A 115,343-nucleotide genomic window follows, 5' to 3' on the forward strand; every position below is an offset into this window, starting at 1 on the left:
GGATCAGCTGGTGCAGGTCGTCGAGCTTCCACGGCACCACTTCCAGCTCTTCGGGCTCGTCGCCGGGCAGTCGCTCCGGGTACAGGTCGCGCGCCAGCACCAGGTGCGCCTGGTGGCTCATGTAGGTCGGCGCCAGCGTCAGCGAGCGCAGCACGTTGAGCGAGCGCGCGCCGTAGCCGGCCTCTTCCTTGAGCTCGCGGTCGGCGGCCTGCTCGGGTGTCTCGCCGGCGTCGATCCGGCCCTTGACCAGGCCCAGCTCGTAGCGGTGCATGCCGGCGGCGTATTCGCGCACCAGCAACACGGTGTCGTCATCGAGCAGGGGCACGACAACCACCGCGCCGTGGCCGCGCCCGTGCAGGCGCTCGTAATGGCGACGCTCGCCATTGGCGAACTCGAGATCAAGGCGTTCGAGCCGGTACGGACCGGCGTCATGCTCGGTGATGCTGTGGATGGTGGGTAGCCGGCGGCTCATGGCCAGGTTCCATGGCAGGCCCCGGCCGCTGCGCTGCACCGCGCGCCGCCAGGCAGGATAATGGTGGGATGCAGAAGAACACTCACGATAAGGCGATGCTAGCAGAGGCCGGTGTCCCGGCAGGTGGCGACGGCGATGCCGAGCACTGGCGCGACCGCGACCTGGCGGTGCTGTGGCACCCGTGCACGCAGATGCGCGAGCATCCCGGGACCCTGCCGCTGCTGCCGATCGCGCGTGGCGAAGGCGCCTGGCTGGTGGGTCGCGACGGCCGTCGCTATCTCGACGCGATCAGCAGCTGGTGGACCAACCTGTTCGGCCACGCCGAGCCGCGCATCGCCGCCGCCATCGCCCAGCAGGCGATGACGCTCGAGCACGTGATCCTGGCCGGCTGCTCGCATGCGCCCGCGGTCGAGCTGGCCGAGCGCCTGCTCGCCATCGCGCCGCGCGAAACCGGCCGTGAACCGCTGAGCAAGGTCTTCTACGCCGACAACGGTTCGGCCGGTGTCGAGGTCGCGCTGAAGATGGCCTTCCACTGGTTCCGCAATCGCGGAATCGAGGGCCGGACCAAGTTCATTGCGCTCGACAACGGATACCACGGCGAGACCCTGGGCGCGCTCGCGGTCGGCGACATCCCGCTGTACCGCCGCGTCTATGCGCCATTGCTGGCCGAAGCCCTGTTCGCTCCGTCACCCGATGCCTACCTGTGCGAAGCCGGCGAGACGCCGGAGGAACGCGCGCGTCACGCCGCCGATGGTCTGCGCGAATTGCTTGAACGCCATGGCAACGAAGTCTGCGCACTGATCCTCGAGCCACGCGTGCAGTGCGCCGGTGGCATGCGCATGCATGATCCGGTGTACCTGAAGCTCGCACGCGAGCTGTGCGATGCGCACGGCGTGTTCCTGATCTGCGACGAGATCGCCGTCGGCTTCGGTCGCACCGGCACGCTGTTCGCCAGCGAGCAAAGCGGCGTGCAGCCGGACCTGCTGTGCCTGTCCAAGGGCCTGACCGGCGGCGCGCTGCCGCTGGCGGCGGTGCTGGCGACGCAGACCATCTACGACGGCTTCCTCGACGACTCGCGCGAGAAGGCGTTCCTGCATTCGCACAGCTACACCGGCAACCCGCTCGCGTGCGCGGCGGCACTGGCCAGCCTCGACATCTTCGCCAGCGACGACATCCTCAACCGCAACCGCGCCACCGCCGCGCGCATGGCGACCCTTGCGGCGCCACTGGCCGAGCATCGCCATGTGGCCGATGTGCGCCAGGCCGGCATGATCGTCGCCTTCGAGCTGACCCCGGGCGGCGACCGTCGCGCCAGCTTCGATCCTGCACTGCGCGTGGGCCTGCGTGCCTACCGCGCCGCACTGGAGCGCGGCGTGCTGCTGCGTCCGCTGGGCGACGTGCTGTACTGGATACCGCCCTACTGCGTCGACGAAGCGGCCTTGCAGCTGCTCGCCGACACCACCCGCGCCGCCATCGACGAGGCCACCGCATGCGCCTGACCCGTGTCCACGTCGACCAGCCACTGGCGGCCGGCAGCGAAGTCGTCCTGCCCGAAAGCGCGGCCGCCCACCTGGGGCGCGTGCTGCGCCTGGGCGTCGGCGATGCCTGCGTGCTGTTCAACGGCGATGGCCACGACTACGCGGCGCGGATCGTGGCCCTGGGCAAGCGCGAGCTGCGGGTGGCGGTCGACGCCGCCAAGCCGGTGCTGCGTGAGTCGCCGCTCCAGCTCGTTCTGCTGCAGGGCGTCGCGCGCGGCGAGAAGATGGACCTGATCCTGCAGAAGGCGACCGAACTGGGCGCCGCCGCATTTCATCCGCTGTGGTCGCAGCGCAGCGAAGTGAAGCTGGACGAAGCGCGCGCGGAGAAGCGGCTGGCGCATTGGCGCAGCGTGGTGTCCTCGGCGTGCGAGCAGAGCGGTCGCGCAGTCGTGCCTGCCGTGTCCGCACCGGTGACGCTGCAGGCGACGCTGGCTGCCCTGCCCGCCGGCGGCCTGCGCCTGATCCTCGATCCGGAAGGCGAGCTGGCGTTCTCGAGCCTGTCGCTGGATACCGGTGCGCCGGTGTACCTGGCGATTGGCCCGGAAGGCGGCTGGTCGCCTTTGGATCGCGAGCAATTGCGCGCAGCGGGGTTCCTTGGGTTGCGCCTCGGGCCGCGCATCCTGCGCACCGAAAGCGCCGGGTTGGCGGCGATTGCGGCGCTGCAGGCGCGGTTCGGGGATTTGCAGTAGCGATCAGATCTTGAAGTAGATCCGTCGCGCATCGAGCACGCGCACCACCACCCACCACACCGCAACGAACGCAATCGCGAACGCCAGCGACGGCACGTACGGTCCCCATCGCGGCGTCATCCAGTGGGCGAAACCGACCCGATACAACGGCTCCAGCCAACCGCCCGCGACCAGCGCGTAAAGCATGAACGCCGATCCGGCATAGGCCGCGATCGCGTTGACGCCGAACGCGCGCCCCAGCGCAGGCAGCCCCTTGCGATCGACCAGCCAGTGCACGGCGGCCAGCACCCAGCAGGCGATGCCCCCGGTCCACAGCACGTACGACGGCGTCCACAGGTTCTTGTTGAACGGCTGCCACCACGACCAGGCCAGGCCCAGCGCCATGACGATCGCGCCGGCCAGCCACAGCGCACGCGATTCTCGGCGCCGCAGCCAGTCACCGGCACGCATGCCGAGCACGGTCGTCGCCAGCGCACCCAGCGTGCTGACCACGCCCTCGGGATCGTGGCCGCGGCCGCTGGCCGGATCGAGTTGGTAGACGTGAACGCCGAGCAGCGCATGATCGATGCGGCTGGCGAGATTGACGAAGGGTTCATAGCTGCCGCCGGCGGCGAGCAGTGCGCCATAGCCGATCAGCAACGCGGCGAGCACCAGCCACTGCGTGCGTGGCCGCGCATGCAGCGCCAGCAGGCCCGCGGCGGCGAAGCACAGGCCGATCCGCTGCAGGACTCCCATCACCCGGTAGTGCGCCAGGTCGAACGCCCACAGCGCGCACAGGTGCAGCAGCAGGCCGAGGCCGACGATGCGCGTGGCGCGGACCAGCACCGTGCGCGTCAGCGCGGCCTGAGCATCGCCACGCTCCAGGCGCGGTACCAGCGCCAGCGTGATCGACACGCCGACGATGAACAGGAACATCGGGAAGATCAGGTCGGTCGGCGTACAGCCATGCCAATGCGCGTGCAGCAGCGGCGCGTAGACGTGGCCCCAGTCACCCGGGTTGTTGACCAGCAGCATCGCGGCGACCGTGATGCCGCGAAGTGCATCGACCGACGCGAACCGCGCCGGCGTCGCCGCCGGTGATGCGCTCAAGCCGCCTGCACCAGCACCGCGCTGACCTGCGCCTCGATCGATTCCAGGTCGGGCAGGAACGCCGCGTCTTCGTTGAGCAGCACGCGCGCCTGTACGCCGTTGGGCAGCGACTGGGTGTCGTCGACCACCACCAGGGTGTCACGCGACACGGTCACCAGGCGCGGGAAGCCCTGCGTCAGCATGGCGAAGTACGGCGCGCGCGGATTGCCGCCCAAGGCGCGCAACACCACGACCTTGCTGCCCAGTCCGCCGCGTTCGTCGGCCAGGCCGGCCAGTCGCGCGAACGCCACCAGCGGCAGCTGCCAGCCGCGCCAGCGCATGCGGCCCAGCAGCCAGTCCGGCACGTCGGCCAGCGGCTCGGGTTCCGCGTACGACAGCACTTCGGCGATCGTCGCGTTGGGCAGCAGCAGGCGGCCACCGGCGACCTGGATCAGGACGCCGCGGATGTCGTTTTCGACGGCGGGCCCTCCGAAAGCCGGGCTTCCTGCAACTGGCACCGTCGCCGCATGCTTGCCGGCGGAATGATTGGAGTGGTTTCGATTCGGCATCTGTAGGTTCCTGGTCTGCCCGCTCAACGCCAACGTGCGATCAGACGTTCGGCCAGCTCGACCGGTTGCCCGGCGACGCCGCCGCGTGCGATCAGTGCGGTCGAGGCCGCAGCGTCATAGCAGCCGTCCGGCGCCTGGCCGGCCACCAGCGCGCCGGCCCAGGAGTGATTCATCACGGCATCCACGCGCGCCGGGTCGCTGCCGCTGAGCAGCAGCACCGCCGAATCCGCGGACGGCAACGCGGCGATGACATCGCCCTCGCCTTCGATGAAACGAATGCCGGACTCGTTGACAACAATGCCGATCTCGGCCGGCAGGATGTAGATCGTTCCGGCCATTGCCAGCAGGCCCGGCTCGGCCAGCCTTACCTGCAACGGCGTGGCGCGCTGCATCTGCGCGACCAGCCGGTCATAACGGCCGCCGTCGAGACGCTGCTGCACCATCACCGGGCGCGGGAAGGAATCAGGCAGCGCGCCGAGAAGCTGGCGCACGGCATCGGGTCCGCCGATGCCGGCCAGAACCAGCACTGCGCCGTTGTTGTGCACGGTCGGCCGGTCTTCGACCAGCTCCAGCGCGGAGATGCGTGTTTCCAGATCGCCCAGGTCGCGCTTGAACAGATTGTTCGCCGCAGGTGTGTCGGTGCTGGCGGTGGTGCCGGAAGTCTCGTCGGCAAACGACCAGTCCGGAGCCAGCGGCGCGGTCGCGGCGGAAGCCGGCGCAACCGGAGCGAGGTCGTCACTGGCGATGTCGAGCGAGCGGCTGGCTTCGAACAGCAGGACCGGCTCGGCCGCAACGGCGCGGTCAGTCGACGCCACCGGCATCTCGAACGCACCGTCGTCGAGCAGCTCGACCACGATGGGTTCGGCCGCCGGAGCGATCTCGTAATCAAAACTGGATTCGAACGGCTCGATCACCAGCGCGTCGGCGTCGGTCGAGACCATGCCTCGCTCGTCGAGCAGCGGCATCTCGATGGCATCGAGGGACTCGGCCGCCATCAACGATGGCGTGTTTGCCACGGCAATCGGCGGCGCGTAATCGAGTTCCGCGGCTACCGGGTCGAACGGGCTGAGGGCCATCGTCTCGACCGGGGCCGCAACGGGAGCAGGTGCCGGAATCGGTGCAGCCACCACGACAGGCGAAGCAACGGTTTCGGCCGTCGCGACAGCGACTGGCGCAGCGACACGCGCAGGCTCCGGCGCAACGAAGGCATCGCCGTCGCCCTCGCCTTCCGGCTCGTGGCCGGGCGGGAGCACGTCGCCATGCCCCTGCAGCTTTGCCGACAGGTGCCGGCTCCAGCGCGCCAGGTCCCAGCCCTCGCGTGAGGCGGCCAGTGCCGCCTCTTCGTAAATCACTTCAACCGCGGGATCGGCCAGCACGGGATCGAACCGCTCGATGGCATCCTCGGTGACCGCGTCGAGGGCAACCACGATCACCTGCGGTGCCGCCAGTCCGAGTGCGGACGGATCGAGCGTGGTCGGATCCGCTTCCAGTACCAGCTGCGTGCCGGCATCGGACAGCGCCGAGCGCAGGCGTTCGCATGCCGCGCCCGGTCGCGCCAGCAGTACCGCGCGACGCGAAGACTCACTCATGGCCGCGAGATGCTCCCTGCGCATTGATACCGAGCAGTTCGTAAACGTTGCGGATCAGTTCCGGCTCCTGGTACGGCTTGCCGAGGTAACGCTCGACACCGATCTCGAACGCGCGCTGGCGATGCTTGTCGCCGGTACGCGAGGTGATCATCACGATCGGCACGCCACGCAGGCGCGAATCGCCCTTCATGGCGGTGGCCAGCTCGTAGCCGTCCATGCGCGGCATTTCGATGTCGAGCAGCATCAGGTCCGGCACGCGGTCGGCCATGCGTTCCAGGGCGTCGATGCCGTCCTTCGCGGTCAGGACCTCGAAGTTGTGGCGTTCCAGCACGCGGCCGGTGACCTTGCGCATCGTCACCGAGTCGTCGACCACCATCACCAGCGGCACGCGGCGCTGTTCGACCGGCGCGACAACAACCGGCACGTGATCGCGCGGCAGCAGCATCTGGCGGCGCACCAGCGGAGCGACGTCGAGGATCACGACCACGCGGCCGTCACCCATGATGGTCGCGCCGAAGATGCCCGGCACCGAAGCGACCTGCGGACCGACGGCCTTCACCACGATTTCGCGGTTGCCGACGACCTGGTCGACGCAGACCGCGGCGCGCAGGTCACCGGAGCGGATCAGCAGCAGCGGCATCTGCAGGTGGCCTTCGGCCTTTGCAGTGCCGTGGCCGACCAGCGAGCCGAGGTCGTGGACGGTGTAGTCCTCGCCGCCGTAGCGGTAGGTCGCATCGGCCATGTCGAGGCGGTCGCGGGCGATGCGGCCGACGCCGCGGACCGAGGCGATCGGCACGGCGAAGGTGGTCTCGCCGATGCGGACGAACACGGCCTGGGTGACCGCGAGCGTCTGCGGCAGGCGCAGGGTGAAGTTGACGCCCTTGCCCGGGACCGAATGGATGTCGAGCGTGCCGCCGAGCTGGCGCACTTCGCTGGCGACCACGTCCATGCCCACGCCGCGGCCGGACAGGCGGCTGACGGCATCGGCGGTGGAGAAGCCCGGTTCCAGGATCAGTGCATCGAGGGCGGCATCGGACAGCACCGCGTCGGCGCGGACCAGGCCACGCTCTTCGCCACGGCGTCGGATCGCGGCGCGGTCGAGGCCGGCACCGTCGTCGCCGACTTCCAGCACCACTTCCGAACCTTCGCGGCGGACCGCGATGCGGATCGTGCCCTCTTCCGGCTTGTGGGCCTTGCGGCGCTTGTCCGGCGTTTCCAGGCCGTGCGCGACCGCGTTGCGCAGCAGGTGTTCCAGCGGCGCGGTCATGCGCTCGAGCACGTTGCGGTCGAGTTCGCCCTGGGTACCGTCGAGCTTGAGCTGGACGTTCTTGCCCAGTTCGCCCGAAGCCTGGCGGACCACGCGGCGCAGGCGCGGCAGCAGGCCGTCGAACGGCACCATGCGCGTGCGCATGAGGCCTTCCTGCAGTTCCGAGCTCACGCGCGACTGCTGCAGCAGCAGGGTTTCGTACTGGCGGGTCAGGTCGTCGAGCGTGGTCTGCAGGCTGGTCTGGTCAGCGGCCGATTCGGCCAGTGCACGCGACAGCTGCTGCAGGTTGGAGAAGCGGTCGAGCTCGAGCGGATCGAATGCCTGCTCGGCCAGGTCGCCTTCGCGCTGGTAGCGGGCGACGATCTGCGCTTCGGTTTCGATTTCCAGTCGACGCAGCTGGTCACGCATACGCGTGTTGGTCGCTGCCATTTCCGCGATGGCGCCGCGGAACGCACCGAGCTGCTGCTCGAGTCGGGCGCGGTAGATCGCGACCTCACCGGCGTAGTTGACGAGGCGATCGAGCAGGTCGGCGCGGATGCGCACCTGTTCCTGCGGAGCGCGAACGCCGATGTCGTCGTCGTCGGTGGCCGGAGCATCGCTGATCGGCGCCGACAGCGGCTTGAGTTCGACGTGCTGCGGTGCTTCCACCGCGACAGGGGCCGCCTTGACGACGTCGTCCTGCACCGCCGGCACGTAGGCCTGGCCGCGGGCACGCGCGTCGAATTGCGCGATCAGTTCATCCGGCATGGCAATCGCGCGGCGTTCGCCGACACGGGTGACCATGGCATGGAGGCGATCGAAACCGTGCTCGAGCAGCGGCACGCCATCGCGGCCGAGTTCGCAGCGTTGTTCGGCCACGGCTTCGAGCAGCGATTCCATGGCGTGGCCGAGTTCGCCCACGGCCATGATGCCGGCCATGCGCGCGCCACCCTTGATGGTGTGCAGGTCGCGCTGCAGGCCCACCACTGGCTCGCGGTCACCCGGTGCCTGGCGCAGCTGCGCCAGCAGGCCGTCGGAGTGGTCGAGCAGGTCGCTGGCTTCCTCGACGAAGATGTCGACCAGTTCCGGGTCCAGCCCGCTCAGGTCCAGCGCTTCGTCCGGATCGTCGCTGGCGGCCAGTGCGTGTGCGATCAACGCAGCGACGGCCGGTTCCTGTGCATCGTCGGCGACGGCTTCGTCGGCGGCTGCGGCCTCGGCAGCATCGTTGGAAACTGCTGCGCGCGGCTCGTGCGCGACCGGCGCGTGCTCGGGCAGATCGTTGTCCGATTCGTTTGCGCCCGGGGCGCCGGCATCGGCGAACGCTGCCAGACCGACCGAGGCAGTGGCCTCGATCGCGGCAGCCTGCTGCTCGCGGGCGACACGTTCGGCCTCGGCGTAATCGGCTTCGAGGCGCGCGTACTCGCGCTCTTCTTCGGCAAGACGCTCGGCTTCGAGGCGCTCTGCCTCGAGACGTTCCGCTTCGAGTCGCTCGGCTTCGAGGCGTTCTGCTTCGAGACGCTCTGCTTCGAGGCGCTCCGCTTCGGCACGCTCGGCTTCGGCGCGCTCTGCTGCAATGCGCTCTGCTTCGAGGCGCTCGGTTTCGGCACGCTCTGCTGCAACGCGTTCCGCTTCGATGCGCTCGGCTTCGGCAAGCTCGGCCTCGAGACGTTCTGCCTCGAGACGTTCCGCCTCGAGCCGCTCGTTCTCCAGGCGCGCGCTTTCGAGCAACGCCGATTCCAGACGCTCCGCTTCCAGGCGCGCAATCTCGGCACGCTCGGCTTCCAGGCGCGCGTCCTGCTCGCGCTGGATCAGGGCAAGGCGTTCGGCCTCGGTCTGCTCCAGTGCAAAGCGCTCGGCCTGCACGCTCTCGACTTCGACGCTCTCGGCGTTGGCCTGTTCGATGGCCAGGCGCTCGGCTTCGATGCGGCGCGCTTCGGCCAGTTCGGCCTCCACGCGTTCGGCCTGCGAAGGATCGCCAAGGAAATCCGGACCGGCATCGACGGCCAGATCGGTGAACTCGCTCAGGTCGAACGCCGTCAGCAGGGCCTCGTCGTCGCCGTCCATCGAGATGGCGACATCCATCGGCTCGATGTTGACCGGCATCGACTGGCGCGCATCCGGCAGACCGTCGCGCAGCGCACGCATGCGCGCGGCGAGTCCTTCGAACGCGGGCACGCGCGGATACGGCGTCTTCAGCGTGGCCAGGGTGCGACGGATCGCATTGGCCACGTCGGACATCGCCGCGACGCCCTCGCTGCTGGCCGGTTGGCCGGAAGCGAGCAGGCGCTTGACGTAGATTTCCGTCGGCCCGGTGATCTCGGTGATCACCGGCACTTCGGTCATCGCGAAGGCGCCGTTGAGCGTGTGGAACGAACGCTGCAAGCCGTCGTCGACCAGGCGCGGGCCGTGGTTGGCCGCGGCCAGCCACTGCTCGATCGTGACCAGGTGGCCGCTGACCTCGGCGTCGAGGATCTCCAGCAGCACCGCGTCGACCGAGGCGGGGGTACCCGGCTCGATCTCGACCACGACTGCCGGTTCTTCGATCGTCTCTTCGATGGCGTAGACGGGCTCGGATGCCGCTTCCGCCACCAGCACGTCGAGGTTGACCGCTTCCAGCGGGATCTCTTCGACCACCATCGGTTCGTCGACCGCGACCGCGGCGACCGCCATGGCTGCAGGCGGCGTGTAGTGCCCCTCATTGCCTTCGGCGAGACGGTCGGCGTGCGCTTCCATCCCGGCCAAGTCGGCGGAGATGACACCCTCGTTGCGCAGCGCGGCATGCAGCTGCGGCAGCGCGGTGTAGGCGTGGCCGACCAGTCCCATCACCGCCGGGCTGGCGGGACGGGTGCCGTCGAGCACGCGGTTGAGCAGGTTCTCGATCTTCCAGCTGAACTCGCCCAGGGTCTTGGCGCCGACGAGGCGGCCGCTGCCCTTGAGCGTGTGGAAGACGCGACGGATCGGGCGCAGGCGTTCGCTGTCGTCCGGAGACTCGTGCCAGACCGGCAGCAGGTCGCCGAGGTGACGGATCTCCTCATCGAGTTCCTCGAGGAACACTTCGCGGATCTCGTCGTCGATGTCGTCGCTGTGCTCGAAGCCACCGGCGGCGATGGCCTGCGCCGTCGTTGCAACCGGTGCCGGCGCGGGAGCGGGCGCGGCAACCACCGGCGCGGCAACTTCGATCGCCGTCGGCGCGGGCGCTGCAGGCTCGTCCGCCGACATCGTCACCGTGCCCAGCGTGATCGTGTCGGACAGCTCGAAGTCCGGGACGTTGGCCAGCTCTTCGCGCGTGATCGGCGAGGACGGCGCCATCGTCGCGGCGATGTCGAATTCCGGCAACGGCCAGTAGCGCAGGGATTCCAGGCTCTGGCGGGTGATGTCGAGGATGTTGTTGCGGTTCGGGCGCTGCTCGCGCAGTGCCTCCAGGTAGTACTCCAGACTCGCCAGGGCGTCGGCCAGGGTGTCGAGCTGCTGGCCGTTGGGCACGCGCTTGCGGCCGATCAGCTCGACCTCGGTGTAGCGCTTGACGCCGGTCAGGTAGTCGGCCGGCTGCACCAGTTCGAGCATGCGCAGCGCGCCGCCGACTTCGTCCAGCACGCGCGGGACTTCGGCCAGCTCGGCGTGGTCCCAGTTGGTTTCAACGAAGGCCACGAAGGCCTGGCGGGCATCGCCGAAGTTGGCGATGGCCTCGCGCACGACCACGTCCAGGACCTTGCGCGCCTCACCGGCGAGCAGATCGTCGTCGGCCTGTTCGTCCGGCAGGCCCAGGCGCGAGACCTGGTCGTCGAGCGAGGCATCGACATAAAGCAGTGCGCCGGCGACGTCGAGCAATGCGCCCTCGTCGGCCGGACGGCGTCCGCTGACGATCTCGTGCATCGCATCGCGCTGCTGCAGCACGACGGTGCGGGCAACGCCCAGGCCCATCATGCCGAGCGTGTCGCTGACGCGGGTCAGTGCTTCCACCTGCGGCGTCAGGCCGGCGACATCGGTCTGGCCGGTGCGCAGGTGCAGGTCGAGGGCGTCCTTGACGCGCAGCAGGTCTTCCTTGATCGCCGCGGCCACGGTATCGAGCAGCGCGCGGTTGCGGCCGCTGAGGCTGCCGCGGGCATGTTCGAGTTCGGACTCGCTGGGCAGGTGCGATGCGAGTTCGAAGGTGTGGCGCAGGTCGTCCAGCGCCGGATGGCGGCCGTCGCTGTGGGCGACGTGGTAGAGCAGCTGGCGGGTCGGCTCGGCGGCCGGTTCGGTGCGCGGCGCGGCGAAACCGTCGTCGGCCAGCATCAGGCGCGCTTCGCGCTCGACGCCACCGAAGGCCTGGCGCAGTGCGCGCGTGGCCGGCAGGGCGCCGTCACGCAGCGCGCCGGCGACCGAGGAGGCCACCCACAACATGCGCCGCACCGGTTCCAGCACGACGTCCGCCAACAGCCCGTCGACAGCGCTGGCGAGCTTGTCCGGATGCGCGGGGTTGCCGTCTTCCGGCCAAGTCGCCAGGGCATCGCGCAGTGCGGCCAGGTGACCGGCCGAGCTGTGCGACGGTGCGCTGCGCTGGGTCGGCGCGCCGGCCAGGTTCGCCGGCAACGGACGGTCCAGGTCGGGCGCGAACAGCACGCTCTCGTTGAGGCCGGCTTCGCCGCGCGTGGCGCGCAGTTCGTTGAGCAGCGGCAGCAGCACGATCGGAATATCGCGGTGGCCGCCCTGCAGGCGCTCCAGGTAGTCGGGCAACAGGACCACGCCGCGCATCAGCGCCGCGCAGGCCTCGTCGCGATCAGCGACCTTGCCCTGCTGCAACGCCAGTGCCAGCCGTTCCATTTCCTCGGCGACCATCGCCGGCGCGTACAGCTCGACCATGCGCAGGGTGCCGTGCACCTGGTGCAGCTGGTCGGCGCAATGGCGCATGCGGCTGGTGTCGGCAGGATTCTCGGCATAGGCCTCGATTTCCTGCTGCGCCAGGCGCAGGGTCTCGTCCAGCTCCGGCTTGATCCAGCCCAGCGTGGTCGTATCGATTGCTTCGCGCATCACCGTCATCGTTCACCCCACGCAGCGGTGAACCGGCGCGTTCCGTGGCCCATGCCCTCGTGCATGCTCTTGCCGAGCATGCGCCGGTGGCCACATTTGAACCTGTTCATCGACCTCGTCCTTGTCAGGCCGGCAGCTTGAAGTCGGCAACGGAGCGACGCAGGTCGGCTGCCAGTTGCGCGAGGTTTCCAATCGACGCCGCCGTCTGGTTCGCACCCTGCGAGGTCTGCGCGGTAATCGACTGGATGGTGTTCATCGTCGCGGTGATGTTCGATGCGGCGCTGGACTGCTGCTGCGCGGCGGTCGAGATGCCCTGAATGAGGTTGGACAAGTCGGACGACACCTTTTCGATCTCGCCCAGCGCGGTACCCGCGTCCTCGGCCAGTCGTGCACCGGCGACCACTTCCGAGGTCGTCTGTTCCATCGAGCTGACCGCTTCGTTGGTGTCGGACTGAATCGTCTGCACCAGCGTTTCGATTCGCTTGGTCGCGTTCGATGCGCGTTCTGCCAGTCGCTGCACTTCGTCGGCCACGACCGCGAAGCCGCGGCCCGCTTCACCGGCCGAAGCCGCCTGAATTGCCGCGTTAAGCGCCAGGATGTTGGTCTGCTCGGAGATGTCGTTGATCAGTTCCACGATCGAGCCGATTTCCTGCGAGCTTTCACCCAGTCGCTTGATTCGCTTCGAGGTTTCCTGGATCTGGTCACGGATCGAGTCCATGCCGGCAATCGTCTGGCGCACCACGCCCGCACCCTTGGTCGCGATCTGCACCGAGCGCTGCGCCACGTCCGCCGATTCGGCCGAGTTGCGCGACACCTGGTTGATCGAGGCCGCGATTTCACTGATACGGCTGGAGGCGGAGTTGATTTCCTGCGCCTGGTGTTCTGCTGCCTCGGCCAGGTGCATGGCGGTGGCCTGCGTTTCCTGGGCGCTTGCGGCGACCTGCACCGAGGTGTCGGTAATCGTCTGCACCAGGCTGCGCAGCTGCTCGACAGCGAAGTTGATCGAGTCGGCGATGGCGCCGGTCATGTCCTCGGTGACGGTGGCCTTTACGGTCAGGTCGCCTTCTGCGAGCGAACCCATCTCGTCCAGCAGGCGCATGATCGCCTCCTGGTTACGGTCGTTGAGTTCCTTGGTGGTCAGGTAGCGCTTCTTCTGCTGGCTGTTGAGCGAGAACACCAGGAAGACGATCGCGAGCAGCGCGCCGGCGCCGGACAGGATCGAGATCCACAGGTTGCCGGCGATGCTGGTGTCCTTCAGCGAACCGAAGGCGGTAAAGGCGCGGAACAGGTTCTGGCTGTCGGCCAGCAGCTTGTTGGAGCCGCCGGTGATCGCTTCGGCTGCCGCCTGTGCGCGGAACAGGTTCTGCGAGCTGGACAGGATCGCGTCCAGGTCCTTCTTCATTTCCAGCCACAGCGTCTCGGCCTGGGCCAGTGCGGCCAGGGCGCTGCTGTTGCCCAGCGGGGTCACGCCGAAGGCGGCGTCGCCCTTGCGCAGGCCGGTCAGGACGTTGCCGAACACGGCGGCGTCGCGGCCCAGGGCCTCACCCGCCAGCGCGGCGCCACTGCCACCGGCGCGGATCTGCGTGATGCGTTCGTTCATCTTGCCCGACAGCACCACCTGGCGCAGGGCGATGTAGACCTGCGAGGACGGCGAACCCGATGCCGACATCGCGCGCACCAGTTCGTCCAGGCGCGCCTGCAGCTGCGGCACGCGGCTGGTGAAGCTGTCGGCGTTGCCGGCCAGGGCCAGCACTGCGGTTTCGCTCGAGATCACCTGGTCGGCGCTCTTGCCGAGCGGGCCCCAGGTGTCGGCGACGGTCTTGATCGGACCGGAAACGCCGGCGGTGTCGCCGAAGTTGGTGTTGAGCTGCTCCACGTCCTGGACGATCTGGGCGCGGGTTTCCTTGAACGCGGTGAAGGCCGCGGCGTCACCGCTGACCGCCTCCGAGCCCTGCACGGCCAGCTTCTGCGAATTCACCTGCAGGTCCGAGGCCGAGGAGCTGGCGCCACCGAGTCGGGCCGCCTTCCACGTGGCGTAACCGGTGTTGAGGCCGAAGATGAGCACTGATATGCCCAGCACGACCAGCCAGGTGTTGACGCCAAGGCTACGGCCCTTGCCGGCAGCGCTATCAATCGCAGTGACACTCATGATTCGACCTCGGTATTGTTGCTGCTGGAGCGGTGCTCGGACCGCGACATGTCAGTGCGCGGCATTTCGGAGGCCGCTTGGCGGAACTCGGGCGTGCGGGCCAGCCTGTCCAGGCTGAAGATGCCCCACGTGTGATTGTCGAGGCGGTAGGCGCGCTCGATGAAATGGCTGTAGCGACCGGTCGCGAGTGCGGCATCGGAGCCCTCTTCGGCCTCCGGCTCGACTTCGACCTCGACCAGCTGCTGCTCCAGGAAGCTGCGCTGACCGTAGAGCTCGTCGATCAGCACGGCAACGTCTCCGCCGGGCTGGCGCACAAGCAGGATGCGCTGGCTTTCATGCAGCACCGTGCGCTGGCCTTCCAGGAACTGCTTGAGGTCAACGATCGGCAGCAGGCTGCCGCGGACGTTGGCCAGGCCGAGCAGCCACGGCTGCGCGCCGGGCACCGGGGTGACCTGCGGCAGCGGGAGGATTTCCAGCACTTCGCCGAAGCCGGAGGCCAGGCGACGGTCACCAATGCGGTAACCGACGCCGCGCCACAGGCCCGGTGCGTCGAGCTGCTCGGGCAGACCGACCACGTGCGCCAGGCTTCGGCGCTCGTAATCGACCAGCACATCGAACGGCGAATGCAACATCTAGTCAGGCACCCAGCAAGGCGTTGATACGGGCGATCAGCTCGTCTTCGCGCGGCGGCTTGACGATGTAGTCGCGGGCACCCTGGCGCATGCCCCAGGCCTTGTCGGTGTCCATGCCCTTGGTGCTGACGATGAGCACCGGGATGGTGCTGGTGTCGGCGTCGCGCGACAGCGCGCGGGTGGCCTGAAAGCCGTTCATGCCCGGGAGCACGACGTCCATCATCACCAGGTCGGGCTTCTCGCGCTTGCAGGTTTCAATGCCGTCTTCGGCATTGCCCGAGGCCAGCACCTGGTGGCCATTGCGCTCAAGAAGCTGGGTAAGGACCGCCGTATCGGTCGGCGAGTCCTCGATCAGAAGAATACGTGCCATTTGTTGCCTTACCCCCCGGTCAGGCGTTTACGTGCGTTCGGATCGCGTCGAGCAGTTCTTCGCGGGTGAATGGTTTGGTGAGGTACTGCTCGGAGCCGACGATGCGCCCGCGCGCCTTGTCGAACAGGCCGTCCTTCGATGACAGCATGATGACCGGAGTGCCCTTGAACAGATGATTGTTCTTGATCAGGGCGCAGGTCTGATAGCCGTCCAGCCGCGGCATCATGATGTCCACGAAGATGATTTGTGGCTGCTGGTCGGCGATCTTCGCCAACGCCTCGAAGCCGTCGGTGGCGGTAACCACCTCACAGCCTTCTCGTTTCAGCAGCGTTTCGGCGGTTCGGCGGATGGTCTTGGAATCATCGATCACCATGACCTTCAGACCGCCGAGGCTGCCGTTGCGGACCTCGTCTAGCATTTTCGATTTCCCCCGTGCGAATGCCGCGCGTCTGCGGGCACTTCGCCAGCTGTCTTTATTCCAAGCCGCGCCGAAGCTGTCAAGCAAACTTTTCAGCGGGCATGCTGAACGCGCCACGGGCCCGGTCTAGCCGGGAACCGCTTCCGGATCGAACAGCAGGGGGTCGGGGGACCGGCCGGCGGGGCGACTTTCGGGCACGCCCGATGCGTATACCCCAGTTCCCCGCCGCTGCCGACGACCGGTTTGCCGAGCCGCGACGTACGTACCAGTCCGGATGGGCAGCCGGACACCCGGGCGGCAAAAGACCGGATTGGCGGCCTGGAAAGCTGGCCGGAGTCCGGGACCTGCCTGCTACCATCTGGCGCATTCTTCCTCGCAGTGCCGCCATGCCGCTCGACATCGTCGTCGTGATGGACCCCATCGGGTCGATCAAGATCGCCAAGGACTCGACCTTCGCCATGCTGCTGGAAGCGCAGCGCCGCGGCCATCGCCTGCACTACGTGCAACCCGGCGGGCTGTCCGTGCGCGACGGTACGGCGCTGGCAAAGGTCGCCCCGCTGCGCGTGCGCGACGACAAGGCCGGCTGGTTCGAGCTGGGCGACTGGAGCACCCTCGCCTTCGGCCCGGGCCAAGTCGTGCTGATGCGCAAGGACCCGCCGGTCGACAACGAATACATCCACGACACGCAGGTGCTCGGCCTGGCACAGCAGGCCGGTGCGATGGTGGTCAACGACCCGCAGGGCCTGCGCGACTACAACGAGAAACTGGCCGCGCTGCTGTTCCCGCAGTGCTGTCCGCCGACGCTGGTGAGCCGCGACAACGCCGCGCTCAAGGCCTTCGTCGGCGAGCACGGCGAGGCCGTGCTCAAGCCGCTCGACGGCATGGGCGGGCGCTCGATCTTCCGCGCGCGCGCGGGCGAGGCCAACCTCAACGTGATCCTGGAAACGCTGACCCAGGGCGGCCACAGCCTGGCCATGGCTCAGCGTTACCTGCCGCAGATCAGCGAAGGCGACAAGCGCATCCTGCTGGTCGACGGCGTGCCGGTGGACTACTGCCTGGCGCGCATTCCGCAGGGCGACGAGTTCCGCGGCAACCTCGCCGCCGGCGGCCGCGGCGAAGGCCGCCCGCTGAGCGATCGCGATCGCTGGATCGCGGCCGAAGTCGGCCCGGAGATGAAGCGTCGCGGCATGCTGTTCGTCGGCCTGGACGTGATCGGCGACTACCTCACCGAGGTCAATGTCACCAGCCCGACCTGCATCCGCGAGCTCGATGCGCAGTACGGCCTCAACATCGCCGGACTGATGTTCGACGCGATCGAAGCCCGCCTGGCCGCATGAGCGCAGTAGTCGCTCCACACGGCTATGGCGATGCCGACAACGGGCGGGTCAGCGCCACCTTCGTGCTGTCGCTGCTGGTGCACGGCATCCTCCTGCTCGGCCTGGGATGGACGCTGGAGAACGCCGCGCCGGTGATGCCGACGCTGGACCTGATCCTGACCCAGACCACCTCGGCACTGACCCCGATGCAGGCCGACTTCCTCGCCCAGGCCAACAACCAGGGCGGCGGCGAACACGACAAGAGCACGCGCCCGCGGGAGGCCCAGTCCGGTCCGCTGCCGCAGGCCACCACCGGCCTGGCACCGCGCACGCTGCGCGCGCAGTCGCCGGCACCGCAGCCGGCACCGCAGGCGCGCGTGGTCACCAGCAGCCGTGGCGAAACCACCACGGCCACGGCGCGGACGACACCCGCGCCGAGCGAACGACCCCTGCCGCAGGGCCAGGAAAAGATCGAACACGACATGGAGATGGCGCGACTGGCCGCCGAGATCCATATGCGCTCGGAGCGTTACGCCAAGCGTCCGACCCGCAAGTTCGTCTCGGCCAGCACGCAGGAATACACCTGGGCCGGCTACCTGCGCGAATGGGTCGACCGCGTCGAACGCGTCGGCAACCTCAATTACCCCGACGAAGCCCGTCGCCGCCATCTGGCCGGCCAGGTCGTGATCAGCGTGGCGATCCGGCGCGACGGTTCGGTCGAGCGCGCCGACATCGTCAAATCCAGCGGCGTACCGCTGCTCGATGGTTCGGCACTGCGCATCGCCAGGCTCGCCGAGCCCTACCCGCCGCTGCCCAGGACCGAGGAAAACCCGGACATCCTGCACGTCACGCGCACCTGGAACTTCCTGCCGGGCGGCACGCTGGTCGACGAGTGATGCGCGCCTGAAGCCCGCGCGTCCAGGGGCTCAGCGCGAATCGCGCAACGCCTGCTGCTCGCGGATCGTCAACGCCACGTTGTTGCGCAGGTAGGCCGGCTCGACCCGCTCCGGCGCGACGGCTTCACCGCGCGCGAATGCATGTGCAGCCAGGCGCGCGACATCGGCCGCGTGCGGCAACTGCGTGGCATCGACGGCGACGATTCGATCGCCCAGGTGCTGCACCAGCGCGCCATCGGCTGCGCCGAAACCGGTGCCGACGCCGAGCCAGCCAGCGGGTGCACCGGGCAGCTCGACCAGATCAGGCGCACGCACGGATTCCGCCGACAGCGCATGAGCGTCACCGTCGCGAAGTTCGAACGCGGCCGAATACACCTCGCCCATGCGCGCATCGATCGCTGCAAGCACGTGGCGGCTGGCAGAAGACGGCTGAGCCGGCAGCAGCTCGGCGCGCATCGCCAGCACCGCCAGCGTCGACACCGGCACCACCGGTCGATCGAGCGCCATGGCAATGCCCTGCACCACCGCGATCGCCAGGCGCACGCCGGTGAAGGCGCCGGGACCACGCCCGACGGCGATGGCATCGAGCTGCGAGCGGGCGATGCCCGCCTGCGCCAGCAGTTCGTCGGCCCAGGGCAGGGCCAGCTCGGCATGGCGACGCGGCGCCAGTTCGAAACGTTCGCGCACCTGACCATCGACCAGCAAGGCGACGGAAAGGGCTTCGGTGGCGGTTTCGAAAGCGAGCAGGTTCATTGCGTCGGGAGCCGGAGCATGGATGAGGGACAGCAGGCCAACAGCATAGCGTCCATCGTGTGAGCGGCCGTGCCCTAGCCGTCCTGTCCGTCCAGCCCGGCCTCGACCAGATCGTGCTCGGGCGGGAAGAATGCCTCCACGTCTTCCACGTGCCGCGTCTTCGGCAGCGGCGGCAGCGAGTTGAGGAAGACGCTGCCGTAGGTCTTGGTGGTCAGGCGCGGGTCGCACAGCACCAGCACGCCGCGATCGTGTTCGTTGCGGATCAATCGGCCGGCGCCCTGCTTGAGTGCGATCACCGCCTGCGGCAGCTGCTCGTCGCGGAAGGGATTGCCGCCGTTGCGACGGATCGCGTCCAGGCGCGCCTCGAACACCGGATCGTCGGGCGCGGCGAACGGCAGCTTGTCGATCACCACGACACTGAGCGCATCGCCGGCGACATCGACGCCTTCGCGGAAACTCGCCGCACCGAGCAGGACGCCGTTGCCGGAGGCTCGGAAGCGTTCCAGCAGCACCGGTCGTGGCGCTTCGCCCTGCACGAACAGCGGCCACGGCCCGCCCTTGAGCAGCTCGGCCGCCTCGCGCAGGGCGCGATGCGAAGCGAACAGCACGAACGCGCGCCCACGCGAGGCTTCCAGCACCGGCCGGATCTTCTCGACCATGCTTTCGTTGTAGTTGCGCACGGTCGGATCCGGCAGCCCGCGCGGCAGGTAGCACAGCGCCTGCTTCTCCCAGTCGAACGGACTGGGCACCAGCAGCGTCTGCGGCGGATCGTCGCCCTTGAGGTACAGGCCGAGCTTGATCGCGTAATGCTCGAAGCGGCCACCGACGGCGAGCGTGGCGGAAGTGAACACCCAGGCCGCGTGCGACTGCGCGCGGTGTTGCGCGAGCGGACCGGCGACGTCGAGCGGGGTGCGACTGAGGCGGAATCCGCGCGCCGTCAGCTCGTACCAGAGCACGCTGCCATCGTCGCGCTTCTTCTTCGCGGCCTTGGCTTTCGCGGTCGCGTCGTCGTCCTCGCTATCGGCGGCGGCGTCGACCTGGGCAAAGTCCTCGGCGAACTCGTCGTCTTCCTTTGGCTCCGCATCGCCGGAGTCGTCACGCCAGCGTTGCAGCCGCCCTTCGAACTCGACCGCACGCGCCGCGCAGGCATCAAAGCCCGGCGATGCCGGTGCCAGCGGCTGCAGCACATCGTGCAGTTGCCGCAACGCGTCGGCGAGGGCATCGAAGGCCTCCTCGACCGCCGGCTCCTCGGCAGCGCGCCTGCGCGTACCGCGCACCGGCAGTTCGTCCATCGCCGCGCGCAGCGAGCGCACGCACTGTTCCAGCGCGCGCGCCGGTTCCTGCACCGCGGCCAGCGCCGACGGCACCTGTTTGCATTCGGTCAGCGCATCACGCGCCAGCTCGACCAGCGGCCGCGCGCTCAGCGCTTCGCCGAAGAACTGCGCGGCCAGCTCCGGCAACTGGTGGGCCTCGTCGACCACGAACGTCTGCGCGCCGGGCAGGATCTCGCCGAAGCCTTCCTGCTTGAGCGCCAGGTCGGCCAGCAGCAGGTGGTGGTTGACCACGACCAGGTCGGCCGCCTGTGCGCGCTGGCGCGCCTGCACGACGAAGCAGTCGGCGAAGAACGGGCACTCGCTGCCCAGGCAATTTTCCGCGGTACTGGTGACCATCGGCAGCAGCGGCGAATCTTCCGGCAGCGCGTCGAGTTCGGCCAGGTCGCCCATGCGCGTGCGCCCGGACCAGGCGACGATGCGCTGGAACTGCGCAGCCAGCTCGCGCGTGGCAAAGCGCGGCTCGCCCTGCGCCTGGCGCATCCGGTAGTGGCACAGGTAGTTGGCGCGTCCCTTGAGCAGCGCGGTCTTCAGGCCGATGCCAAGGGCATCGCGCACGCGCGGCAGGTCGCGGTGGTAGAGCTGGTCCTGCAGCGCGCGGGTGCCGGTCGAGACGATGGTCTTCTTGCCCGACAACAGCGCCGGCACCAGATAGGCAAAGGTCTTGCCGGTGCCGGTGCCCGCTTCGGCCAGCAGCGTGCCGCGGCTGTCGACCGCGTCGGCAATCGCCGCCGCCAGGTCCTGCTGGGCGAGTCGCGTGTTGAAGGCCGGGATGTTGCGCGCGAGCTCGCCGCCTTCGGCCAAGGGCCGCACGGCTCGCCTCGCTGAGGCGGTTATTCATCCCGCATTGTCGCTCGTATTTCAGTAGCGCGGCGGTGCCGCGACGGTGCAGGCGTCGCGCTCGCGGCGGGCATCGGCGGCGCTGGGGTTGCCCGGAACGTCCACCGGCAACGCCCGCGCCCTGGCTTCGCGGACCTGCGCGATCGTTTCCCAATGGCGCCGGCACAGCGGCCCGACCTTGGAACCGCCGTCGAGACCCTTGCGGGCAAAGCGCTCCGCGTCATCGAGCTTGTCGTTCAGCAGCGCCGCTTCCGCGCGCTCCTGCAGCAGCGCCGGATCGTCCGGCGTGATCTGCAGCGCCTGGTCCAGCGCCGCGGCGGCCTGCGGATTCTGGCCTGCCCGCTCGAGGCGCTCGGCCTCCTTGCGCATATCCTCGACCTGCGGGTCGCGCAGCGGCTGCACGTCGAGCTCGCTGCTGGCGGCACCGCCGGCGGCGCGAACAGCGCGCACTGCGGCTGGCGCGTCGAACATGGGCTCGGCCAGTGGCGGTGGCGTGGTGCTGCACGCGGCCAACAGCAAACCCGCCAGCGCCAGCGACGCCGGCAACTTCAACATCCTCACGGCAGATTCTCCTGCTGCTGCGGCGGCGGTGCCTCCGCAGCCTGTTCGGCCGGTTTCTCCTCATCCTTGCGGCCGAAACCGAACCAGTCGCGCCAACCACCCTGCCCGTCTTCGGCCACCGGTTCCGGCGCCGGGCACGGCGCATAGGCGGGTGCGAAGCCGGCGACATAGGCCATGCGGCGCGAACCCACGCAATCGGGATCGGTGGTGTTGCTGGCGATCGTCCACTGCCAGTCGATGCCCTTGTCGCCGACCTTCAGCGGTGCGCTGGGCAGGCGCGAGAAGATTGCCGACCACACCCGCATCGCACCGGTGGCGCCGTACAGGCCGGTGGTCTGGTTCTGGTCGTTGCCGACCCAGATCACCGCCAGGTGGTCGCCGGTCCAGCCGGCGAACCAGCTGTCGCGGCCGTCATTGCTGGTGCCGGTCTTGCCCGCGGGCGACAGGCGGCCGAGGCCATCGCGGACCAGCTGCGTGCCGGTGCCGTTCGACACCGCCTGCTGCAAGGCAATCGTGATCAGGCGCGCGGCGATCGCGTCGCCTTCCTGCGCCGGTGCCGGGTCCTTGTCGTAGCGGTTGAGCGCGCGCCCGTTGGCGTCGAGCACGCCGCGCACCGCGTGCAGCGGCTGGATCTCGCCGCCGGACGCGAGGAACTGGTACAGCTGCGCCATCGCGTACGGGCTCTGGTCGACCGCACCGAGGATCAGCGCCGGATTGGGCTCGGTCTCGATGCCGGCCAGGGTCTTGATCAGGCTGGCGATGCGCTCGGGTGCGACCTGCATGCCCACGCGCACCGTGGCCTGGTTGTAGGACATCGCCAGCGCATCGATCAGGCGCACCGTGCCGTGGCTGCGGCCGTCGGAGTTGCCCGGGTTCCAGTTCTTCTTCTTGCCCAGCGCGACGGTGACCGGCGAGTCGTCGACCCAGCTGGCCAGCGAGTACTTGCCCGGCTGTGCCAACGCCAGCAGGTACACGAACGGCTTGAGCAGCGAACCGACCGGGCGCTGCGCTTCGATTGCGCGGTTGAAGCCGTGCTCGGCAACGCTGCGGCTGCCGACGACGGCGACGACTTCGCCGTTGTGGACGTCGGTCACCACCAGGCCGGTCTGCAGCGGCGGCCGGCGCTTGCTGTCCAGGCTCTTGAGGGTGCGGGCGACCGCGCCTTCGGCCATCGCCTGCGCAGACGGCGACATGCCGCTCATCACGCTCAGTCCGGCGCCTGCCAATGCATCGGCCGGATAGTCGCGGGCCAGCTGGCGGCGGACCAGGTCGACATAGGCCGGGAAACGGTTGGCGGCGACGCTGCCCGGGTCCTTGGTCACGCCCAGCGGCGCCTTCAGCGCACGCTGGTATTCGGCGTCATCGATCAGCTGGGTCTCGTGCATTTCGCCGAGGACGAAATTGCGCCGTTCCAGCGCGCGCTCGGGATTGCGTCGCGGGTCGTAGAAGGACGGTCCACGCACGATGCCGATCAGCAGCGCGATCTGCTCGGTGCTCAGGTCGGCCAGGTCGCGGCCGAACCAGAACTCGGCGCCGGCGGCGACGCCGTGGATGGCCTGCGCGCCGCGCTGGCCAAGGTAGACCTGGTTGAAGTACGCCTCCAGGATCGTGCCCTTGTCGTATCGGGCCTCGATCAGCATCGCGTAGAGGATTTCCTTGCCCTTGCGGGTCAGGGTCTGCTCGCGTCCGATGCCGAGCAGGCCGCTGCGGGCGAGCTGCTGGGTCAGCGTGCTGGCGCCTTGTTTTGCGCGGCCGGCGGCGACGTTCTTGAACGCCGCGCGGATCATGCCGGTCACGTCGATGCCGTGGTGGCTGTTGAAGTCGCGGTCCTCGACGGCCTGCAGACCGGTGACGAGCAGCTCGGGCACTTCCTTCAGGCGCACCAGGCGCCGCTCTTCCTGCTTCTGGCCGTACAGCGTGGCGATGCGGGCCGGGTCGAGCCGCACCGTCTTCAGGTCACGCTTCTTCCCGGCATCGCGCACCGACGCCACCCGGCTGCCGGACAGCACGACTTCGATGCGCCGTGCCGGCACCGCGCCGTCGACATCGCTGAAACCGCGGCTGGAGATCAGCCAGCGACCGCCGGTGCGCGAGTAGCTGCCCGGACGCACGCCGTCGCCGGAATGGTAGGCGGCGGCGTCGAGCTCGGTCTTGAGGGTGGTCGCGTCCAGGGTCAGGCCCGGGGCCAGTTCCAGCGGCCGCGCATAGACCCGGGTCGGAATCTGCCAGCGCAACTGGCCGAAGCGTTCGCTGACTTCGTGGTTCAGGTACAGCGTGTAGGGAATCAGGAAGCCAAGCCCCAGGCCCACTGCGGCCAGCAGCCAGGTGACCAGGCGTCGCCGCCACTGCGGGGACTGGCTGTCTTCTGCGGTTTCGTCTTCGTCGTAATCGATTTGGGCCACGGCATGGGACAATGTTGGGGCTGCGCCCTCGTGGCCGCGAGTCTATCGCAGCCGGCCCACCGCCCCGCGCGGACGGGGCCGCGGCAAAGTCTGCGTTAAGGAATCTTCAGAATGACGAGCGATCGATGGGCCTGAGCTGGACCGAGGTACGGTTTCTATACGACCGGGGAACCGGACTGTTCCGGCGGGGTTTGACCAGCCTGCGCACGCGCGGCGTGCGTGCCTCCTGGGAACGGGTCCTGAAGCAGTTCTACCGCGTGCCCGACACCCAGCTGCTGGCCCTGTACCTGCCGCAGCAGGAGCCGTTCGCCCCGTTTTCGGTGCCGTTCTCGTCGATGCCGCGGGCCAGCATCGTCATTCCGGTCTACAACCAGTTCGAGCACACCCTCGCCTGCCTGCGCGCCATTGCGGCCCACCCGCCGCAGGCAAGCATCGAGATCATCGTCGTCGATGACGGCTCCTCCGATGCCACCGAGTCGTCGCTGGTCCAGGTGGAAGGCTTGCGCTATCACCGTCGCCGCCAGAACGGTGGGTTCATCGCCGCGTGCAACGACGGCGCATCGCAGGCCACCGGCGAGTACCTGGTATTCCTGAACAACGACACGATTCCCCAGCCCGGCTGGCTGGACGTGCTGCTGTCGACATTCGACCAGCATCCGGGCACCGGACTGGCCGGCTCGCAGCTGCTCTACCCGGATGGACGCCTGCAGGAAGCCGGCGGCATCGTCCGCAACGACGGACGCGCCGACAACCTCGGCCGCCTGCGCTCGGCTATGGAGCCGGAGTTCAGCTATGTACGGCGGGTCGATTACTGCTCGGGTGCCGCGATCGCGATTCATCGCGACCTGTTCGCGCAGTTTGGCGGTTTCGACACCCACTTCTCCCCCGCCTACTACGAGGACACCGACCTGGGCATGAAGGTGACCGCCGCAGGATTGCGCGCGATCTGCCAGACCGGGTCGAAGGTCGTCCATCTCGAGGGCATCACCTCGGGTACCGATGTCCGCCGCGGCATCAAGCGCCACCAGGTGCGCAACCAGGAACTGTTCCAGCAGCGCTGGGCCTCGCGCCTGCAGTCCCATCCCGACCACGAGCAGGCAAGTGCACGGACCACCGATCGCCACTACACGCGCGTCGTGCTGGTCATCGATGCACTGACCCCGCAACCGGATCGCGATTCGGGCTCCCTGCGACTGTTCAACCTGATGCGATTGCTGAAGGAGGAAGGCGCCCACGTCGTTTTCATCCCCGCCAACCGCGCCCATGACGGTCGTTACACCGAGGCGCTGCAGCAGTTGGGCGTCGAGGTCTGGTATGCCCCGTTTGCCAAGCGGCCACATGCCTGGTTGCGTGATCACGGCGCACGCTTCGATACGGTGGTCGTCTGCCGGCACTATGTACTGCGCGAATGGCTGCCGCTGCTTCGCAAGTTCGCGCCGCAGGCGAAGCTGGTGTTCGACACGGTCGACCTGCATTACCTGCGCGAGCGTCGTGGCGCGGAGCTGGCGGTCGACCAGGCACTCATGCGCGCATCCGAGCGTACCCGCGCCCTCGAACTGGACATGATCGCGCGCAGCGACGCGACACTGGTGGTCAGCGAGGTCGAGCGCAGCCTGCTGGCGCAGGACGCGCCCGCCGCGCAGGTCGATATCCTATCCAACCTGCACCACATCCAGGGCCGTGGCCTGCCGTTCGCACAGCGACATGACCTGGTGTTCGTCGGTGGTTTCCGCCACCCACCGAACGTCGATGCGGTCCGCTGGTTCGTCAACGAAGTGTTTCCGCTGGTGCACGCGCAAGAACCGCGGATCGTCTTCCACTGCATAGGCAGCGACACTCCGGCGGAGATCGAGGAACTGGCGTCGCAACCGGGCGTGCTTGTCCACGGCCACGTGCCGGACCTGTCGCCCTACATGGACGGCGCCCGCATCTGCGTGGCTCCGCTGCGATACGGCGCCGGCGTCAAGGGCAAGGTCAACCTCAGCATGGCCCATGGCCAGCCGGTGGTGGCCACGGCCTGTGCGGTCGAAGGCATGCACCTGCGCAACGGCGAGGACGTGCTGGTGGCCGACGATGCCGCCGGTTTCGCCGAAGCGATCCTGCGGCTGTATCGCGACGAGGCGCTATGGCAGCGCCTGGCCGACAACGGCCTGGCCAACGTCGAGCGGCACTTCTCGCTCGATGCCGGGCGCGACGTGGTGCGGCGCGTGCTGCTCGGCGCCAGGGCCTGAGGCAGCAACCGCAGGAGCGAACCCGCTCCTGCGGATCAGTCAGTTGGCCGCTGAAGCGCGACGCAGGCGGTCAGCGAATTCGCCCAGGCCGCTGGCCTGCGGATCCAGTTCGCGCGCGGCCACCAGTGCCGCCTGCGCGGCGCTCAGTTCGCCCGCGCCAAGGCGTTCGTCGCCGACGGCGATCCAGCGCTGCGCCAGGCGCCGCCGCGCGTCGCGCACCGCCGGGCCATCGCCCTCGAGCACGGCGCGCGCATCCAGGCATTCACGCGCACGGCTGAGACGGTTGCCGCGCAGTTCGGATTCGAAGCAGCGCTGCGCCGCCGGCAACAGGCGCTTCATGGCCGAGCGCACCGCCGGATCCTGCGGCGCCATCGATTGCGCCGCGCGCAATTTGTCGAATGCACTGTCGCCCGGCGGCGTCAGCAGGTCGCCGCGCGATTCGGCCTGGGCGGCATCTGCCAGCAACTGGTCGAGGCGGCGCTGGCGTTCTGCGGTCGGCACCTTCTGGCCGTAGCGCTGCTGCGACTGCCGCGCCTGCACCAGACGCTGTTCGGCAGCCGCGACGCCCGGTGCATTGGCGTCGATGCGGCGCGCCTGCGCCAGTTCCTTCTCGGCATCGCTGAAACGGAAATCGCCGGCATAGCGCTGGCTGCGCCCGGCGTAGGCGTTGGCAACCGCGGCAATGCCGCGCTGTGCCCGCTCATCGTCGGGCATCGTCGCCAGAACCGCACGGTATCCCTCGAGCGCCTCGTCGAGGCGGCCACGGCGGAGTTCGGCATCGGCACGGCTACGGCCCTGCTCGGCGGCGCGGTTGAGTCCGGCCAATGCATCGGGCAGATCGACGTGCCCTGGGTCGGCGGCCTGCACGCGTCGAATCCGCTCCGAGGCTTCGGCCAGTTCGCCGCGCGCCAGTGAGGTCTGCGCCTGTTGCAGCAGGTCGGCGAGGGTGTCTTCGCGGCCTTCCAGGGCCTCGGTCCGTTTCGGCTCCAGTGCCAGCACGCGCTGGTACAGCGGCAGCGCGGCATTGTCGCTGCCATCGAGCAGCCCGGCCTTGCGCGCGGCAGCGGCCTGGGCGAGCAGTTTGTCTACGCCCGAATCGCCGACCTCGCGTTCGCGCACGCGCTGCTCCAGCGCATCGACGCGGGCACGCGGAACCGCCAGCTCGCGCGCGAGCGCGATCGAGCGATGGGCCTGCGCGTAGTCGCGCTTCTCCAGCGCGCGCTCGGCCTGCACCAGCGCCTGCTGGCCAACCTTGGCCATGCCCTGGCGCGCCTCGCTGCGATCCGGATCGAGCGCGAGCGCGGCCGCATACAGCTCGCGCGCACCACGCCCGTCGGCCGAGGTCAGCTGCCCCTGTTGCAGGGCGCTGGCGGCGTCGGCCTGCAATTGTTGTGCGCGCGTATCCGGCCACAGCCAGTTCGACAGCGGTTGCCGCAGCAGCAGCAACAGCAGCGCCACCGAGACCAGGGCCATGACGCCGATGCCCCAGCCGCGCCAACGGATGCGCCTTGCCGTGTCATCGGCCCAGCGACCGCTGCGGTCGTCGTCTTCGCCCCATTGCCAGTCGTTCCAGCGCGGCGATTGCGGCTCTACCCGGTCACGACCCGCAGAGCGGCCGTCACCGCCGTCGACGTCGCCGTCGGCGCCGTTGGCGCTCAATTTCCCCGGTTCATGTGGCGTAGCTGATGTCACCCGCCAAGCATAGCGTCATGTCGGTGAGGGGATGTGGAGGGCGATGCACGGCGTTCAGCGTCGCTGCGCATGCTCCACCCCGGGCAGCGACGCCAGTTTGCCGAGCAGCGTCGACAGCTGGCCGTAATCGCCCACGCGCAGGCGCAGGCGCAGACGCACCCGGGCACCATTGCGCTCGACATCGCTGCTGATGCTCAGCACGTGCGCATTGCCCTGGGCGATCAGGTTGGTCACTTCCTTGAGCAGCCATTTGCGGTCGAGCGCGAGCACTTCGATATCGACCTCGTAACCGCTGCCTGCGCGCCCCCACTCCACCGGCAGCACGCGCTGCGGCTGCGACGCCGCCAGGCGCTGGAAAGCGGTGCAATCGGGGCGGTGGACGGTGACGCCGCGGCCACGGGTGAGGTAGCCGACGATCGGCTCGCCCGGCAGCGGCTGGCAGCAGCGCGCCAGTTGCACCAGCAGATTGCCGACACCCTCGACGGTGAAGTCGGTGGTCCTACGCGGGACGCGTCGCGGCAGTGTCGGCGTAGTGACGGTGCCGGTGGGCGTGGCCGCGGCGGCGGCAGCTGCGGACGCGGCACGTTCGTGCTCGAGCAGCGCGCGGCCGACCTGGTGCGGGCCGATATCGCCCAAGGCCACCTGCACGTAAACCTCGCCGTCGCTGGCAAGGTTGAACTTCTCGCGGGCCGGGGCGAGGTCGGCGCCGAGCAGGCCGAGGCGACGCAGTTCCTTGTCGAGCAGGTCCTTGCCGGCGCTCTCGTTGCGGGCACGATCGAGTTTGTGGAACCAGGCCCGCACCTTGTCGCGAGAGCGGCTGCTGGCGAGGAAGCCGTTGGCCGCGATCAGCCAGTCGCGACGGGGTTCGCCGGTCTTGGCGGTCATGATCTCGACGCGGTCGCCGGTACGCAGCTTGTGGTCGAGCGGGACGATGCGGCCGTCGACCTTGGCGCCGCGGCAGCGGTGGCCGACCTCGGTGTGGACGTGATAGGCGAAATCGAGCGGCGTCGCGCCGGTGGGGAGATCGATCACCTCGCCCTTTGGCGTCAGCACGTAGATGCGGTCCTCGACCAGCTCGGTGTCGAACTCGCCCGACAGCGATCCGTCCTCGCGCCCGCCTTCGCCCGAGGCTTCCAGCAGGCGCCGCATCCAGGCGATCTTGCGGTCGAAGGCGGCGTCGGCGCTGTGGCTGCCGACTTCCTTGTACTTCCAGTGCGCTGCCACGCCGAGTTCGGCCTGGCGGTGCATGTCGTGCGTGCGGATCTGCACCTCCAGGGTCTTGCCTTCCGGCCCGACCACGGCGGTGTGCAGCGAGCGGTAGTCGTTGCGCTTGGGTCGGGCGATGTAGTCGTCGAACTCGCTCGGGATCGGCGCCCAGGTCGCATGGACGACGCCGAGCGCGGCGTAGCAGTCGGCGAGGCTGTCGACCAGCACGCGCACCGCGCGCAGGTCGTAGAGCTCGCCGATCGGCACGTTCTTGCGCTGCATCTTCTTCCAGATGCTGTAGATGTGCTTGGGCCGGCCGGCAATCTCGGCGACGACGCCCTGTGCCGCCATCGCCTCGCGCAGCGTGCCCTTGACCTGTTCGATGTAGCGTTCGCGATCGGTGCGCTTCTCGTCGAGCAGGCGCGCGATCTGCTGGTAGGTCTGCGGTTCCAGGTAGCGGAACGCGAGATCCTCCAGCTCCCACTTCAGCTGCCAGATGCCCAGCCGGTTGGCCAATGGCGCCTGGATGTCGCGGGTGAGCAGCGCGAGCTCGCGACGTTGCTCGTCCGGCAACGGTTCGGCGTGGCGCATGCGCGCCAGCTGGCGCGCCAGCAGGATAGGAACCACGCGCAGGTCGCGGACGATGGCCAGCAGCAGCCGTCGCAGGCCTTCATTGCCGGCCTGGCCATGGCGCTCGGCATGCAGCGCCCAGACCTGCGCGGCGGCGCGCTGGCCTTCGATCAGGGGCGCGACTGCCGGGAAATCGCGCTCGACCGGGCCCAGTGCGGCCCGCCAGCCCGGATACGTGTGCAGGATCGCCGCCGCAGCGGTGTCGCCATCAGCGCCGAGCAGCACCAGCGCCTCGAGCATGCTCGCCACGACCTGGGGCGGATCGTCGGCGTCGTCCAGCGCCGAGGGCGCGGCGGCCGCCTGCTCCATCGCCTTGCGCAGTGGCGCGGCGATGCCGGCGGCAACCGGATGCGCCAGCACGGCGGCAAGCTGTGGAATCTCGGTGACCATGGCGGGGGGCGTGGCGTGGAACGATCGTGGACGACGCGGTCTACACTAGCGGGCAACCGTCTGGAGGAACAGCGCATGCGTTTGACCCGCCCCCGTCCCACGCCCTTCAAAAGCACGCTCCGCAACGCCTCGCTCCGCCTGCTCGCGCTGGCGGCACTGCTGCCCCTGGCCGGAGCGTCGTTCGCCCAGCAGAAGATCGAGCAGCAGATGAGCTACGAGCAGTTCAAGGCCGCCGGCCTGGACCGCCTGAGTCCCGAGCAGCTGGCCAACCTCAACGACTGGCTCGATGGCAAGCTCAAGGTCGAAACCGCCAAGGCTGCCGAAACCGCAAAGCAGTCCGGCGGCGACGAAGACCGCCGCGGCCTGTTCCTGGCCACGTCGCGCGAACCGGTCGACGGCACGATCACCGGCAACTTCACCGGCTTCGGCAAGGGCCGCAGCTTCACGCTCGACAATGGCCAGGTGTGGCAGCAGATCGACGATGTCTCGCTTACCGGCGTCAAGGACGCCAACCCCAAGGTCAAGATCACGCCCAGCGTGATTGGTTCTGCCTGGTATCTGTCGATCGAGGGCTTCAACGCGCGCGCCAAGGTGCAGCGCGTCAAGTAACCGCCACCCAGTAGCCACCACGCAAAGGAATCGTCCATGCGCCTGTTGCTCGCCTGCGTTGCCGTTTTCGTTGCTGCTTCGATGTCGCCCGCATCTGCGCGCGCGGCACAGGATTACGTTGCGCTGGAGCAGCGGCTGAATGCCGAACAGATGCGCGCCACCGGCCTCGACACGCTGTCACCCGAACAACTGGCCCTGCTCAACCGGCTGCTGAGCCAGGAGCAGGGCGCGGCGTTGGAAGCCGCCGTGGCCGAGCGCGCCGCCGATGACGTCGGCCGGCGCGAGAAGCGCACCGCCGCCGGCCCGGTCATGGCGAGCGTGCAGGGCGATGTACGCAGCTGGTCGCGCGGCGATACCGTGCTGCTCGACAACGGCCAGCGCTGGCGCGTTGTCGAGGGCAACCTCTACCTGGGCAAGCCGGTAACCAACCCGAAGGTCACCCTGACGCCGGGCTTCATGGGCGCCTGGTACCTGCAGATGGACGGGCAGACACCGCGCATGAAGGTGCAGCGGGCCGACTAGTCAGCGGCGCAGCTGCGACAGCCGCTGCGCAAGCTTCTTTGGCGACACGCCGCCGCGCGCGCCCAGTTCCTGGGCGAACAGCGACACGCGCAGCTCCTCCAGGTCCCAGCGCAGCGCCTGCCACTCGGGCTGGTCGCCCGCGCCCTCTTCCACGGCCCTGGCCAGCGCGTCGGCAAACGGCTTGATCTCGAGCATCCGCGCCTGGTCGCGGACCGGATCGCGCAACGCGCGTTCACCACGCAGGGCCAACGCCTTCAGGTAGCGCGGATATTCGCGCAATGCCTGCGCTGGAACGTTGCGCAGGAAGCCCGGCGGCGTCAACGACGCCAGGTGCGCGCGCATGTCGTCGAGGTTGCCGCTGGCCCAGCCCATCAGCGGCGACTCCAGCTTGGCGCGTGCTTCGGCGACGGCGCCCAGGATGGTCTCGGCCTGGCGCAGGCGTTCCATCGCGTCGGCGAACAGTTGCTTTGCGATGGCATCGCGGCGCGCGGCGAATGCGCCGGAATCGCGGATGTCGAATAGCCCTGCGCCCGCACCATCGGCGGCCAGCGAGGCAAACGCGCCGTCGACCAGATCCAGGCGCAGACGATCGCCTTCCTTCAGGCCATCGTTACGCGGTGCCGCCGACTCGATGGCGGCGTACAACAATCCGGTTTTCGGCGTGACCGGCAATTGCTTGCGCGCCTGCTTGAGCTTGTCGGCCAGTGCGATCGCCAACAGCCTGCGCACACCACGCGGGTGCTCACGCCTGGCCACTTCGGCTTCGGCATGCACGCGCAGCGACACGCTCTCGCCATCGTCATGCAACGCCGGGTACGCGGGGACACCGCCCGCGCCTGCCACCGAGACCGGGATCGGCGAATCGGGGAACGTCGTCAGGCCCTGCTGCGCCAGGCCGTCGGCGGCGCGGGCCGCGAAGGCCGCGGCCGCGCGTTCGCCGAAACGGCGACGAAGGTCGTCGAGGTCGCGCGATTCGGCCAGGACGTTGCGACTCTCGCCCTTGCCGCCGCCTTCGATCAGCTGCAGGTTCATGCGCAGGTGCGGCTCAAGCGCCGCCTCATCGAAGTCGAGTGCCACAACCGCGACGCCACCGAGCTTCGACAGGAAACGCGACAGCTCACCGGTGATGCTGTCGGCGCTGGCCTGCGGATGCGCCTCGAAAAACGCCCGGGCGAAATCCGGCGCCGGCACGAAGTTGCGGCGCAGGGTCTTGGGCAGTGACTTGATCAGCGCCGCCGCCTTGTCGGCGACGAAGCCCGGCGCCAGCCAGGACAAGCGCACCGGATCGAGCGCGTTGAGCAGGTGCAGCGGCACGGCGAGTGTCATGCCATCGTCGCTGGCACCGGGTTCGAACCGGTACTTCACCGCCAGTCGCGCATTGCCAAGCGCCAGGTACGGCGGGAAGCGCTGCGCGTCGCTTTCGTCGACCACCATCAGGTCGGCCAACGACCATTCCAGCGCGGCCTTCTCCGCTGGCGGCAGCTTGCCGTACCAGGCATCGAGCGCCTGCGCGTTGTGCACGTGCGACGGCAGGCGGTCGAGGTACCACTGCGCCATCCATTCTTCTTCGACGACCAGGCCACTGCGGCGCTGCTTGGCTTCCTCGTCGCGGGCCTTGGCCAGCGTGGCCAGGTTGCGCGCCAGGAACGCACTGCGGGTATTGATCTCGCCGGTGACCAGCGCGTCGCGGGCGAAGATGACGCGGCTCTCTTCCGGGAACAGCGCGCCATAGTGCACCGGCCGCTTGGGCGCCAGCACCAGGCCGAACAGGCTGATCTGCTCGCTGCCGACCACGCGACCCTGCGATCGCGCCCAGCGCGGATCGTGCTGGCGACGCGCCAGCAGATGCGGCAGCTCGGCAATGACCCAATCCGGCTCGATCCCGGCGTTGGTCAGCGACCACACGCGCTCGGTGTCGAGCAGCGTCGCCGACAACACCCACGGCGGCGGCTTCTTCGCCAGCGGCGAACCGGGGAACAACTGGAACTTGCGACCGCGCGGGCCGTCGTACTGGCCACGCTCGCTGCGGAAGCCGATCTGCGTCGGCAGGCCGGCCAACAGCGCACGGTGCAGCGTCGTGTACACCGCCTGGTCGAACTCGCCGGCACGCGGCTCGCTGTTCCAGTCCAGCTCATCGCCCATCAGCCTGAGTTGGCGGTGCAGCTCGCGCCACTCGCGCATGCGCAGGAAGCCGACGAAGTGCTTCTCGCACCAGCCACGCAACTTCGACTGGGTGAGTTCTTCGTGCGCCGACTGGTAGGCCTCCCACAACTTGAGGATGCCGACGAACTCCGACTTGGGATCGGCGAACTGGGCATGGGCATTGTCGGCAGCGGCGCGCTGGTCGGCCGGGCGCTCGCGCGGGTCCTGGATGCCCAGGAACGAGGCGATCACCAGCATCTCGCGCAGCACGCCGTGCTGGTTGGCGGCGACCAGCATGCGCGCCAGCTTCACGTCGACCGGCAGGCGCGACATCAGCTTGCCGGTGGGCGTGAGCTTGCGTGACTCGTCGACCGCGCCCAGCTCGCCCAGTTGCTGCCAGCCGTCGGCGACCGCGCGCGGATCCGGCGGCTCCAGGAACGGGAAATCCTCGATGTTGCCCAGCCCCAGCGACAACATCCGCAGGATCACGCCGGCCAGCGCGGCACGACGGATTTCCGGATCGGTGTAGCGCGCCCGCGACAGGAAGTCGGCTTCGGAGTACAGGCGATAGCAGGTGCCTTCGCTGATGCGTCCGCAGCGGCCCTTGCGCTGGTCGGCACTGGCCTGGCTGATCGGCTCGATGTGCAACCGGTCGAGCTTGCCGCGCGGGCTGTAGCGCTTGACGCGGGCCAGGCCGGGATCGACGACGTAGCGGATGCGCGGCACCGTCAGCGAAGTTTCGGCGACGTTGGTGGCCAGCACGATCCGACGCTTGGGACCGGGATTGAAGACGCGATCCTGGTCGCGCACCGACAACCGCGCATACAGCGGCAGCACTTCGGTTTCGCGGTACTTGCGGCGCTCCAGTGCCTGGTGGGCGTCGCGGATCTCGCGCTCGCCGGACAGGAAGATCAGCACGTCGCCGCGCGGATCCTCGCGGGTGATTTCATCGCAGGCGGCGACGATGCCGTCGTTGACGCTGCGGTCGCGGCTGCCCCCGTCGCGCCCCTGCTCGCCGTCGTCCTCGCCTTCGCCGAGCGGGCGGTAGCGCACCGACACCGGATAGCCGCGGCCTTCGACATTGACCACCGGCGCATCGCCGAAATGCTGGGCGAAGCGCTCGGTGTCGATCGTCGCCGAGGTGACGATGACCTTCAGGTCCGGGCGACGCTGCAGCAGCTGCTTGAGGTAGCCCAGCAGGAAGTCGATGTTGAGGCTGCGCTCGTGCGCCTCGTCGATTAGGATGGTGTCGTAGCGCGACAGCCAGCGATCGGACTGGATCTCGGCCAGCAGGATGCCGTCGGTCATGAACTTGACCGCGGTCTGCTCACCGACATTTTCGGTGAAGCGCACCTGGTAACCGACCGCGCCACCGAGCTGGGTCTGCAGCTCCTCGGCCACGCGCCGCGCCACGGCGCGCGCGGCGATCCGGCGCGGCTGGGTGCAGCCGATCATGCCGGCGGCACCACGCCCGGCCGCCAGGCACAGCTTCGGCAACTGGGTGGTCTTTCCCGAGCCGGTCTCGCCGGCGATGACGATCACCTGGTGTTTGCGGATCAGCTCGACGATGCGTTCGGCTTCGGCCGCGATCGGCAAGGACGGATCGACCGGCGCCTGCGGCAGCGCCGCGGCCCGTGCCTGGCGCTGCGCGACCGATGCGCTCAGCGCCTGGGCAAAGGCCTCGCGTGCGCGTTCGTCCGCCGGCTTCCCGCTCCAGCGCGACCACAACCCTTGCAGTCGCCCACGGTCGCGACTCAGCGCACCATCGATGGCGCGCCGGGCCTGGCGTAACGCGTTACTGACATCGGGCTGTCTAGACTGCGCCGGGTCCATTGATTTCATCGATCAAACTGCAAGCCAAAAACCAACCACATTGCGATCGGCAGCGCTTATTGTCGCCCGCAAACCTCAGCGCAGGGAGAAAAACAGTGGCTAAACAGAAATCCGCCAAGTCCAGGACCCCCTCCAAGGACTCGGCCAAGACCGTGGCAAGCCCCTCGGCCATCGATATCGGGATCAGCGCGGGCGATCGCAAGAAGATTGCCGAGGGCCTGTCGCGCTTCCTCTCCGACAGCTTCACGCTGTACCTGAAGACCCACAATTTCCACTGGAACATCACCGGGCCGATGTTCAACAGCCTGCACCTGATGTTCGAGGGCCAGTACACCGAGCAGTGGAACGCGCTGGACGAGACCGCCGAGCGCATCCGCGCCCTGGGCTTCAACGCCCCCGGTTCGTACGCCGAATTCATCCGCCTGAGCTCGATTCCCGAGGAGCCGGGCCTGACCGAGTCGCTGGACTGGCGCGAGATGGTCCGCCAGCTCACCGTCGGCAATGAAGCCGTGGCCCGCACCGCGCGCAAGGTGCTCAAGCTGGCCGATGACGCCGGCGACGACCCGACGGTCGACCTGATGACCCAGCGCCTGCAGACCCACGAGAAGTACGCCTGGATGCTGCGCTCGCTGCTCGAATGACCCCTCCTGGCCCCTCTTCCGCGTGCGGAAGAGGGGTTCTCCGACTGGCCGCCCTCCCGCGCCCGCTAAACTAGGCGCATGTCCGACTCCGCACTCGATCTGCTCCGCCGAATTTTCGGCCACCCTGCTTTCCGCGGCGAACAGGCGCAGATCGTCGAACACGTCACCAGCGGCGGCGACGCCCTGGTGCTGATGCCCACCGGCGGCGGCAAATCCCTGTGCTACCAGCTCCCGGCGCTGCTGCGCGACGGCTGCGGCCTGGTCGTCTCGCCGCTGATCGCGCTGATGCAGGACCAGGTCGAGGCGCTGCGCCAGCTCGGCGTGCGCGCGGCCTACCTGAACTCCACCCTGGATGCGGCCACCGCCGCCGACGTCGAACGCCAGCTGCTGGCCGGCGAGCTCGACCTGCTCTACGTGGCCCCGGAGCGCCTGCTCACCGGCCGCTTCCTGTCGCTGCTCGAGCGCGCCCGGATCGGCCTGTTCGCCATCGACGAGGCGCACTGCGTATCGCAGTGGGGCCATGACTTCCGCCCGGAATACCGCCAGCTCACCGTCCTGCACGAGCGCTGGCCCGAGATCCCGCGCATTGCCCTGACCGCCACCGCCGACGCGCCGACCCGGCGCGAGATCGCCGAGCGCCTGGCGCTGGAGGACGCACGCCAGTTCGTCAGCTCCTTCGACCGCCCCAATCTTCGCTACCGCGTCGTCCACAAGGACGGCGCCGGCGTGCGCCAGCTGCTGGACTTCCTGTCCGGCCATCGCGGCGAGAGCGGCATCGTCTATGCCTTCTCGCGCAAGCGCGTGGAGAGCGTCGCCGAGCAGCTGCAGGCCGCCGGCATCAAGGCCCTGCCCTACCACGCCGGCATGGACGCGCAGGTGCGCGCGGGCAACCAGCGCCGCTTCCTGCAGGAAGACGGCGTGGTGATGGTGGCGACGATCGCCTTCGGCATGGGCATCGACAAGCCCGACGTGCGCTTCGTCGCCCACGTCGACCTGCCCAAGTCGATCGAGGGCTACTACCAGGAAACCGGCCGCGCCGGCCGCGACGGCGAACCGGCCGAACTGTGGCTGAGCTACGGCCTGGGCGACATGGTCAACCTGCGCACGATGATCCAGCAGGGCGAGGCCGGTGAGGATCGCAAGCGCCTGGAGCTGGGCAAGCTCGACGCCCTGCTTGGCTACTGCGAATCCACCCAGTGCCGTCGCCAGGCACTGCTGGGCTGGTTCGGCGAACCGCATCCGGGCGCCTGCGGCAACTGCGACAACTGCCTGGAACCGCCCAGCAGCTGGGACGGCACGCAGGCCGCGCGCAAGGCACTGTCGTGCGTGTACCGCACCGGCCAGCGTTTCGGCGCCGGCCACGTCATCGACGTGCTGCGCGGCGCCGACACCGAGAAGGTGCGGCAATGGGGCCACGAACGCGTGAGCACCTTCGCGATCGGCAACGACCTCGACGAGCGCCAGTGGCGTGGCGTGTTCCGCCAGCTGGTCGCCAACGGCCTGCTCGAAGCCGACGTCGAGCACCACGGCGCCCTGCGCCTGACCGCGGCCAGCGGCCCGGTGTTGCGCGGCGAACGCGAACTGCGTTTCCGCCACGAGGCGCCCAAGCCGGCACGCGGACGCAAGTCGCGCGGTGGGACCACCGTGCAGATGATCGAACTGGACGTCGATTCGCAGCTGCGCTTCGACGCGCTGCGCCACTGGCGTGCGGCGATGGCACGCGAGCAGAACGTCCCGGCCTACGTGATCTTCCACGACAGCACGTTGCGCGCGATCGCCGAAGCTGCGCCCGACGATCTGGATGAACTCGGCCGCATCCCCGGCATCGGCGCGAGCAAGCTCGACCGTTACGGCGAGGCCGTGCTGCAACACCTGTTCGACAGCGCGCCCTGACGGCAACGCCGGCCCCACGCGCGCCGGCGTATAACCGCTCCACATCCCCATTGCGGAGGAACCATGGACGATTCGATCGTCGGCGGCTGCCTGTGCGGCGCCGTCCGCTACCGCGCCAGCGCCGAGCCGTTGCGTGGCGTGATCTGCCACTGCCAGACGTGCCGGCGCCATTCCGGCGCACCGGCGCTGGCATTCGTCCACTTCCCCGCCGAATCGTTCCAGTGGACCGGCGCGAAGCCGAGCTGGTTTCGTTCATCGCAGTTCGCGCAACGCGCGTTCTGCGCCATCTGCGGAAGCACGCTGGGCATGCGAGAGGACGTCCTGGCAGACCGCGTGCAGGTGTCTATCGGCAGTCTCGATGAGCCCGCGCGCGTGCACATCGACGACCACGTGTGGACGCAGTCGCGCTTGCCCTGGTTCGATACCCGCGACGAATTGCCGCGCTTTGCCACCAGCAGCAACGCCGTGCCGAGCCTGGCCGAGCAGCCGCCGGGCTCGTGAACCGGAAGTCCCCACGCACGACGACGTGCGTGCGTGGGGACCCTGGCTTCAACTCTTGATACCGCGGTGGACGAGGCCGCCCAGCACGCCACCCGCGATCGGAGCCAGCCAGAACAGCCACAGCTGGCTCATCGCGCCGCTGCCGGCAAACAGCGCCATGCCGGTCGAGCGCGCCGGGTTGACCGAGGTATTGGTCACCGGGATGCTGATCAGGTGGATCAGCGTCAGCGCCAGTCCGATCGCGATCGGAGCGAAGCCGGCCGGCGCGCGGCCGTCGGTGGCACCGAGGATCACGATCAGGAACATCGCCGTCAGCACCACTTCGCACAGCATCGCCGACGCCATGTCGAAGCCACCGGGCGAGAGTGCGCCATAACCATTGCTGGCGAATGCACCCGGCGCATTGAGATCGATCACCACTTGCGCGCTTCCAGTTGCGATGCGCTGGATGACCCAGGCGGCGGCAATCGCACCGAGCACCTGCACCACCGCATAGGGCAGCACATCGCGGGCCGGGAACCGTCCGGCCGCGAACAGGCCGACGCTGACCGCCGGGTTGAAGTGACCACCGGAGATGTGGCCCAGCGCATACGCGCCGGTCAATACCGTCAGACCGAACGCCAGCGACACACCGAGCAGTCCGATACCCAGCGGATTGCCGTCGCCGCCGAAATGGGCGGCGAGCACGGCGCTTCCGCAGCCCCCGAGCACCAGCCAGAACGTGCCGATGAACTCGGCGGACAATCGTTTGATCATGCAATCTCTCCCGGCGCTCGCGCCACTGGTGTTGTTGATGTGCACAGGCATGCATGCGCAGGCATGCGCTGCGACCTGCAAGCGCAGGCGCGACAGCGTAGGTGGCGCGCCGGGCCTGTTTCCATCAGGCGATTCTCAAGTGCATGCGCAACGTCAGTCGTCGTTCACCGGATCGGTGTGCCGACACGCGTATCGATTGAGGCAGTTCCTATGTGATCACGCCTGCTCGCTCGCCAGAATTGCGTCCACGCGTCACGCCCGGCGCGAGGGAAGGAACGCATGAGCAACATGACGTACAAGGTGGCGATCGCCATCGTGGCACTGGCCACGGCATCGGCGATGATCTTCGTTTGCAGTTTCGAGAACCGCACTCGCCGCTGCCTTGATGACCCCAGCCCCGGGGACATCTACTTGGCACGCATCAATGCGCTGCACGGGTCCACCGAGGCGCCTGCGTTGTACGGACTGATGCGCGTGGAAGAAGTCTTCCCTGACCGGGTCATGGCGCATCCGGCCATGGACAGCTCTGCCAGCAAGCGCCGCGCCTACCGCGACCTGGAGAGCGCCGTCGCCAACGGGATCCGTTACGACATGAGCAAGGACATCGAGATCGCGCGCGACGACCTGGCCAGCCTGCACGCGCGCGGGATCATCGTGGTGGCGAAGAACCCGGGGACCTGATCGTCCGACCGGGCGCCGCGCACGTCCCTACTGGGCCCGATGTCGATTCACGCTGCCCTGGTTCGTCTCCCTGGTATCTGCCGTGGGAGATTTCCGCATGAAAGGATCCAGCCCCGCCGCTCCTCAGGCCATGGACCGCAACTGGACGCTCGTCGCCGCCGGTGCGCTGCTGGGCTGCGTCGCGATCGGCACGATCTTCTCCCTGGCGGTGCTGCTGGCGCCGATGGGCGCTGCGACCGGCTGGTCGCGCGCCGGTCTGTCCAGCGCCATGACCCTGGCCTTCATCAGTGGCGCCTTCGGCAGCTTTGGCTGGGGCATGCTCAGCGACCGCTTCGGACCGAGGATCGTGGTTCTGGCCGGGTCGCTGTTGCTGGGCCTGTCATGCGTCCTGGCCAGTCTCGCCGGCAGCCTGCTGCAGTTCCAGCTTGCCTACGGCGTGTTGCTGGGCCTGGCGACGTCGAGCTTCTTCGCGCCGGTGATTGCCGCCACCGCGGCGTCCTTCGACCGGCATCGCAACCTCGCCATCTCGCTGGTATCGGCCGGCGTGGGCGTGGCGCCGATGACGATGTCGCCGCTCGTGGCATGGCTGATCAGCCACTACGACTGGCGCGAGACGTTGTTGATCGTCGGCATCGTGGCATGGGCACTGACACTGCCGGCGGTGTGGTTCGTCCGCGCCGCACCCACCATCACGGGCCACGCAGTCGCCGCACCCACGCAGCAGATGACTGCCGCGCAGGCGCTGCGCTCGCGACCGTTCCTCGTGCTGGCACTGGCCTTCTTTGCCTGCTGTGCCGCGCATTCCGGCCCGATCTTCCACACTGTCAGCTATGCGGTCGGATGCGGTCTCAGCGTCACCGCCGCCGTCACCATCTACAGCATGGAAGGTGCGGCCGGCCTCGGCGGTCGCTTGCTGTGCGGCACCCTCGCCGATCGCATCGGCGCCAAGCCGGTGCTGGTGGTCGGGTTGCTGGTCCAGGCTTTCGCCGCGGTGACGTATCTCAAGGTCAGCCAGATCGACGGTTTCTACGCCGTGGCGATCGTCTTTGGCATGGCCTACGGCGGCACGATGCCGCTGTATGCATCGTTGGCGCGCGATGCATTCAGTCCCGCGATCCTCGGCACCGTACTGGGCGCGATGAACATGCTCTCCAGTCTCGGCATGGCGACCGGCCCGCTGATGGGCGGCTGGCTGTTTGATCGCTTCGGCAGCTACACGTGGCTGTACGTCGGGTCGATGGCCGTGGGCCTGGCAGCGGCCGCGATCGCGATGCTGTTTCCGAACGCGCCGGCAGAACGCGACCGGGACGGCCTCAGGCCAGTGCTGCAGCAATGAATGTGAAGAAGAGAGGGGCCGCCACGTTTCACGGCTGAAACGCTGGAGAAAACTGCGGTCGAGCGTGATGTGAATTTCACAGTCACGCCACGCCACCAAGCCGATGCTTCGTCGTTGGGAAAGCGGTTTCGCCCTGCGCGATGTTCCCGACGTTGGCTCCCACTCGACTGGGGAGTGCGCATCGATGCAAATGGAATGCCCTGTCCGTGATGCTCCGAGGGTTCGCCGCGTGACGCATCGAAGCGTCGTGGCGCCGCGCCTGAGCATCCTCGCCCTCGCCTGCGCTGCCGCCCTTGTGTCGGGCACCGCCAACGCTTCATGCGTGAATGTCACGCAGGGCGGTGTCGTGGTCACGTCCAGACCGGCCAACCGACGACAACAGGCGATCGCATCACCTGCACTTCGGCGCCACCTGACCCGTTCACGGTGCCCATCATCGTCGGCTCGAGCAGTGTCGCCGCCACCGGGGTGACGATTGAAATCCAGCCGGGTGCGACCCTGCGGTCGGCGAGCGCCCCCATCACCGTGCTTTCCAACCCCTCCATCAGTCAGGCCGCGATCATCAACAACGGCACGATCGAAGCGACCGGCTCCGGTTACGCAATCAACGCATCGCAAACGGAAAGCTCGCTCATCAATGGAGGCGTGATCCGCGCTGCGGACGGTGTCGCCGTGGGCATTGGCGGCCGTGGCCCTGGCAGCCTCCAGAATCTCGCCTCCGGGGTCATCTCAGGCACGTTCGGCGTGCAGTCCAATTGGGGCACGATCATCAATGAGGGCTTGATCGAGGGCAGATCCAACAGAGCCTTCCAGGCGCCTCTCGGCACCAGCGTCAGCATCGTCAATTCCGGTTTGATGCGCGGATTGGCAGTGTCCGGATCGGTGGTGAGATTCAACAACGGCGTCGACACCTTCACCTCGGCAGGCACTTCCAGCCTGGTCGACACGAGCGGCGCCAGCGGCACGGGAGGTGTCGATGGCGCAACTGGCGTCGACACGTTCATCTTCGATCGCAGCCAGGATTCGACGATCACGCACAAGATCCTCAACTTCGAGAAGTTGATACAGACCGGCCCCAGCCGGGTGCTGCTCGATACCGACGTGATCCTGATCGGCTCCAGCTCGGAAACCACGATCGACGAAGGAACGCTCGCCATTGCCCCAGCACGCACGCTGGCTACCGGCATCGCCAATCTCCTGACAGGCGCCACGCTCGAGATCAACGGTACGTTCCGCGGCATCGGCGCGCCTTCTGCCCTCCTTGGCTCCAGCGGTGCCGAAACCGTCATCGGCAACGGGCTGGTCGACGCTGTGGCGAACCTGCAAGGCGGCGACGATACGTTCGTCGTCATGGACGGGTTGACCGCCTCCGCCGGCACCACCATCAACGGCGGCGCTGGAATCGATACGATCCTGGCTAACATCGCCGGCAACGCCGTCCTGGGCCCGCTGCCTGCCTTCGAGATTCTGATCAAGCAAGGCACGGGCACGCTAACGCTCGCCGATACCCACCCTTTCTCCACGTCCTCGGTCGATGCTGGCCGGCTGCTCGTGAACGGGGCACTCCCGGGTGACGTCTCGGTGGCTGCCGGCGCGACCCTCGGCGGTGTGGGCACGCTCGGCGCCGGCACCGGTGCGGCCCAAACGTCCCTGGCCACCGGTGCACACCTCACCCCAGGCACCAGCCCAGGCACGCTGCGGATGGATTCGCTGCAACTCGATGCCGGCGCGCTGCTGGACTACGAACTGGGTTTGCCCGGAGTCGTCGGCGGCAGCCAGAACGACCTGGTCGAGGTGGTGGGCAATCTCACCCTCGACGGCACGCTCAACCTGTTCAACATGGGCGGCATGTCGCCCGGCGTGTATCGCCTGATCAACTACGGCGGCACGCTCGTCGACAACGGCCTGGATATCGGCACGTCGTTGCCGACGCGGTTCGTGCCCGGTGATTTTGCGGTCGACACCAGCACGGCCGGACAGGTCAACCTGCTGGCGCAGTCCGGTGGCTTCGCGCTGCAATTCTGGGACGGCGCCAACACCGCGCCCAACGGCGCCGTCGATGGCGGCGACGGCACCTGGACCGCCGCACCCACGACATGGACCGGTGTGGATGGCGTGGTCAACGCGCCATGGCAAAGCGGCTTTGCCGTGTTCCAGGGCGCCGCGGGCACCGTCACGATGGGCGAGGACATCGCCCTGCAGGGCATGCAGTTCCGCAGCGGCGGCTACACCATTGAAGGCGCAGGGTTCACCCTGGCCGGCGAACCGGAAACCGTGATCCAGGTCGATACGCTGGTCACGGCTACCGTCGACGCCGCCATCGTCGATGGCTCGGGTGGGCCGGCGCGGCTGGTCAAGAATGGTCCGGGGTTGCTCGTACTGGGTGGTAGCAGCACGTACAGCGGCGGCACGTCGATCAACAGTGGCGCGGTGCAAGTCGCGAGCGATGCCAACCTCGGAGACCCCACCGGCGCGGTGGCGCTCAACTCGGCGATGCTGATCACCACTGGCAGTTTCGGCAGTGCGCGCGCGATCACCATTGGCGCCGACGGCGGCAGCATCGCGACCGAAGGCTCCGCTTCATCGACGTTGTCGGGTGTCATCGATGGCCCCGGCGTGCTCAGCAAGGTCGGCACAGGCACGCTGGTGCTGGCTGGGAGCAACAACTATCAGGGCGGCACGTTCCTCGGAAACGGCGTGCTGCAGGCCGGCAGCGATGGCAACCTGGGCGCACCGGGTGCCGGCGTGGAACTGGGCGGCGGCACGTTCCAGTTCGGCGCGGGCTTCGATCTGGCGCGCACGGTCACCCTCGGCGAACTTGGCGGCACGGTCGACACGCAGGGCTTCACCGCGACCTTCGCCGAGCCGGTGATTGGCCCGGGTTCCTTGACCAAGACGGGCACCGGCACGCTGATTCTCGCGCGCGACAGCAACTATCTGGGCGCAACCACGATTGCCTCGGGAACCTTGCAGATTGGTAACGGCGGTGCCGGCGGCAGCGTCCCGGGCGACGTGACAAACAACGGCGCGGTGGTGGTCAACCGCAGCGACGCCGTCGCGTTCGGCGGCATCGTCAGCGGCAGTGGTTCGTTGACCCAGGCCGGCACCGGCACGTTGATGCTTGGGGGCGACAACACCTACACCGGTGGCACCACGATAGCTACCGGCACGCTGCAACTGGGTACCGGCGGTACGTCCGGCAGCGTGATCGGCGACATCGTCAATCACGGCACGCTGGCCATCGACCGCGATGGAAGCGCGTCCATCGCCAATGCCATCAGCGGCGAGGGCGGCGTGCGCATTCTCGGACCGGGCACGATCACGCTGACCGGCGCCAACAGCTACTCGGGCGGAACCGTGGTCGAGGCCGGCGTGCTGAGCGTCGGCGCCGACCCGCAACTGGGCGATGCCACCGGAGGCGTCACGCTCGATGGCGGGACGCTGCTGCTGTCGGCGGCGTTCGACAGCGCCCGCCCCTTCACCCTCGGCAGCACCGGCGGCACCATCGAAGTGACCAGTCGCAACAAACTCACTGGCACCTTCGCTGGCGGCGGCAACCTCACGAAGACCGGCAACGGAGCATTGATCCTCAATGGCGATACCGCCTACAGCGGCGACACGCTGGTCACCTCGGGCACGCTGGTGGTGGGCGACAGCCAGCACCTGCAAGCGCGCCTGAGCGGTGGCGGCAATGTCGTCGTTGCTGCCGCCGCGTCGTTTGGTGGCTATGGCACCGTGCTGGGCAGCGTCGACAATCGCGGCACGCTCGGTGTCGGCAATGCACTGGCCGCACTGGCGACCCAGCCCGATGCCGAGTTCAACGTGCAAGGGCCGTTGCGCAACAGCGGCACGGTGACGATGGTGAACGGCGTGGCGGTCGACCGCCTCAATGTATCCGGCAGCTACGTCTCCGATGGTGGTCGCCTGGCGTTGGAAGCCGTGCTTGACCAGGGCGGCACGGCGGCGCAGGCCGACCGTCTGGTCGCGGGATCTGTCGAGCTTGCAGGCGGCGCAACCACCATCGCACTGCAACCGGTCGGTGGAGCTGGCGCATTCACCAATGGCGACGGAATCATGCTGGTGCAGGTGGCGGACGCGGCGCGTTCCGCGCCTGGCGCCTTCGTGCTGGAACAGCGCGTGGTGGTCGGCCCGCACGAATACCTGTTGTTCCAGGGCGGAGTGGTCAATCCGGCCGACGGCGACTGGTATCTGCGCAACACCGCACCGGAAGTGCTCGTGCCGATCTTCCGCCCGGAAGTGGGCGCGTACCTCGGCAACCGGCACGCGACGGCAGCTTCGCTGGTGCACACGATGCATGAGCGCCTGGGCGAGGCGCAGTACGCACAGGCAGCCAGCGACAAGGATGGATTGCTCGGCTCGGCATGGGTGCGCGTTCGCGGCGGCAACATCGAGTTCGGCGCAGGCGACGGATCGATCGACCTGGAAGGTGACAGCTCGCTGCTGCAGGCCGGTGCCGAGCTGGCGCAATGGGGCCTGTTGGGCGAGAGCGATCGACTGCATCTGGGCGGCATGCTCGCCCATGCGAGATCGGACACGCGGGCCAGCGCGTCGTTCAACCCGGCGCGCGCGAAGGGCGACACCGAGGGCACGCTGGCCGGCTTCTACGCCACCTGGTTCGCCAACGACGACAATCTGCTTGGCGCTTATCTCGATGCCTGGGCGCAGTACGGCTGGTTCGACAACCGCATCCGCAGCGATGGCTTGCCCGACGTCAACTACGACTCGAGCAGCTGGGCAGTGTCGCTCGAGTACGGCCATGCCCTGGCCGTCGGTTCGCGCCTGGTCATCGAGCCCCAGGTGCAGGTCATCTACAGCGACTACAGCGCCGACCCGGTCATCGAGGACAGCGGCACCGTGGTGCACTCGCTGGACGACAGCCAGACACTGGGCCGGGTCGGACTGCGCGCCTATCAGCCGCGCGAGCTGACCGCGGGCCTGCAACCGTTTGTCGAGATCAACTGGTGGCACGGCGACAGCGGGGCGCTCGCATTCAATGCGGTGTCGGTGGCCTCCGGGGTCCCGGAGGACCGCTACGCGGTCAACGCCGGCCTGCAGGGCATCCTCGGCGACGGCTGGAACCTGTGGATGCAGCTCGGCGGGGAATGGGGCGAAGGCGGCTACGACCAGGTCAATGGCCAGATCGGGGTGAAGTACGGCTGGTGACGCAACGAACTGCTCCGGCGCCCCCTGAACGGGCTGCCGGCGCTGTGGCTGGCTGGGGTTGACAGCCAATACCGATCGGTATATTTTCGCCGCCATGAACAAGGCGCAAAGAACCCGCAACCTGATCGTCGAGAAGACCGCCCCGGTCTTCAACGTGAAGGGTTATGCCGGCACCTCCCTGGCCGACATGGAAGCGGCCACCGGGCTGACCAAGGGCAGCATCTACGGCAACTTCGCCAACAAGGAAGAAGTGGCCCTGGCCGCCTTCGAACACAACTGGGCGCAGGCGCAGGCGGCGGTTCGCGCGCACATGGAAAAGCACGCGTCCAACAAGGACCGGCTGCTGGCCATTGCCGGTGCCTACACCAGGCTGCCCAGCGGCTTTCCCGAGGGCGGCTGCCCCCCTGCTCAATACCGCCATCGAAGCCGACGACACCCACCCTGCCCTCAGGGAGAAAGCCAAGACGGCTTTCCTGGGCTGGAAGAAGCATCTGGTCGCAGTCATCGAGGCAGGCATCGCCGACGGTGAATTCCGCAAGGACATCGATGCGGAGCAGACCGCGGTAACGCTGATCGCCACGATCGAAGGTTCCATCATGCTGTCCCGCCTGACCGGCAACAGCAAGTACAGCAAGCTCGTCATGTCGGCGGTGGAACGCTCGATCGTCGCTCTCACCTGATTTTTTTTGACCACGAATATACCGTTCGGTATCTAAACCCAGGATCACACCATGAACACCCACCTCAAACGCAAGATCGCCTTTGCCCTTTCGATGGGCGTAGTCACCACGGGCATCATTTCCTTCGCCCTTCTCGCTCTCAATCTCGGCTTCACCGAGAACTTCGCCGCGACGTGGCTGCGCTCATGGGGCATTGGCTACCTGATCGTCATTCCGGCGATCCTGCTGGTCGGCCCGCGCCTGCAGGCGCAGGTCGATCGGCTGATCCCCGTAGCCACTACCGAGGCAACAGACGTGTTCAAGCCGTCCTTGAAGAACCTGATCGGGAGCGTTCTCATGACCAGCACCCTGATTGCGTCCGGCTGTGCCCATGACCCCGGCACGCCGGAGCGGAAAGCCGACATCGGAGCCGTCGAGATCGACGGGGGCATGACGTTGCGCAACCTGGTCGTGCACAACGCGGCAGCGAAGGGAACCGTGCTCCTGTTGCACGGCTTCCCGGAGACCGTGTACGCCTGGAAGGAAATCGCCATCGACCTGGGCGACGACTACGAAGTGCATGCCTTCGACTGGCCGGGCTACGGACTTTCCTCCCGTCCGGCGGCCGACAGGTTCTCCTATGCCCCCGCGGACTATGCACAAGTCCTCAAGCAGTACATCGACAAGGCGGGCATCGACCGTTCGAACCTGACGATCTACGCCACCGACATCGGCGCGCTGCCGGCGCTGTTGCTGGCCCTTGAACAGCCTGACATCGCGCGGACGATCATCGTCGGCGACTTCGCGCCGTTCGACAGGCCCCAGTACATGTACGAGAGCCTGCAGAACCTCAAGGGCGGCCCGGCGGCGGAGCCGACCCGGGCGTACATGAACGACCATCGCGACGAAATCCTGGCCAATACCTTCCACCGGGGCCTCCCCGACGACGCGCGGTACGGGATCTCGCCGGAGTTCCGCGACGACATGGCGCGCGGATGGAACCAGGGCGACATGACGTCGGTGGATGCTTTCGCCCACTACTACTCCCACTTCACCCGGGACCAGCACTACTTCGAGTCGAATCTTGCCCGCCTCAGGACGCCGGTGAAGGTGGTCTGGGGCGAGAAGGACCTCTACATCAACCAGGCCATGGCCACGGAGTTCAGCGCGAAGGCCAATGTCGAACTCACCGTGCTGCCCGGCATCGGCCACTACCCGCACCTGCAGGACCGCAAGCGGACCGTCGAGGAGATCCGCGCGTCGTTCCGCTGAGGCTCAGTGCGTTAACCGGCGCCCTCGACGATGCGCACATCGCGCTCCGCGGCGCCAACCAGATGGGTGAGTGAGGCCTGGTAGTCGGCGCTTTCGTAGGCCGATACCGCCAACTGCAGGCTGTCGAACTCGACCAGCACCAGCCGGGACGACAAGCCTTCTTCGTACGCCCTGGCCGGGACGCCTGCCGCCAGGATGCGCCCTCCATGGGCAAGGATCGCGTCGGTGCCGGGTGCGATATAGCGCTCCACCGCGGCGGCATCGGTGATCGATTTCCACGCGATGATCCAGTAACCCTTGTTCATCGAATACCTCCTGGGCGGCCTCGTGGCCGCCACATGCTGTGAACATCCGGCGGCCGATCGCCGGCCGCCAGACGCGAGACTTTGCTTCAGTGACCGGCGCTCTGGCCACCGTCGACGTGCAGGATCTCACCGGTCACGAACGTGGCCGCATCGAGATAGAGCACCGCCTGCACGACATCGCCGATGTCGCCCATGCGACCGACCGGGTGCAGCGCCGACAGCCACTCGTGGGTTTCGGCCGCATGCATCGGGGTCTTGATCACGCCAGGCGAAACCGCGTTGACGCGGACGCCACGCTTGGCGTACTCGATGGCAAGCGACCTGGTGGCCGCGTTGAGGCCGCCCTTGGTCAGCGAGGCGAGCACCGACGGCACGCCGTCGATGGCGTGGTCGACCAGGCTGGTGGTGATGGTGACCACGTGGCCCGAACCCTGCTTCTCCATCTCGGCGACGGCGAGCTGGGTGATGTTGAAGAAGCCGCCGACGTTGACCGCGATGGCGTTGGCGTAGTCGTCCTGCGTGTACTGCGTGAACGGCTTGGCGTTGAAGATGCCGGCGTTGTTGACCAGCGTGTCGATGCGACCGAACTTGGCCAGGCCTTCGCGGACGATCCGCTCGGCGACTTCGCGCTCGGCGATGTCGCCGGCCACCGTCAGGATATCGGGATCGTTCGACGGCTTGATGTTGCGCGAGTTGGCGACGACGCGATAACCGCGGTCGCGGAACGCCTGGACCACACCGGCACCGATGCCTTGCGACGCGCCGGTGACGATAACGACTTTGCTTGAACTGCTCATGGTGTCTGTACTCTTGGATGTGAGGGAGGATCGGAGCCGGAAAGTGCTTGGCCGCCGACGAACCTCAATCTAGGAGCACGGGTGCTGTTTGCGAATCGCCGCCCTCCGGCAGACACTCTTGCACTGCGCGGAAGAATCGCCGCGGCGCTATGCGGTCAGCCGGGCGAAGCTCGCCCGCAGCCGCGGCAGGGCGAAGTCGACGAATGCCCGCACCTTCGGCACGGCCAAACGTCCATAGGGCGAGACCAGGTGGACAGGCAACGGCGCCGGCTCCGAGTCCTCCAGGAGGATCTGCAGGTCGCCCTGCTCGATCTCCGTCGCCACGTGATACGACAGCAAGCGGACGACGCCGTGGCCTTCCACCGCCGATGCGATGGCGGCACGCACGTTGTTGACCACCAGTCGCGGCGTGAATGAAACCGAACGGGCAATCGATGATCCTTCCGGTGGCGGAAAGCTCCAGGCATCCAGCCCCATGTGCGCCATCGCAATGATCGAATGCTTTGCAAGGTCCGCCGGCTCGGCGATGCGCGGATGCGTCGACAGATAACGCGGTGAGGCGACCACGACACGACGCGCCTCGCCGACGCGCTGGGCAACCAGCGTGGAGTCGGCCAGGTGCGAGATGCGCAATGCCAGGTCCATGCCTTCGTCGATCAGATTTACCGGCCGCTCCAGCAGGTGCATCCGAACGCTGACCGTAGGGTACTCGTCGATGAACGCATCGACGATCGGGCGAAGAATTTCCGCGCCGACGAAGACGGTCGAAGTGATCGTCAGCGTCCCTCGCGGAACCGAGCGTTCGCCGGCCGCCTGCCGGTCGGCCTCTTCCAGATCGGCAAGCACCTTGCGGCATGCGGTGGCGTAGCGCTCGCCTGCTTCGCTGAGCTTGATCGACCGCGTCGTCCGGTGCAGCAGCGGCACGCCCACATGCGCCTCCAGCGAGGCGACGGCGCGGCTCACCGCTGCAGGCGAGCGGCCCGTCCTGCGACTGGCACCGGCCAGGCTGCCTTCGTCCAGTGCGGCAATGAAGATCTTCATTGCTTCGATGCGATCCATGTGCGCGAGCGCTCGATGGGAGCCTGTGGCATCGTACCGCGCCGGGCGGTCTGGACGTGCGCTGACGCTGATCGTCGACTGCCTCGTCATGTGCTCGCGGGAAGCGCGTCCTTGCGCTTCACGGGATTTCCAGCGTCAGTAGGTCGCCACTACCGAAACGTTGCCAAAGGCCTTCTCGCCCACGACGCGCAGGTAGTAGGTGCCGGGCAGCGGGCTGGTGAAGGTGATGGTTTCGCTGTTGCCAAGCTTCCTGGACACCTTGTCGTAGAACACGATCGTCGGCTGATCCTGGTAGGCCGCATACAGGGCCACATCGCCGGTGCCGCCATAGGTGCGCAGGCTCAGTGCACTGGTTCCCGCCGGGACGTCGATGGCGTACATCTTTGACCCTCCGGCAGCGCCCGATTGACCCGTGAGGACCTGGCGGTTCACCAGCGCTTGCGAGGGCTCGATGGTGACCGGCACCTTGGACGCGGCCACGGCGGCCGCCGCATCGGCGATGCCGGCGCCGACCGGCGTGGCGCTCGGCGGCACGACTGTGAACGGACGCGCCGTGCGGCGCAGCACCGTGCGCACCTGATCAGGCGTCAGCGGCGAGTTGCCCGCGGCGACGGCCGCCGACTGCATCAGCGCGACGATGCCGGCCACATGCGGGCTGGCCATCGAGGTACCAATCATGCCGACGTAGGCGTCGCCTTCCGGGCTGGGCAGCGGTTCGTGCGTGCCGCGGTTTCCGAGCGACCAGATCCATGCATTGTCCGGCGACGAGACGGACGTGGCATTGCCGCCTGGCGCGCTGATGGCCACGGCGCCGCCATAGTTGGAGAACCAGGCCTTGCCACCGTCGATCCCGCTCGCGCCGACGGTGATCACATGCTTGCAGCTGGCAGGACTGAAGAACGACGCATCGGCGGTGTCATTGCCCGCCGCCACCACCACCGTGACGCCGCGGCTGACGGCGCTGTCGATGGCCGCCTGCGTCATCGGATCCTGGCTGCACAGTCCCTGGCCGCCCAGGCTCATGTTGATCACTTCGGCGGGGGTCGGGTTGTCAGGCACGCCGTCCACATGGCCACCGGACGCCCAGACGATGGCGTCGGCGATGTCCGACGTGTAGCCACCGCCGCGACCGAGCACCCGCACCGGCTGTACCTTGGCGTTGTACGCAACGCCGGCCACGCCAAGGTTGTTGTTGGTCACCGCGGCCACGGTGCCCGCCACGTGGGTGCCGTGGAAGGAGCTTCGGTCTGCATCCGATTGCCAGTCGCCAGCATCATGCGCGTCCGCATCGCGGCCATCACCGTCGTTGGCGACTTCCACGTCGTCGATGAAGTCGTAGCCCGGCACGATGTTGGCGTTGAGGTCGGCGTGGTCGAGGTAGCCGGTATCGAGGACCGCGACGATCACGCCTTCGCCTGCCGTGCTGTCCCACGCTGCCGGCGCGTGAATGCCGGCGGTGGGATGGGTGAAGTCCCACTGCAGGCGGCTGAAGTGCGTATCGTTCGGCACCACGTCGAGTCGCTGCTTGATGTAGTCCGGCTGGACGAACTCGACGTTCGGATCGGCGCGAAGCGCGGCCATGAAGGATTCCGCCTGCGGCCTGTCCAGGGCTCGCGACATGCGGACCAGGCCGGCGCCAATCGCGGTGCGCCTCATGTGCTGCAGCGTCCCGATGCCGCGACTCTGGCCGGGCAGACCGGCGCGAACCGCGGTTGCGTTGAGGCTGCTGATCATCGAGCTGGCATTTCGCGCCTGCGCGCTGCCGTTACGGTACTTGACGATGAACCGATCAAAGGCGGGCTGTGCCGCCGACTTGGCCGGGATCGCGCCGTACTGTCGCGCGGGCGTTCCCGCCGTGACGGACGCGTTCAAGGCCGTGGCGCCGGTGGCCACGACGGCCGGTGCGGCCATGGAGCCGCCTTCGGCTGCGTACGCAGCGACGATACCGGCAATGGCGGCGGCGATGGTGCTGACGCCGAGGCTTCGCTTGAGGGTCTTGTTGTTCATTTCCTGTCCTGCGCAAGATGATTCGATTGCATGGAGGCGATCGAACGAACCGACCTGGCATTGGTGCCAGGCCGGCCGTTCCGCCAGGTCTTAGAGGTCGATACCGAAGCCGACACCGGCCGAGCTGTCGTCGCTGCTGAAGGCGCCGCCGATGCTCATCGAGGCACGCTCACCGATGGCCTTGGAGTAGCCGACCGACAGCGCGCTTTCACCGTTCTGCCAGCCGGCGCCGACCGCGACGCGGCCGCGCGGGCTGCGCGAGTTGGCGGCATTGATCGCCATGTTCATCATCGCGCTGCTCATCGCGCCCTGGCGGTCGATGCGCTCGTCCTGCTTTTTCAGGCGGTAGCCGAGGTCGTTGCGCAGGTCGTCGAAGCTGTCGTTCCACGACTGCAGCTTGCTGTCGGTGTAGGCATTGGCACGGGTCAACGTCTGCGTCGCGGTTGTGTCGGTGTAGGCATTGGCTGAGGCCAGCGTGGCGGCATCCCCGGCCTGCACCTGCTGCACGTTTGCGGCGTCAGTGGCGGCCGTGCCGGCGGCGACATTGGTCACGCGACGCTGCTGCGTGGCATTGCCGACCGACACGGTGTTGGCCTGGTCGGCAACCGAGCCCTCGCCCAACGCGACCGAATCGCTGGCGCTGGCGTGGCTGTCGGCGCCGACAGCAACGGCGTTCTCGGCGCTGGCATCGACGATGGCGTTGTTACCCAGCGCAGTGCCATTGGCGGCACCCACGTTGGCGCCATTGCCGATGGCGGTGTCGTTGGCGTCGGCGGCATTGGAGCCGGTGCCGATGGCCAGGCCGTTGCCAGCCCCGTTCGGCGCGCCGCCGGCGGGCGGTGCCGGGTTCACGACAGCCGATTCCAGCGAGGTCACGCGATTGTTCAGACCGGCGAACGCCGCGTCGATGGCGTTGAAGGTCGCGCCAACGTTGCCGTAGCTGCCGCCCATGAAGGAGAAGCTCGGCGCAGTGATGCCTTGGGTGCTCACGGCCGCGCCGCCACCCAGTGCGGTCGCCACCGTATCCAGCTGCGCACCAACGATGCCGCCGACATTGACGACGATGGCATCCAGCTGGCCCTTGTTGACCGCGTCGGTCGATTCCACGCCGTCGGCGACGTTGATGATCTGGCGTTCGGCGCCCGCGCTGCCGATCGAGACCACGCTCGCACGACCCGCATAGGAGCCATGGCCGATCGCGACGCTGTCGTCAGCGTCCGCGCTGGCATGAGTGCCGAGCGCCGTCGAGTTCAGACCGTTGGCCGTCGCGCCCGCACCGAAGGCACTGCTGTTGTGGCCGATGGCGGACGTGGTGAGGATGTCGCCACTGGTCTCGTCGTACAGCGCACCACCAACCGCGGTGGACGAGTCGCCCTCGGCAAGCGTGCCGTAACCGCTGGCCAGACTGTAGGCGCCTATGGCATTGGCGCCCGCACCGATCGCCGCCGCGCCGTCACCTGCGGCAAAGCTGCCGCTGCCGACCGCCACGCTGTACTGCCCGTCGGCCCAGGTGTTGGCACCCAATGCGCTGCTCTGCGCGCCATGCGCGACAGCGTTGGTGCCCGTAGCGGTGGCCGAATCGCCTTCGGCGAGGCTGCCTGCGCCGACCGCGGTAGCGAATGCCGTCAAGGCACGCGCCTGTCCACCCAACGCGGTGGCACCCTCTCCGTCCGCACCCGACAGGCCACCCAAGGCAACGGCGTTGTTGCCGTTGGCAAAAGTGGCCTCGCCGATCGCAGGCATGCCATCGGCATTCGCGTCGGTCCATTCGGAACCACCGATCGCGATCGCGCCTTCACCCGCGGCCGCAGCGTTGTAGCCACTGGCGACGGCGTAGTTGCCATTGGCCAGCACATTCTTGCCGATACCAATGGTGCCGTTGCCCAGCGCGAGCGACGTCGAGCCGATGACGATCCCGTAATCACCCAGGCCGGCGCCGGAGTTCATGCCGATCGCGACGGTCTCCTGGCCGACCGCCAGGGTCTGGCCGCCAATGGCGATCGCAGCATCGCCGCCGGCGGCTGCCTGGCCACCGATCGCGACCGACATCTGCCCTGCCGCCGTGCTCATCGCGCCGAGCGCGGTGGCACCATCGTTGTTGGCAACAGACGATGCGCCGACTGCGGTGCTGGCGAATCCGCCCGCCTCTGCCGTTTGACCGGCCGCCAGGCTGGCGTGACCTGCCGCCATCGCGCCCTGCCCGAGCGCACTGCTGCCGATGCCCAGCGCAAACGACTCCATGCCCACCGCGGTGGAGGCGTTGGACGACGCAACGCTGAACGCGCCAATCGCCATCGCGGCATTGCCCTCGGCCCAAGACCAGTTGCCGATGGCGATGGCATTGTTGGGCGCGAAGGCCATCTGCATTTCGTCGCTGTACCACGTCGCCGTGGTCGCGTTGGCACCGAGCGCGATCGAGTTGGCACCGGTTGCCATCGAGTTTGTACCCACTGCGATGGCGTTGTCCGGTATCGACACGGTGTCGTAGTCGTAGACAGTGCCCTCGCCATCGTCGTAATGGACGGTGGTCACCGTCGCAATGGTGCTCGCACCTGCGCCGACCGCGATGGCGCCCTTGCCCTGCGTCAAGGCGTCGCTGCCGACCGCGATCGCACGGTCAGGCGTCGCCACGTAAGCGTTGCCGTCTGCGTCTTCGTAGACCCAACCCTCGTTGCGGGCATTGGCACCCAGCGCCATCGAGCCTTCGCCCTGCGTCACCGCGGAGGCGCCCACCGCGACCGCGCCGTCGGAGGTGCTCTGCGTGGTGTTGCCCCAGCTGTCGGTGAATGAGAAGCCCTGGTTGGCGGCACCGGCGCCCACCGCGATGGAGCCCACGCCCACGGCAGCGGCATCGTCGCTGCCATCGGCGTTGCCGTCGGCCTGGAAGTAGCCGCCGCCGGCTACGCTCGACGGGGTTGCCAGGGCCTGGGGCCCGGCGGCGTTGGCCTGCTCGAACAGGGCGCAGTCGACCGCAGCGGACTTGCCGTCCGCCGCACGGACCATGCAGTTGTCCCCGTCACGTTCCAGGGTCAGTTGTAGCGACGGTGATTGCGCCGAAGCCGGCAGTGCGCATCCAAGCGCGACCATGCCGATGCCCGCTGCCTGCAGCAACCGCTGCGCCCCACCCTTCTTCCCCTGCGCTGCCGCCAGTTCCGAGGTGACGACCCATGCCTGCTTTGCATGGTTCCACACCCGGCGATAAATCCTGTTCATCAATTCCGACCCCGTACGTTCTCATGGACAAAGCGATGCCCAGCAGCCGGCGACCGGAAAGGCCGCGCCGCGTCATCGCGCTCGATGTGTTTCCGCGCCACTCCAGGGCGCATCCCCATCACGGAGTGACACATCCGTGACGAAGTCGAACGTACGGACTGGCGCGCCCGGGCGCACCCTCACAAGGCTCATCGAGATCTCACGCAAATCTCATCCCGGCTACGATGTGGCCTCACCGCGCCCCTGGAGTGGCCCGTGTTCACGAGATTCCGCCACTGGCTGACGTCCGCCCCGATCGCCGATGCGGTCGACCGCCGCAACGCGCCGGTCATGCAGTTGCTGCTGTTGGCGTACGCGGTGCTGCAGCCTGCAGCCTGGGTCTGGCAGGTGCTGCAGCAGCCGCAGTACCAGGCCTACATCATGGGATTCGTGGGGCGGCTGGCGGTTGAAACGGCGTTCGCATGGATCAGCATCTGGTTGATCCGGCGCGGTCGTTTCAGGCTGGCCATCGTCCTGTTCCTCGCACCGCAACTGATTCTGCTGGCGACGGACATGGCACGTCTTGGCACGCGCCAGAACGTGTCGCTTTACGACGCAACCGCGACGATGTTGCCGCTCGTGATTGCAGGCCTGGTGCTGGGACGCCGCGCATTGTGGTCGGTGCTTGGCATGCTCGCCGTCGCATTCGCGCTGGGATTCTGGGCCGACCACAAGGCCGGCGTGACCAGTGACCGGTTGAAGGCGGTTATTCCCAGCATTTGCATCAGCTACCTGCTGATCACCGCGATCCTCGATCGCACGATCAATGCCCTGCGCGAAAGCCTGGCGGAGTCCAACGAACGTGGCGAACGCCTGCAGCACGAGATGGCCGAGCGCGAGCGAACGCAATCGCAACTGATCCACGCACAGAAGATGGAAGCAAGCGGACGCCTGGCCAACGGCGTCGCGCACGACTTCAACAATCTTCTGGCGCTGATGCGAGGCTACGCATCGCAACGCCACGAAGCCCTGGAAGATGCCGACACCTCGCGCCGGAGCGCATCGCTCGCATTGGCGCTGGAGCGGGTCGAATCGGTGGCCGATCGCGGCAGTGACCTGGTTCGCAAGTTGCTCAGCTTCAGCCGCAGCGACGTGCTGAACGTTCGCGTCTTCGACGCCGGCGAAGCCTTGAAGGATCTGGATCCACTGCTGCGCCAGCTGTTCCCGGCATCGATCGTGCTGACCACGTCCGTGAGCGAGCCATTGCCGGTGTACCTGGACCGCAGCGAGTTTGATCTGATGATCCTCAACATCGCCGCCAATGCACGCGATGCCATGCCGCAGGGCGGCCGATTCACCGTCGATGCAGCACCGGCCGATGGAATGGTGGAAATCACACTGTCAGATACCGGCCAGGGCATGACCAGCGAGGTGGCGGCGCGGATCTTCGAGCCGTTCTTCACCACGCGACTGGGCGCAGGCGGCACGGGTCTTGGCCTGTCGGTCGTGCATGACCTGGTCAAGGTACTGGGCGGCGAGATCCTGGTGTCCAGCCAGCCTGGGCAGGGGACGTCTTTCTCCATCCGCTTGCCCCACGCCAACGCCGCAACGTCGCCGACGCTTGCGTCTATTCCTTGAACACGTAGCCCTCGCCGTGCACCAGCGACAGCGGCAAGGGTGCTCCGCAATGCTCGGCTTTCCTGCGCACGCGATGGATCAGGGCGTCCAGCCTGTGAGGGTCGAACTCGAACACGTTGGTGGTGAGCGCCTCGATCAGATGTTCGCGGCGCACCAGCCGTCCTGGCGATTCGAGCAGGCGCGCGACGAGGCGGCGCTCGGTCTTGGTGAGCGGGATCGCGGCACCCTTGGGTGAGACCAGGCACCAGCCATCGGAATCCATGTGCCACCGGTCGGCAGGCGGCGGGGTCGCCACGTGGTCCGGAGTCTTCAGGCGCCGCACGAGACTGCGCAGGGTCGCCGCCAGAAGGTCGACCTCGACCGGCTTCGGCAGATAGGCGTCGGCACCCAGCGCCAACCCAAGCACCCGATCGGGCGTTGCTCCGCGCCCCGTCAGCATCACGATCCCGATTTCCGGATGCGACACGCGCACTTCCCGCGCCACCTCGAAACCGTCACCGTCCGGAAGGCCTACATCGAGGATCAGGATGTCCGGGGACTCCTGCCGCAGCGCCTCCTGCAGCCCGGAGATGGATGCGACGCCGCGGGCGTCGAAACCGTAGTTCGCCAGCGCAGGAAGCAGGACGTGCTCGCGCAACGCTTCATCGTCCTCCAGAAGCAGGACTCGCCACGAACGACCGGATCTCGAATCCATCTGGGGCTTGTCTCCGCGGGATCGCGCCAGAACGCATTCTAATCACGCTGCCGGACGAGCGCGGGGTCCGCTGCACTTGACGGGATCATGACGGCAACGCAAGTAGCGTCGACCGGCCGATCCCCGCCCATGGCAAGGCGTTCAGTTTCACCCTGGGGAGCCGAGTGCCCCATGGACACGCAGGGCGACTTGAGAAGCACCCGTCATTACACGGCGCAGTCTGGAGGTGGTCCATGGCGTTGCCTTCCCCATTGATTGGAAAGATCGCGGTGCTTGCCGCCGCAGTCGCAGTTGCAGTTGCAGTGCCGCCCATCGCGCTCGCGCAGGCTCCCGCCAACCAGTTGGCCGACCTGAACTACCAGGACATCGGCTGGAGCCGCAGCGAACTGCTCAAGCGCGGCTACGTGCAACGCTCCCAGGACGGCTCGGGCTACGAGTACTGGTGGAACAACAGCCAGAACCAATGCGTGGTGATCCGTTCGGAAGGCGGCAAGGTGATGTCGGCGACGAATACCGGGCCGATCGACTGTGGTCAGCAGGCTTCCAGCGGCGGCAACAGCAGCAGCAACGCAGCCGCCGCCATTGCCGTTGGCGCGATAGCGATTCTTGGCGTCGCCGCCCTCGAGCACAAATCACACCATCACGATGACGCACAGCACGACAACAGCAGCGGCAGCGAGGCCGATTTCGAGCGTGGTTACCGCGACGGCCTATACAACCAGCCCTACAACGCACAACGCGCATCGACCGATTACGGCAACGGATACTCCTCCGGCCAGAAGGATCGCGTCCAGCGGACCAGCTATCGCGGACAGTCGTCCGGTGGCGCCAGCGAAGTAACCTGCGAGTCCACGCACGGCGGGCGCAACGAGTGCGACATGAACACCGCTGGCTCAGTGCGCGTGGTCCGGCAGCTCAGCAAGGCCGCCTGCACCGAAGGTGTGTCATGGGGCCTGTCCCGCCACAGCGTCTGGGTCGACGGTGGCTGTCGCGCCGTGTTCCGCAAGGACTGACTTTCCACCCACTCTCCCGGAATCCAATATGAAACCGCTCACTGCCACTTCCGCCTTCTTCCTGATCGCATTCGCGACCGCTTCGATCGCGCAGGACAAGGTATCGACGGTCCCGGTTGCATTCGCCAAGGGCAGCAGCAGCGCTTCGCTCAAGGGCAACCTCGGCGGGTACGACAGCGTCAATTACACGCTCGGGGCCAAGGGCGGCCAGACGATGACCGTGAAGATTTCCGGAAGCAGCAATGCCAACTTCAATGTCTTCGCTCCGGGCGATCGTCCCGGATCGTCGACCGCATTGGGGAGCGGCAGCGTGGGTTCCAACTGGAGTGGAAAGCTGCCCACATCCGGCACGTACACGATCCAGGTGTACCAGATGCGCGCATCGGCTCGCCGCGGCGAGCAGGTGCCCTTCAACATCGCCTTCCAGATCCATTGACCGGCTGGGTGCGTGGTTTGATCACCGCTACCAGGCTGCTGTTGTGGTCGGCCGTGTACGCCCTGGCCGTGGTCTGGGGCGGCGAATGGCTGTTTGGCCAACTGGCGTCGCGGCCTTTCACGATGGGGACCGAGGTCGAGCCGCGCTGGGTCCGCACCGCGCTGGCGTTCGCGCCCTTCGCCGCATTCGCAATCTGGGTCGCCGTGCGTGGCGCAACGCAGGTCAACAAGGCCTGGATCTGCGGCCTGCTGGCATCGCTGGCGTTTTGGGCCTGGTACTACGTAGACGGCCTGATGAACACCGGAGGCGGTGCCAACATCGGCCTTGGACTGCTCATGATGGTCTCGCCCTTGCCGGTTTTCCTGGTGCTGTGGTTGGTAGCGCGCAGGGCCTAGACCGTTAGCGTCGACAGACGCCGAGGGCGCTCGCCTTGGTTGAGCAACTGCAATCCACCTTAATGCCGGAATACGTAGAGCACGTCCTCCTTCATGTTGCCCAGGACATCGGCGGTGAGCCCGGATGCGCGAACCACTTCCCTGCCTGCAAGTTCAATGCGGCTTTCGATAGATCCGCTATACATGTGAAGCAAGAGGCCCAGATGCGACGTTCTTCCGGAGCCGAGGACCGCACCGATGAAGTCCAGCCAGGAAGCGACTTCCTTCAGATTGGTCGATGCTGAAGATGCGGCTGCCGTGAGAAAGTCGTCCTGCTTCTGCGCAATGGACCGGGCGACCTTTGCCTTGCTCCAGCCCCTCTTTAGCAGACGCTGCTCCAGCACCAGCCAATCCGGAGCGCCTGTGGAACCTTGGGCAAGTGCGCCCAGCGGAGTCCCGCAGTCGCAGTGTCCGACCGTGGTGATGAAGTACTGCTCATCTGGCTCGATCTGAGCCTCGATGCTCGGATTTGACAGTCGTCGAAACTGCCTCCCATGTTTGCGGGCAATCCCATCAAGGTGGTCGTGATCGGCATGCTTGGGTAGCACTGCGGTTACGTAGTGACACATGGCTTAACCGTCAAATAGTGCGTCGTCGATATCAGTCCCACCAGCATCCTACTGGCTCGACGCCGGCCGGGGCGGCGTACGGCTCATAGGGCTGGTCCAGGAAGCCGCTCCACGTTTCATCTGGCTTGAGATCAGATGGGAACCAGGTTGCCACCTCCTCTGGGGAAGCGGAAGTCATGATGTACACCGTGTCCGAGAACGGCCATTCTGGAACGTCAAACGCCGTAATCTGCACGCGAATATCCTTCACGTCCTGGCGTTGTGCAATGGATCGGAACACGGCGTAGAACTGTTCGGGTGTCGGCGACGAGTGCAGGTTGCAACCGATGCTGCCGACCTCAGAGTTGCCGACAAAGAACTCGTCGATGGTAACGAGCGGCCTGGGTGTCTCCGGATCGTCCGGATGGCCAAGGCGGTTGACTCTTTCAGTGATCCGATCGAGAGGTGTCATGCAAGCTCCAACTCCTGAATCAAGCCAAGAATGAATGGTTGGGGACGTTAGCACCGGTGCGGACGCCTAGGTAGCCCCGATGACCGCTACCGTCCACAACCGGAAATTCGCCAACAGTCTCATTGAGCCGACGGAGAGGCGTCAATCGCATAGACCATCAGGAGTCTGCAGGCGTCCAGCCAGAAACTTCCACAAAGCGCTCGGAGGCCAGCGGCTTTTCAAACGAGCTTCCGACTGGCGCATCCAGGAAAGGGATGATGCTAGGGTCGTAGTTCGCGATCGTATTCACTCTGTAGATGGCGAAGTTGTCGGCATTGCTGGCGTACTCGTCATCCTCGAAGCCCGACATGAAACGCCAACCGCTGTCACACCAGCCGCTGTCGGTATCCTGGTCAGGATGCTCTCGGTACATGAATCTCACGGGATAGCCGTCGACTGTGATCTTGTCCGAGGCGTAGCAGCCGCCGTACCCATCAACCAGGCGCTTGATGTCCCCTGCGGGGAGCTTGAAGGTCTTAGTCATGGAGACCAACTAACCAAAGGATCCGCCGCTGCGCAAGGGGGCCGAATTCCGCTTTAGGCCTAGCATCGGACCTGGCCTCTGCCGTGCCCCAATGGCCGCTACCGGCCAGAAGCGGTGATTGGCCTTGACGCATTTTTCACGCCAGCGGCTTACCGTCGGGGCTCCATCTCTATTGAGCCGGGCGACCAATGAAGACGTCTCTGATTGCGTTGGCGATACTCATGGCGGTCTCAACGGGTGCCTGCAATCGTCAGCCGAGCGACATGGATCGCGCATCCGACAAGGAGGCCGATGCCACGCCGGCGGCACCTGCGACGACCTCCGAGGCTCGTCCCGATTCCACCCCGAAGGCTCCGGCTGATGGAGCGGATGCGCTTCTCACCACGCCGGCGACGCCTGAAGTGGTGGCAAAAGGCATGGAGACCGACGGATAACAGCTTGCCGTGTCGGCCTACATCTGGGGATACCCGCTGGTGCGCATGGAGCGCGTTGCCCGTGACTACACGACGGTCCCGAGTCCGAAGCCGGACACCAGCTATCGGGCGCCACTCAATCAGATCGGTTGGGCCACGTCGCTCGCCACGCCTGATGCGCACGACATGCCGACGTCCAACAACGACACGTTTTACATGAGTGCCGTGGTCAAGCTGGACGAACCCTACATCTTGACGGTCCCCGATACGAACGATCGCTACTACGTGGTGAACGTCTTCGACATGTACCAGGAGCTCGAGCACTACATCGGCCGGCGGACCACCGGCACCCAGGCGGGTCGCTATGCCATCGTTCCGCCCGGTTGGAAGGGGGAGCTTCCGGCCGGCGTGAAACGGCTGGATGTGAGCACCGACAAGATCTGGCTGTGGGGACGCCTGCGCATCGCCCAGGGTGAGGCGGTGGAACCGGTACTGGCGTTGCAGAAGCAGTTCGAGCTGGTTCCACTGTCTGCCTTCGGCAAGAGCGGCGCTGCGATCAAGTCCGCCGCGCCTCTCAAACCACTGCCGTCCGTGCAGGGCGATGAGTTCGGCTTCTTCACGGAACTGGGCGCAGCGGTGCAGGACAACCCGATCCGGGAGACGGACAAGGCATTGTTCGGCCAGTTCGCGCGCATCGGCCTGACGGAAAAGGGCTTCGACCCGTCCAAGTTGAATCCGCAGGTTCGTGCTGGCATGGCGCGCGGTCTTGCCGACGCACCTGCCGTGGCAGTGGCGTCGTTGGCCAGTACGGCTTCCAAACGAAATGGCTGGGACTGGGTGACCGGGCTGGACAGCTTTGGCTACAACTATTCCTTGCGCGCCGTCGTGGCGGGCCCCTACCTGGGTGGCAACGGCGAACACGAGGCGATGTACCCGATTCGCTACACCGACGCGAAGGGTGAAGTACTCAACGGCAAGCATCGTTACTCCATTCACTTCGACTCGGCCCCGCCGGTGGGCGCCTTCTGGTCGGTGACGATGTACAACGCTGGCGACAAGATGCTCGTTGCCAACGAGATCAACCGCTACAAAGTAGGAACCGATACCCAGGGGCTGTACAAGGCAGCCGATGGTTCGTTCACCATTCCGATCCAGCACCAGAAGCCATCCGGAGCCGATGCCGCCAATTGGCTACCGGCGCCCGAGGGTGACTTCTATGTGATCCTGCGCATGTACCAGCCCAGCGACGCGGTGTTGTCGGATCAATGGAAACTTCCGCAGTTGAACCGTGTTGATTGACGGTCGGCGCCGTCAGGCACGGCGCCTGGGTGAAATCGTCTTCGTTGGGCGGACAGACTTCGAGTTGGCATGACTGTCCGCTTTGGGTCGAATGCGGGCGTTAACACCGCCCTCAGCGGTGGATCTAGCTGAGCGTCCGCTTGCGGCCAGAAGCGGACACGCCAAGGAATCACAGGACGAGCAGCAACGTCACGGCGAATCCATCTCCCCGGTTTGGCGGCGTTTCCAACTGCCTTCCTCGCGGGACAGTTCGCGCACTGCATTCCGAATGTCTTGCTCGGTTATGCCTTTGACGCGAATCGAGCAGGACTTAATCCGGTGGTATCCGTCCAAGAAGATCATCCCGCTATCACCCGGAAAGATTCCCGACCCACAGTCCGCCCCGCGCACCTCACCGCCCTTGAAGTCCCCTTTGAAGGCTTCGTTGACGACGAACGTTGGGTGGTCCCGTGTCTCGTTCGAATCTGGCATCGGCGGAGCGACGGAGGTCACGGTGCCATAGAAGACGTACGTAGAACCCTGGTACTTGCCGCGCGTCCATTCCAGTGGTCCCGAGGTAACAGCATTGCATGTGCAGTCCTGGGCAACGGATTGCCATGGGAGCGAAAGCAGTAAGCCCGCGATGAGCAATCTCATGCCACCCGTAACCATTGTTGTTGAACGCATTCCGCTAACGTCCGCTTCGGGTCGGAAGCGGACGTTAACACCGGTCCCGGCACCCGGGTAACCCCGGTGTCCGCTTTCGGCCACAAGCGGACGTTCGCCCGCGCGACGATCATAGATCCAGCAGGAACTGACTAATTTCGCGGCGCAGATCCAGGTCGTCCAGCTCTCGGGCGGCCGCATCCGCACGCCACGCGTATGCGCTCGCTGTGTCGGCCTCCTTGAGTTCGGCATGTCTGCGCGCTAATGCCAAGCAAATCGACGCTTTGTAGTCGGCGGCCGCCAGGTTCTCGGCCAACTCAAGAGCCCGAGCGTAATGAACCAATGCCTTGCGATCATCCGCCGTGAAATCCCCAAGCGTTTCCCAAAGGAATGGATGGTCACGACCCTCTGCGGCTACTGCATCGCTGTAAGTGACCAGGGCGTCGTAGAGCTTCCATACGTCGCGCATGTCGCCGGCCAACTGGGCGTTGACCAGCTCAGTCGTCAGATCGAGTACATGCTCGTGGATATCGGTTGGAATCACTGCCAGACCCGTGGCGGCAAAGCGCGAGTTTAACGTCCGATTTGGGTCGAAAGCGGACGTTAGCACCAGCTCATCAGTACCGCTCGACCCCACGACTGCTATCTGCCGCAGGCGGTCATTGTTCAGACGGATCACACAGCAGCCACTCCTCGCGAAACGCGGAGGCAAGCGCGGCACACAGGAGGTCTAAGGCGTTGATGCGATTGGTGGGCCGTGATGGATTCGAACCATCGACCAGCGGATTAAAAGTCCGATGCTCTACCGACTGAGCTAACGGCCCACTTGGAACTTGCTGCGCTCGCGGTGGTTGCGGGCGGCGCGCCCGGCCTTGCGCCGGGGCGAGCATTCTAGCGCACGGCGCCGCTGCGATGCAGTCCGCGGCGGCGTCCGTCGTTCAGACGTAACGTGTCGGGTCGGCCACGCCGGCCGCGATGAAGCCTTCCGCACGCAGGCGGCACGCGTCGCAATGGCCGCAGGCGCGGCCCTGATCATCGGCCTTGTAGCAGGAGACGGTCTCGGCGAAGTCCACGCCCAGGCGCAGGCCCTCGCGGACGATGTCGGCCTTGCTCATGAACTGCAGCGGCGCGTGAACGCGCAAGCCGGCGCCTTCCACGCCCGCCTTGGTGGCGAGGTTGGCCAGGTTCTGGAATGCGGCGATGAACTCGGGGCGACAGTCCGGGTATCCGGAGTAGTCGACCGCATTGACGCCGCAGAAGATGTCGGCCGCGCCAAGCACTTCGGCCCAGCCCAGCGCGACCGACAGCATGATCGTGTTGCGCGCGGGCACGTAGGTCACCGGGATCGCGTCCTTGGCCGCAGCCTGGCCGATCGCGTGGCCATCGTCGTCGGTCGGCACCGAGATCGTTTCATCGGTGAGCGCCGAGCCGCCGATGCTGCGCAGGTCGACATTGACGGTCTTGTGCGCGACCGCGCCGAGCGACTTCGACACGCAGTCGGCGGCATCGAGTTCGGAGGTGTGGCGCTGGCCGTAGCGCACGCTCAGCGCGTGCACGGCGAAGCCCTGCTCGCGCGCGATCGCGATGACCACGGCGGAGTCCATCCCGCCCGATACCAGGACAACAGCGTTCTTCATCTGATTGGCTTCCACTGGGGAGTCACTGCGCAACGAAACCGGACGGCCGTCAGCGGCCCGGCTCGTCGTTCCACAGGATCTTGTGCAACTGCAGCTGGAACCGCACCGGCAGCTTGTCGGCGACGATCCAGTCGGCCAGGTCGCTGGGCTTGATCTGGGTGAAGCTCGGCGAGAACAGTACGTCGCAGACCGCGGTGAGGCCGTGTTCGGCAACCACGCCCTTGGCCCAGTCGTAGTCCTCGCGCGAACAGATCACGAACTTGACCTGGTCGTGCGGTGTGAGCAGCGGCAGGTTCGACCACAGGTTGCGGTGCACCTCCATCGACCCCGGCGTCTTGATGTCGAGGATGCGCGAGACGCGGGTGTCGACCTGGCTGATGTCGATCGCGCCGGACGTCTCGAGCGACACCTCGTAGCCGGCGTCGCACAGCCGCTGCAGCAGACCGATGCAGCGCTTCTGCGAGAGCGGTTCGCCACCGGTGACGCAGACATGGCGGGCGCCGTGGCCGGCGACTTCCTCGAGGATGTCGTCGATCTGGTGCCACTCGCCGCCATGGAAGGCATACGCGGTGTCGCAGTACTGGCAGCGCAGCGGGCAGCCGGTCAGGCGCACGAAGACGGTCGGCCAGCCGATGCTGCGGGCCTCGCCTTGCAGGGACAGGAAAATCTCGGTGATCCGCAGCCGGTCCGGCGACGCTGCGGCCGCTTCGGCGGGGAGTGCGTTCATTGCTGCGATTTTAAAGGATCTTGCCGGGCAGTACCCGACCTTTCACGCCGTTCAGCGCAGGCGGCCGAGCTGGATCGCGTTGAGGCGGTCGCTGGCGGTGCGGGCGGCGTCGGAGCCGGGGTACTTCGCCGAAACCTCGGCCAGCGTGCGCTCGGCGGCTTCGACCTGCTTGAGCCCGAACTGGGACAGGCCGACCTTGAGCATCGCGCCCGGGGCCTTGTCGTGGGTCGGGAAACGGTCCAGCAGGGACTGGAACTGGATCTGCGCCAGTTCGTAATTCTGGGTGACGTAGTAGCTCTCGCCGAGCCAGTACAGCGCGTTCGGCGCGTAGGCGCCCTGCGGGTAGGTCTCGACGAAGGCCTGGAACAGGCGCGAGGACTCGACGTAGTTGCCGCTCTTGAGCGCGCTGAAGGCGGCATCGTAGGCCGCGCGTTCGTCTGCGCCCTGGGCCAGCGCGCCCTTGTCGCCGTAGACCGCCGGTGGGCGGTCCTTGACCGATGCGGACGGCGCCGCGGGCTTGGTCGACTTGGCCGGCGCTGCCGGTGCCGGGGTTCCGGTGGCCGGAGGAGCAACTGCGCCGCTCTCGATCCGGTTGATGCGGCCGTCGAGGTCGAGGTACTGGGCCTTGCCGCTTTCCAGCAGCTGGTTGTTCTGCTGCTGCAGTTCTTCGATCTGCGAACGCAGGGCCTGCACTTCGTTGCGCAGCTGGCTGACCTGGTTGAGCAGGTCGACATTGCCCTGGTTGTTGGCGGCCTGCTGCTCGAGCACGGCCACGCGGTCAGCCAGGCTGGCCCGCTGCGCGACAGCGGGCGCGGCGACCACGAGGGTCGCCGCGAACGCCATGGCAAGTAACGTCTTGCGCATCATCGCCGGATATTACTTAGCGGTGTACACGATCTCGACGCGACGGTTCTTGGCCCAGCAATCTTCGTTCGAGTCGGTGCAGACCGGACGCTCTTCGCCGTAGCTGGTGACCGTGACCTCTGGCTGCCCGAGCCGCCATTGGCCTGGACGGCCGACGACACGGCATTGCCGCGGCGCTCGCCGAGGCCGAGGTTGTACTCGCGGCTGCCGCGCTCGTCGGCATTGCCTTCGAGGGTCATGCGCGAGGACGGACGGTCACGCAGGTACTTGGCGTGGCAGCCGACGATGGCCTGGAACTCCGGACGCAGGCTGTCCTGGTCGAAGTCGAAGTAAACCACGCGCTGGCGCAGGCAGGCGTCGGTGTCGAGGTCGTTCGGGCCGTACACGCCCGAGGTGACCGGAGCTTCCGGAGCCGGGGTGGTGGTCGGCGTTTCGGCCGGCGGCGGGGTTTCCTTGACCTTCTTGGAGCAGGCCACGGCCGCGGTGCAGAGCACGGCGGTGAGCAGGATGCGAGCGGTGTTGTTCATGGTTTTCCTCGTCATTCGAGCAGGGACAGATACGGGGCAAGCGAAAGTGAAACAAGAAACGTATGCAGCTTCGCCGGTCCTGCGGATCACTCCGTCAGGAGCACTCCAACAGAATCAGCGAGGCAAGCGGAATGGCCCCCAAGCCGGCTCACGCACGTCCCCATCCGCAAGCACCAGGCGCTGGCGCACCCGGGCATCGGACGAAACGGCATAGAGCACGCCCCGGCGGCCCTCGCGCGCAGCATAAAGGATCATCGCGCCATTCGGGGCAAAGCTGGGCGACTCGTCCAGGGATCCGGGCGAAAGTGTGCTCCAGCGCGCAGACCCGAGGGTGCTGTCCATCATGGCGATGCGGTAGACATTGCCGGCGCCCTGGGCGGTGGCGATCTTCTTGCCGTCAGCCGAAATGCTGGCGCTGGCGTTGTAGCTGCCCTGGAAGGTGACGCGGGTGGCACTGCCGCCGCTGGACGGAACCGAGTAGATCTGCGGGCGGCCGCCGCGGTCGGAAGTGAAGTAGATGGTGCCGCCGTCGGCACTCCAGCTCGGCTCGGTGTCGATGCTGAAATGGTTGGTCAGCTGGGTCAGCGCCTTGCTGCCCAGGTCCATCACGTAGATCTCGGGGTTGCCGCTGCGCGACAGGGTCAGGGCCAGGCGACGGCCGTCGGGCGAGAACGACGGGGCGCCGTTGATGCCACGGAACTTGGCGATCAGCTCGCGGCTGCCGGAGGTGATGTTCTGGATGTAGATCGAGGAGTTGCCGCCCTCGAAGCTGACATAGGCCAGGCGGCCACCGTCCGGGCTCCACGACGGCGACAGCAGCGGCTCGGGCGAGCGCACCACGGTCTGCGGGTTGAAGCCGTCGGAGTCGGCGACCATCAGCGCGTACTGGGCGCCCTTGCCGGTGCCGGTCGCGGTGACATAGGCGATGCGGGTGAAGAACGCGCCGCGGATGCCGGTGATCTTTTCGTAGACCGCGTCGGACACCTGGTGGGCGACGTCACGCATCGCGTTGGCGCGGGCAGTCAGGGCGAAGCCGAGCAGGCGCTGCTGCTTGGCCACGTCGAACAGCTCGTACTCGAGGCGATAGCTGCCGGCGCCGGCATCGAGCACGCGGCCGACGACGATGAAGTCCTGGTTCAACGCGCGCCAGGTCGGGTAGTTGATCTCCCCGCCCTTGGTCGGCTTTTCGATGATGTCCTTGTCCGGCAGCGGCCGGAACTGCCCGGAGCGCGCCAGGTCGGCACTGACCACCTGGGCGACGTCGGTTTCCGGCGCTGTGCCACTGCCCTGGTAGGGCATCGGCACCACGGCGATCGGGAGGGCAGCGGCATTGCCGCCGACGATGTCGATCTCGAGCCCCTGCTGGGCGAAAGCGGCGACGGGAAGCAGCAGGGCGAGCAGCGAGGCAAGCCAGGCAACGGGTCGGTTCATCGGTGCTCCAGTAATGCGGTCATTCAGCTTTGCAATTGTTAACAGGCGCGGGGTGAACGTGGGTTCAAGCCAAGGGCGAAAACACCTCATCTTCCGCCCGTTTGAGACACTTTCTCCCCGCCTCAACGATCCTGTGCGGTGAACTTCAGGGTCAGATCGCGGGCGAACACCTTCTCGAACCCGGCATACGGCAGTGGCTGCGCCTTGCGCACGGCCGCTTCGATCGAGCGACGACCCTGCTCATCGTAGGCGCACGGCTCTGACACTTCCGCGCTCATCACCTGCCCACCGGGCAATTGCCGGATCAGCAGCGTGCAGCGCGAACCGACCGGAATCGTCTCCGGGCGGGTCCACTTGCTCAGGATCGCTTCCTGCAATGCGGCGGCATAGCGCGCCTGCAAGCCGGTATCGGCACCGTTGTTGCCCGGCGGCGGGCTGGCATCGCTGCTGCCGGCCGATTCGGCCGGCGAAGGCCGCGAGCGGACGTCGGCGATCTGGCGCAGGCGCTGCTCGGCCAGGTCGGCCTCGCGCGCGGCGGCTTCACGCTTGCGGCGGATCTCGGCCAGCTTCTGCTGGCGCTCCTGGTCCTGCTGCTCGGACAGGCGACGCTGTTTCTCGATCTGCTCCTGGCGCTCCCGCTCGGTCAGGTCGACCTGGTCCTGCTTGCGCTTGGCTTCCTGGACCTTGTCTTCCTCGGCGGCGATCGGCGTGGGCTGGTCGACCACGGCTTCCTGGTTCTCGTTGTCCGGAACCGGAATGAAATCCTGCGGCTGCGGCTGCGGCGTGGCGACCGAATCTTCCGGCCGTGGTTCCGGCAACGGTTGCGGCAGCGGCGCGGCTTCTTCCGGTTCCGGCTTGGGCAGCTCGGCCGGCTTGGGACGCTTGAGCAACGTGCGCTGCATCGCCGGCGACAATGCGTCGGCGTCGATCAGTTCAGCGGTCACGGGCGAGCCTGCCGCCGACACCGGTGCCGCAGCACGGGTCCACAGCAGACCGACGAACATCAGGGCAAACAGCAGGGCGTGCAGCCCTATCGCCTGCCAGATCGCCCGCGCGGTGTCGGCGCGCGATTCCCGCATCAGCGACCCGCCTGGCTCTGGGCCTGATCCGGTTGACTCATCAGACCGACCTTCTTCACGTTCGCGCTCTGCAACAGCACCAGCGCGTCCATCACCCTCTGGTAATTGGCCTTGGCGTCACCGGCGACGAACACGGCGACATCCGGGTTCTGCGCGACGATCGCCGACACCTTGGCCTGCAGCGCTTCGGCGGTGACCGCCTCGTTGCTGCCTGCCTTCAGGGCGAGGAAGTAATGCCCGTCGGGATCGACGCTGACGACGACCGGGTCCTTCTTTTCCTGGATCGACTTGGCATTGGACTGCGGCAGGTCGATGTCGACACCGAGATTCAACAGCGGTGCGGTGACCATGAAGATGATCAGCAGCACCAGCATCACGTCGATATAGGGAACGACGTTGATCTCGGCTTTGAGCTTGCGCTTGCGATGGCGGCGCGCGGTGATACCGGCCATGGCCTTCCTCTCGTAATCAGTGGTTCACGGCCCGAAGCGGGCCGATGAAGGTCCGCACGTGACGTGCGGGACGTTGCGAGGGAATCGCATCAGGTCTCGTCGAGGTTCGCCTGGCGCTGCAGGATCGAGGAGAACTCTTCGGAGAACGCGTCGTAGCGCACCGACATGCGTTCGACCTTGGTCGCGTAGCGGTTGTAGGCCCACACTGCCGGGATCGCGGCGAACAGGCCCATCGCCGTGGCGATCAGCGCCTCGGAGATGCCGGGGGCGACCGTGGCGATGGTCGCTTCCTTCATGTTGGCCAGGCCCTGGAACGAAATCATGATGCCCCACACCGTGCCGAACAGACCGACATACGGGCTGATCGAACCGACGTTGGCGAGGAATTCCAGGTTGTGCTCAAGCCCGTCGATCTCGCGCGAGCCGGTGGCGCGCATGGCGCGCTGGGCACCTTCGAGCTGCATGCGGCTGTCGGCGCCGCGGCGCTGGCGCAGGCGGCCGAACTCGCGGAAGCCGGCTTCGAAGATCGCTTCCAGGCCGCCGATCTCGCGGTTGCGCTCGGTGGTGCCGGCGTAGAGCTTGGACAGCTCGGCGCCGGACCAGAAGCGCTCTTCGAACTGGTCGGCCTCGCGCGCGGCGCGGTCGAGCACGCGCTTCTTGCGGAAGATGATCACCCACGATGCGATCGAACCGAACAGCAGCAACAGCATGACCAGCTGCACCGGGATGCTGGCGTGCAGCACCAGCTGCAGCAGGTTGAGACTGTTGTTGTCGACGGCTCCCGTCGACAGCGCCTGCACCGCTGTGTTGGCGGCATTGGCGGCCTCTTCCGGCAGGGGCTCCACCGCGGTGGCCTGCAGTGCTGTCAACAATGGGGTCATGCTTGGTTCTCCGTGCCCGTCACGCGGGACTGTGTGCAACTGGGGGACTGCGATCGATGAAAACGGGTGAAGCCAGAATCGGGGTTACTGCGGTTGCTCGAGCGCCTTGAGCTGGTCGTACAACGGCGGCGGGATCGGACGCGGGCGGAATCCGTCCGCATCCAGCGCCGCCACCCGCACCTGCGCGGTCAGCAGCAGGTCGCCGCCGCGCGCGATCGACTGGGTGAAAACGGCGCTGGCACGGCGGCATTCCTGCAGCCCCACCGACACCGCCAGCGCATCGTCCAGCCGTGCCGGCTTGAGGAAGTCCAGCTGCATGGCGCGCACGGCGAACACCAGCCCGTACTCGATCCGCAAAAGCTCCTGGCCATACCCCTGCGCACGCATCCACTCGGTCCGCGCGCGTTCGAGGAACGCCAGGTACTGGGCGTGGTAGACCACGCCGCCAGCGTCGGTATCTTCCCAGTAGACCCGTGTCGGCCAACTGAACGCCACATCAACCGTCACTTCCGGCCTCCTCGAAAAGCCCGCCGTTGCTGGCTTTCGGCCTCAGGCCGATGTGACGGTAGGCCTTGGGAGTGGCCATCCGGCCGCGCGCGGTGCGGATGAGGTAGCCCTGCTGGATCAGGTACGGCTCGATCACGTCCTCGAGCGTGCCGCGCTCCTCGCTCAGCGCCGCGGCCAGCGATTCGACGCCGACCGGGCCGCCGTCGAAGGATTCGATGATGATCTTGAGCATGCGCCGGTCGAGCTCGTCGAAACCCTCCGGGTCGACCTTGAGCATGGCCATCGCCGCATCGGCGACGTCGCGGGTGATGTCGCCACCGGCGCGGACCTGGGCGAAGTCGCGCACGCGGCGCAGCAGGCGATTGGCGATGCGCGGGGTGCCGCGCGAGCGGCGGGCGATTTCGGCCGCGCCTTCCGGTTCGCAGGCGATGCCGAGGATCTGCGCCGAGCGGCGCACGATCTTCGTCAGTTCCTCGGCGCTGTAGAACTCCAGGCGCTGGACGATGCCGAAGCGGTCGCGCAAAGGCGCGGTCAGCAGGCCGGCGCGAGTGGTCGCGCCGATCAGGGTGAATGGCGGCAGGTCGAGCTTGATCGAGCGGGCCGCGGGGCCCTCGCCGATCATGATGTCGATCTGGTAGTCCTCCATCGCCGGATAGAGCACTTCCTCGATCGCCGGCGAGAGAGACGATGGATCTCGTCGACGAACAGCACGTCGTGCGGCTGCAGGTTGGTCAGCAGCGCGGCCAAGGTCGCCGGCCTTCTCGATCACCGGGCCGGAGGTCTGGCGCAGGCCGACGCCGAGCTCGTTGGCGATGACGTGGCTGAGGGTGGTCTTGCCGAGGCCGGGCGGGCCGAAGATCAGGACGTGGTCGAGGGCCTCGCCGCGTGCCTTGGCGGCCTCGATGTAGATCTTCATCTGCTCGCGCACCGGCGCCTGGCCGAGGTATTCGTCCAGCCGCTTGGGCCGGATCGACGCCTCGATGGCCTCGTCCTCGCGGGTGGCGCCGGCAGCGATGATGCGGGAGTCATTCATGCCCGTATGTTCGCATGGGCAGGGGTCGCAGGCATGGCGCGCAGGGCGAAAGTCCGATCGTTCTCACATCGCGCGTGGGGCTGGGCAATCCCCGGCCCGGCGCGCGATGCCGTTCCGCAGACCTAGGCGGTCAGATCTCGACCTGCGCCCCCAGCTCCACCAGGCGGTTGCCCGGGATGCGGAAGAATCCCGTGGCCGGCGCGGCGTTGCGGTGCATGAAGGCGAACAGGCGGTCGCGCCAGATCGGCATGCCGCGGTGGCGGCTGGCCACCACGGTCTCGCGGCTGGCGAAGTAGGTGGTGTCCATCGGGTCGAAGTACGTGCCGCCGGCATCGCACGAGCGCATCAGCGCCAGCGGCACGTCGGGCACTTCCATGAAGCCGAAGCGGATCAGCACGCGGTAGAAATCGTCGCCGATGGCCTGGATCTTCAGGCGCTTGTCGCGCGGCGCGTAGGGGACGTTGAGCGTCTCCACCGTCAGGAACACGTTGCGCTCGTGCAGCACCTTGTTGTGCTTGAGGTTGTGCAGCAGCGCATGCGGCACCACGCCCTTGTCGGCGGTCATGAAGATCGCCGTGCCCGGCACGCGCACCGGCGGCGCCAGCATCAGGCCGGGCAGGAAGCTGTCGAGCGAGATGCCTTCCTTGCGCACCTCGTCATGCAGCAGCTCACGGCCGCGGCGCCAGGTGCGCAGCAGGGTGAATACGACCAGGCCCAGCAGGAGCGGGAACCAGGCGCCGTCGAAGAACTTGGCGCCGTTGGCGATGACGAAGCCGACATCGACCACGAAGAACAGCAGGCACAGCGGCAGCACCCAGGTGCGCCAGCGCGGCCACAGCGCGCGCGCGACCAGCGCCAGCAGCAGGGTGTCGATCAGCATCGTCGCCGACACCGAGATGCCGTACGCCGTGGCCAGTGCGGTCGAGCTGCGGAACATCAGCACCACCGCCAGCACCGCGATCATCAGCAGCCAGTTGATGTACGGGACATAGATCTGGCCGATGGTCGACTGCGAGGTGTGCTTGACCTGCATGCGCGGGATGTAGCCCAGCTGCATGGCCTGGCGGGCGACCGAATAGGCACCGGTGATCACGGCCTGCGAGGCGATCACCGCGGCCATCGTCGCCAGCACGATCATCGGGTACAGCGCCCACGTCGGCACGGCCTCGAAGAACGGGTTCTTGACCGCCTCCGGGTGACCGAGCACGAACGCGCCCTGCCCCAGGTAGTTCAGCATCAGGCACGGCAGCACAAGGATGTACCAGGCGTAGCGGATCGGCCGCGGACCGAAGTGGCCCATGTCGGCGTACAGCGCCTCGCCGCCGGTCACGGCCAGCACGACCACGCCCAGGATCAGCACCGAGTGCGAACCGTGCTCGACGAAGAAGCGCGCGCCCCACATCGGGTTCAGCGCCTTGAGCACTTCCGGAGCTTCGATGATGTTGTGGATGCCGATCGCCGCCAGCGCCAGGAACCAGACCGTGGTGATCGGCCCGAAGATCCGGCCGACCTTCTCGGTGCCGAAGCGCTGGGCGAAGAACACCATCACCAGGATCACGACCGCGATCGGCACGATGAACCGGTGCAGGCCGGGTGCGGCGACCTCCAGGCCCTCGACCGCGCCGAGCACGGTGATGGCCGGCGTGATCACGCTGTCGCCGAAGAACAGCGAGGCACCGAAGATTCCGAGGATGCCGATGATGTACGCCGAGCGCGAACCCTTGGCCAGGGTGCGCTGGGCCAGCGTCATCAACGCCATGATGCCGCCCTCGCCCTCGTTGTCGGCGCGCATGATGATGGTCACGTACTTCACCGTCACCACGATCATCAGCGCCCAGAACACCAGCGACAGGATGCCCAGCACCGTGTCGTGGTTGCCGATCAGCCCGAAGTGCGGCGAGAACGCTTCCTTCAGGGTGTACAGCGGGCTGGTACCGATGTCGCCGAAGACGACGCCGATGGCACCGATGACAAGGCCGCCCAGCCCCTGTTTGCCGTGGCCGTGCTGCGCGCCATTGGCGGAGGTCGAGTGGGTAGCGGGAGAGGACATGGAGTGGATTGCTCGGGGCGGCCGGGGCCGCCGTGGCGTCAACGAAGCGCGGACTTTAGCGCTTTGCGGATGATGGCGGCGGCGTCATCGCCGGCCGCGGTCGCTTCGCGCGCCATGCGCACGGCTTCGGCCGGCTTGTAGCCCAGCTGTTGCAGGGCAATGACGGCTTCGCTCTGGGGGTCGGCGGCAGCGCCGCTACCGGTCAGGGTCACGCCGGCGCCGGCCAGGTCGGCCGCGCGGTCGCGCAGCTCCACGACCATGCGCTCGGCGGTCTTCTTGCCGATGCCGGGGATGCGGGTCAGCGCGGTGATGTCGCCGGACTGGACCAGGCGCGCGAACTCGTCCACCGAAGTGCCCGAGAGCACCGCCAGGGCGATCTTGGCGCCGATGCCGGACACCCGCTGCACGTCGCGGAACAGGCGGCGCTCGCCCTCGCGCAGGAAGCCGTACAGCGAGACGCTGTCTTCCTTCTGCGCGTAATGGGTGAACAGCGCGACTTCACGGCCGAGGTCAGGCAGGTCGTAGAAGGTGCTCATCGGCGCCTCGAGCTCGTAGCCGACGCCGTTCACGTCCACCACCAGCCACGGCGGCTGCTTGTGGACGAGGATGCCTTTCAGACGACCGATCATGCGCCGCGTCTCCGCAACAGGTGGGTGGCCACGCCGGTGCGCGCGGCCGTCGCGCTCATGTGCGCGTGGGTCAATGCGACCGCCAGTGCATCGGCGGCGTCGGCCTGCAATTTGGTGTCCGGCAGGTTCAGCAACAACCGCACCATGTGCTGGACCTGGTCCTTCTCGGCCGCACCGCGACCGACCAGCGACTGCTTGATCACGCGCGGTGCGTACTCGCTGATCGGAATGCGCCTGCGCACCACCGTGGCCAATGCCGCGCCGCGGGCGTGGCCGAGCTTGAGCGCCGAGGTCGCCGACTTGGCCATGAACACGGTCTCGATCGCGACCTGCTGCGGCTGCCACTCGTCCAGCAGCGCCTCCAGCCCCTCGCACAGCAGCCCGAGCCGCGACGGGAAGTCCTCGGCATCGAGCAGGACCAGCGCGCGCGCATGGACGAAGGTGCAGCGGCCGTCGGCGGCGACGTCAATGACGCCGACACCGGTGCGCTGGGAACCGGGGTCTATCCCGAGGATTCTGATCACGTGGTCAGCTTACGCCGTCAGGCGTAGGCATCCTCGCCGAGGTCGGCATTGGAGTAGACGCTCTGGACATCGTCCATGTCCTCCAGCCAGCGCAGCAGCTTGACCACCTGCTGCGCGGTCTCGCCGCTGACGGCGATGTCGTTGTCGGCGCGCATCGTCACTTCGGCGATGTCGGCCTTGAGGCCGCCGGCTTCCATCGCCGCCTTGACGGTGGCGAAGGCGTCGGGGCTGGTGACCACGTCGATCGCGCCATCGTCGTAGACGACCACGTCGTCGGCGCCGGCATCGATCGCCAGTTCGGTGACCTGGTCTTCGCTGGCACCGGCGGCGAAGGACAGCACGCCGACCTTCCTGAACATGAAGGACACCGAGCCGTCGGTGCCGAGGTTGCCGCCGAACTTGCCGAAGGCATGGCGCACGTCGGCGACGGTGCGGACCTTGTTGTCGGTCAGGCAGTCGACGATGACGGCGACACCGCCGGGGGCATAGCCCTCGTAGCGGATCTCCTCGTAGACGACGCCTTCGAGTTCGCCGGTGGCCTTCTTGATGGCGCGTTCGATCACGTCCTTGGACATGTTCACCGACAGGCCCTTGTCGACCGCCGCACGCAGGCGCGGGTTGCCCGACGGGTCACCGCCACCGGCGCGTGCAGCGACGCCGATTTCACGAATGATCTTGGTGAAGATCTTGCCGCGCTGCGCGTCTACCGCGTTCTTGCGGGCCTCGATCGAGGGACCTCTACCCATGAACTCTTCCAGGCTGTTGCTTTGGCGAAGCGGCGATTTTACTCGATTGGGCAGGACGTGCCGCCGGTCACGATTGCCCGGCTTGGGACTCGAAGCGGCCGTTGCGCAGGAAGCCGGCGACCAGGCCGGCGACCCGGCGGGAATAGACCAGGCCGGTGTGGCTGGTATCGACCACGACGTGGTCCGCAAGGCCCGCAAGCCGGGTTTCGGCCACGGACACCGTGCCGTCGTTCTCTTCCTGGAAGCGGCCGAAGTACTTGCCCAGCCCCAGCGACGTACGGCCGGCGACCATCCCCACTTCGGCCTTGCCCGACCAGGGCGCGCAGCCCTTGCGCAGCAGGGAGGCGCTCCGGCCCAGCGTCGGCGCGGTCCAGGCGTAGCCCGCGATACCGCTGGCGGCGGCACTACCGCACAGCGGCGAGCCCAGGCAGACCACGCGCTCGACCGGGACCGCAGGGTGGCGCTCCAGTGTGGTCAGCGCGACCAGGCCACCGAGGCTGTGGGCCACCACGTGCGCGGGCGCCCGCTGCAGGTGGTCTGCCAGGCGCGGGATCGCCGCATCCGGGCCGCCGGCGACGGTGGCATAACCGAAGAACTCGGGGGCAAAGCCGGCCTCGCGCAGGCGCTGGGCCAGCCAGTGCATCGACAGGCGGGGCATCCAGAGGCCGTGGAGCAGGACGACGCGGGTGGTGGGCATGGGAGACGCTACGCCGACCGGCGCAGGATGTACTCGTGATCGCGGGTACCGCCGACGATGAAGTCGTAGTCCCCTACCCGCTCGAACCCGTAGCGCGCATAGAACCGCTGCGCGCCGAGATTCTCGCTCCAGACGCCAATCCACAACGTCCGTGGACCGTCGCGCAGCAGCCATTCCTGCGCGGTCTCGAACAAGCGCGCACCCCAGCCGCCGTTCTGGTGTTCGCGCAACACGTACAGGCGCTTGAACTCGCCATCGCCAGCGGCGACGTCGGCGTGCGGCAAGCCACAGGGGCCTGCCGCAGCATGGCCGACGGCCTTGCCATCCACTTCCAGCAGCCACACCGCATAGTCCGGGTGGCCGAGGATCACCTTCTGCTTGTCGACGGCATAGCTATCGTGCAGGAAGAACTGCAGGTCTGCCTCCGGGTACTGGTGCCCGAAGGTTTCGGTGAAGGTCTGCGCGGCCAGGGCCGACACGGTTTCCGCGTCGGCCACGGTGGCACGTCTGATGGTGACAGCCGCCACGATCAGGCTTCCTCTTCGTCCTCTTCTTCTTCGTCAGACTCTTCGTCTTCCTCGCCTTCCTCGGCGTCCTCGTCCTCTTCTTCCTCGTAGTCCTCGTCGCCGAAATCCTCACCGTCCCAGCGGAACTGGCCGTCGGCGACGAACGTCATCGACAGCTGTCCTGCGGCGGTACGCGTGCGCACCAGCCAACCGCCGAACACCTGCGCGCGCTCGGTCACCAGGCCGGCACCGGCGGCCGTACCGGCCTCGACCAGCGCTTCCCACTCGAGCTCTACAGCAACCTGATCCACATCAACTTCGGTCATTGCGATTACTTCCCTTCTTTCTTCGGACGAACTTGAATGTGCACTTCCGCCAGCTGCGCGTCCGGCACCGGCGACGGTGCGCCGGTCATCAGGCACTGCGCGGTCGTGGTCTTGGGGAAGGCGATGACGTCACGGATCGACTCGGTGCCGGCCATCAGCGCGGCGATGCGGTCGATGCCGAAGGCGATGCCGCCGTGCGGCGGCGCGCCGTACTTGAGCGCGTCGAGCAGGAAGCCGAACTTGCCTTCGGCTTCTTCCGCACCGATGCCGAGCAGCTCGAACACCGCCGACTGCATCGCCGAGTTGTGGATGCGGATCGAACCACCGCCGATCTCGTTGCCGTTGAGCACCATGTCGTAGCCACGGCTCACCGCGGTCTTGGCATTGGCGCGCAGCTCGGAGATCGAGTCGACCGCCGGCGCGGTGAACGGGTGATGCAGGGCGACGTAGCGGTTCTCCTCGTCGTCCCACTCGAACATCGGGAAGTCGGTCACCCACAGCGGTGCCCAGGTGTCGGCGACCATGCCCAGGTCCTTGCCCAGTTTCAGGCGCAGCGCGCCCATGAAATCGCTGGCCGACTTGTAGGTGGCGGCGCCGAAGAAGATCGCATCGCCGGTCTGCGCGCCGGTGGCGGACAGGATCGCCGCCAGCGTGACATCGTCGAGGAACTTGGCGATCGGCGAGTTGACGCCTTCGCGGCCCTTGCCAGCGTCCTCGACCTTCATCCACGCCAGACCCTTGGCGCCGTGCTTGGCGGCGTGCGCGCCGTAGTCGTCGATCTGCTTGCGGCTGAGCGTCGCCGCGCCCGGAACGCGCAACGCGACCACGCGGCCGTCTTCATGGTTTGCCCAGTCGGTGAAGACCTTGAACTCGCAGTTCTTCACCAGCTCGGCGATGTCGGTGAACTCCATAGCGATGCGCAGGTCCGGCTTGTCCGAACCGTAGCGACGCATCGCCTCGGCGTAGGTCATGCGCGGGAACTGCGCGGCCAGCTCGACGCCCATCACTTCGCGGAACACCGAGCGGATCATTTCCTCGGTCAGGTCCTGCACGTCGCGCTCGGACACCCACGCGAACTCCATGTCGAGCTGGGTGAACTCGAGCTGGCGATCGGCGCGCAGCGCCTCGTCGCGGAAGCAGCGCGCGATCTGGTAGTACCGGTCGAAGCCGGCCATCATCAGGATCTGCTTGAACAGCTGCGGCGACTGCGGCAATGCGTAGAACTCGCCGTGGTGCATGCGTGCCGGCACCAGGAAGTCGCGCGCGCCTTCCGGCGTGGCCTTGGTCAGGATCGGGGTTTCGATGTCCTGGAAGCCGCGCTCGTCGAGGTAACGACGCAGTGCCTGCACCAGCTTGATGCGGGTGCGCATCTTGCGCTGCATTTCCGGGGTGCGCAGGTCGAGGTAGCGGTACTGCAGGCGGATGTCCTCGCCCGGGTTCTCGTGGGCGTGGAACGGCAGCGGCTCGGCCTTGTTGAGCAGCTCGATCTTCGTTGCCACCACTTCGACCTGGCCGGTGCGGATCTTGGCGTTGACCGCTTCGCGCTTGCGCACCACGCCGGTGATGCGCAGGCAGTCTTCGTAGCCCACCTGCGCCGCCGCCGCGATCACCGCGGCATTGACCTCGCCCGCACCCAGCGCCGGATCCTGCGTCGGCTCGGCCACGATCTGGACGATGCCTTCGTGATCGCGCAGGTCGATGAAGCACAGGCCGCCGAGGTTACGGGCAACGTCGGCCCAGCCGCACAAAGTGACGGTCTGTCCGATCAGGGCCTCATCGATGAGGCCGCAAAAATGGGTACGCATGGGGGCTCCGGGGTTACACATCCGGCCAGGGCCGGAAAATTGGTATTCCGGCCAAGGCCGGAAAACTGGACTCTCCGGCCAGGGCCGGACAATTCGACACTCCGGCCTGGGCCGGAGAACACGTCATTTTAACGGCACCGGCGGGTTACTTGCCCGCGGATCGCAGCGGACGTGGCCGTTGCCGCCATTTCGACCTGATTTCCACCAAGGTGGGTCGCATGAATCGCTCGATCAAGCCGTGGTTGCTGGCGCTGTGCCTGGCGGTGCTGGCCTTCCCGGCCGCCGCCCAGCAGCGCGCCTACGCACCGGAAGACCTGCGCAGCCTGTCCTACCAGGACCAGATCCGGGTCATCAGCATGGAGTACGAGGAGCAGTCCCGTGGACGCCGGATCCCGGACGACCAGCTGCAGTTCTACCTCGACCAGGTCAACCGCTCGAACTGGCGCTTCAGCCAGATCAAGGCCGACATCGCCGAGTCGCTGGGCGGTGCGCCGCCGGCCTCCTCGGACACGGTCGTGTGCGAGAGCCACAATGGCCGCGCGCAAATCTGCCGGGTGCCGTGGAGCGGTGACTCGACGCTCGTCCGGCAGCTCTCCAGTGCGCCCTGCGTCGAAGGCCGCAGCTGGCAATCGCAGCGGGGCCAGGTCTATGTCGGCAACAACTGTTGGGGCGAATTCGCCGCGGCCGGGCCGGTGCCGCTACCGGGACCGGTGGGCCAGAGCGTGACCTGCGAAAGCTTCAACAACCAGGCAAGCATCTGCCGCGTGCCTTGGTCGGGGCCGTCGCGCCTGTTGCGGCAGTCGTCGGGCAGCCAACCCTGCATCGAAGGCCAGACCTGGCAGTCGCAGGATGGCCAGGTCTATGTCGGCCGCGGATGCCGGGCGGTGTTTGTCGCCCTCGGTGCCACGCAACCGGTCGCCCCGCTGCCAGGCACGCCGTCAGTGGTGTGCAGCAGCGTCGACGCCCGCCCCAAGGCATGCCAGTGGCCGGCCGGAACCGGCACCCCGCGATTGCAGCAGCAGCTGTCCAGCCAACCCTGCGTACAAGGCCGGACCTGGGGCTTCACCGGCAGCGCGATCTGGGTGAGCCAGGGCTGCAGCGGGCGCTTTGGCTACTGAGCCAGGCCTCAGGTCTTGCTGGGAGGGGCCGGTTCGGCCTTCTTCTCGGCAGGCTTGCTGTCGGCCGGCTTGCTTTCGGACGCTTTGCTGTCGCCGCCGCCCGAGGATGAGGATCCCTCGCCGGCCAGGTTGCGCTTCTTGTCGCCGTCCTTCTTGAAGTCGGTCTCGTACCAGCCGCCGCCGGCCAGGCGGAACTGCGGCGCGGTCAGCTGACGGCGTACGTGCGGCTCGCCGCAGACCGGGCACTGCGTGGGATCGGCCTCGGACAACTTTTGCAGGCGGTCAAAGGCGTGGCCGCAGGCGGCGCACTCGAAGGCATAGATCGGCATGGCACGACGCATTGCGGAGACAGGCCGGCATTCTGGAGGCAACTGCCCGCTTTTCAAGCACCCGATGACCGCGAGGCGACCTGGAGGGCCTCGCGGGCTGGTCAGGCGCCCTCGTACAACCCCAGCAGCGCTTCTTCCGCCTTCGCCAGCTCCGCCGCCACCTGCTCGCGACGCTTGGCCAGTTCGGCCGCATCGGTGCCGCCGCCGGCGTACTGGTCCGGATCGGCCAGATCCATGTCGAGGGTGTGCAGCTTCGATTCCAGTTCGGCCACGCGCGCTTCGGCCTGCGCCAGCTTGTGGGCGTTGGCCTTGGTTGCCTTGGCGACCGGCTTGGCCGCCACAACTGGCGCCGGCGCTGCCGCGGCCACCTTGGCCGGCACTTTGCCGTCGTTGCTGCTGTCGCGGGTGCGCAGCCACACCGCGTAGGCATCGAGATCGCCGTCGAACGGTTGCGCGACGCCGTCAGCGACGCGCCAGAACGTATCGCAGACCAGGCCGATGAGATGGCGGTCGTGGCTGACCATCACGATCGCGCCTTCGAAGATGCTCAGCGCCTCGGCCAGGGCCTCACGCATGTCGAGGTCGAGGTGGTTGGTCGGTTCGTCGAGCAGCAGCACGTTCGGCTTGCGCCAGGCGATCAGCGCCAGCGCCAGGCGCGCACGCTCGCCGCCGGAGAACACGTCGACCTTCTCGAACGCGCGGTCGCCGGGGAAGTTCCACTTGCCGAGGAAGTCACGCAACTGCTGCGTGGCCACGCCCGGCGCGATGTCGGCCAGATGGTCGATCGCGGTCGTGCCTTCACGCAGCGACTCGACCGTGTGCTGGGCGAAGTAGCCGATGCGCAGGTCGGGATGGCCGCCGCGCTCGCCGCTGAGCAGCGGCAGTTCGCCGACCAGGGTCTTCACCAGGGTCGACTTGCCGGCGCCGTTGGGACCCAGCAGTGCTACGCGGTCGCCGGCTTCGAGGATGAAGCCGATCTGGTGCAGCACGGTGTGGTCGCCGTAACCGCAATCGGCGTGGGTCACGCGCAGCAGCGCGTGCGGCAGCTTCGCCGGCGCCGGGAACTCGATCCGCAGCGCGCGCTCCACGCGCACCGCCTCGGTGTCGGCCATCTTGGCCAGGCGCTTGACCCGCGACTGCGCCTGCTTGGCCTTGGCCGCGCTGGCGCTGAAGCGGTCGATGAAGCTCTGCAGGTGGGCGCGTTCGGCCTGCACCTTCTCGTGGGTGATCTGCTGCAGGCGCAGGTGTTCGGCGCGCTGGCGCTCGAAGGCAGTGTAGTCGCCGGTGTAGAGCTTGCCCTTGCCGTCGTGCAGATGCAGCGTGTGGGTGGTGATCTCGTCGAGGAACTCGCGATCGTGAGAGATCAGCAGCAGCGTGCCCGGGTACTTGAGCAGCCACTGTTCCAGCCATAGCACCGCGTCGAGGTCGAGGTGATTGGTCGGTTCGTCGAGCAGCAGCAGGTCCGACGGCGTCATCAGCGCGCGCGCCAGGTTCAGGCGCACGCGCCAGCCGCCGGAGAATTCCTTGACGGCGCGTTCGTGCGTGTCGGGCGAGAAGCCCAGGCCGTGCAGCAGCTTGCCGGCACGCGCGGTGGCGTCGTAGCCGTTGAGTTCTTCCAGGCGGTGGTGCGCTTCGGCGACGGCCTCCCAGTCCTCGCGCTCGACCGCTTCGCGCTCGGCGACGATCGCCGCATGCACCAGCGCATCGCCGGACAACACGAAATCGAGCGCCGGTTCGTCGAGCGCCGGGGTCTCCTGGGCAACGCTGGCGATGCGCACGCGGGTCGGTACATCTATGTCGCCCTTGTCGGCTTCGACATGGCCCTGGATCGCGGCAAACAACGACGACTTGCCGGTGCCGTTGCGGCCGATCACGCCCACGCGCCAGCCGGCATGCAGGGCCAAGTCGACGTTGGACAACAGCAGGCGCTCGCCCCGGCGGAGGGCGAAATTACGGAAGGAAATCACGGGGGGACCAGAAGGAGGCTCGAAACCCCACTAGTCTAGCGGTTTGCAGGCCCTGACCCGCGATTGACACGCCTTGGCGCAATCTGGCGACCGGGCGGACCCGCTCGGGACCCGGGTTGCATCACCCGCCTCCGGCCCACATCCTGAACGGCAGACCGCAAACGGATACTCGATGCATCACACGTCCCTGATCGCAATCCTCGTGGCCGGCTTCGTGCTGGCGTTCATCTTTGGCTCGCTGGCGCAACGCCTGCGGCTGTCGCCTTTGGTGGGCTATTTGCTGGCCGGCGTGATCGCCGGACCGTTCACACCCGGATTCGTCGGCGACCAGACGCTGGCACCGCAGTTGGCAGAGATCGGCGTGATCCTGCTGATGTTCGGTGTCGGCCTGCACTTCTCGATGCGCGACCTGATGGCGGTCAAGGCGATCGCCCTGCCCGGCGCGGTCGCGCAGATCGCCCTGGCGACAGTGCTTGGCTGGGGCCTGGCAAGGTTCCTGGGCTGGTCGCACGGCGCCGGCATCGTCTTCGGCCTGTCGCTGTCGGTCGCCAGTACCGTGGTGTTGCTGCGCGCACTGGAAGAACGCCGCCTGGTGGAAACCGGACGCGGTCGCATCGCGGTGGGCTGGTTGATCGTCGAGGACCTGGCGATGGTGCTCGCGCTGGTGCTGCTGCCGGCGCTGGCGGGCGTTCTCAAGGGCGAAGCCGGCGACGCGGTGGAGGTGTGGACGGCGCTGTTCAAGACCTTCGCCAAGGTCGGCGCGTTCGTCGCGGTGATGCTGATCGTCGGTCGCCGCGTGATCCCGTGGATCCTCGAGCGCGTTGCCGGCACCGGCTCGCGCGAGTTGTTCACGCTGTGCGTGCTGGCGATCGCGCTGGGCGTGGCGTTCGGTTCGGCGGCGTTGTTCGGCGTGTCGTTCGCACTGGGTGCGTTCTTCGCCGGCATGCTGCTCAACGAATCGGAATTCAGCCACCAGGCCGCGGCCGAGACCCTGCCGCTGCGCGATGCATTCGCGGTGCTGTTCTTCGTCTCGGTCGGCATGCTGTTCGATCCGATGATCCTGCTGCAGCGTCCGGTCGAGGTGATCGCGACCTTCCTGATCATCGTCATCGGCAAGTCGTTGGCGGCCTACGCCATCGTCCGTGCCTTCGGCAAACCCAATTCGACCGCGTTGCTTATCTCGGCCAGCCTGGCGCAGATCGGCGAGTTCTCCTTCATCCTCGCCGGCCTGGGCCTGCAGCTGGATGTCCTGCCCAGCGAAGGCCAGGACCTGGTGCTGGCGGGCGCGCTGCTGTCGATCATCGTCAATCCGCTGCTGTTCGCCTGGCTGGACCGGCGCGAAGCGCGCGAGGCCGCCAACCGTGCGCCGGAGCCGGAAGAGCACATCTCGCCGCCGATCCGGCCGGGCCTGAGCAACCACGTGATCGAGATCGGCTACGGCCGCGTCGGCAGCGAACTGACCCGCCTGCTGACCGAGCGTGGCGTCGAGATCGTCGTCATCGACGACGAGGAAGACCTGGTCAACAAGGCGCGTGCGGCCGGCCTGCCGGCGATCCGCGGCAATGCCGCCAACGAGCGAGTGCTGCGCGAAGCCGCACCGGAGCGCGCGACCATGGTGATGGTGGCGATCCCGAACGCGCTGGAGGCCGGCGAGATCATCGCCAAGCTGCGCGAGATCAATCCGGCGCTGACGATCGTCGCGCGCGCGCACAGCGACATCGAGGTCAAGCACCTGCTCGAGCACGGCGCCGATGCCGCGGTACTGGCCGAGCGTGAGCTGGCCCACAGCCTGGCCGAGATGGTGATGGCGACGCCGCAATACCGTGGCGAGCGCCACCTGCCTCCGGTCGCGCCGGCCTGAAGCCCCGCAACAGCGGTCGCGTGGCCGACGCGTCCGCTGTATTGCGTAGCCCAATACAACGGATGCCGTGGCATTTGCGGTTGATGGGCTAAATCGGCATGAACAGGCTTTGCACGGGAATCTGCGCGCCGTTGCTGGTTCTCGTGCTCGCTTGCCTGCCATCGCTGGCCCGGGCGCAATGCGGTCTGGTGGCGCATACGGTCGTCGAGACCACCGTTCACAGCGGCGTACCCACGCTGTCGACTCGCGCCGGATGGCGCCTGGGCGATGTCATCGCCTCTCTGCCTGCCGGATCCGAGATCCACGTCTGCCAGACCCGCAAGGTCGGTCAGTTCGGCATCGGCACGCGCACGTGGCTGCGGGTGCAGTTCGATGGCGGCATCAGCGGCTGGGCGTATCTCGGAGCCACCGACATGTCGGCGCCGCGCACTGCCTTCGGCGGTTTCGCGCTCATCCCGCAAGCGATGGCGGGCGGCAAGTCAGCGGAGTCGAACAGCGCCGACGGCCTGCCCTGGCACGGCGGTGGCTGGATCCTGATGCTGTCGGCAGCGTTCGTCGTGCTCGGCATCGCCACGCGCCAGGTCTTCGACCGCAACACCGGGTTGCCGCCGCGCCAGCGCCTGCGCATCGAGGCATGCAAGCGGGCGTTGACAGTCGGCCCGCTGGCGATGGTGGTCGTGCTGCTGATCGGCGACTTCACCCTCAACGGCGAAACCGCGACGCTGGTGTGCCTGCTGATCGCCTTCCAGAGCGGGTTCTTCTGGCAGGTCCTGCTCGGGCGCCGACCCTCACCCCTGCCCCTCTCCCGCATGCGGGAGAGGGGTTCGACGATCTTCAGGCCTTCGAAAAGGTCAGCTGTCCACCCGCGGCATCCACCTTCACGGTATCGCCACTGACGAACTCGCCGGCGAGGATCTTCTGCGCCAGCGGATTCTCCAGCTGCTGCTGGATCGCCCGCTTCAAGGGCCTTGCGCCATAGACCGGGTCGAAGCCGACATTGCCCAGCAGGTTCAGCGCGTTGTCGGTCAGCTCCAACCCCAGCCCACGCTCGCCCATGCGCTTCTCCAGACCACCGATCTGGAAGCGCGCGATCTGGCGGATCTGCGCCTTGTCGAGCGGATGGAACACGACGATGTCGTCGAGCCGGTTGATGAACTCCGGGCGGAAGTGCGCCTGTACCACGCCCATGACCGCCGCCTTCATCTGCGTGTAGGCCTCGGCTGAGCCGTCGCCGGCCAGCTCCTGGATCTGGTGCGAGCCCAGGTTGCTGGTCATCACGATCACGGTGTTGCGGAAATCGACCGTGCGGCCCTGACCGTCGGTGAGACGGCCGTCGTCGAGCACCTGCAGCAGGATGTTGAACACATCCGGATGCGCCTTCTCGACCTCGTCGAGCAGGATCACGCTGTAGGGACGGCGACGCACGGCTTCGGTCAGGTAACCGCCTTCTTCATAGCCGACATAGCCAGGGGGCGCGCCGACCAGGCGGCTGACGGAGTGCTTCTCCATGAACTCGCTCATGTCGATGCGCACCATCGCGTCGGTCGAGTCGAACAGGAATTCGGCCAGCGCCTTGCACAGCTCGGTCTTGCCGACACCGGTTGGGCCCAGGAACAGGAACGAGCCGCTGGGACGGTTCGGATCCGACAAGCCCGCGCGCGAGCGCCGCACCGCATCGGACACGACCTTGATCGCCTCGTCCTGGCCGACCACGCGCGTGTGCAGATGCTCTTCCATGCGCAGCAGCTTCTCGCGCTCGCCTTCGAGCATCTTCGCCACCGGGATGCCGGTCCAGCGCGAGACCACCTGCGCGATCTCCTCGGCGGTGACCTTGTCCTGCAGCAGGGTGAAGCCCTTGGTCTCGGCTTCCTGCGCGGCCTTGAGCTGCTTCTCCAGCTCCGGCAGGCGGCCGTACTGGATCTCGCTCATCGCGGTGAAATCCTGGCGGCGCTGCGCAGCCTCGAGATCGAGCTTGGCCTGCTCGATTTGCTCCTTGATGCGGGTGGCACCCTGCAGCATGGCCTTCTCGGCCTTCCACACTTCCTCCAAGGTCGTTGAACTCGCGCTCGAGCTTGCCGATCTCGTCCTCGAGGTCGGACAGGCGCTTCTTCGACTCGGCGTCCTTCTCCTTCTTCAGCGCTTCGCGCTGGATCTTGAGCTGGATCAGCCGGCGTTCCTTGCGGTCGAGTTCCTCGGGCTTGGAGTCGATCTCCATGCGGATGCGCGAAGCCGCCTCGTCCATCAGGTCGATGGCCTTGTCCGGCAGCTGGCGGTCGCTGATGTAGCGGTGCGACAACGTCGCCGCGGCGACGATCGCCGGGTCGGTGATCTCCACGCCGTGATGCACCGCGTAGCGCTCCTTGAGGCCACGCAGGATGGCGATGGTGTCCTCGACCGTGGGTTCGCCTACGAACACCTTCTGGAAGCGGCGTTCGAGCGCGGCGTCCTTCTCGATGAACTGGCGGTACTCGTTGAGCGTGGTCGCGCCGATGCAGTGCAGCTCGCCGCGCGCGAGCGCCGGCTTGAGCATGTTGCCCGCGTCCATCGCGCCTTCGGCCTTGCCGGCGCCGACCATGGTGTGCAGTTCGTCGATGAAAAGGATGATCTGGCCTTCGTTCTTCGACAGGTCGTTGAGCACGGCCTTGAGCCGCTCCTCGAACTCGCCGCGGAACTTGGCGCCGGCGATCAGCGCGCCCATGTCCAGGCTCAGCACGCGCTTGCCGCGCAGGCCTTCGGGCACTTCGCCGTTGATGATGCGCTGGGCAAGGCCTTCGACGATCGCGGTCTTGCCCACGCCGGGTTCACCGATCAGCACCGGGTTGTTCTTGGTCCGGCGCTGCAGCACCTGGATGGTGCGGCGAATTTCTTCATCGCGGCCGATCACCGGGTCGAGTTTGCCGCTCTCGGCGCGAGCGGTGAGATCGATCGTGTACTTCTCCAACGCCTGGCGCTGGTCCTCGGCATTTTCCGATTGCACGGTCTCGCCTCCACGCAGTTTTTCGATGGCCGCTTCCAGCTTCTGTTTGTTTGCGCCGGCCGCCTTGAGCGCACGCCCGGTTTCGCCGCCATCGTCGAGCGCGGCGAGCAGCAACAACTCGCTGGCGATGAAGGCATCGCCGCGCTGCTGGGCCAGCTTGTCGGTGACGTTGAGCAGGCGCGCCAGGTCGTTGCCGACGCTGATGTTGCCGGCCTGGCCGCTGACCTTGGGCAGCTTCTCCAGCGCCTCGCCGAGGCGCTCGCGCAGCAGCGGCACGTTGACGCCGGCCTGTGCCAGCAACGGTCGCGTGCTGCCGCCGCTCTGGTCGAGCAATGCGGTCAGCAGATGCACCGGTTCGATCACGCTGTGGTCGCGACCGACCGCCAGCGACTGCGCGTCGGCCAGCGCCTGCTGGAAACGCGATGTCAGTTTGTCCATTCGCATGGATGGGTTTCCCTCTCGATTCTGGGGCAGCCGCATCGATCTGCGCGGCCGCAATGGCCATCAGATGCGGGCCGTCCGGTGCCGATTCAAGCCGGCCGCGATTCAAGCGCATTGGGGGCGCGTCCACCTGATGCTTACATGCACTTGTTCACAATGGTGTGTATGAGCTCACGGCATCCCCACCTGCCGCTGCCGCCGGCGGTCGCGCCCGACTGGGCCCTGTTCCTCGATGTCGACGGGACCCTGCTGGATTTCGCCGACGCCCCCGGTGACGTCGCGGTGGAACCGGGCCTGATCGATACCCTGGCGATCCTGCACGGCCGCCTCGATGGTGCGCTGGCGCTGGTCAGCGGTCGCAACCTCGCCCAGCTCGATGCGCTGTTCGCGCCCCTGCACCTGCCTGCAGTCGGCCTGCATGGGCTGGAGCGGCGCGACGACGGCCACGTCGAGCAGCATGCGCGCGCGCCGGCACTCGATGGCGTGCTTGCCTCGGCGCGGGCGCTGGCCGCCAAGTACCCCGGCGCGCGCATCGAGGACAAGGGCATTGGCCTGGCACTGCACTGGCGTGGCGCACCGGCCGCGGAGGAACCACTGCACGAGTTCGCGACCTCCGCGCTGATCGACCTCCCCGGCTATCACCTGCAACCGGGCAATCGCGTGATCGAATTGCGCCCCGATGGCGCCAACAAGGGCGCCGCGGTGCTCGACCTGCTGGCGTTGCCACCATTCCACGGGCGCCGCCCGGTCTTCGTCGGCGACGACCTCACCGATGAGCACGGGTTTGCCGCGGTCGGCAGTCACGGCGGATTCGGCATCCTGGTCGGTTCGCGCCAACCCAGTGTCGCGCGCTACGGACTGCACGACCCGGCCGCGGTGCGCGCCTGGCTGGACGACTCCATTGCATAGGCGCGCCGCGCCTGTCGCCCCCATTCCCACCCCGGAGCACGAATGACTTCAGTCGCAGACCTCCAGACCAGCCTCGACCTGGGCATCATCGGCAACGGCAGCATCGCTGCCCTCATCGACGCCCGCGCCCGCATCGTCTGGGGCTGCGTTCCCGCATTCGACGGCGACCCCACTTTCTGCGCGCTGCTGTCGCCGCGGCAGCACGAAGGCGGCGACTACGCCATCGAACTGGAGGACTTCGCTTCTTCCGAGCAGGAGTACCTGATCAATACCGCCGTGATCCGCACCGTCCTGCGTGACACGAAGGGCGGCGCCATCGAGATCATCGACTTCGCCCCGCGCTGGCACCAGAACGAGCGCTTCTACCGGCCGGTGATGCTGCTGCGGCACGTGCGCCCGTTGTCGGGCCTGCCGCGCATCCGCATCCGCCTGCGTCCGCTCGCCGACTACGGCGCCAGCAAGCCCGAGACGACCTGGGGCAGCAACCATATCCGCTACCTGATCCCCGACTTCACGCTGCGGTTGACCAGCGACGTGCCGGTGCGCCTGATCCGCGACAGCCTGCCGTTCGTGCTCGACCGCGACCTGCACCTGGTGCTGGGCCCGGACGAAACGCTGACGCAGCCGGTGGCCACCTTCGTTCGCCAGTCGGAGGAAAAGACCATCGCCTACTGGCGCGACTGGGTGCGCTACCTGTCGATACCGCTGGAATGGCAGGACCCGGTGATCCGCAGCGCGATCACGCTGAAGCTGTGCCAGTACGAGGAAACCGGGGCGATTGTGGCGGCGATGACCACCTCCATTCCCGAGGCGGCCAACACCGTGCGCAACTGGGACTACCGCTACTGCTGGCTGCGCGACTCGGCTTTCGTGGTCCGCGCGCTCAACCGCCTCGGCGCCACCCGCAGCATGGAGGACTACCTGCGCTACGTCGCCAACGTCGCCGCCAACGACGGCGCGCTGCAACCGTTGTATGGCATCGGCTTCGAACGCGAACTGGCCGAATCGGAAGTGACGTCACTGGCCGGTTATCGCGGCATGGGCCCGGTGCGTCGCGGCAACCTGGCCTGGCTGCAGGCACAGCACGACGTGTACGGCAGCGTGGTGCTGGCGGCGACGCAGCTGTTCTTCGACCAGCGCCTGACGCGCGTCGGCGACGCGGCCATCTTCGCCCGCGTCGAACCGCTGGGCGAACTGGCCTACAAGCTCTACGACCAGCCTGATGCGGGGCTTTGGGAGTTCCGCGGTCGCGCCGAAGTGCATACCTACTCCAGCGTGATGTGCTGGGCCGCCTGCGATCGCCTGGCCAAGATTGCGGTGCACCTGAACCTGGCGCCGCAGTGCAAGTACTGGCGCGAGCGCGCCGACGAAATGCATGCGCGTATCACCGAGCATGCCTACAACACCGAACTGGGCCATTTTGTCGAAGCCCTCGACGGCAACCGCCTGGATGCGTCGCTCCTGCTGCTGGCCGACCTGGGCTTCATCAAGGCCGACGACCCGCGCTTCGTTCGCACGGTGGAGGCGATCGGCAAGGGCCTGCGCCGAGGCGATGCATTGTTCCGCTACGTCGCGCCGGATGACTTCGGTTCGCCCGAGACCAGCTTCACGATCTGCACCTTCTGGTACATCGACGCGCTGGCATCGATTGGTCGCCACGAGGAAGCACGGTCGCTGTTCGAACGGATCCTGGCGCGACGCAATCCGCTCGGCCTGCTCTCGGAGGACCTGGAGTTCGGTGGCGGCGAGGCCTGGGGCAACTTCCCGCAGACCTACTCGCATGTCGGCCTCATCAATGCGGCGATGCGATTGTCCAGACCCTGGCAAGACGCGGCATGACGATGCCCGGGAGCAAGTGGATGCAGCGAAAGGACACGCCAGCAAGGAAACGGGATCGCACTGCCCAGCCGGAGGCCATTCGATGAGCCGGCTGGTGGTCGTCTCCAACCGAGTCGCCCTGCCCGGCGTGGACAGCGCCGGCGGTCTCGCCGTGGCTCTGCAGGCAGCGCTGGAAGAGACCGGCGGCGTCTGGTTCGGCTGGAGCGGCAAGATCGACGCCGAGCAGTCCGGCAAGACCCACGAAGTCGAGCAAGGCAACATCCGCTACGTCACCGTCGACCTGTCCAAGCGCGATCACGACGACTACTACAACGGTTTCGCCAACCGCACGCTGTGGCCGCTGCTGCATTTCCGCGTCGACCTGGTCGACTACAGCCGCGTCACCTACGCCGCCTACCGCCGGGTCAATGCACTTTTCGCCGAGAAGCTGGCGCCGCTGCTGCGCGACGACGACCCTGGTGTGGGTGCACGACTACCACCTGATCCCGATGGCGAAGCTGCTGCGGGAGCTCGGCGTTCGCTGCAAGCTCGGCTTCTTCCTGCACGTGCCGATGCCGTCATCGGACCTGCTGGCGGCCCTGCCGCAGCACCAGCGCCTGTTCGAGGGACTGTCGTCGTACGACTTGATCGGCTTCCAGACCGGACGCGATCTGGAGCGTTTCCAGGATTACGTGCGCCTGTTCGGCCGCGGCCGCGTGATCGAGAACGGCATCCTCGAGACCGAACGTGGACGCCGCCTGCGCGCCGGCGCGTTCCCGATCAGCATCGACACCGGGCACATCGCCAGCCAGGCCGCGGTCGCCGTGAACAAGCCGGCGGTTCGACGCCTGGCGGCGAGCCTGTCCGGGCGGGCGCTGGCGATAGGAGTGGACCGCCTCGATTACTCCAAGGGACTGCCGGAACGCTTCCGCGCCTTCGGTTGCTTCCTCAAGCGACACCCCGAGCACCGCGGCAGGCTGACCTACCTGCAGATCGCGCCGGTCTCGCGCGGCGAAGTGGTCGAGTACCAGCAGCTGCGCAGCGAGCTGGAGCAACTGGCCGGGCACATCAACGGCGCCCATGCCGAGCCTGACTGGACACCGGTGCGCTACGTCAACCGCAACTACCCGCACCCGTCGTTGACCGGCTTCTACCGAATCGCCCGAGTCGGCCTGGTCACACCGCTGCGCGACGGCATGAACCTCGTCGCCAAGGAATTCGTCGCCGCGCAGAACGCCGAAGACCCCGGCGTGCTGGTGCTGTCGACCTTCGCGGGCGCCGCGCGCGAACTCGACACGGCGCTACTGGTGAACCCGTACGACCTCGACGGCGTCGCCGACGCCATCGCCACCGCGGTGACGATGCCGCTGGAAGAGCGGCGCGAACGCTGGCAGGCGATGATTGCCCTGCTGCGGGCGCATGACGTCACCGCGTGGCGACGCAGCTACCTCCAGGCATTGCGCGAGGGTTGAGCGCGCTCGACTGAAGCGCGCTCGCCGTCAGACCCGCGCGGTCGGCTGCAGGATCTCGACCCAGTAGCCGTCCGGGTCCTTGATGAAGGCGATGTCCTTCATGCGGCCGTCGGTCAGGCGTTTCTGGAAGGCAACGCCCAGTTGCTCGAAGCGCGCACATGCCGCTTCGACATCCGGCACCGACACGCAGATGTGGCCAAATCCGCGCGGCTCGCTGTTGCCGTCGTGGTAGGCGAAGCCGGCGTCGTCTTCGCTGCCGTGGTTGTGGGTGAGCTCGAGCACGCCACGCTGGCCCAGCAGCCATTGGCCACGGGCCGGCTCCTCGGCCGGGATCTGCGCCGGATCGTCGACCAGCACCAGGAAGTAAAGGCTGAACTTCGCGTCGGCGAAATCGCGCCTGCGCACCAGCGTGAAGCCGAGCACGCGCGTGTAGAAATCCAGCGACCGGGCGATGTCCTTGACCCGCAGCATCGTGTGGTTGAACACGAATTGCCGCGTGGCGGCGTCGCGCTCGGCGCTGACGCCGGGGATGGCATTGAGCTCGTCTTGCAGGGACATCGTCGTCGTACTCGTACACGGGGGAAGCATGATTCTAATCGCGGCGCGCCGGGCAAATGCTCAGTGCGCGGCATCCTGGTCGCTCGCCACGGGCACGGCATCGCGCTGCAACGACAGCAGCGCCAGCAGCGTCGCAAGCGCCACGTAGGCACCCGCGAACTGCCACGACAGCACGCGCGGCAGGCCTTCCAGCGTCCATGGCCAATAGATGCCGCCCTGCGGATGCACGGAGTGGATCAGGCCGAACAGGGTCAGCGCCGCGCCCGCCAGCAGGAATGCACTGGCGCGGAGCAGGCGCCCGTCGACCATCGCCGCCACCGCCGAGGTCCAGATCATCGCGGTGATGATGAAGCCGTTGCCGAGGGTGATGATCACCGCCATCTCCGGCAGTCCGTGGCCGTCGCTGGTCGTCATCAGGCGGGCGAAATTCTCCGGCGCGATCCAGCCCGGGTTGCCGACCTTGATCGCCAGCATGTACGCCACCGACGGCAGGAAGCCCAGCACCATCGCCGTGGCATGCCGCCTTGGCGTGGCCTGGAACGCCTGCGTGGTGATGTCGAGTGCGACGTAGACGATGATCGGCGCCAGCACCGCCAGCGGCAGCCACTGCACCAGGCCGGAGACCAGGCCGAGCATGCCGCCCAGGCCGATGAACAAGCCGGTCAGCAGCGTGTAGCCGGTGCGCGCGCCCATGTGCTTGTACGCGGGCTGGCCGATGTAGGGCGTGGTCTGCGCGACGCCACCGCAGAAGCCGGCGACCAGCGTCGAGAAGGCTTCTGCAAGGAGGATGTCGCGGGTGCGGTAATCGTCGCCGGCAGCGCGCGCGCTTTCGCTGACGTTGATGCCGCCGACCACCATCAGCAGGCCGAACGGCAACAGCAGCGGCAGGTAAGGCACCGTCGACGGCAGACCTTCGATGAAGCCCAGCGTCGGCCACGGCAGCACCAGCCGCAACGGCGCCAGCTCAGGCCAGTGGAAGCCCGGCGCAAGACCGGCCGCACCGAGCGAGTAATAGAGGACCGTGCCGAACACGAACGCGACGAACACGCCCGGCAAACGCACCGGCAAGCGGCCCTTGGCGATCAACACGTACAGCAACAGGCCGAGCGTGACGAAGCCGACGACCGGCGAGCGCAGCGCCTCCACCAGCGGCAGGAAGCCCATCAGCACCAGCGCGATGCCGGCGATCGAACCGAGCAGGCCCGCGCGCGGAATCAGGCGCGTGACCGCATCGCCGGCGAACGACAGGATGAACTTGAGCACGCCCATCACCACCAGTGAGGCCATGCCCAGCTGCCAGGTGGCGATCGCCGCGGCCTGCTCGTCCATGCCCTGCTGCTTGAAGGCGACGAACGCCGGGCCCAGGACCAGCAGCGCCATGCCGATGCTGGTCGGTGCATCCAGGCCGAGTGGCATCGAGGTGACATCGTCGCGGCCGGTCCGCGCCGCCAGCCTGCGGCCCATCACGGTGTAGATGAGGTTGCCCACCAGCACGCCGAACGCCGTGCCCGGGAACATCCGCGCGAACACGACTTCAGCGGGGAAGCCGAAGATGCCGATCAGCGCGGCGGCGATGAATCCCAGGATCGAGAGGTTGTCGACGACCAGGCCAAAGAAGCCATTGAGGTCGCCTGCGACGAACCAGCGGCGGGGAGTTGCTTGCGGGGTGGCCAAGGCATTGGCTCCAAGGGTGATCGGGGCATCGTAGCCGAGCGACCGGCCGGGCTGGCATGAGCTTTCGTTCTTACGCACCAACTCATCGCGTCGCCCGACGGTGTTGGGCCGCCCTCAGAACGAAACCTCCACCGCCTGCCGCGCCCACAGCACCGACTCGTGCCCGCTCGCGCGTTTCCACGCCAGCCGGATCGCCTCGATGTCGTTGCGCTGCCCGGCGCTGTCTTCGTGCAGCACCACCAGCACCTTGCAGCGCTGGCGCACCAGTCGCCCCTGGTCCTTGAAGCGCCACTGCCCGTAACCATCGAGCACGGTCAGTCCATCGGGAAAGCGCGGCGTGACCTCGCGATCGAGAAAGTCGCGCCACTTGCCTTCATCGACGGTGTCGCTGCCATCCTCGTTGCCCACGGCGAAGTACAGCTCGCTGCGAATCCAGCCGGCGGCCTGCGCGGGACGCGCCGCATCGCCCTGCATCGCCGAGGTGGTGCCGCCCTTGCTGTCCAGGGCCCGCGCAGCCTGACAGGCACAGCGCCGCAACGACCATCGCCGCGTGCATGCCACCGCGAGCGGGCCGCATCGTCATGGCAGGAACCGGGACGCCTGTTGCGGCGTCGGCACCAGGCATTGCTCGTGGCGACCAAACCAGCGATAGCGATTGCGGGCGGCATGGCGGTAGAGCGGATCACGGACGAACCTTGGCACCAGGCGCATCGCGCCGGCCAGTCGCCAGGCGCCGCCCAGGCCCTGGAGCACGCGCGCGATCGCATCGGTATCGGTCCCAGGCACGGTCGCCGTCGACCAGCAGGAACGACACCGGATCGTCGGGATCCAGACCGTGCGTCGCCAGCAGCTCGCGACCGCTCACCGTCTGCATCGCGGCGAAGCGATAGCGTCCCTCACGATCGTGCCGCAACAGGAAATCCACCCAGCCGTTGCAGAGCACGCACACGCCATCGAAGACGACTACCGCGCCGCTGTCGGGACCTGATTCAATCGACATCCAGCCATCCCCGGTAGTGCACCACCAGGCCCACCCACGGCAGCCTGGCGGCAACATCGAAACGATAGCGGTGGTCGCGCTCGTACTCGCGCGCCGTCACGCCCGCAAACCAGCGCAGCGGTAGCGGCAGGCCAAGCGCGCTGACCCTGGCGACATGCCAGACCACGGCCGCGCCTGCGCCGGGCAACTGCTCGACATCGAGACGAAAGGCAAAGCGCAGCAGGCCCAGGCGTTCGCGCAGCAGGGAATCGTGTGCCCACAGGCGCGAACGCATCGCCTTGCCGGCGAAGACGCGCGCCCAGCGCTCGCCCTTCGCGTCGGCGTCAATCTCGACCTTGATCGTGCCGCGCCCGGGCGCCGGCAATCGCGCCGCCCAGGCGCACAGGCGCGACAGCATCCCGCCCCCGCGGTCGACTTCGACCTTGCCGTGGTAGCGCCTGCAGCCGCTGCGATCATGCAGCGCGCGCAGCGTCGGCGGCAGCTGGTCGAACCGCGCCGCGAGAAGTTGTCGGTACAACGACGGCGACGCGACTGTATTCATCGTCCTGGCTCTATCCAGATCAGGGAGGCCATGCGCCCACCGCGCTGGTCGCGACGATGGGAGAAGAAGCGGTCCGGTTCGGCGATCGTACACAGGCCGCCGCCGTGGATCCGGCTGCCATCGATGCCGACGGCCCCGAGCCGGCGCCGCGCCAGGGCGTACAGGTCCACGCGCCAGTGGTGCGGGCGGGTGCTGACGAAGGCGCTGCCGGCACTCCAGTCGCGCGAAACGAAGGCATCAAAGACCTCTTCGCCGATCTCGTAGTGCTGCGGACCGGCCGCGGGGCCAAGCCAGGCATGCAGCCGTTGCGGCGCGGAATGCATGGCCGCCACGGTGTTCTCGAGGACACCGCCGACCAGGCCGCGCCATCCCGCATGCGCCGCGCCGATTTCGCTGCCGTCGTCCGTGCAGAACAACACGGGCATGCAGTCGGCGGTGAGGATGGACAGGACGGTGCCGGGCGTCGAGCTGACCGAAGCATCCGCTTCGGGTTCGTCGTCCTCAAGCCGATCCCCGTCGAATCGGACGACGTCGACGCCATGCACCTGTCGCACCCAGCGAGGCGGCGACGGCAACTTCGCCGCTTCGTGCAGCAGCGCGCGATTGCGAAGCACCGCTTCGGCCTCGTCGCCTGCGCGCAAGCCCAGGTTCAAATGATCGAACGGCGCCTTCGACACCCCAAGTCCGTGCCGAAGCGTGGTGAAGGCCCGTACCGATGCCGGCAGCGGCCATTGCGCTTCCAGCCAGGGGGCCGCCACGCTCAGCGCTCCCGCTCGGCCGCCGCGACGGTGTCGTCGTGCAGTGCGCGAACCAGATCGCGCAGGTCCTGCGGCACCGGCGCGGTGCAGCGCACCGGCTCGCCGGTGACCGGGTGCGAGAACTCCAGCGTCTCGGCATGCAGGGCCTGGCGCTTGAAACCGCGCAGCGTCGCGATCAGTTCCTCGGTCGCGCCCTTGGGCAGCTTCAACGGGCCGCCGTACAGCGGGTCGCCGACGATGGGGTGCTTGAGGTGGGCCATGTGCACGCGGATCTGATGGGTGCGGCCGGTTTCCAGGCGGCACTCCAGCAGCGTGTGCGCGCGGAACCGCTCGCGCAGGCGGAAGTGCGTGACCGCATCGCGGCCGTCCTCGCGCACGGCCATGCGGATGCGGTCGCGCGGGTGGCGGTCGATCGGCGCATCGGCCGTCCCGCCCGACACCAGCGACCCGAGCACCACGGCCACGTATTGGCGATGGACCTCGCGCGAGGACAGCTGCTCGATCAGCGCGGTATGCGCCGGCAGGGTCCGCGCGACCACCATGACGCCGGAGGTGTCCTTGTCGAGGCGATGGACGATGCCGGCCCGGGGCAAGGTATTGAGTGAGGCGTCCCGGTGCAGCAGGGCATTGACCAGGGTGCCGGCCGGATTGCCCGCGCCGGGGTGGACCACCAGCCCGGCCGGCTTGTTGATGACGATGACGTGCTCGTCCTCATAAAGGACGTCCAGGGCGATGTCCTCGGGCTCGGAATGGGTCTGGACCTCGAGGGCGGCATTGAGGGTGACCGCCTCGCCGCCACGGACCGGATCGCGCGGGCGGACTTCGCGGCCGTCCAGGAGGGCGTCGCCGGACTTGATCCACGCCGCCAGGCGGGAACGGGAGAAATCGGGGAAAAGCTCGGCCAGGACCGCGTCGAAGCGGCGCCCGGCGGCGCTGTCCGGGACGGTGGCATGCAGGGGCGTGGCGGGGATGGTCATCGGAGGGGAAGGATTCAGGGCTGCCGCGCAGGGGCTGCTATTATCCGACCTTCGTACCTTCGGCGCCCGTGTATCTGCCATGACCCTACGCTCTGCCCCTTCGCGCCTGCTGGCGCTGCTGCTGATCGTCGCTTTTGCTGGAGTGGGCTGTAGCAAGTTCAAAGACAAGGACGCCGATGAGGGCGTGCCGGTCGAGCAGCTCTACGAGAAAGCCCACAAGTCGATGACCAACGGCAACTGGGCCGCGGCCGAGACCACGTTCAAGCGCCTGGTCGCCCAGTACCCGTACGGCCCCTACACCGAGCAGGCGCTGGTGGAGACTGCCTACGCCCAGTACAAGTCGGGCAAGCACGATGACGCGATCAGCAGCATCGACCGCTTCATCCGCACCTACCCGACGCACAAGAACATCGCGTACATGTACTACCTGCGCGGTCTGTCGAACTCCAGCCGCGACACGGTGTTCCTGCAGCAGGTCTGGACGCTCGACGCCAGCCGCCGCGACCTGGCCACCCCGCTGCAGGCGTTCAACGACTTCTCGATCGTCGCCGACCGCTACCCGAACAGCCGCTACGCCGAGGATGCGCGCAGCCGCATGCGCGGCCTGCGCGACATGTTCGCCCGCCACGAGCTCGACACCGCCCTGTACTACCTGCGTCGCACCGCCTATGTCGGTGCGATCGAGCGCGCCAAGTACCTGCTCGAGACCTACCCGCAGAGCCAGTACCAGAACGATGCCGTCGCCACCCTGGCCGCGGCCTACGAGGGCCTGGGCAACCAGACGCTGGCCGCCGACGCCAAGCGCGTGCTGCAGCAGAACGAGCCGAACCACCCGTACCTGACCGGCAAGTGGCCGGACTACCCGAGCAATTTCCGCAAGCTCAACCCGTTCGCGGGCGAGAAGTCGGCGCTGGACAACGACTGATCGGGTCGACGGTACCGCAACAAGAAAACGCCGCCTCCGGGCGGCGTTTTTGTTTGAGGCCTATCCCCGATACCCGTTGCTGATCGGATAGCGCCGCTCGCGTCCAAACGCACGCCGCGACACCTTCGGTCCCGGCGCCGACTGGTGCCGCTTCCACTCGCTGATTCGCACGAGGCGCAATACGCGTTCTACCGTGGCCGCATCGAACCCGGCCGCGACGATCTCGTCATACGACTGTTCCTGGTCGACGTAGCGCAGCAGGATGGCGTCGAGCACGTCGTACGGCGGCAGCGAGTCCTGGTCCTTCTGGTTCTCGCGCAGCTCCGCCGACGGCGGACGATCGATCACCGCCTGCGGGATGACCTCGTCACCGACCGTATTGCGCCAGCGCGCCAGCGCGAACACTTCCGACTTGTACAGGTCCTTCAGCGGCGCATAACCGCCGCACATGTCGCCGTAGATGGTGGCGTAACCGACCGCGTACTCGCTCTTGTTGCCGGTGGTCAGCAGCAGGCCGCCGAACTTGTTGCTCATCGCCATCAGCAGCGCGCCGCGCGTGCGCGACTGCAGGTTCTCTTCGGTGGTGTCGACCGGGCGATCGCCGAAATGCTCGGCCAGCGCATCGAGGTACCCCTCGAACGGCTTCTCGATCGGCAGCGTCAGCAGGCGCACGCCCTGCGTCCTGCACTGCTCTTCGGCCAGGTCGTTGGACAGGTCGGCGGTGTAGCGCGACGGCATGCGCACCGCGGTGACGTTCTCGGCACCGATCGCATCGACGGCAATGGCCAGCACCAGCGACGAATCGATGCCACCGGACAGCCCCAGCCAGACCTTCTCGAAGCCGTTCTTGCGGCAATAGTCGCGCGTGCCGCGCACCACGGCGCGCCAGGCCAGCGCGTCGCGGCTCTCGTCACCATCCTCCATCCACTCCACCGCATTGAAGCGGCGCGAATCCGGGTCGAAATCCACCACCAGCCACTGGTCGGTGAAGGCCGCGGCCGCCGGGTGCACGGTGCCGTCGCCATCGGCGACGACCGAACCACCGTCGAACACCAGCGCATCCTCGCCGCCGACGACGTTGAGGTAGACCAGGCCAACGCCGGTTTCCTGCACGCGCTGCGCCAGCAGGTGGTCGCGCTCGGCGTGCTTGTCGCGCTCGAACGGCGAGGCATTGGGCACCAGCACCAGTTCCGCGCCACCGGCGACGGTGCTGGCCAGTGGCTCGGGGAACCACAGGTCCTCGCAGATGATCAGACCCACCTGGACGCCGTCGACATCGAACACGCAGTCCTCGCGGTCGGGATCGACATCGAAGTAACGCCGCTCGTCGAAAACCGCGTAATTGGGCAGCTCACGCTTGCGATAAGTGTGCGAAACATGGCCGTCGCGCAGCACGCTGGCGGCGTTGTAGACCACGCTTCCGGCCGCCTGCGGCCAGCCGACGACGGCAACGATGCCCTGGGTGGATGCGGCGATGCGATGGATCGCGGCTTCGCAGTCGGCGAGGAAACCCGGTCGCAGCAGCAGGTCTTCCGGTGGATAGCCGCTGAGCGCCAGCTCGGGGAACAGCACGACGTCGGCACCGTACTCGTCGCGCGCCTGCGCGATCATCTGCGCAATGCGTTCGGCGTTCTGATGAACCGCACCGACCGGAAAATCGAACTGGGCCAGTGCGAGGCGAAGAGGATTGGACATCTCGATGCCACCTGCTCTTGTAGCCCTCCCCTACTGCGGAGAGGGCTGGGGATAGAGCTTCATTCTCCCAGAAAAAGAAAAAGGCCACCCGAAGGTGGCCTTTCTCACAACGCTTGCAACGAGCGAATTACTTCGCCAGGCGCTTGGCAATCGCCGCGCCCAGGTCGCCCGGCGACTTCACCGTGGTGACGCCGGCCTTTTCCATTGCCGCGAACTTGCCTTCGGCCGTGCCCTGGCCGCCGGATGCGATCGCACCGGCGTGGCCCATGCGCTTGCCCTTCGGAGCCGAGGCGCCGGCGATGAAGCCGACCACCGGCTTGGTGACGTACTTGCTGATGAACTCGGCCGCTTCTTCCTCGGCCGAACCGCCGATCTCGCCGACCATGATGATGCCTTCGGTCTGCGGGTCTTCCTCGAACAGCTTCAGCGCGTCGATGAAGTTGGTGCCGTTGATCGGGTCGCCGCCGATGCCGATGCAGGTCGACTGCCCCAGGCCCACGTCGGTGGTCTGCTTGACCGCTTCATAGGTCAGCGTGCCCGAACGCGAGACGATGCCGATCTTGCCCGGCATGTGGATGTGGCCCGGCATGATGCCGATCTTGCACTCGCCCGGGGTGATGACGCCCGGGCAGTTCGGGCCGACCAGCACGACGTCGTCGAAACCCTTGAGGGTGTTCTTGACGCGCAGCATGTCGAGCACCGGGATGCCTTCGGTGATGCAGACGATGACCTTGATGCCGGCATCGGCCGCTTCCAGGATCGCGTCGGCCGCGAACGGCGGCGGCACGTAGATGACCGAAGCGTCGGCGCCGGTCGCGTTGACCGCGTCGCGCACGGTGTTGAAGACCGGCAGGCCCAGGTGCTGCGTGCCACCCTTGCCCGGGGTCACGCCACCGACGACCTTGGTGCCGTAATCGAGCATCTGCTCGGCGTGGAAGGTGCCCTGCGAGCCGGTGAAGCCCTGGACGATCACCTTGGTGTTTTTGTTGATCAAAACGGACATGTCTGTGGCCCCTTACTTGCCAGCGACGGCGGCAACCGCCTTCTTCGCGCCATCGTTGATGTCGTCGGCCGGGGTAATGGCCAGACCCGAGTTCTTCAGTATTTCCTTGCCGGCTTCGACGTTGGTGCCCTCGAGGCGCACGATCACCGGAACCTTGACGTCGACTTCCTTGACCGCGGCGATGATGCCCTCGGCAATCATGTCGCAGCGGACGATGCCGCCGAAGATGTTGACGAAGATCGCCTTGACCTTGTCGGACGACAGGATCAGCTTGAATGCTTCGGTCACGCGCTCCTTGGTTGCGCCGCCGCCGACGTCGAGGAAGTTGGCCGGCGAGCCGCCGTTGAGCGAGATCACGTCCATGGTCGCCATCGCCAGGCCGGCGCCGTTGACCATGCAGCCGATGTTGCCGTCCATGGTGACGTAGTTGAGGTCATGCTGGCTGGCCAGCACCTCGGTCTCGTCTTCCTGGCGGATGTCGCGCATCGCGGCCAGGTCCTTGTGGCGGAACGTGGCGTTGTCGTCGCTGTTGATCTTGCCGTCGAGCACGGCGAGGTCGCCGTTGGTGAGGATCGCCAGCGGGTTGAGCTCGACCAGCGCCAGGTCCTTCTCGTTGAACAGCTTGAACAGGCCCAGCATGATCTTGGTCAGCTGGCCGACCTGCTTGGCGTTCAGGCCCAGCGCGAAGCCGAGTTCACGGCACTCGTAGGGCTGCAGGCCCTGCACGTAGTTCACGTGCAGCGTCTTGATCGCGTCCGGGTTCTCCTCGGCGACCTTCTCGATCTCGACGCCACCCTCGGCGGAGGCGATGAAGGTGATGGTCTGGGTCGAACGGTCGACCAGCACCGACAGGTACAGCTCGTTGGCGATGTCGGTGCCCTCGGAGATCAGCACCGAGTCGATCGGCAGGGCGACGCCAGCGGACTGGTAGGTCTCCATCTTGGTGCCGAGCATGGCCTGGGCGTACTGCTTGACCTCGTCATAGGACTTGGCGAGCTTGACGCCGCCGGCCTTGCCGCGGCCACCGGCGTGGATCTGCGCCTTGACCACCCACAGGTCGCCAGGGATGGCCTTGGCCGCCGCGACGGCCTCGTCAGGGGTGCGCGCAACGCGCCCGGCCGGAACAGCGATGCCGTAGTCGGCAAACAGCTGCTTTGCCTGATATTCGTGAAAATTCATGCGTCACCGAGGGGAATGAAAAGAATCCCCGCGGACCAGCAAGGCCGAACGCGAGGGGGCCGTATTGTCGCCGATCGGCGCGGTTCGGGCAAAACCTGCCTCTCCCCCTGGCCGCGGGCAGCCCGGGAGGGGGCCGCATCCGCCACATCTGGCAACAAAGTCCCGCCGCCCCCCATACTCGCGACCACCACCCGCCCCATCCGGACACCCGCTTGCCGCTCGCCCTCGCCCCGATCGATGCCGCCGATGCCGATCGCGCCCTGCGCCGCGAGCTTTACTTCTTCACCCTCTACCGCCTGCTCGAAGCCGCCCTGCTGGTGTTCTTCCTGTTCGGGCCGGCGACCGAGCTGGTTGAACCGCTGCGCCACAATCTGGGGGCGCGCTCGGTGGCGTTGGCCTATCTGTTCATCGCCGCGCTGCTTTTCGCCTTCGGCAAGCGCGGCGAGCTGCGCAGCCAGACCTTGACCGGCATCGGTGCGGACCTGTTCTTCGGCCTGCTGGCCATCCATACCATGCCGATGGCGGGCACCGGCATTGCATTGATGATGTTGTTCAACGTCGGCGCCGCCGCTCTGCTGCTGCCGCCGCGCTATGGCCTGGGCGCCGCCGTGGCGGCGGTGCTGGGGCTGTTCGGCGAGTACGCCTGGAGCACGCTGGACCCGATGTTCGGGCGCCGCACGCTGGCCGAGCCGATGATGTTCGGCATCGGCTATATGGCCATCGCCACCCTGACCAGCATCCTCGGCCGGCAGATGCGCGACAGCTACGACCTGGCCGAGCGCCGCGGCGCCGAGGCCGCGCACCTGGGCGAGATCAACGAGCTGATCATCCGCCGCCTGCGCACCGGCGTACTGCTGGTGGACCGGAGCGACTGCATCCGCCTGGCCAACGAGGCGGCGATGCTGCTCCTGGGCGATGCCGGCGAGAGCACCGACCTGCACGGACAACGCAGCCTGGCCGTGGCGGCGCCGGAACTGGCGCGGCGCCTGCAACGCTGGCGCAACGACGGCAGCAACGTCGACAGCCCCGTGCAGCTGGCGCCGGACCTGCCCGAAGTGGTGCCGCGCTTCACCCGCCTGCTGGCCGGCAGCGACCAGGTGCTGATCTTCCTCGACGACACCTCGCTGCTCTCGCGCCACGCCGAATCGATGACGCTGGCCACGCTCGGCCGCTTCTCGGCAAGCCTGGCCCACGAGATCCGCAATCCGCTGGCAGCGATCAACTACGCCGTGCAGTTGCTGGAGGAGTCCGACGACATCCCGACCGCCGAGCGCCGGCTGCTGGAGATCATCCGCCAGCAGGGCATGCGCATGAACGGCATCGTCGAGAACGTGCTCGGCATGGCCCGGCGCGAGCCGGCCAAGCCCGAGCACGTCGAGCTGGTCGGCTTCGCCCGCATGTTTGTCGAGGAGTACCTGGAGAGCCACCCGCTCGACCACGACACCCTGCGCACAGGCGGCAAGGTCGCGCGCCTGCCGGTGATGATCGACCCGCGCCAGCTGCATCAGGTGCTGACTGTGCTGGTGCACAACGCCCTGACCTACGGGCGGATGCCGGGCGAGCCGGCCCGCGTTTCGGTCCATGTCTATGCGGATGAGGCTGGAACGCCGTCCATCGATGTGCTCGATCGCGGCCCGGGTATTCCGGAGTCGGTGGCATCGCGCCTGTTCCGCCCGTTTTTCACCACCTCCAGCCACGGCACGGGCCTTGGCCTGTATATCGCGCGCGAGCTGTGCCGCGCCAACCAGGCAACGCTGGATTACGTGGCGATGCCCGGCGGTGGCGGTTGCTTCCGGATCCGGCTTGTCGGCAGCCACACCTTGTTGTCTGCCTGACCCGGCGCACTCCGGGCCCCTGCCGACGCGTCTTCCTGAACGCGTGACGTGCATCGTTTCCGCTTGGCTCTTCACACAGCCTTAAGTTATCGTGGCGCACGGAGGGGACGATGGCCGAAACACGTAGTGCACTGGTGGTCGACGACGAACGCGACATTCGCGAGTTGCTCGTCATGACATTGGGGAGGATGGGATTGCGTTGCGACACCGCCTCCACCATCGGGGAGGCACGCAGCCAGCTGTCCCGGAATCGCTACGACCTGTGCCTGACCGACATGCGCCTGCCTGACGGCTCGGGCATGGACCTGGTCGCCGAGATCAGCCAGAAGCACCCCGAGACCCCGGTCGCCATGATCACCGCCTTCGGCAATGTCGAAGCCGCGGTCGAGGCATTGAAGGCCGGTGCGTTCGACTTCGTCGCCAAACCCGTCGACCTGGCCGTGTTGCGCGACCTGGTCCGCCACGCCCTGGACCTCAACGAAAGCCGCCGCAGCGCGCCGCCGGCCGACGCCGTCGCCGCCCGCCTGTACGGCCAGTCGCCAGCCATGACCACGCTGCGCCAGACGATTGCCAAGGTCGCGCGCAGCCAGGCGCCGGTCTACATCGTCGGCGAGTCGGGCGTGGGCAAGGAGCTGGTCGCCCGCACCATTCACGCCGAAGGCGGCCGCGCCAGCGGACCGTTCGTCCCGGTCAACTGCGGCGCGATCCCGGCCGAGCTGATGGAGAGCGAGTTCTTCGGCCACAAGAAGGGCAGCTTCACCGGCGCCCATGCCGACAAGCCCGGCCTGTTCCAGAGCGCCGATGGCGGCACCCTGTTCCTCGACGAAATCGCCGAGCTGCCGCTGGCGATGCAGGTCAAGCTGCTGCGTGCCATCCAGGAAAAGTCGATCCGCCCGGTCGGTGCCAACAGCGAAGTGCCGGTGGATGTACGCATCCTCTCGGCCACGCACAAGGACCTGGCCTCGCTGGTCGCCGATGGTCGCTTCCGCCAGGATCTTTACTACCGCATCAATGTGATCGAGCTGCGCGTGCCGCCGCTTCGTGAGCGCCAGGATGACCTGCCCGGCCTGGTGCTGATGGTGCTCAAGCGCCTCGCCACGGCGCAGTCGCGCCCGGTGCCCGCGCTGAGCGACGACGCCCTCGGGGTCCTGCGCAGTTATGCGTTCCCGGGCAACGTGCGCGAACTGGAGAACATCCTCGAGCGTGCGCTTGCGCTTGCCGAAGACGAGATCCTGACGGCCGAAGACCTGCGCCTGCCACAGGTCGCCCAAGCCCAGAGCGCGGTGTTCCCGAACACGGGCAACGCCACGACCGCCGCATCGCCAGCGCCCGCCCCGATCGCGGTGGCCGGCCAGCCGATGATGGCGATCGACCCGCGCACGCTCAATCCGCGCGATACCGCCAGCAGCCCGCTCCCCTCTTATATAGAGGAGATCGAGCGCGCGGCGATCCAGCAGGCGCTGCAGGAAAACCGCTACAACAAGACCCGTACTGCGGCCGCGCTCGGCATTACCTTCCGCGCGCTGCGGTACAAGCTGAAGAAACTCGGGATCGATTGATCCAACTGCACTGACGCGGATTCCGCAATTGCGCCGTGCGTCGCCTCGCGGCGCACCGTCGAATACTGCCTGCAAACGGCTCACTGACTGCGCGATCGCCCTTGGTGTAACGGCGGCAGGCGCCACTGGGATGCCGGGGCCCGAGGGCACCCTGCCCACTCCATTCCGGCCCGATGTGACGCAAAAGGTCACGTTTATGTGACGCGTCGCGTCACCTCGCCCGGGCCAGAACTGACATTTACCGTGATCCCACGAGCAGATCAGATTACTCAGTGCTGAATGGCTACCTTGGCACGGCTTATGCGTGTACTTTTCCAGCACGTGCGGTGAGCACGGCTGCCCGAGGACCGGAAAGCCGGCCACAGGCACGTGATGTTCAAACACTCCTAGGGGAAACACATGAAGAACAATCAGCAAGGCTTCACCCTGATCGAACTGATGATCGTCGTGGCGATCATCGCCATCCTCGCCGCTATCGCCATCCCGGCTTACCAGGACTACGTCGCCAAGTCGCAGGCGACCGCCGGCCTGGCCGAAGTGGCCCCGGGCAAGACCCAGTATGAGCTGATGGTCCAGGAAGGCACGGCGATCGCCAACGCCGCCAGCGTCGGCCTGCAGGCCACCACCGGCCGCTGCGATATCGTCGTTGCCGCCGTCGCTGCTGGCTCGGCTCCGGCCACCACCGACAACATCGTCTGCACCCTGAAGGGCGCGGCCGGCAAGGTTGCGGGCAAGAAGCTCAACCTCAACCGCGCTGCCAGCGGTGCCTGGACCTGCACCACCGACCTGAACACCAAGTACAAGCCGGGCGGCTGCGCTTAATCAGCAACCCTGTTGTAAGGCAACACAAAAAGGGGGCGGCAGTAGCCGCCCCTTTTTTTAGACCTGACTGACTCCCCCGACAGTTCAGTGGCTGCCAATCGGCGCAATGCAATGCGATGCCATGCGGCAACAACCACGCGACGAGGAAGGAACTAGTCATGAAGAGGACCCGCGGCTTCACGCTCATCGAATTGATGATTGTGGTGGCGATCATTGCAATCCTGGCTGCCATCGCCATGCCCGCGTACAAGGGATTCGTCATCCGCACGCAGGTTACCGCTGGCCTGGCGGACATCGCCCTGGGCCGGACCATGTTCGACACGCTGCTGTTGACGAATAACGGGGCGGCCTTTACGCGCTCCGACATCGGCCTGAGCGCTTCAACGGCGATGTGCTCCTCGATCAACGTGGATCCCAGCATCGACGGCCACATCAGCTGCACACTCAATGGCAGCCCCGTGATTGCCTCGCGGCAGATCACCCTCGATCGCGCCAGCAGTGGCGGTTGGACCTGCACTACCACCGTCAGTACGCTTTATCGCCCCACCCACTGCAGCTGACCGGCGTCGGCTCGGCAAGGGGCCGGCTCGGCGAACGATGCTGCGGTGGACGCACTACGGACCACCCGACAAACCATGATGAAGAAGTTCCGCTTCCCCCTGAGTCAAAGCGCTTGCCTCATGCTGGCCTTGTTCAGCCTGGTGGCAATGATCTATGCACCGGGTCTGAGCGGTGACTTTCTCTTCGACGATTTCCACAACATCGTCCACAACAAAAGCGTTCACGCCACATCGCTGGACTGGGCCACGTTGGTAAGGGCCGCGACCGCCTACGAACCCGGAGCCATCGCCCGGCCATTGGCGACCGTCACGTTCGCCATTGATTACTACATCGGCGGAGCGGATCCCTGGGGCTACAAGCTGGTCAATGTACTGATCCATGCCCTCAACTCCCTGCTCATCCTGGCCCTTGTCCAACGCCTGGCAGGACTCGGGCAGACGCGGTACCGATGGACCGCAGCGACCTGTTTCGTCATTGCAGCCGTCTGGGCGCTGCATCCACTGCAGGTGTCCGCGGTCTTGTATGTCGTGCAGCGGATGGAAATCCTCTCGCTCACGTTTGTCCTGGTCGGTTTGCTGGCCTATATCAAGGGTCGCCGGGCGCAAGTCGCCGGGGCCGCGGGCTGGGGTTGGCTCCTGTTCTCCTTCGCGCTCGCAGGCATCGGCCTGCTGAGCAAGGAAACCGCGGTCCTGTTTCCGCTCTACTGCCTCGCATTGGAGCTCACGCTGCTGGATTTTTCGGCACAGCAGCGCAGGACCCGGCAGGTGCTGGTGGCCTTCTACGCCATCGCGTCGGTGCTGGCGGTCATCGCGTTTGTATTCGTCATCCTGCCGCACTACTGGGCGCCCGAGAGTTTCGAGGGCCGCAACTACACGATGGTCGAGCGCCTGCTGACCCAGCTGCGCGTCCTTTCGATGTATCTGGGGTGGATGATCGTTCCCGCCACGGGGACGATGACCTTCTACTACGACAACTTCGTCCCTTCGCACGGACTGCTCGACCCGGTCAGCACGCTTTGGGGCGGCCTGCTTCTGCTTGGCCTGCTCGCCGCCGCCATTGCCTCGCGCAAGCGCAATCGTCTCTTCGCACTCGGCATGCTGTGGTTCTTCTGCGCCCATGTCCTGACCAGCAACGTGATTCCCCTCGAACTGGTCTTCGAACACAGGAACTACTTCGCCCTGCTCGGCGTAGTGCTGGCGGTGGCATCCCTGATCGACCGGATTCCCACGCCGACAACGACGGCCATCTCTCGCACTCTGGCTGCGGCACTGATCGCCTCGCTGGGTTTCCTGACGGTCCTGCAGACTGCGACGTGGGGCAACACGTTGCAGCTGAGCATCGACCTGGCTTCGAGGAATCCGCAGTCGAGCCGCGCCGCCGCAGACCTCGCAACTGTCTACGTGCTGCTGTCGGACGACAGCGCCCAATCGCCCTTCTACTGGCTGGCCACATCCGAACTGGAGCGCGCTTCGAAGCTCCCGTACGCCTCCCCGATGCCCGAGCAGGGCCTGATCCTGCTGGCGGCCGCCACCGGACAGCCGGTCAAGGACGAACTGTGGACGCGCCTCATCGGCAAACTGCGAACACTGCCCATCGGTCCTCAGGAGATGCAGTCCGTGAGCGGACTGCTGGACCGCCGGGAGAACGGCATCGAGCTCGATGACCGGCGCCTGGGTGAAGCCTGCTCCGCCCTGATCTCCAGGCGCGCGCTGCATCCTTACATCTACGCGACGTGCGCCAACCATGCGCTGACCTATCTTCACGATCGCGATGGCGCACTGGCGATGTTCAAGCTGGCTGTCGAGCACAGCGCCGCCGACCCCGCCTATGCCACCCAGATCATCGACACCCTTCGCGATGACGGGCACCCTGAAATGGCTGCCGTGCTGGAACAAGGCAGGCAAGCGCGACCATCGGCGGCACCAACCGTCCCTGCCTCGCGATCGGACGCGGTCGGCACTTCGCCGACATCAGGCTAAGATTCAAGAAACACTGCGCCCGCCCGATGCGTTCCGACGTCCACAAGCCATCCTGGATCACCCGCTTTCGAAGGGCCATCCACCAGATAACCCGCCATACCGCAGCGGCGGGGTTGCTGCGCGAGTCGGTGCTGCTGCAGTTGCAGGCGCTTCCGCGATATTCCGATCCTCGGCGGCTGATCGCGCACGAACACAAGGCGTTCTCGCAGAACGGTGAAGACGGAGCAATTGCGGAGATTTTTCGCAGGATCGGCGCGCAATCGCGCACGTTCGTCGAGATCGGCGTCGGTGACGGGCTGGAGAACAACACTACGTTCCTGCTCCAGCAGGGCTGGTCGGGAATCTGGGTGGAAGGCGGCAGGGACAACTGTCGCAACATTCGCCGCCGCTTCGAGAAGTACCTCACGACCGGACAACTTGTCCTGGTGGAAGCGATGGTCACTCGCGAGAATGTCGCCCGCCTGCTCGAACCACTGCTTGCGACGAGGCCCTTGGACCTGTTGTCGATCGACGTCGACCGCAACACCTACCACGTGTGGCAAGCGTTATCGGGGATCGAGCCGCGCGTGGCAGTGATCGAGTACAACGCTACGTTCCCGCATCACGTCCACTGGATCGTGGACTACGATCCGGACAAATGGTGGCGCGGCAGCAGCCACTTCGGCGCCAGCCTGGCCTCCTTGGCCGAACTGGCCCAATCGCGGCAGATGAGCCTGGTTGGCTGCGACCTGACGGGAACAAACGCGTTTTTCGTGAGCACCACGCTTTGTGGCGATCGGTTCCTGGCACCGTTCACCGCAGAGAATCACTACGAACCTTGCCGGATGCATCTCCATCGCACCGTGCACGGCCACGTCCCGGCGATCGGCGACTGAAGTGAACGACAAGGGCGGAGCTGCAGGCAATCGGGTGTCCTCCAGGCTTCGATACTGGAGGCTCGTGTCCGGCTATCGCCCCGGCGCCCTGGCCTTCAGCACCCTGCTCGGCACCTTCTGGCAGATCGTCCGGCTGGCTAGCCAGATGCTGGTGATCGTGGTCATTGCCAGATCGCTGGGAGCACAAGGTTACGGCACGCTCGCCGGCTTCGGCGGCCTTGCCGTGATCCTCGGCGGCCTTACGGGACTCGGTAGCGGCTACCTGCTCCTGCAGGAGGTCTCACGGCAGCGCAGTTCGTTCGGCTTGTTATGGAGAACGTGCCTGGTCGCCATATTCGCCAGCGGGTTCGTACTCTCCGCCCTGTACGTCTCGATCGCACAAGCCGTTGTCCGGGCCGATCTGGGAATGACCACGCTGGTTGCAATCGCGATCTCGGAGCTGTTCTGCTATCCGATCGTCTATGCCAGCGCTTTCGCTTTCCAGGCCCACGAACGCCTGGGCTGGGCGACTGGCCTGCCATCGCTCATGGCGCTTGCGCGACTGGCCGGAGCGGCGGCATTCCTGCTGTACTCGCCTGACCCTGACTTCGACCGTTACATGTTGTTCCACCTGTCAGCCTCGATGGCCTCGGCAGTGATCGCCATCGTGGCAGTCCAACGCCTGCTGCGTCCGGCCGCCGCTGGCCGCATTTCCTGGCGATCGCTATTCGGCGGTATGCATTTCTCGGTCTCATGGCTCACCAGCAATGCGTACGGTGAAACCGACAAGGTGCTAACCGCCAGGTACCTCGGACTCGACCTGGCGGGCGCTTACGCGATGGCGTATCGGGTGATCTCGGCGCTGTCGGCGCCAGTCGCCGCTCTCGCCCTGGCGATCCAGCCCCGACTGTTCCGGTCTGTCGATGCATCCAACACCACGGAGCGCCGAAGGCTGTTGCGCTGGAGTCTGGCGCTTGCCGCCGTGTATTCGGTTGCAGCTGGGGGACTGGTCGTGGCAGCTGCGCCGTTACTGGTCTGGCTGGTCGGAGAAGAGTTCGCGGATTCCGTCAAGGCGGTCCGATGGCTGGCGCCCCTGCTGCTCGTGATGAGTCTGCGCACGCTTGCCGCGACGCTGTTGAGCAGTACCGGGCGAGTCCTCGCTCGAGCAAGGATCGAACTGATATCGGCCGCCACGATGCTGGCCAGTGGCCTGTTGCTCATCCCGAGCCACGGGTTCCAGGGAGCCATACTTAGCCTGTACCTGACCGAATTGATCCAGCTGGGCATGTTGGGCGCGATTGCCCGCCACGACCTGAGCTGACGATGGTGGAAGGCTCCCGGTAGCCGGTTCTCACGGTCACTGTTTGGCCTTCGGGTTCAACAGCGAATCGTAGAGATCGACATATGCCGCGATTGCATTCTCCTGGGAATAACAACCGACCGCTCTTCGCCGCCCTTCGGCACCAGCATGCTCGACCAGCGCGCGGTCCTTCGCCAGCAATCGACAACAGGCCTCGAGCCTGTCGATGTCGTCGATCTCAACCAACAGTTCGGATCCCGCGTCATCGAGCACTTCGGCAATTGCACCGCTACGAAAACCCACGACCGGCTTGGAACAGGCCATGGCTTCCAACGCCGCATAGCCAAAGCCTTCATAACGCGATGGCACAAGGACCGCGTCGCACGACCGATAGGCCTCGACCAGTTCAAGACGACTGAGTTGGCCCAGCACGCGTATCCCGGTCGGCGCCTGTGAACGCCCCCCTCTCAGGCCTGCCGTGCATGCGATCTCGAAATCATCCCCTAGGCGCCTTGCCAGTTCTTCCACGACGTCGCCCCCTTTCCTCCTCGAGAAGTTGCCCACGAACAGGAGCCGGAAGGGACCCGCCTGCCTGACCGTGGCGTCCATGGGCGAGAACAACTGGTAGTCGAGCCAATGCGGAATGACTGCAGGAGCAGCGCTTGGATGGGACCGCGTCACGGCGTTCGCCGTGAACTGGCTCACAGCGGTCAACGCGGTCGAGGTGCGATAGGACCGGTGCGTCCACGGACCGATCCACAGTCGGTGGTACGCGCGCTGCAGCACGGTCTTGTAGGGATCGAAATCCGGATCCAGCACGTAGTGATGCTCGGTGGCGACCACCGGCAGTCCCCAGCCGGTGAACGCAAACGCGCAGGCAGCATTGGAGTGGATGATGTTGGCGCCTGCCGGCGGCCGGTGCAGCTTGAGGAGAAAAGGCGCCAGTTCGTAGCTGTGCGCGAACCAGGTGATCTCCGCCTCGACTCCCGCCGCATGCAGACCAGCCACCAGCCGCTCGACGAAAACGTCAGCGCCACTGCCGGCCTTTACGGCGGGAAACCAGATGTAAGGGGCCTTCCGCGCAGCGAGGTCCCGGCTTTGGCCGTGCGCGAGGTTGGCCATGCTTCAACCTTCCTGGTTGGCAGGCAGCCCAACCAGGGCATCCACGATCCGCCTCGACGGCGAAACCGAGGGAATCGGACGTCGCACCCAGCGCTTGGCGGCGTGGCGCGCGATGAACCGCTGGATGACATCGGGATCCAGGCCGGAAAGCTCGACCATGTCGCCGATCCCATCTGGACGTTCAGTGTGGCGACGCAGCAACAGGCACGGGATGCCCAGCACGGCCGCCTCTTCCTGGTTGCTGCCGCCATCGGTGAGCAGGAAGTTCGATCCGACCAGCAGGTCCAGGAACTCGCTGTGCCCCATGCGCGCCAGGAGCGTGATGCCTGGGCATGCGTTCAGGCGCTCGCCCCAACCAGTCGACGCGAGTTTCGCGCGGGTGGCCGGATGAAGCACGAAACGGATCGGTACCGTCCGGGCGGCCTCGAGGATCTGCGACATCAACATGTCGAAATCGCGCCGGTTGCTGAGGTTCTCGTTGCGATGCATCGACACGACCGCGTAGTCGGGCGTTCGCGGGGATTCGTCGACGCGCTGCAGCGAAACGCCCAGCGCATCGATCAAAGTGTTTCCGTGCGAATCGACGACCCGGCCCCGAACGCCCGCGAGGTTGCCGACGGCGTCGGCACTGGGCGCGCAATGCAGCGACGTCAGGCGCGAGACTATCCTGCGGATGATTTCCTCCGGGAAGGGGTCGGTCAGGCTTTGCGACCTCAAGCCCGCTTCCACGTGGCAGACAGGCAGGCCACAAATTCGCGCCAGCGCGGCGCAGTAAAGCGTCGACGCCGTGTCGCCGTGAACCAGCACCATGCTCGCCGACCGATGCCCACCCTGCATGCGCCATCGCCACGCACGGAGCCAGAACCGCAGGCTCCACTGGAAGAACGTCGTGTGTGTATCCGCCTCGTGGTTCGGCACCCAGCACTCGTCGGCCGGCCGCGTTCCGAACCCTGCCTCCAGATCCGAGAACGTCTCCGAGTGCTGACCTGTGTAGATCAGCCTGTACTCGACGCGACGCCTGTCCAGTTCCAGCAGGATCGGGGCTGTCTTGATGTACTGGGCCTTGGTTCCGACAAAAACCAGCAACGTCATTGGCGCTCGCCATCCGATGGCAGGCGCTGGTAGGTCAGGCCGGTGATCTGCTCTGAAACCAGACCGATGAGGAAGACGATGACGGCCGCACTGAACAGCAACACGCTCATGTTGGTGAAGCGTCCGCTGGAAAGGTAGGTGTAGAGGTAGTAACCCAGCCCGGTCAGGAAGAACGCAGCTCCGACGGGCGCGAACAGCTTCAGCGGCGAGTACAGCGTCGCGATCTTGAAGATGATCAACAGGAATCGGATGCCGTCTTTCAGCGGCCGTATGTGGCTGCCGTTGCCGATTCGCTTGGCCACGGGGATCGGTACGTAGGCGACCGGATAGGCGCTGCGAAAGAACGCCATGGTGCTGGTGGTGGGATAACTGAATCCGTTGGGGAGCAGGTGCAGGAACTCGCGGAACCTGTCGGCGCGGACGGCGCGGAAGCCGGATGTCAGGTCGAGGATTTCGTGCCCGGTCATCCAGCTGGACAGGCGGTTGTACAACCCGTTGGCCAGCCCGCGGTGGAAGTTGGCCTGTCCGGAACCGTCGCGGGCGCCCACGACCATGTCGTAGCCCTCCTCCAGCTTCGCCAGGAGCAGGCCGACATGGGCCGCACTGTGCTGGCCGTCTGCGTCCATGAACACGATCACTTCGCCGGTGGCCGCCCGGGCACCGCGCTTGATCGCGGCGCCATTGCCCATCGAATATGGCGAGGACAGAACGCGAGCCCCATGGCCGGCCGCCACCAGGGCGGTGCTGTCGCTGGAACCGTCGTCGACCACGATGAGCTCAACGTCGGGCCATTGCTCGCGCAACGCCGGCAGTGTCCGGGCCAGGCCTTCGGCCTCGTTCTTTGCTGGTAGTACTACGGAAACGCGCATCCCCTCCCCCTTTCGCCACAGAGTAGGCGATCGGGCCTCCCCCAGGAAGGTGCAGGCGTCCCCGTTTTCTAAATGGGGCTGCGGCCGCGGGACTGCACAAACGTGCGCACCGTCCGCTCCCCAGGCAACAGGATTGCGGTACAGTCCGATCGGGGAATCACAGGGGGGCTCCATGAGCACCGTTGCCACTGCCAATCTGGTGGGGATCACCGGCATTGCCCGGCG

At 67.1% G+C, this 115,343-nt stretch carries 94 protein-coding genes, 1 tRNA gene and 6 pseudogenes (2 of these 101 only partly in view); 38 read left to right on the top strand and 63 right to left on the bottom strand.

What is annotated here, in order from left to right; all coding sequences use genetic code 11:
• Positions 1-472: the 5' portion of an ADP compounds hydrolase NudE gene (gene nudE, locus HIV01_RS09320; RefSeq protein WP_200606631.1), read on the bottom strand. 80 nt of this gene lie to the left of the window's left edge; 472 of the gene's 552 nt are visible here — the first part of the coding sequence; it begins with the start codon at positions 470-472; the stop codon falls past the left edge of the window.
• Between the two features lie 68 nt (positions 473-540).
• Here nudE and bioA point away from each other — a divergent pair, with 68 nt between their 5' ends.
• Together bioA and HIV01_RS09330 are read left to right on the top strand one after the other, a co-directional pair.
• Positions 541-1,971 carry an adenosylmethionine--8-amino-7-oxononanoate transaminase gene (gene bioA / locus HIV01_RS09325; protein ID WP_200606632.1) on the top strand — a complete coding sequence of 477 codons (1,431 nt, stop codon included), beginning with the start codon at positions 541-543 and terminating at the stop codon, positions 1,969-1,971.
• Positions 1,962-2,699 carry a 16S rRNA (uracil(1498)-N(3))-methyltransferase gene (locus HIV01_RS09330; RefSeq protein WP_200606633.1) on the top strand — a complete coding sequence of 246 codons (738 nt, stop codon included), beginning with the start codon at positions 1,962-1,964 and terminating at the stop codon, positions 2,697-2,699. Before bioA ends, HIV01_RS09330 begins: the two co-directional genes overlap by 10 nt.
• 3 nt (positions 2,700-2,702) lie before the next feature.
• Here HIV01_RS09330 and HIV01_RS09335 read toward each other — a convergent pair whose 3' ends face one another.
• From HIV01_RS09335 to HIV01_RS18340, 4 genes are read right to left on the bottom strand one after another with little or no spacing between them, the layout of a single operon-like run.
• A complete protein-coding gene (locus HIV01_RS09335) occupies positions 2,703-3,788 on the bottom strand; it encodes an acyltransferase family protein (RefSeq protein ID WP_200606635.1) in 1,086 nt (361 codons plus the stop codon).
• The gene (locus HIV01_RS09340) at positions 3,785-4,336 is read right to left on the bottom strand and encodes a chemotaxis protein CheW (protein ID WP_200606636.1); all 552 of its coding nucleotides are present in this window, start codon (positions 4,334-4,336) and stop codon (positions 3,785-3,787) included. The genes HIV01_RS09335 and HIV01_RS09340 overlap by 4 nt, the downstream gene beginning before the upstream one ends.
• A 23-nt stretch (positions 4,337-4,359) precedes the next feature.
• Positions 4,360-5,925, bottom strand: a complete 1,566-nt coding sequence (locus HIV01_RS09345; protein WP_207526908.1) for a chemotaxis protein CheB — start codon at positions 5,923-5,925, stop codon at positions 4,360-4,362.
• Positions 5,918-8,326 carry a response regulator gene (locus HIV01_RS18340; protein ID WP_425600272.1) on the bottom strand — a complete coding sequence of 803 codons (2,409 nt, stop codon included), beginning with the start codon at positions 8,324-8,326 and terminating at the stop codon, positions 5,918-5,920. The genes HIV01_RS09345 and HIV01_RS18340 overlap by 8 nt, the downstream gene beginning before the upstream one ends.
• 20 nt (positions 8,327-8,346) lie before the next feature.
• On the opposite strand from HIV01_RS18340, the gene HIV01_RS18345 reads away from it, so the two are divergent.
• A complete protein-coding gene (locus HIV01_RS18345; RefSeq protein ID WP_425600273.1) occupies positions 8,347-9,186 on the top strand; it encodes a pentapeptide repeat-containing protein in 840 nt (279 codons plus the stop codon).
• 763 nt (positions 9,187-9,949) lie between these two features.
• Here HIV01_RS18345 and HIV01_RS18350 read toward each other — a convergent pair.
• The 5 genes and pseudogenes from HIV01_RS18350 to pilG form a co-directional block, all read right to left on the bottom strand.
• Positions 9,950-12,190 (bottom strand): annotated as a pseudogene (locus HIV01_RS18350) (Hpt domain-containing protein); the annotation flags it as partial.
• A 115-nt stretch (positions 12,191-12,305) separates the two neighbouring features.
• Positions 12,306-14,330, bottom strand: a complete 2,025-nt coding sequence (locus HIV01_RS09355; protein WP_200606639.1) for a methyl-accepting chemotaxis protein — start codon at positions 14,328-14,330, stop codon at positions 12,306-12,308.
• 68 nt (positions 14,331-14,398) lie between these two features.
• Positions 14,399-14,959: pseudogene (locus HIV01_RS09360) on the bottom strand (chemotaxis protein CheW); the annotation flags it as partial.
• A 7-nt stretch (positions 14,960-14,966) separates the two neighbouring features.
• Positions 14,967-15,332, bottom strand: coding sequence for a response regulator (locus tag HIV01_RS09365; protein WP_115843696.1), 366 nt, complete (start codon positions 15,330-15,332; stop codon positions 14,967-14,969).
• 19 nt (positions 15,333-15,351) lie between these two features.
• Complete coding sequence (gene pilG / locus HIV01_RS09370) at positions 15,352-15,750, bottom strand: twitching motility response regulator PilG (protein ID WP_115843698.1); 399 nt, start codon at positions 15,748-15,750, stop codon at positions 15,352-15,354.
• 386 nt (positions 15,751-16,136) lie between these two features.
• On the opposite strand from pilG, the gene gshB reads away from it, so the two are divergent.
• Together gshB and HIV01_RS09380 are read left to right on the top strand one after the other, a co-directional pair.
• Positions 16,137-17,087, top strand: coding sequence for a glutathione synthase (gene gshB, locus HIV01_RS09375; protein ID WP_200606640.1), 951 nt, complete (start codon positions 16,137-16,139; stop codon positions 17,085-17,087).
• Positions 17,084-17,962: an energy transducer TonB gene (locus HIV01_RS09380; RefSeq protein ID WP_200606641.1), complete on the top strand. Its 879-nt coding sequence runs from the start codon at positions 17,084-17,086 to the stop codon at positions 17,960-17,962. The genes gshB and HIV01_RS09380 overlap by 4 nt, the downstream gene beginning before the upstream one ends.
• A 30-nt stretch (positions 17,963-17,992) precedes the next feature.
• Here the strand turns inward: HIV01_RS09380 and tsaB are convergent, their stop codons facing one another.
• The 4 genes from tsaB to mrcB all read right to left on the bottom strand — a co-directional run bounded on the left by tsaB (position 17,993) and on the right by mrcB (position 23,849).
• Positions 17,993-18,715: a tRNA (adenosine(37)-N6)-threonylcarbamoyltransferase complex dimerization subunit type 1 TsaB gene (gene tsaB / locus HIV01_RS09385; RefSeq protein WP_200606643.1), complete on the bottom strand. Its 723-nt coding sequence runs from the start codon at positions 18,713-18,715 to the stop codon at positions 17,993-17,995.
• Between the two features lie 74 nt (positions 18,716-18,789).
• Positions 18,790-20,883, bottom strand: coding sequence for a DNA repair helicase YoaA (gene yoaA, locus HIV01_RS09390; RefSeq protein WP_207527169.1), 2,094 nt, complete (start codon positions 20,881-20,883; stop codon positions 18,790-18,792).
• Positions 20,884-20,907: 24 nt separating this feature from the next.
• A complete protein-coding gene (locus HIV01_RS09395; protein ID WP_200608424.1) occupies positions 20,908-21,441 on the bottom strand; it encodes a hypothetical protein in 534 nt (177 codons plus the stop codon).
• 2 nt (positions 21,442-21,443) lie between these two features.
• Entirely contained in the window at positions 21,444-23,849 is a 2,406-nt protein-coding gene (gene mrcB / locus HIV01_RS09400; protein ID WP_245156761.1) for a penicillin-binding protein 1B, read from the bottom strand.
• 125 nt (positions 23,850-23,974) lie between these two features.
• Here mrcB and HIV01_RS09405 point away from each other — a divergent pair, with 125 nt between their 5' ends.
• Complete coding sequence (locus HIV01_RS09405) at positions 23,975-26,080, top strand: glycosyltransferase (RefSeq protein WP_200606646.1); 2,106 nt, start codon at positions 23,975-23,977, stop codon at positions 26,078-26,080.
• Positions 26,081-26,119: 39 nt separating this feature from the next.
• Here HIV01_RS09405 and HIV01_RS09410 read toward each other — a convergent pair whose 3' ends face one another.
• Positions 26,120-27,739 carry a tetratricopeptide repeat protein gene (locus HIV01_RS09410; RefSeq protein WP_245156762.1) on the bottom strand — a complete coding sequence of 540 codons (1,620 nt, stop codon included), beginning with the start codon at positions 27,737-27,739 and terminating at the stop codon, positions 26,120-26,122.
• Positions 27,740-27,826: 87 nt separating this feature from the next.
• Positions 27,827-29,998: a RelA/SpoT family protein gene (locus tag HIV01_RS09415; RefSeq protein ID WP_200606647.1), complete on the bottom strand. Its 2,172-nt coding sequence runs from the start codon at positions 29,996-29,998 to the stop codon at positions 27,827-27,829.
• 75 nt (positions 29,999-30,073) lie between these two features.
• Here HIV01_RS09415 and HIV01_RS09420 point away from each other — a divergent pair, with 75 nt between their 5' ends.
• Positions 30,074-30,607 (top strand): hypothetical protein, encoded by a 534-nt coding sequence (locus HIV01_RS09420; RefSeq protein WP_245156763.1) that lies wholly within the window; start codon positions 30,074-30,076, stop codon positions 30,605-30,607.
• Positions 30,608-30,643: 36 nt separating this feature from the next.
• A complete protein-coding gene (locus HIV01_RS09425) occupies positions 30,644-31,129 on the top strand; it encodes a hypothetical protein (protein WP_200606648.1) in 486 nt (161 codons plus the stop codon).
• Here the strand turns inward: HIV01_RS09425 and hrpA are convergent, their stop codons facing one another.
• The gene (gene hrpA / locus HIV01_RS09430) at positions 31,130-35,104 is read right to left on the bottom strand and encodes an ATP-dependent RNA helicase HrpA (RefSeq protein WP_200608430.1); all 3,975 of its coding nucleotides are present in this window, start codon (positions 35,102-35,104) and stop codon (positions 31,130-31,132) included. It abuts the gene before it with no gap.
• Between the two features lie 95 nt (positions 35,105-35,199).
• Here hrpA and HIV01_RS09435 point away from each other — a divergent pair, with 95 nt between their 5' ends.
• The 3 genes from HIV01_RS09435 (at position 35,200) to HIV01_RS09445 (ending at position 38,139) form a co-directional block, all read left to right on the top strand.
• A complete protein-coding gene (locus tag HIV01_RS09435; protein WP_200606650.1) occupies positions 35,200-35,745 on the top strand; it encodes a Dps family protein in 546 nt (181 codons plus the stop codon).
• Between the two features lie 78 nt (positions 35,746-35,823).
• On the top strand, positions 35,824-37,638 hold the full coding sequence (recQ, locus tag HIV01_RS09440) for a DNA helicase RecQ (RefSeq protein ID WP_200606652.1): 1,815 nt from the start codon (positions 35,824-35,826) through the stop codon (positions 37,636-37,638).
• A gap of 63 nt (positions 37,639-37,701) precedes the next feature.
• On the top strand, positions 37,702-38,139 hold the full coding sequence (locus HIV01_RS09445) for a GFA family protein (RefSeq protein ID WP_200606654.1): 438 nt from the start codon (positions 37,702-37,704) through the stop codon (positions 38,137-38,139).
• 48 nt (positions 38,140-38,187) lie between these two features.
• On the opposite strand, the gene aqpZ is transcribed toward HIV01_RS09445, so the two are convergent.
• Complete coding sequence (aqpZ, locus tag HIV01_RS09450; protein WP_200606656.1) at positions 38,188-38,895, bottom strand: aquaporin Z; 708 nt, start codon at positions 38,893-38,895, stop codon at positions 38,188-38,190.
• Positions 38,896-39,174: 279 nt separating this feature from the next.
• Between aqpZ and HIV01_RS09455 the strand changes: the two genes are divergently transcribed.
• From HIV01_RS09455 to HIV01_RS09475, 6 genes are all read left to right on the top strand, one after another.
• Complete coding sequence (locus HIV01_RS09455; RefSeq protein ID WP_200606658.1) at positions 39,175-39,576, top strand: hypothetical protein; 402 nt, start codon at positions 39,175-39,177, stop codon at positions 39,574-39,576.
• A 97-nt stretch (positions 39,577-39,673) separates the two neighbouring features.
• A complete protein-coding gene (locus tag HIV01_RS09460) occupies positions 39,674-40,912 on the top strand; it encodes an MFS transporter (RefSeq protein WP_200606660.1) in 1,239 nt (412 codons plus the stop codon).
• A 318-nt stretch (positions 40,913-41,230) separates the two neighbouring features.
• Complete coding sequence (locus HIV01_RS09465; protein WP_207526909.1) at positions 41,231-46,096, top strand: autotransporter outer membrane beta-barrel domain-containing protein; 4,866 nt, start codon at positions 41,231-41,233, stop codon at positions 46,094-46,096.
• A gap of 58 nt (positions 46,097-46,154) precedes the next feature.
• Complete coding sequence (locus HIV01_RS09470) at positions 46,155-46,625, top strand: TetR/AcrR family transcriptional regulator (protein ID WP_207526910.1); 471 nt, start codon at positions 46,155-46,157, stop codon at positions 46,623-46,625.
• Positions 46,516-46,776, top strand: coding sequence for a TetR family transcriptional regulator C-terminal domain-containing protein (locus HIV01_RS18355; RefSeq protein WP_425600274.1), 261 nt, complete (start codon positions 46,516-46,518; stop codon positions 46,774-46,776). Before HIV01_RS09470 ends, HIV01_RS18355 begins: the two co-directional genes overlap by 110 nt.
• Before the next feature lie 51 nt (positions 46,777-46,827).
• Positions 46,828-48,027, top strand: a complete 1,200-nt coding sequence (locus HIV01_RS09475) for an alpha/beta fold hydrolase (protein WP_207526911.1) — start codon at positions 46,828-46,830, stop codon at positions 48,025-48,027.
• Between the two features lie 11 nt (positions 48,028-48,038).
• Here the strand turns inward: HIV01_RS09475 and HIV01_RS09480 are convergent, their stop codons facing one another.
• From HIV01_RS09480 to HIV01_RS09500, 5 genes are all read right to left on the bottom strand, one after another.
• Positions 48,039-48,332, bottom strand: coding sequence for a DUF1330 domain-containing protein (locus HIV01_RS09480; protein ID WP_200606667.1), 294 nt, complete (start codon positions 48,330-48,332; stop codon positions 48,039-48,041).
• Positions 48,333-48,418: 86 nt separating this feature from the next.
• A complete protein-coding gene (locus tag HIV01_RS09485; protein WP_200606668.1) occupies positions 48,419-49,129 on the bottom strand; it encodes an SDR family NAD(P)-dependent oxidoreductase in 711 nt (236 codons plus the stop codon).
• 147 nt (positions 49,130-49,276) lie between these two features.
• Positions 49,277-50,188: a LysR family transcriptional regulator gene (locus tag HIV01_RS09490; RefSeq protein ID WP_200606670.1), complete on the bottom strand. Its 912-nt coding sequence runs from the start codon at positions 50,186-50,188 to the stop codon at positions 49,277-49,279.
• A gap of 135 nt (positions 50,189-50,323) precedes the next feature.
• Positions 50,324-52,195: a S8 family peptidase gene (locus tag HIV01_RS09495; protein ID WP_200606672.1), complete on the bottom strand. Its 1,872-nt coding sequence runs from the start codon at positions 52,193-52,195 to the stop codon at positions 50,324-50,326.
• 90 nt (positions 52,196-52,285) lie between these two features.
• Positions 52,286-55,408 carry an ESPR-type extended signal peptide-containing protein gene (locus HIV01_RS09500; RefSeq protein ID WP_207526912.1) on the bottom strand — a complete coding sequence of 1,041 codons (3,123 nt, stop codon included), beginning with the start codon at positions 55,406-55,408 and terminating at the stop codon, positions 52,286-52,288.
• 255 nt (positions 55,409-55,663) lie between these two features.
• On the opposite strand from HIV01_RS09500, the gene HIV01_RS09505 reads away from it, so the two are divergent.
• Positions 55,664-57,025, top strand: a complete 1,362-nt coding sequence (locus HIV01_RS09505) for a sensor histidine kinase (protein ID WP_200606676.1) — start codon at positions 55,664-55,666, stop codon at positions 57,023-57,025.
• Here HIV01_RS09505 and HIV01_RS09510 read toward each other — a convergent pair.
• The gene (locus HIV01_RS09510; protein ID WP_200606678.1) at positions 57,015-57,719 is read right to left on the bottom strand and encodes a response regulator transcription factor; all 705 of its coding nucleotides are present in this window, start codon (positions 57,717-57,719) and stop codon (positions 57,015-57,017) included. The genes HIV01_RS09505 and HIV01_RS09510 overlap by 11 nt on opposite strands.
• 233 nt (positions 57,720-57,952) lie before the next feature.
• Between HIV01_RS09510 and HIV01_RS09515 the strand changes: the two genes are divergently transcribed.
• The 3 genes from HIV01_RS09515 to HIV01_RS09525 are packed head-to-tail and all read left to right on the top strand — an operon-like array spanning position 57,953 to position 59,563.
• The gene (locus HIV01_RS09515; RefSeq protein WP_245156765.1) at positions 57,953-58,732 is read left to right on the top strand and encodes a DUF3011 domain-containing protein; all 780 of its coding nucleotides are present in this window, start codon (positions 57,953-57,955) and stop codon (positions 58,730-58,732) included.
• 28 nt (positions 58,733-58,760) lie between these two features.
• Positions 58,761-59,168, top strand: a complete 408-nt coding sequence (locus HIV01_RS09520) for a g-type lysozyme inhibitor (protein ID WP_200606680.1) — start codon at positions 58,761-58,763, stop codon at positions 59,166-59,168.
• A gap of 8 nt (positions 59,169-59,176) precedes the next feature.
• Positions 59,177-59,563 carry a hypothetical protein gene (locus tag HIV01_RS09525; protein ID WP_200606682.1) on the top strand — a complete coding sequence of 129 codons (387 nt, stop codon included), beginning with the start codon at positions 59,177-59,179 and terminating at the stop codon, positions 59,561-59,563.
• Positions 59,564-59,622: 59 nt separating this feature from the next.
• Here the strand turns inward: HIV01_RS09525 and HIV01_RS09530 are convergent, their stop codons facing one another.
• The 3 genes from HIV01_RS09530 to HIV01_RS09540 form a co-directional block, all read right to left on the bottom strand.
• On the bottom strand, positions 59,623-60,171 hold the full coding sequence (locus HIV01_RS09530; protein ID WP_200606684.1) for a hypothetical protein: 549 nt from the start codon (positions 60,169-60,171) through the stop codon (positions 59,623-59,625).
• A 31-nt stretch (positions 60,172-60,202) separates the two neighbouring features.
• Positions 60,203-60,622 (bottom strand): hypothetical protein, encoded by a 420-nt coding sequence (locus HIV01_RS09535; RefSeq protein WP_200606685.1) that lies wholly within the window; start codon positions 60,620-60,622, stop codon positions 60,203-60,205.
• 157 nt (positions 60,623-60,779) lie between these two features.
• On the bottom strand, positions 60,780-61,145 hold the full coding sequence (locus tag HIV01_RS09540) for a DUF2185 domain-containing protein (RefSeq protein ID WP_200606687.1): 366 nt from the start codon (positions 61,143-61,145) through the stop codon (positions 60,780-60,782).
• Positions 61,146-61,333: 188 nt separating this feature from the next.
• Here HIV01_RS09540 and HIV01_RS09545 point away from each other — a divergent pair, with 188 nt between their 5' ends.
• Positions 61,334-61,579, top strand: coding sequence for a hypothetical protein (locus tag HIV01_RS09545; RefSeq protein WP_200606689.1), 246 nt, complete (start codon positions 61,334-61,336; stop codon positions 61,577-61,579).
• Between the two features lie 9 nt (positions 61,580-61,588).
• Positions 61,589-62,857 (top strand): DUF1254 domain-containing protein, encoded by a 1,269-nt coding sequence (locus tag HIV01_RS09550; RefSeq protein ID WP_200606691.1) that lies wholly within the window; start codon positions 61,589-61,591, stop codon positions 62,855-62,857.
• A 189-nt stretch (positions 62,858-63,046) separates the two neighbouring features.
• Here the strand turns inward: HIV01_RS09550 and HIV01_RS09555 are convergent, their stop codons facing one another.
• From HIV01_RS09555 to aspS, 21 genes and pseudogenes are all read right to left on the bottom strand, one after another.
• Entirely contained in the window at positions 63,047-63,493 is a 447-nt protein-coding gene (locus HIV01_RS09555; RefSeq protein ID WP_200606693.1) for a hypothetical protein, read from the bottom strand.
• Between the two features lie 139 nt (positions 63,494-63,632).
• A complete protein-coding gene (locus HIV01_RS09560) occupies positions 63,633-64,181 on the bottom strand; it encodes a hypothetical protein (RefSeq protein ID WP_200606695.1) in 549 nt (182 codons plus the stop codon).
• Positions 64,182-64,250: 69 nt separating this feature from the next.
• A tRNA-Lys gene (locus tag HIV01_RS09565) sits at positions 64,251-64,326 on the bottom strand.
• A 114-nt stretch (positions 64,327-64,440) separates the two neighbouring features.
• Positions 64,441-65,139 carry a 7-cyano-7-deazaguanine synthase QueC gene (gene queC / locus HIV01_RS09570; protein ID WP_200606697.1) on the bottom strand — a complete coding sequence of 233 codons (699 nt, stop codon included), beginning with the start codon at positions 65,137-65,139 and terminating at the stop codon, positions 64,441-64,443.
• Between the two features lie 49 nt (positions 65,140-65,188).
• Entirely contained in the window at positions 65,189-65,866 is a 678-nt protein-coding gene (gene queE / locus HIV01_RS09575; RefSeq protein WP_200606699.1) for a 7-carboxy-7-deazaguanine synthase QueE, read from the bottom strand.
• A 51-nt stretch (positions 65,867-65,917) separates the two neighbouring features.
• Positions 65,918-66,730 carry a tol-pal system protein YbgF gene (gene ybgF, locus HIV01_RS09580; protein ID WP_200606701.1) on the bottom strand — a complete coding sequence of 271 codons (813 nt, stop codon included), beginning with the start codon at positions 66,728-66,730 and terminating at the stop codon, positions 65,918-65,920.
• 12 nt (positions 66,731-66,742) lie between these two features.
• Positions 66,743-67,257, bottom strand: a pseudogene (gene pal / locus HIV01_RS09585) (peptidoglycan-associated lipoprotein Pal).
• 114 nt (positions 67,258-67,371) lie between these two features.
• On the bottom strand, positions 67,372-68,688 hold the full coding sequence (gene tolB / locus HIV01_RS09590; protein ID WP_200606705.1) for a Tol-Pal system beta propeller repeat protein TolB: 1,317 nt from the start codon (positions 68,686-68,688) through the stop codon (positions 67,372-67,374).
• Positions 68,689-68,810: 122 nt separating this feature from the next.
• Positions 68,811-69,767, bottom strand: a complete 957-nt coding sequence (locus HIV01_RS09595; protein ID WP_200606707.1) for a cell envelope integrity TolA family protein — start codon at positions 69,765-69,767, stop codon at positions 68,811-68,813.
• Positions 69,767-70,219 (bottom strand): protein TolR, encoded by a 453-nt coding sequence (gene tolR / locus HIV01_RS09600; protein WP_200606709.1) that lies wholly within the window; start codon positions 70,217-70,219, stop codon positions 69,767-69,769. Before tolR ends, HIV01_RS09595 begins: the two co-directional genes overlap by 1 nt.
• Positions 70,220-70,308: 89 nt before the next feature.
• Positions 70,309-71,100 (bottom strand): protein TolQ, encoded by a 792-nt coding sequence (gene tolQ / locus HIV01_RS09605; RefSeq protein WP_200606711.1) that lies wholly within the window; start codon positions 71,098-71,100, stop codon positions 70,309-70,311.
• Positions 71,101-71,184: 84 nt separating this feature from the next.
• Entirely contained in the window at positions 71,185-71,607 is a 423-nt protein-coding gene (ybgC, locus tag HIV01_RS09610) for a tol-pal system-associated acyl-CoA thioesterase (RefSeq protein ID WP_200606712.1), read from the bottom strand.
• The gene (gene ruvB, locus HIV01_RS09615; protein ID WP_245156766.1) at positions 71,597-72,640 is read right to left on the bottom strand and encodes a Holliday junction branch migration DNA helicase RuvB; all 1,044 of its coding nucleotides are present in this window, start codon (positions 72,638-72,640) and stop codon (positions 71,597-71,599) included. Before ruvB ends, ybgC begins: the two co-directional genes overlap by 11 nt.
• A 130-nt stretch (positions 72,641-72,770) precedes the next feature.
• A complete protein-coding gene (locus HIV01_RS09620; protein WP_200606714.1) occupies positions 72,771-74,690 on the bottom strand; it encodes a potassium transporter Kup in 1,920 nt (639 codons plus the stop codon).
• Positions 74,691-74,728: 38 nt separating this feature from the next.
• Positions 74,729-75,319: a Holliday junction branch migration protein RuvA gene (gene ruvA / locus HIV01_RS09625; RefSeq protein WP_200606715.1), complete on the bottom strand. Its 591-nt coding sequence runs from the start codon at positions 75,317-75,319 to the stop codon at positions 74,729-74,731.
• Complete coding sequence (gene ruvC / locus HIV01_RS09630; RefSeq protein WP_200606716.1) at positions 75,316-75,843, bottom strand: crossover junction endodeoxyribonuclease RuvC; 528 nt, start codon at positions 75,841-75,843, stop codon at positions 75,316-75,318. Before ruvC ends, ruvA begins: the two co-directional genes overlap by 4 nt.
• Positions 75,844-75,860: 17 nt before the next feature.
• Positions 75,861-76,589: a YebC/PmpR family DNA-binding transcriptional regulator gene (locus tag HIV01_RS09635; protein WP_200606717.1), complete on the bottom strand. Its 729-nt coding sequence runs from the start codon at positions 76,587-76,589 to the stop codon at positions 75,861-75,863.
• Between the two features lie 67 nt (positions 76,590-76,656).
• Entirely contained in the window at positions 76,657-77,286 is a 630-nt protein-coding gene (locus HIV01_RS09640; protein ID WP_200606718.1) for an esterase/lipase family protein, read from the bottom strand.
• Between the two features lie 8 nt (positions 77,287-77,294).
• Entirely contained in the window at positions 77,295-77,813 is a 519-nt protein-coding gene (locus HIV01_RS09645) for a GNAT family N-acetyltransferase (RefSeq protein WP_200606720.1), read from the bottom strand.
• 2 nt (positions 77,814-77,815) lie between these two features.
• Positions 77,816-78,103, bottom strand: a complete 288-nt coding sequence (locus HIV01_RS09650; RefSeq protein ID WP_425600275.1) for a DNA primase — start codon at positions 78,101-78,103, stop codon at positions 77,816-77,818.
• A 20-nt stretch (positions 78,104-78,123) separates the two neighbouring features.
• Complete coding sequence (aspS, locus tag HIV01_RS09655; protein WP_200606722.1) at positions 78,124-79,923, bottom strand: aspartate--tRNA ligase; 1,800 nt, start codon at positions 79,921-79,923, stop codon at positions 78,124-78,126.
• Positions 79,924-80,141: 218 nt separating this feature from the next.
• On the opposite strand from aspS, the gene HIV01_RS09660 reads away from it, so the two are divergent.
• Positions 80,142-81,041: a DUF3011 domain-containing protein gene (locus HIV01_RS09660; protein ID WP_200606723.1), complete on the top strand. Its 900-nt coding sequence runs from the start codon at positions 80,142-80,144 to the stop codon at positions 81,039-81,041.
• 8 nt (positions 81,042-81,049) lie between these two features.
• Here HIV01_RS09660 and HIV01_RS09665 read toward each other — a convergent pair whose 3' ends face one another.
• Positions 81,050-81,370: an FmdB family zinc ribbon protein gene (locus tag HIV01_RS09665; protein WP_200606724.1), complete on the bottom strand. Its 321-nt coding sequence runs from the start codon at positions 81,368-81,370 to the stop codon at positions 81,050-81,052.
• A 101-nt stretch (positions 81,371-81,471) separates the two neighbouring features.
• Positions 81,472-83,337, bottom strand: a complete 1,866-nt coding sequence (locus HIV01_RS09670; RefSeq protein WP_200606725.1) for an ABC-F family ATP-binding cassette domain-containing protein — start codon at positions 83,335-83,337, stop codon at positions 81,472-81,474.
• Between the two features lie 172 nt (positions 83,338-83,509).
• Here HIV01_RS09670 and ybaL point away from each other — a divergent pair, with 172 nt between their 5' ends.
• Together ybaL and HIV01_RS09680 are read left to right on the top strand one after the other, a co-directional pair.
• On the top strand, positions 83,510-85,198 hold the full coding sequence (gene ybaL / locus HIV01_RS09675) for a YbaL family putative K(+) efflux transporter (RefSeq protein WP_200606726.1): 1,689 nt from the start codon (positions 83,510-83,512) through the stop codon (positions 85,196-85,198).
• A gap of 98 nt (positions 85,199-85,296) precedes the next feature.
• Positions 85,297-86,094: an SH3 domain-containing protein gene (locus tag HIV01_RS09680; RefSeq protein WP_200606727.1), complete on the top strand. Its 798-nt coding sequence runs from the start codon at positions 85,297-85,299 to the stop codon at positions 86,092-86,094.
• Here the strand turns inward: HIV01_RS09680 and clpB are convergent.
• Positions 86,033-88,619: pseudogene (gene clpB / locus HIV01_RS09685) on the bottom strand (ATP-dependent chaperone ClpB). The gene HIV01_RS09680 and the pseudogene clpB sit on opposite strands and share 62 nt — an antisense overlap.
• Positions 88,620-88,781: 162 nt before the next feature.
• Here clpB and otsB point away from each other — a divergent pair.
• The 3 genes and pseudogenes from otsB (at position 88,782) to otsA (ending at position 92,815) form a co-directional block, all read left to right on the top strand.
• Entirely contained in the window at positions 88,782-89,525 is a 744-nt protein-coding gene (gene otsB / locus HIV01_RS09690) for a trehalose-phosphatase (RefSeq protein WP_200606733.1), read from the top strand.
• 42 nt (positions 89,526-89,567) lie between these two features.
• The gene (locus HIV01_RS09695) at positions 89,568-91,364 is read left to right on the top strand and encodes a glycoside hydrolase family 15 protein (RefSeq protein ID WP_200606734.1); all 1,797 of its coding nucleotides are present in this window, start codon (positions 89,568-89,570) and stop codon (positions 91,362-91,364) included.
• Between the two features lie 82 nt (positions 91,365-91,446).
• Positions 91,447-92,815, top strand: a pseudogene (gene otsA / locus HIV01_RS09700) (alpha,alpha-trehalose-phosphate synthase (UDP-forming)).
• A gap of 27 nt (positions 92,816-92,842) precedes the next feature.
• On the opposite strand, the gene gloA reads toward otsA, so the two are convergent.
• The 6 genes and pseudogenes from gloA to rluD all read right to left on the bottom strand — a co-directional run bounded on the left by gloA (position 92,843) and on the right by rluD (position 98,323).
• Complete coding sequence (gene gloA, locus HIV01_RS09705; RefSeq protein WP_200606736.1) at positions 92,843-93,373, bottom strand: lactoylglutathione lyase; 531 nt, start codon at positions 93,371-93,373, stop codon at positions 92,843-92,845.
• Positions 93,374-93,433: 60 nt separating this feature from the next.
• Complete coding sequence (locus HIV01_RS09710; protein ID WP_200606738.1) at positions 93,434-95,047, bottom strand: SulP family inorganic anion transporter; 1,614 nt, start codon at positions 95,045-95,047, stop codon at positions 93,434-93,436.
• Between the two features lie 114 nt (positions 95,048-95,161).
• Positions 95,162-95,584, bottom strand: coding sequence for a DUF3574 domain-containing protein (locus HIV01_RS09715; protein WP_425600223.1), 423 nt, complete (start codon positions 95,582-95,584; stop codon positions 95,162-95,164).
• Positions 95,585-95,626: 42 nt separating this feature from the next.
• Positions 95,627-96,588 (bottom strand): annotated as a pseudogene (locus tag HIV01_RS18360) (DCC1-like thiol-disulfide oxidoreductase family protein).
• Positions 96,585-97,352, bottom strand: coding sequence for a peptidoglycan editing factor PgeF (gene pgeF / locus HIV01_RS09730; protein ID WP_200608436.1), 768 nt, complete (start codon positions 97,350-97,352; stop codon positions 96,585-96,587). The pseudogene HIV01_RS18360 and the gene pgeF overlap by 4 nt, the downstream one beginning before the upstream one ends.
• Positions 97,349-98,323 (bottom strand): 23S rRNA pseudouridine(1911/1915/1917) synthase RluD, encoded by a 975-nt coding sequence (gene rluD, locus HIV01_RS09735; protein WP_200606743.1) that lies wholly within the window; start codon positions 98,321-98,323, stop codon positions 97,349-97,351. Before rluD ends, pgeF begins: the two co-directional genes overlap by 4 nt.
• Positions 98,324-98,402: 79 nt before the next feature.
• Here rluD and HIV01_RS09740 point away from each other — a divergent pair, with 79 nt between their 5' ends.
• Positions 98,403-99,248: an outer membrane protein assembly factor BamD gene (locus HIV01_RS09740; protein ID WP_200606744.1), complete on the top strand. Its 846-nt coding sequence runs from the start codon at positions 98,403-98,405 to the stop codon at positions 99,246-99,248.
• 60 nt (positions 99,249-99,308) lie between these two features.
• Here the strand turns inward: HIV01_RS09740 and HIV01_RS09745 are convergent, their stop codons facing one another.
• The 3 genes from HIV01_RS09745 to sucC all read right to left on the bottom strand — a co-directional run bounded on the left by HIV01_RS09745 (position 99,309) and on the right by sucC (position 103,125).
• Positions 99,309-100,943, bottom strand: coding sequence for an NAD+ synthase (locus HIV01_RS09745; protein WP_207526913.1), 1,635 nt, complete (start codon positions 100,941-100,943; stop codon positions 99,309-99,311).
• A gap of 127 nt (positions 100,944-101,070) precedes the next feature.
• A complete protein-coding gene (sucD, locus tag HIV01_RS09750) occupies positions 101,071-101,946 on the bottom strand; it encodes a succinate--CoA ligase subunit alpha (RefSeq protein WP_207526914.1) in 876 nt (291 codons plus the stop codon).
• Positions 101,947-101,958: 12 nt separating this feature from the next.
• On the bottom strand, positions 101,959-103,125 hold the full coding sequence (gene sucC / locus HIV01_RS09755) for an ADP-forming succinate--CoA ligase subunit beta (protein ID WP_200606749.1): 1,167 nt from the start codon (positions 103,123-103,125) through the stop codon (positions 101,959-101,961).
• Positions 103,126-103,337: 212 nt separating this feature from the next.
• Between sucC and HIV01_RS09760 the strand changes: the two genes are divergently transcribed.
• The 7 genes from HIV01_RS09760 (at position 103,338) to HIV01_RS09790 (ending at position 112,056) form a co-directional block, all read left to right on the top strand.
• On the top strand, positions 103,338-104,960 hold the full coding sequence (locus HIV01_RS09760) for a sensor histidine kinase (RefSeq protein ID WP_245156767.1): 1,623 nt from the start codon (positions 103,338-103,340) through the stop codon (positions 104,958-104,960).
• 110 nt (positions 104,961-105,070) lie between these two features.
• On the top strand, positions 105,071-106,519 hold the full coding sequence (locus tag HIV01_RS09765) for a sigma-54-dependent transcriptional regulator (RefSeq protein WP_200606751.1): 1,449 nt from the start codon (positions 105,071-105,073) through the stop codon (positions 106,517-106,519).
• A 399-nt stretch (positions 106,520-106,918) separates the two neighbouring features.
• Entirely contained in the window at positions 106,919-107,341 is a 423-nt protein-coding gene (locus HIV01_RS09770; RefSeq protein WP_200606752.1) for a pilin, read from the top strand.
• A gap of 158 nt (positions 107,342-107,499) precedes the next feature.
• Positions 107,500-107,901, top strand: a complete 402-nt coding sequence (locus tag HIV01_RS09775; protein ID WP_200606753.1) for a pilin — start codon at positions 107,500-107,502, stop codon at positions 107,899-107,901.
• 75 nt (positions 107,902-107,976) lie between these two features.
• Positions 107,977-109,881, top strand: coding sequence for an ArnT family glycosyltransferase (locus HIV01_RS09780; protein ID WP_200606754.1), 1,905 nt, complete (start codon positions 107,977-107,979; stop codon positions 109,879-109,881).
• A gap of 26 nt (positions 109,882-109,907) precedes the next feature.
• Complete coding sequence (locus tag HIV01_RS09785; protein ID WP_200606755.1) at positions 109,908-110,756, top strand: hypothetical protein; 849 nt, start codon at positions 109,908-109,910, stop codon at positions 110,754-110,756.
• A gap of 1 nt (position 110,757) precedes the next feature.
• Positions 110,758-112,056 (top strand): lipopolysaccharide biosynthesis protein, encoded by a 1,299-nt coding sequence (locus tag HIV01_RS09790; RefSeq protein ID WP_207526915.1) that lies wholly within the window; start codon positions 110,758-110,760, stop codon positions 112,054-112,056.
• 36 nt (positions 112,057-112,092) lie between these two features.
• Here the strand turns inward: HIV01_RS09790 and HIV01_RS09795 are convergent, their stop codons facing one another.
• Genes HIV01_RS09795 through HIV01_RS09805 form a run of 3 tightly spaced genes read right to left on the bottom strand, consistent with a single transcriptional unit; the run spans position 112,093 to position 115,118 of the window.
• Positions 112,093-113,157, bottom strand: a complete 1,065-nt coding sequence (locus tag HIV01_RS09795) for a glycosyltransferase family 4 protein (RefSeq protein ID WP_200606757.1) — start codon at positions 113,155-113,157, stop codon at positions 112,093-112,095.
• 3 nt (positions 113,158-113,160) lie between these two features.
• Positions 113,161-114,249, bottom strand: a complete 1,089-nt coding sequence (locus HIV01_RS09800; protein WP_200606758.1) for a UDP-N-acetylglucosamine 2-epimerase — start codon at positions 114,247-114,249, stop codon at positions 113,161-113,163.
• Complete coding sequence (locus HIV01_RS09805; RefSeq protein WP_200606760.1) at positions 114,246-115,118, bottom strand: glycosyltransferase family 2 protein; 873 nt, start codon at positions 115,116-115,118, stop codon at positions 114,246-114,248. Before HIV01_RS09805 ends, HIV01_RS09800 begins: the two co-directional genes overlap by 4 nt.
• 172 nt (positions 115,119-115,290) lie before the next feature.
• Here HIV01_RS09805 and pilB point away from each other — a divergent pair, with 172 nt between their 5' ends.
• Positions 115,291-115,343, top strand: partial view of a type IV-A pilus assembly ATPase PilB gene (gene pilB, locus HIV01_RS09810; protein WP_200606762.1) — the beginning only. The gene runs 1,672 nt beyond the window's last position; 53 of the gene's 1,725 nt are visible here — the first part of the coding sequence; it begins with the start codon at positions 115,291-115,293; the stop codon falls past the right edge of the window.

The organism is Lysobacter arenosi (assembly GCF_016613475.2).
Taxonomy (GTDB): Bacteria; Pseudomonadota; Gammaproteobacteria; order Xanthomonadales; family Xanthomonadaceae; genus Lysobacter_J; species Lysobacter_J arenosi.

Excerpts from the sequence above, each read along its gene's own strand:
- HIV01_RS09460 (WP_200606660.1), top strand. The coding sequence starts at position 39,674 with ATGAAAGGATCCAGCCCCGCCGCTCCTCAGGCCATGGACCGCAACTGG.
- gshB (WP_200606640.1), top strand. The coding sequence starts at position 16,137 with ATGCCGCTCGACATCGTCGTCGTGATGGACCCCATCGGGTCGATCAAG.
- pilG (WP_115843698.1), bottom strand. The coding sequence starts at position 15,750 with ATGCTAGACGAGGTCCGCAACGGCAGCCTCGGCGGTCTGAAGGTCATG.
- aspS (WP_200606722.1), bottom strand. The coding sequence starts at position 79,923 with ATGCGTACCCATTTTTGCGGCCTCATCGATGAGGCCCTGATCGGACAG.
- tsaB (WP_200606643.1), bottom strand. The coding sequence starts at position 18,715 with ATGAACCTGCTCGCTTTCGAAACCGCCACCGAAGCCCTTTCCGTCGCC.
- HIV01_RS09355 (WP_200606639.1), bottom strand. The coding sequence starts at position 14,330 with ATGAGTGTCACTGCGATTGATAGCGCTGCCGGCAAGGGCCGTAGCCTT.
- HIV01_RS09380 (WP_200606641.1), top strand. The coding sequence starts at position 17,084 with ATGAGCGCAGTAGTCGCTCCACACGGCTATGGCGATGCCGACAACGGG.
- HIV01_RS09665 (WP_200606724.1), bottom strand. The coding sequence starts at position 81,370 with ATGCCGATCTATGCCTTCGAGTGCGCCGCCTGCGGCCACGCCTTTGAC.
- otsB (WP_200606733.1), top strand. The coding sequence starts at position 88,782 with ATGAGCTCACGGCATCCCCACCTGCCGCTGCCGCCGGCGGTCGCGCCC.
- HIV01_RS09800 (WP_200606758.1), bottom strand. The coding sequence starts at position 114,249 with ATGACGTTGCTGGTTTTTGTCGGAACCAAGGCCCAGTACATCAAGACA.
- HIV01_RS09415 (WP_200606647.1), bottom strand. The coding sequence starts at position 29,998 with ATGGTCACCGAGATTCCACAGCTTGCCGCCGTGCTGGCGCATCCGGTT.
- sucC (WP_200606749.1), bottom strand. The coding sequence starts at position 103,125 with ATGAATTTTCACGAATATCAGGCAAAGCAGCTGTTTGCCGACTACGGC.
- HIV01_RS09740 (WP_200606744.1), top strand. The coding sequence starts at position 98,403 with ATGACCCTACGCTCTGCCCCTTCGCGCCTGCTGGCGCTGCTGCTGATC.
- queE (WP_200606699.1), bottom strand. The coding sequence starts at position 65,866 with ATGAACGCACTCCCCGCCGAAGCGGCCGCAGCGTCGCCGGACCGGCTG.
- sucD (WP_207526914.1), bottom strand. The coding sequence starts at position 101,946 with ATGTCCGTTTTGATCAACAAAAACACCAAGGTGATCGTCCAGGGCTTC.
- aqpZ (WP_200606656.1), bottom strand. The coding sequence starts at position 38,895 with ATGATCAAACGATTGTCCGCCGAGTTCATCGGCACGTTCTGGCTGGTG.
- HIV01_RS09785 (WP_200606755.1), top strand. The coding sequence starts at position 109,908 with ATGCGTTCCGACGTCCACAAGCCATCCTGGATCACCCGCTTTCGAAGG.
- HIV01_RS09635 (WP_200606717.1), bottom strand. The coding sequence starts at position 76,589 with ATGGGTAGAGGTCCCTCGATCGAGGCCCGCAAGAACGCGGTAGACGCG.
- HIV01_RS09775 (WP_200606753.1), top strand. The coding sequence starts at position 107,500 with ATGAAGAGGACCCGCGGCTTCACGCTCATCGAATTGATGATTGTGGTG.
- gloA (WP_200606736.1), bottom strand. The coding sequence starts at position 93,373 with ATGTCCCTGCAAGACGAGCTCAATGCCATCCCCGGCGTCAGCGCCGAG.
- HIV01_RS09780 (WP_200606754.1), top strand. The coding sequence starts at position 107,977 with ATGATGAAGAAGTTCCGCTTCCCCCTGAGTCAAAGCGCTTGCCTCATG.
- HIV01_RS09405 (WP_200606646.1), top strand. The coding sequence starts at position 23,975 with ATGGGCCTGAGCTGGACCGAGGTACGGTTTCTATACGACCGGGGAACC.
- HIV01_RS09445 (WP_200606654.1), top strand. The coding sequence starts at position 37,702 with ATGGACGATTCGATCGTCGGCGGCTGCCTGTGCGGCGCCGTCCGCTAC.
- HIV01_RS09540 (WP_200606687.1), bottom strand. The coding sequence starts at position 61,145 with ATGACTAAGACCTTCAAGCTCCCCGCAGGGGACATCAAGCGCCTGGTT.
- HIV01_RS09495 (WP_200606672.1), bottom strand. The coding sequence starts at position 52,195 with ATGAACAACAAGACCCTCAAGCGAAGCCTCGGCGTCAGCACCATCGCC.
- HIV01_RS09395 (WP_200608424.1), bottom strand. The coding sequence starts at position 21,441 with ATGTTGAAGTTGCCGGCGTCGCTGGCGCTGGCGGGTTTGCTGTTGGCC.
- HIV01_RS09480 (WP_200606667.1), bottom strand. The coding sequence starts at position 48,332 with ATGAACAAGGGTTACTGGATCATCGCGTGGAAATCGATCACCGATGCC.
- HIV01_RS09465 (WP_207526909.1), top strand. The coding sequence starts at position 41,231 with ATGCGTGAATGTCACGCAGGGCGGTGTCGTGGTCACGTCCAGACCGGC.
- HIV01_RS09770 (WP_200606752.1), top strand. The coding sequence starts at position 106,919 with ATGAAGAACAATCAGCAAGGCTTCACCCTGATCGAACTGATGATCGTC.
- HIV01_RS09660 (WP_200606723.1), top strand. The coding sequence starts at position 80,142 with ATGAATCGCTCGATCAAGCCGTGGTTGCTGGCGCTGTGCCTGGCGGTG.
- queC (WP_200606697.1), bottom strand. The coding sequence starts at position 65,139 with ATGAAGAACGCTGTTGTCCTGGTATCGGGCGGGATGGACTCCGCCGTG.
- HIV01_RS09345 (WP_207526908.1), bottom strand. The coding sequence starts at position 5,925 with ATGAGTGAGTCTTCGCGTCGCGCGGTACTGCTGGCGCGACCGGGCGCG.
- HIV01_RS09595 (WP_200606707.1), bottom strand. The coding sequence starts at position 69,767 with ATGCGGGAATCGCGCGCCGACACCGCGCGGGCGATCTGGCAGGCGATA.
- ruvB (WP_245156766.1), bottom strand. The coding sequence starts at position 72,640 with ATGAATGACTCCCGCATCATCGCTGCCGGCGCCACCCGCGAGGACGAG.
- ruvA (WP_200606715.1), bottom strand. The coding sequence starts at position 75,319 with ATGATCGGTCGTCTGAAAGGCATCCTCGTCCACAAGCAGCCGCCGTGG.
- HIV01_RS09510 (WP_200606678.1), bottom strand. The coding sequence starts at position 57,719 with ATGGATTCGAGATCCGGTCGTTCGTGGCGAGTCCTGCTTCTGGAGGAC.
- HIV01_RS09365 (WP_115843696.1), bottom strand. The coding sequence starts at position 15,332 with ATGGCACGTATTCTTCTGATCGAGGACTCGCCGACCGATACGGCGGTC.
- HIV01_RS09805 (WP_200606760.1), bottom strand. The coding sequence starts at position 115,118 with ATGCGCGTTTCCGTAGTACTACCAGCAAAGAACGAGGCCGAAGGCCTG.
- HIV01_RS09535 (WP_200606685.1), bottom strand. The coding sequence starts at position 60,622 with ATGACACCTCTCGATCGGATCACTGAAAGAGTCAACCGCCTTGGCCAT.
- HIV01_RS09745 (WP_207526913.1), bottom strand. The coding sequence starts at position 100,943 with ATGTCCAATCCTCTTCGCCTCGCACTGGCCCAGTTCGATTTTCCGGTC.
- HIV01_RS09695 (WP_200606734.1), top strand. The coding sequence starts at position 89,568 with ATGACTTCAGTCGCAGACCTCCAGACCAGCCTCGACCTGGGCATCATC.
- HIV01_RS09330 (WP_200606633.1), top strand. The coding sequence starts at position 1,962 with ATGCGCCTGACCCGTGTCCACGTCGACCAGCCACTGGCGGCCGGCAGC.
- HIV01_RS09475 (WP_207526911.1), top strand. The coding sequence starts at position 46,828 with ATGAACACCCACCTCAAACGCAAGATCGCCTTTGCCCTTTCGATGGGC.
- ybaL (WP_200606726.1), top strand. The coding sequence starts at position 83,510 with ATGCATCACACGTCCCTGATCGCAATCCTCGTGGCCGGCTTCGTGCTG.
- HIV01_RS09520 (WP_200606680.1), top strand. The coding sequence starts at position 58,761 with ATGAAACCGCTCACTGCCACTTCCGCCTTCTTCCTGATCGCATTCGCG.
- HIV01_RS09640 (WP_200606718.1), bottom strand. The coding sequence starts at position 77,286 with ATGCCCACCACCCGCGTCGTCCTGCTCCACGGCCTCTGGATGCCCCGC.
- HIV01_RS09515 (WP_245156765.1), top strand. The coding sequence starts at position 57,953 with ATGGCGTTGCCTTCCCCATTGATTGGAAAGATCGCGGTGCTTGCCGCC.
- HIV01_RS09420 (WP_245156763.1), top strand. The coding sequence starts at position 30,074 with ATGCGTTTGACCCGCCCCCGTCCCACGCCCTTCAAAAGCACGCTCCGC.
- bioA (WP_200606632.1), top strand. The coding sequence starts at position 541 with ATGCAGAAGAACACTCACGATAAGGCGATGCTAGCAGAGGCCGGTGTC.
- tolQ (WP_200606711.1), bottom strand. The coding sequence starts at position 71,100 with ATGACCCCATTGTTGACAGCACTGCAGGCCACCGCGGTGGAGCCCCTG.
- recQ (WP_200606652.1), top strand. The coding sequence starts at position 35,824 with ATGTCCGACTCCGCACTCGATCTGCTCCGCCGAATTTTCGGCCACCCT.
- HIV01_RS09500 (WP_207526912.1), bottom strand. The coding sequence starts at position 55,408 with ATGAACAGGATTTATCGCCGGGTGTGGAACCATGCAAAGCAGGCATGG.
- HIV01_RS09340 (WP_200606636.1), bottom strand. The coding sequence starts at position 4,336 with ATGCCGAATCGAAACCACTCCAATCATTCCGCCGGCAAGCATGCGGCG.
- HIV01_RS09485 (WP_200606668.1), bottom strand. The coding sequence starts at position 49,129 with ATGAGCAGTTCAAGCAAAGTCGTTATCGTCACCGGCGCGTCGCAAGGC.
- HIV01_RS09455 (WP_200606658.1), top strand. The coding sequence starts at position 39,175 with ATGAGCAACATGACGTACAAGGTGGCGATCGCCATCGTGGCACTGGCC.
- tolR (WP_200606709.1), bottom strand. The coding sequence starts at position 70,219 with ATGGCCGGTATCACCGCGCGCCGCCATCGCAAGCGCAAGCTCAAAGCC.
- HIV01_RS09530 (WP_200606684.1), bottom strand. The coding sequence starts at position 60,171 with ATGTGTCACTACGTAACCGCAGTGCTACCCAAGCATGCCGATCACGAC.
- HIV01_RS09545 (WP_200606689.1), top strand. The coding sequence starts at position 61,334 with ATGAAGACGTCTCTGATTGCGTTGGCGATACTCATGGCGGTCTCAACG.
- HIV01_RS09620 (WP_200606714.1), bottom strand. The coding sequence starts at position 74,690 with ATGTCCTCTCCCGCTACCCACTCGACCTCCGCCAATGGCGCGCAGCAC.
- ybgF (WP_200606701.1), bottom strand. The coding sequence starts at position 66,730 with ATGCGCAAGACGTTACTTGCCATGGCGTTCGCGGCGACCCTCGTGGTC.
- HIV01_RS09765 (WP_200606751.1), top strand. The coding sequence starts at position 105,071 with ATGGCCGAAACACGTAGTGCACTGGTGGTCGACGACGAACGCGACATT.
- hrpA (WP_200608430.1), bottom strand. The coding sequence starts at position 35,104 with ATGGACCCGGCGCAGTCTAGACAGCCCGATGTCAGTAACGCGTTACGC.
- HIV01_RS09425 (WP_200606648.1), top strand. The coding sequence starts at position 30,644 with ATGCGCCTGTTGCTCGCCTGCGTTGCCGTTTTCGTTGCTGCTTCGATG.
- HIV01_RS09795 (WP_200606757.1), bottom strand. The coding sequence starts at position 113,157 with ATGGCCAACCTCGCGCACGGCCAAAGCCGGGACCTCGCTGCGCGGAAG.
- rluD (WP_200606743.1), bottom strand. The coding sequence starts at position 98,323 with ATGACCATCCCCGCCACGCCCCTGCATGCCACCGTCCCGGACAGCGCC.
- HIV01_RS09680 (WP_200606727.1), top strand. The coding sequence starts at position 85,297 with ATGAACAGGCTTTGCACGGGAATCTGCGCGCCGTTGCTGGTTCTCGTG.
- HIV01_RS09555 (WP_200606693.1), bottom strand. The coding sequence starts at position 63,493 with ATGAGATTGCTCATCGCGGGCTTACTGCTTTCGCTCCCATGGCAATCC.
- tolB (WP_200606705.1), bottom strand. The coding sequence starts at position 68,688 with ATGAACCGACCCGTTGCCTGGCTTGCCTCGCTGCTCGCCCTGCTGCTT.
- HIV01_RS09490 (WP_200606670.1), bottom strand. The coding sequence starts at position 50,188 with ATGGATCGCATCGAAGCAATGAAGATCTTCATTGCCGCACTGGACGAA.